Source organism: Collinsella sp. CLA-ER-H5, assembly GCF_040092375.1.
In the GTDB taxonomy this organism is placed as follows: Bacteria; Actinomycetota; Coriobacteriia; order Coriobacteriales; family Coriobacteriaceae; genus Collinsella.
Map to the genome: position 1 here is coordinate 1 of NZ_JBBNLR010000005.1, position 107,826 is coordinate 107,826.

The 107,826-nt window shown below is 61.7% G+C and carries 95 protein-coding genes and 8 tRNA genes; 82 read left to right on the plus strand and 21 right to left on the minus strand.

Features of this window, described 5'->3' with window-relative positions; translation table 11 throughout:
- The first annotated feature begins 63 nt into the window (after positions 1–63).
- The 14 genes from alaS (at position 64) to AAAX31_RS02935 (ending at position 13,267) form a co-directional block, all read left to right on the plus strand.
- Positions 64–2,721: an alanine--tRNA ligase gene (gene alaS / locus AAAX31_RS02870; protein WP_349076107.1), complete on the plus strand. Its 2,658-nt coding sequence runs from the start codon at positions 64–66 to the stop codon at positions 2,719–2,721.
- Positions 2,722–2,738: 17 nt separating this feature from the next.
- On the plus strand, positions 2,739–3,167 hold the full coding sequence (gene ruvX, locus AAAX31_RS02875) for a Holliday junction resolvase RuvX (protein WP_035138185.1): 429 nt from the start codon (positions 2,739–2,741) through the stop codon (positions 3,165–3,167).
- Positions 3,160–4,593 carry an endolytic transglycosylase MltG gene (gene mltG / locus AAAX31_RS02880; RefSeq protein ID WP_349076108.1) on the plus strand — a complete coding sequence of 478 codons (1,434 nt, stop codon included), beginning with the start codon at positions 3,160–3,162 and terminating at the stop codon, positions 4,591–4,593. The genes ruvX and mltG overlap by 8 nt, the downstream gene beginning before the upstream one ends.
- Before the next feature lies 1 nt (position 4,594).
- Entirely contained in the window at positions 4,595–5,092 is a 498-nt protein-coding gene (locus AAAX31_RS02885) for a YqeG family HAD IIIA-type phosphatase (RefSeq protein ID WP_117646451.1), read from the plus strand.
- Positions 5,093–5,100: 8 nt separating this feature from the next.
- Positions 5,101–5,634: a shikimate kinase gene (locus AAAX31_RS02890; protein ID WP_035138190.1), complete on the plus strand. Its 534-nt coding sequence runs from the start codon at positions 5,101–5,103 to the stop codon at positions 5,632–5,634.
- Positions 5,631–6,740, plus strand: a complete 1,110-nt coding sequence (locus tag AAAX31_RS02895) for a hypothetical protein (protein ID WP_349076109.1) — start codon at positions 5,631–5,633, stop codon at positions 6,738–6,740. The genes AAAX31_RS02890 and AAAX31_RS02895 overlap by 4 nt, the downstream gene beginning before the upstream one ends.
- Before the next feature lie 132 nt (positions 6,741–6,872).
- Positions 6,873–8,003, plus strand: coding sequence for a Xaa-Pro peptidase family protein (locus AAAX31_RS02900; RefSeq protein WP_055309495.1), 1,131 nt, complete (start codon positions 6,873–6,875; stop codon positions 8,001–8,003).
- A 160-nt stretch (positions 8,004–8,163) separates the two neighbouring features.
- A complete protein-coding gene (efp, locus tag AAAX31_RS02905; protein ID WP_006233983.1) occupies positions 8,164–8,727 on the plus strand; it encodes an elongation factor P in 564 nt (187 codons plus the stop codon).
- A 24-nt stretch (positions 8,728–8,751) separates the two neighbouring features.
- Entirely contained in the window at positions 8,752–9,114 is a 363-nt protein-coding gene (locus AAAX31_RS02910; protein ID WP_006233982.1) for an Asp23/Gls24 family envelope stress response protein, read from the plus strand.
- A 3-nt stretch (positions 9,115–9,117) separates the two neighbouring features.
- A complete protein-coding gene (nusB, locus tag AAAX31_RS02915; RefSeq protein WP_349076110.1) occupies positions 9,118–9,711 on the plus strand; it encodes a transcription antitermination factor NusB in 594 nt (197 codons plus the stop codon).
- Positions 9,712–9,713: 2 nt separating this feature from the next.
- Positions 9,714–9,953 (plus strand): exodeoxyribonuclease VII small subunit, encoded by a 240-nt coding sequence (locus AAAX31_RS02920; protein ID WP_006233978.1) that lies wholly within the window; start codon positions 9,714–9,716, stop codon positions 9,951–9,953.
- A 35-nt stretch (positions 9,954–9,988) separates the two neighbouring features.
- The gene (locus AAAX31_RS02925) at positions 9,989–10,792 is read left to right on the plus strand and encodes a TlyA family RNA methyltransferase (protein WP_229028394.1); all 804 of its coding nucleotides are present in this window, start codon (positions 9,989–9,991) and stop codon (positions 10,790–10,792) included.
- Complete coding sequence (locus AAAX31_RS02930; RefSeq protein WP_117746039.1) at positions 10,789–11,649, plus strand: NAD(+)/NADH kinase; 861 nt, start codon at positions 10,789–10,791, stop codon at positions 11,647–11,649. The genes AAAX31_RS02925 and AAAX31_RS02930 overlap by 4 nt, the downstream gene beginning before the upstream one ends.
- Positions 11,639–13,267, plus strand: coding sequence for a DNA repair protein RecN (locus AAAX31_RS02935; protein ID WP_118237430.1), 1,629 nt, complete (start codon positions 11,639–11,641; stop codon positions 13,265–13,267). Before AAAX31_RS02930 ends, AAAX31_RS02935 begins: the two co-directional genes overlap by 11 nt.
- Before the next feature lie 59 nt (positions 13,268–13,326).
- Here the strand turns inward: AAAX31_RS02935 and AAAX31_RS02940 are convergent, their stop codons facing one another.
- The gene (locus tag AAAX31_RS02940; protein WP_226790721.1) at positions 13,327–14,184 is read right to left on the minus strand and encodes a MurR/RpiR family transcriptional regulator; all 858 of its coding nucleotides are present in this window, start codon (positions 14,182–14,184) and stop codon (positions 13,327–13,329) included.
- Between the two features lie 272 nt (positions 14,185–14,456).
- Here AAAX31_RS02940 and AAAX31_RS02945 point away from each other — a divergent pair, with 272 nt between their 5' ends.
- The 10 genes from AAAX31_RS02945 to AAAX31_RS02990 all read left to right on the plus strand — a co-directional run bounded on the left by AAAX31_RS02945 (position 14,457) and on the right by AAAX31_RS02990 (position 25,287).
- Positions 14,457–16,460, plus strand: coding sequence for a fructose-specific PTS transporter subunit EIIC (locus AAAX31_RS02945; RefSeq protein WP_118237428.1), 2,004 nt, complete (start codon positions 14,457–14,459; stop codon positions 16,458–16,460).
- A gap of 524 nt (positions 16,461–16,984) precedes the next feature.
- Positions 16,985–17,248 carry an HPr family phosphocarrier protein gene (locus tag AAAX31_RS02950; RefSeq protein WP_022094575.1) on the plus strand — a complete coding sequence of 88 codons (264 nt, stop codon included), beginning with the start codon at positions 16,985–16,987 and terminating at the stop codon, positions 17,246–17,248.
- A gap of 133 nt (positions 17,249–17,381) precedes the next feature.
- On the plus strand, positions 17,382–19,085 hold the full coding sequence (gene ptsP / locus AAAX31_RS02955; RefSeq protein WP_349076112.1) for a phosphoenolpyruvate--protein phosphotransferase: 1,704 nt from the start codon (positions 17,382–17,384) through the stop codon (positions 19,083–19,085).
- Positions 19,086–19,159: 74 nt separating this feature from the next.
- Entirely contained in the window at positions 19,160–20,092 is a 933-nt protein-coding gene (locus AAAX31_RS02960) for a 1-phosphofructokinase family hexose kinase (protein WP_055250439.1), read from the plus strand.
- Positions 20,093–20,281: 189 nt separating this feature from the next.
- Positions 20,282–21,214: a 1-phosphofructokinase family hexose kinase gene (locus AAAX31_RS02965; protein ID WP_349076113.1), complete on the plus strand. Its 933-nt coding sequence runs from the start codon at positions 20,282–20,284 to the stop codon at positions 21,212–21,214.
- Positions 21,215–21,378: 164 nt separating this feature from the next.
- A complete protein-coding gene (locus tag AAAX31_RS02970) occupies positions 21,379–22,773 on the plus strand; it encodes an HD domain-containing protein (RefSeq protein ID WP_349076114.1) in 1,395 nt (464 codons plus the stop codon).
- Positions 22,774–22,925: 152 nt separating this feature from the next.
- Positions 22,926–23,002: transfer RNA gene (locus tag AAAX31_RS02975), tRNA-Glu, on the plus strand.
- A gap of 22 nt (positions 23,003–23,024) precedes the next feature.
- Positions 23,025–23,101: transfer RNA gene (locus AAAX31_RS02980), tRNA-Glu, on the plus strand.
- A 150-nt stretch (positions 23,102–23,251) separates the two neighbouring features.
- Positions 23,252–24,559 carry a lysylphosphatidylglycerol synthase transmembrane domain-containing protein gene (locus AAAX31_RS02985; protein WP_349076115.1) on the plus strand — a complete coding sequence of 436 codons (1,308 nt, stop codon included), beginning with the start codon at positions 23,252–23,254 and terminating at the stop codon, positions 24,557–24,559.
- Between the two features lie 116 nt (positions 24,560–24,675).
- The gene (locus AAAX31_RS02990; protein ID WP_157757975.1) at positions 24,676–25,287 is read left to right on the plus strand and encodes a TetR/AcrR family transcriptional regulator; all 612 of its coding nucleotides are present in this window, start codon (positions 24,676–24,678) and stop codon (positions 25,285–25,287) included.
- A gap of 112 nt (positions 25,288–25,399) precedes the next feature.
- On the opposite strand, the gene AAAX31_RS02995 is transcribed toward AAAX31_RS02990, so the two are convergent.
- The 5 genes from AAAX31_RS02995 to AAAX31_RS03015 all read right to left on the minus strand — a co-directional run bounded on the left by AAAX31_RS02995 (position 25,400) and on the right by AAAX31_RS03015 (position 30,933).
- Positions 25,400–26,716 (minus strand): ABC transporter ATP-binding protein, encoded by a 1,317-nt coding sequence (locus tag AAAX31_RS02995; RefSeq protein WP_349076117.1) that lies wholly within the window; start codon positions 26,714–26,716, stop codon positions 25,400–25,402.
- Positions 26,717–27,757, minus strand: a complete 1,041-nt coding sequence (locus AAAX31_RS03000; protein ID WP_349076119.1) for an iron ABC transporter permease — start codon at positions 27,755–27,757, stop codon at positions 26,717–26,719.
- Positions 27,758–27,761: 4 nt separating this feature from the next.
- Positions 27,762–29,333, minus strand: coding sequence for an ABC transporter substrate-binding protein (locus AAAX31_RS03005; protein WP_349076121.1), 1,572 nt, complete (start codon positions 29,331–29,333; stop codon positions 27,762–27,764).
- A gap of 4 nt (positions 29,334–29,337) precedes the next feature.
- Complete coding sequence (locus AAAX31_RS03010; RefSeq protein ID WP_349076122.1) at positions 29,338–29,862, minus strand: hypothetical protein; 525 nt, start codon at positions 29,860–29,862, stop codon at positions 29,338–29,340.
- 144 nt (positions 29,863–30,006) lie between these two features.
- The gene (locus AAAX31_RS03015) at positions 30,007–30,933 is read right to left on the minus strand and encodes a sirohydrochlorin cobaltochelatase (protein ID WP_177720835.1); all 927 of its coding nucleotides are present in this window, start codon (positions 30,931–30,933) and stop codon (positions 30,007–30,009) included.
- 458 nt (positions 30,934–31,391) lie between these two features.
- On the opposite strand from AAAX31_RS03015, the gene cobM reads away from it, so the two are divergent.
- Genes cobM through cobK form a run of 17 tightly spaced genes read left to right on the plus strand, consistent with a single transcriptional unit; the run spans position 31,392 to position 47,603 of the window.
- Positions 31,392–32,183, plus strand: coding sequence for a precorrin-4 C(11)-methyltransferase (gene cobM, locus AAAX31_RS03020; protein ID WP_349076124.1), 792 nt, complete (start codon positions 31,392–31,394; stop codon positions 32,181–32,183).
- A gap of 1 nt (position 32,184) precedes the next feature.
- A complete protein-coding gene (cbiD, locus tag AAAX31_RS03025; RefSeq protein ID WP_349076126.1) occupies positions 32,185–33,369 on the plus strand; it encodes a cobalt-precorrin-5B (C(1))-methyltransferase CbiD in 1,185 nt (394 codons plus the stop codon).
- Positions 33,362–34,051, plus strand: coding sequence for a precorrin-2 C(20)-methyltransferase (cobI, locus tag AAAX31_RS03030; protein ID WP_117583471.1), 690 nt, complete (start codon positions 33,362–33,364; stop codon positions 34,049–34,051). Before cbiD ends, cobI begins: the two co-directional genes overlap by 8 nt.
- 42 nt (positions 34,052–34,093) lie before the next feature.
- Complete coding sequence (locus AAAX31_RS03035; protein WP_349076127.1) at positions 34,094–35,185, plus strand: cobalamin biosynthesis protein; 1,092 nt, start codon at positions 34,094–34,096, stop codon at positions 35,183–35,185.
- Positions 35,185–35,928, plus strand: a complete 744-nt coding sequence (gene cobJ, locus AAAX31_RS03040) for a precorrin-3B C(17)-methyltransferase (RefSeq protein WP_349076129.1) — start codon at positions 35,185–35,187, stop codon at positions 35,926–35,928. The genes AAAX31_RS03035 and cobJ overlap by 1 nt, the downstream gene beginning before the upstream one ends.
- A complete protein-coding gene (cbiE, locus tag AAAX31_RS03045) occupies positions 35,916–37,172 on the plus strand; it encodes a precorrin-6y C5,15-methyltransferase (decarboxylating) subunit CbiE (protein WP_349076130.1) in 1,257 nt (418 codons plus the stop codon). Before cobJ ends, cbiE begins: the two co-directional genes overlap by 13 nt.
- Positions 37,169–38,551: a cobyrinate a,c-diamide synthase gene (locus AAAX31_RS03050; protein WP_349076131.1), complete on the plus strand. Its 1,383-nt coding sequence runs from the start codon at positions 37,169–37,171 to the stop codon at positions 38,549–38,551. Before cbiE ends, AAAX31_RS03050 begins: the two co-directional genes overlap by 4 nt.
- Positions 38,544–39,686, plus strand: coding sequence for a nicotinate-nucleotide--dimethylbenzimidazole phosphoribosyltransferase (locus AAAX31_RS03055; RefSeq protein ID WP_349076132.1), 1,143 nt, complete (start codon positions 38,544–38,546; stop codon positions 39,684–39,686). Before AAAX31_RS03050 ends, AAAX31_RS03055 begins: the two co-directional genes overlap by 8 nt.
- A complete protein-coding gene (locus AAAX31_RS03060) occupies positions 39,683–40,231 on the plus strand; it encodes a bifunctional adenosylcobinamide kinase/adenosylcobinamide-phosphate guanylyltransferase (RefSeq protein WP_035138231.1) in 549 nt (182 codons plus the stop codon). The genes AAAX31_RS03055 and AAAX31_RS03060 overlap by 4 nt, the downstream gene beginning before the upstream one ends.
- Positions 40,186–40,995 carry an adenosylcobinamide-GDP ribazoletransferase gene (locus tag AAAX31_RS03065; protein ID WP_233506151.1) on the plus strand — a complete coding sequence of 270 codons (810 nt, stop codon included), beginning with the start codon at positions 40,186–40,188 and terminating at the stop codon, positions 40,993–40,995. Before AAAX31_RS03060 ends, AAAX31_RS03065 begins: the two co-directional genes overlap by 46 nt.
- Positions 40,992–41,993, plus strand: coding sequence for a histidine phosphatase family protein (locus tag AAAX31_RS03070; protein ID WP_250787119.1), 1,002 nt, complete (start codon positions 40,992–40,994; stop codon positions 41,991–41,993). The genes AAAX31_RS03065 and AAAX31_RS03070 overlap by 4 nt, the downstream gene beginning before the upstream one ends.
- The gene (gene cbiB, locus AAAX31_RS03075; protein ID WP_349076178.1) at positions 41,993–42,967 is read left to right on the plus strand and encodes an adenosylcobinamide-phosphate synthase CbiB; all 975 of its coding nucleotides are present in this window, start codon (positions 41,993–41,995) and stop codon (positions 42,965–42,967) included. The genes AAAX31_RS03070 and cbiB overlap by 1 nt, the downstream gene beginning before the upstream one ends.
- Positions 42,964–44,187, plus strand: coding sequence for a threonine-phosphate decarboxylase (locus AAAX31_RS03080; RefSeq protein ID WP_271738072.1), 1,224 nt, complete (start codon positions 42,964–42,966; stop codon positions 44,185–44,187). Before cbiB ends, AAAX31_RS03080 begins: the two co-directional genes overlap by 4 nt.
- A complete protein-coding gene (locus AAAX31_RS03085) occupies positions 44,180–45,679 on the plus strand; it encodes a cobyric acid synthase (RefSeq protein ID WP_271738073.1) in 1,500 nt (499 codons plus the stop codon). Before AAAX31_RS03080 ends, AAAX31_RS03085 begins: the two co-directional genes overlap by 8 nt.
- On the plus strand, positions 45,676–46,191 hold the full coding sequence (locus AAAX31_RS03090; RefSeq protein ID WP_177720634.1) for a cob(I)yrinic acid a,c-diamide adenosyltransferase: 516 nt from the start codon (positions 45,676–45,678) through the stop codon (positions 46,189–46,191). The genes AAAX31_RS03085 and AAAX31_RS03090 overlap by 4 nt, the downstream gene beginning before the upstream one ends.
- Positions 46,192–46,833, plus strand: coding sequence for a precorrin-8X methylmutase (locus tag AAAX31_RS03095; protein ID WP_271738074.1), 642 nt, complete (start codon positions 46,192–46,194; stop codon positions 46,831–46,833).
- Entirely contained in the window at positions 46,830–47,603 is a 774-nt protein-coding gene (gene cobK / locus AAAX31_RS03100) for a precorrin-6A reductase (protein ID WP_271738075.1), read from the plus strand. Before AAAX31_RS03095 ends, cobK begins: the two co-directional genes overlap by 4 nt.
- A 211-nt stretch (positions 47,604–47,814) precedes the next feature.
- Here cobK and AAAX31_RS03105 read toward each other — a convergent pair whose 3' ends face one another.
- From AAAX31_RS03105 to metK, 6 genes are all read right to left on the minus strand, one after another.
- Positions 47,815–49,029, minus strand: coding sequence for an ABC transporter permease (locus AAAX31_RS03105; RefSeq protein ID WP_271738076.1), 1,215 nt, complete (start codon positions 49,027–49,029; stop codon positions 47,815–47,817).
- Complete coding sequence (locus tag AAAX31_RS03110; protein ID WP_148331374.1) at positions 49,026–49,799, minus strand: ABC transporter ATP-binding protein; 774 nt, start codon at positions 49,797–49,799, stop codon at positions 49,026–49,028. The genes AAAX31_RS03105 and AAAX31_RS03110 overlap by 4 nt, the downstream gene beginning before the upstream one ends.
- Entirely contained in the window at positions 49,799–51,235 is a 1,437-nt protein-coding gene (locus AAAX31_RS03115; protein WP_271738077.1) for an efflux RND transporter periplasmic adaptor subunit, read from the minus strand. The genes AAAX31_RS03110 and AAAX31_RS03115 overlap by 1 nt, the downstream gene beginning before the upstream one ends.
- A gap of 132 nt (positions 51,236–51,367) precedes the next feature.
- Positions 51,368–53,092: a L,D-transpeptidase gene (locus AAAX31_RS03120; RefSeq protein WP_349076134.1), complete on the minus strand. Its 1,725-nt coding sequence runs from the start codon at positions 53,090–53,092 to the stop codon at positions 51,368–51,370.
- Between the two features lie 149 nt (positions 53,093–53,241).
- Positions 53,242–54,849, minus strand: coding sequence for an L-serine ammonia-lyase, iron-sulfur-dependent, subunit alpha (gene sdaAA, locus AAAX31_RS03125; RefSeq protein WP_349076135.1), 1,608 nt, complete (start codon positions 54,847–54,849; stop codon positions 53,242–53,244).
- Positions 54,850–55,192: 343 nt separating this feature from the next.
- Positions 55,193–56,473, minus strand: a complete 1,281-nt coding sequence (gene metK, locus AAAX31_RS03130) for a methionine adenosyltransferase (RefSeq protein WP_118449357.1) — start codon at positions 56,471–56,473, stop codon at positions 55,193–55,195.
- A 312-nt stretch (positions 56,474–56,785) separates the two neighbouring features.
- On the opposite strand from metK, the gene gltX reads away from it, so the two are divergent.
- The 5 genes from gltX (at position 56,786) to AAAX31_RS03155 (ending at position 64,099) form a co-directional block, all read left to right on the plus strand.
- A complete protein-coding gene (gene gltX / locus AAAX31_RS03135; protein ID WP_118334373.1) occupies positions 56,786–58,261 on the plus strand; it encodes a glutamate--tRNA ligase in 1,476 nt (491 codons plus the stop codon).
- 211 nt (positions 58,262–58,472) lie between these two features.
- Positions 58,473–60,899, plus strand: a complete 2,427-nt coding sequence (gene priA / locus AAAX31_RS03140; protein WP_349076138.1) for a primosomal protein N' — start codon at positions 58,473–58,475, stop codon at positions 60,897–60,899.
- Positions 60,900–60,917: 18 nt separating this feature from the next.
- Positions 60,918–61,454: a peptide deformylase gene (def, locus tag AAAX31_RS03145; RefSeq protein ID WP_349076139.1), complete on the plus strand. Its 537-nt coding sequence runs from the start codon at positions 60,918–60,920 to the stop codon at positions 61,452–61,454.
- Between the two features lie 327 nt (positions 61,455–61,781).
- Entirely contained in the window at positions 61,782–62,702 is a 921-nt protein-coding gene (gene fmt / locus AAAX31_RS03150) for a methionyl-tRNA formyltransferase (protein WP_349076141.1), read from the plus strand.
- On the plus strand, positions 62,699–64,099 hold the full coding sequence (locus tag AAAX31_RS03155; RefSeq protein ID WP_349076142.1) for a transcription antitermination factor NusB: 1,401 nt from the start codon (positions 62,699–62,701) through the stop codon (positions 64,097–64,099). The genes fmt and AAAX31_RS03155 overlap by 4 nt, the downstream gene beginning before the upstream one ends.
- A gap of 272 nt (positions 64,100–64,371) precedes the next feature.
- Here AAAX31_RS03155 and AAAX31_RS03160 read toward each other — a convergent pair whose 3' ends face one another.
- From AAAX31_RS03160 to glgB, 7 genes are all read right to left on the minus strand, one after another.
- Entirely contained in the window at positions 64,372–64,608 is a 237-nt protein-coding gene (locus AAAX31_RS03160) for an FmdB family zinc ribbon protein (RefSeq protein WP_117583493.1), read from the minus strand.
- Positions 64,609–64,696: 88 nt separating this feature from the next.
- Entirely contained in the window at positions 64,697–67,993 is a 3,297-nt protein-coding gene (locus tag AAAX31_RS03165) for a 4-alpha-glucanotransferase (RefSeq protein ID WP_349076143.1), read from the minus strand.
- A gap of 216 nt (positions 67,994–68,209) precedes the next feature.
- Entirely contained in the window at positions 68,210–70,480 is a 2,271-nt protein-coding gene (gene glgA / locus AAAX31_RS03170; protein WP_349076144.1) for a glycogen synthase GlgA, read from the minus strand.
- Between the two features lie 90 nt (positions 70,481–70,570).
- Positions 70,571–71,698 carry a glucose-1-phosphate adenylyltransferase subunit GlgD gene (gene glgD / locus AAAX31_RS03175; protein WP_346981317.1) on the minus strand — a complete coding sequence of 376 codons (1,128 nt, stop codon included), beginning with the start codon at positions 71,696–71,698 and terminating at the stop codon, positions 70,571–70,573.
- A 4-nt stretch (positions 71,699–71,702) separates the two neighbouring features.
- Positions 71,703–72,851: a glucose-1-phosphate adenylyltransferase gene (locus tag AAAX31_RS03180; RefSeq protein ID WP_346981316.1), complete on the minus strand. Its 1,149-nt coding sequence runs from the start codon at positions 72,849–72,851 to the stop codon at positions 71,703–71,705.
- A 107-nt stretch (positions 72,852–72,958) separates the two neighbouring features.
- Positions 72,959–75,385 carry a glycogen/starch/alpha-glucan phosphorylase gene (locus tag AAAX31_RS03185; RefSeq protein ID WP_349076145.1) on the minus strand — a complete coding sequence of 809 codons (2,427 nt, stop codon included), beginning with the start codon at positions 75,383–75,385 and terminating at the stop codon, positions 72,959–72,961.
- Between the two features lie 93 nt (positions 75,386–75,478).
- Positions 75,479–77,725, minus strand: a complete 2,247-nt coding sequence (gene glgB / locus AAAX31_RS03190; protein WP_349076146.1) for a 1,4-alpha-glucan branching protein GlgB — start codon at positions 77,723–77,725, stop codon at positions 75,479–75,481.
- A 331-nt stretch (positions 77,726–78,056) separates the two neighbouring features.
- Here glgB and AAAX31_RS03195 point away from each other — a divergent pair, with 331 nt between their 5' ends.
- From AAAX31_RS03195 to AAAX31_RS03265, 15 genes are all read left to right on the plus strand, one after another.
- Positions 78,057–78,746, plus strand: a complete 690-nt coding sequence (locus tag AAAX31_RS03195) for an HAD family phosphatase (RefSeq protein ID WP_349076147.1) — start codon at positions 78,057–78,059, stop codon at positions 78,744–78,746.
- 9 nt (positions 78,747–78,755) lie between these two features.
- Positions 78,756–79,397, plus strand: coding sequence for a thiamine diphosphokinase (locus AAAX31_RS03200; RefSeq protein ID WP_349076148.1), 642 nt, complete (start codon positions 78,756–78,758; stop codon positions 79,395–79,397).
- Between the two features lie 70 nt (positions 79,398–79,467).
- A tRNA-Ala gene (locus AAAX31_RS03205) sits at positions 79,468–79,543 on the plus strand.
- A gap of 878 nt (positions 79,544–80,421) precedes the next feature.
- The gene (locus AAAX31_RS03210; protein ID WP_349076149.1) at positions 80,422–80,940 is read left to right on the plus strand and encodes a hypothetical protein; all 519 of its coding nucleotides are present in this window, start codon (positions 80,422–80,424) and stop codon (positions 80,938–80,940) included.
- A 479-nt stretch (positions 80,941–81,419) separates the two neighbouring features.
- The gene (locus AAAX31_RS03215) at positions 81,420–81,698 is read left to right on the plus strand and encodes a hypothetical protein (protein WP_349076150.1); all 279 of its coding nucleotides are present in this window, start codon (positions 81,420–81,422) and stop codon (positions 81,696–81,698) included.
- Positions 81,699–81,726: 28 nt separating this feature from the next.
- A complete protein-coding gene (locus AAAX31_RS03220) occupies positions 81,727–82,026 on the plus strand; it encodes a nucleotidyltransferase domain-containing protein (protein ID WP_349076151.1) in 300 nt (99 codons plus the stop codon).
- The gene (locus AAAX31_RS03225) at positions 82,013–82,201 is read left to right on the plus strand and encodes a hypothetical protein (protein WP_349076152.1); all 189 of its coding nucleotides are present in this window, start codon (positions 82,013–82,015) and stop codon (positions 82,199–82,201) included. The genes AAAX31_RS03220 and AAAX31_RS03225 overlap by 14 nt, the downstream gene beginning before the upstream one ends.
- A gap of 505 nt (positions 82,202–82,706) precedes the next feature.
- Positions 82,707–83,375 (plus strand): DUF3990 domain-containing protein, encoded by a 669-nt coding sequence (locus tag AAAX31_RS03230; protein ID WP_349076153.1) that lies wholly within the window; start codon positions 82,707–82,709, stop codon positions 83,373–83,375.
- Entirely contained in the window at positions 83,356–84,045 is a 690-nt protein-coding gene (locus AAAX31_RS03235) for a helix-turn-helix transcriptional regulator (RefSeq protein ID WP_349076154.1), read from the plus strand. Before AAAX31_RS03230 ends, AAAX31_RS03235 begins: the two co-directional genes overlap by 20 nt.
- Before the next feature lie 11 nt (positions 84,046–84,056).
- Positions 84,057–84,242: a hypothetical protein gene (locus AAAX31_RS03240; RefSeq protein WP_349076155.1), complete on the plus strand. Its 186-nt coding sequence runs from the start codon at positions 84,057–84,059 to the stop codon at positions 84,240–84,242.
- Positions 84,239–84,754 carry a Fic family protein gene (locus AAAX31_RS03245; protein WP_349076156.1) on the plus strand — a complete coding sequence of 172 codons (516 nt, stop codon included), beginning with the start codon at positions 84,239–84,241 and terminating at the stop codon, positions 84,752–84,754. The genes AAAX31_RS03240 and AAAX31_RS03245 overlap by 4 nt, the downstream gene beginning before the upstream one ends.
- A 45-nt stretch (positions 84,755–84,799) precedes the next feature.
- Positions 84,800–85,588, plus strand: a complete 789-nt coding sequence (locus tag AAAX31_RS03250; protein WP_349076157.1) for a DUF3825 domain-containing protein — start codon at positions 84,800–84,802, stop codon at positions 85,586–85,588.
- Between the two features lie 138 nt (positions 85,589–85,726).
- A tRNA-Val gene (locus tag AAAX31_RS03255) sits at positions 85,727–85,801 on the plus strand.
- Between the two features lie 447 nt (positions 85,802–86,248).
- The gene (locus AAAX31_RS03260) at positions 86,249–87,406 is read left to right on the plus strand and encodes a hypothetical protein (RefSeq protein WP_349076159.1); all 1,158 of its coding nucleotides are present in this window, start codon (positions 86,249–86,251) and stop codon (positions 87,404–87,406) included.
- Positions 87,407–87,888: 482 nt separating this feature from the next.
- Positions 87,889–87,961 (plus strand) — tRNA-Ala (locus AAAX31_RS03265).
- 210 nt (positions 87,962–88,171) lie between these two features.
- On the opposite strand, the gene AAAX31_RS03270 is transcribed toward AAAX31_RS03265, so the two are convergent.
- Positions 88,172–88,247 (minus strand) — tRNA-Ile (locus AAAX31_RS03270).
- Positions 88,248–88,911: 664 nt separating this feature from the next.
- Here AAAX31_RS03270 and AAAX31_RS03275 point away from each other — a divergent pair.
- From AAAX31_RS03275 to AAAX31_RS03370, 20 genes are all read left to right on the plus strand, one after another.
- A tRNA-Ala gene (locus tag AAAX31_RS03275) sits at positions 88,912–88,984 on the plus strand.
- A gap of 75 nt (positions 88,985–89,059) precedes the next feature.
- A complete protein-coding gene (locus tag AAAX31_RS03280) occupies positions 89,060–91,093 on the plus strand; it encodes an ABC-F family ATP-binding cassette domain-containing protein (protein WP_349076160.1) in 2,034 nt (677 codons plus the stop codon).
- Complete coding sequence (locus AAAX31_RS03285; protein WP_055250169.1) at positions 91,080–91,376, plus strand: hypothetical protein; 297 nt, start codon at positions 91,080–91,082, stop codon at positions 91,374–91,376. The genes AAAX31_RS03280 and AAAX31_RS03285 overlap by 14 nt, the downstream gene beginning before the upstream one ends.
- A gap of 9 nt (positions 91,377–91,385) precedes the next feature.
- Positions 91,386–92,069 carry a site-2 protease family protein gene (locus AAAX31_RS03290; protein WP_349076161.1) on the plus strand — a complete coding sequence of 228 codons (684 nt, stop codon included), beginning with the start codon at positions 91,386–91,388 and terminating at the stop codon, positions 92,067–92,069.
- Between the two features lie 84 nt (positions 92,070–92,153).
- A complete protein-coding gene (locus AAAX31_RS03295) occupies positions 92,154–92,963 on the plus strand; it encodes a segregation/condensation protein A (RefSeq protein WP_349076162.1) in 810 nt (269 codons plus the stop codon).
- 12 nt (positions 92,964–92,975) lie between these two features.
- Positions 92,976–93,695, plus strand: coding sequence for an SMC-Scp complex subunit ScpB (gene scpB / locus AAAX31_RS03300; RefSeq protein ID WP_196031255.1), 720 nt, complete (start codon positions 92,976–92,978; stop codon positions 93,693–93,695).
- A 43-nt stretch (positions 93,696–93,738) separates the two neighbouring features.
- Entirely contained in the window at positions 93,739–94,650 is a 912-nt protein-coding gene (locus AAAX31_RS03305; protein ID WP_349076179.1) for a pseudouridine synthase, read from the plus strand.
- Between the two features lie 66 nt (positions 94,651–94,716).
- On the plus strand, positions 94,717–95,403 hold the full coding sequence (gene cmk / locus AAAX31_RS03310) for a (d)CMP kinase (protein ID WP_349076163.1): 687 nt from the start codon (positions 94,717–94,719) through the stop codon (positions 95,401–95,403).
- Positions 95,404–95,406: 3 nt separating this feature from the next.
- Complete coding sequence (locus tag AAAX31_RS03315; protein WP_349076164.1) at positions 95,407–96,135, plus strand: lysophospholipid acyltransferase family protein; 729 nt, start codon at positions 95,407–95,409, stop codon at positions 96,133–96,135.
- A 2-nt stretch (positions 96,136–96,137) separates the two neighbouring features.
- Positions 96,138–97,037, plus strand: a complete 900-nt coding sequence (locus AAAX31_RS03320; protein ID WP_349076166.1) for a 4-hydroxy-3-methylbut-2-enyl diphosphate reductase — start codon at positions 96,138–96,140, stop codon at positions 97,035–97,037.
- A gap of 2 nt (positions 97,038–97,039) precedes the next feature.
- Positions 97,040–98,482 (plus strand): DUF512 domain-containing protein, encoded by a 1,443-nt coding sequence (locus AAAX31_RS03325; RefSeq protein WP_349076167.1) that lies wholly within the window; start codon positions 97,040–97,042, stop codon positions 98,480–98,482.
- Between the two features lie 10 nt (positions 98,483–98,492).
- Positions 98,493–99,827 (plus strand): ribosome biogenesis GTPase Der, encoded by a 1,335-nt coding sequence (gene der, locus AAAX31_RS03330; protein ID WP_349076168.1) that lies wholly within the window; start codon positions 98,493–98,495, stop codon positions 99,825–99,827.
- Positions 99,820–100,503, plus strand: coding sequence for a glycerol-3-phosphate 1-O-acyltransferase PlsY (gene plsY, locus AAAX31_RS03335; RefSeq protein WP_349076169.1), 684 nt, complete (start codon positions 99,820–99,822; stop codon positions 100,501–100,503). Before der ends, plsY begins: the two co-directional genes overlap by 8 nt.
- Before the next feature lie 9 nt (positions 100,504–100,512).
- Positions 100,513–101,520 carry an NAD(P)H-dependent glycerol-3-phosphate dehydrogenase gene (locus AAAX31_RS03340; protein ID WP_349076170.1) on the plus strand — a complete coding sequence of 336 codons (1,008 nt, stop codon included), beginning with the start codon at positions 100,513–100,515 and terminating at the stop codon, positions 101,518–101,520.
- A gap of 18 nt (positions 101,521–101,538) precedes the next feature.
- On the plus strand, positions 101,539–102,210 hold the full coding sequence (gene rpe, locus AAAX31_RS03345) for a ribulose-phosphate 3-epimerase (RefSeq protein ID WP_349076172.1): 672 nt from the start codon (positions 101,539–101,541) through the stop codon (positions 102,208–102,210).
- A 6-nt stretch (positions 102,211–102,216) separates the two neighbouring features.
- Positions 102,217–103,395 carry a cysteine desulfurase family protein gene (locus AAAX31_RS03350; protein ID WP_349076173.1) on the plus strand — a complete coding sequence of 393 codons (1,179 nt, stop codon included), beginning with the start codon at positions 102,217–102,219 and terminating at the stop codon, positions 103,393–103,395.
- The gene (locus tag AAAX31_RS03355; RefSeq protein WP_349076174.1) at positions 103,392–104,201 is read left to right on the plus strand and encodes a Nif3-like dinuclear metal center hexameric protein; all 810 of its coding nucleotides are present in this window, start codon (positions 103,392–103,394) and stop codon (positions 104,199–104,201) included. The genes AAAX31_RS03350 and AAAX31_RS03355 overlap by 4 nt, the downstream gene beginning before the upstream one ends.
- A complete protein-coding gene (locus tag AAAX31_RS03360; RefSeq protein ID WP_349076175.1) occupies positions 104,198–104,917 on the plus strand; it encodes a hypothetical protein in 720 nt (239 codons plus the stop codon). Before AAAX31_RS03355 ends, AAAX31_RS03360 begins: the two co-directional genes overlap by 4 nt.
- Positions 104,918–104,920: 3 nt before the next feature.
- The gene (gene coaBC / locus AAAX31_RS03365; RefSeq protein WP_349076180.1) at positions 104,921–106,135 is read left to right on the plus strand and encodes a bifunctional phosphopantothenoylcysteine decarboxylase/phosphopantothenate--cysteine ligase CoaBC; all 1,215 of its coding nucleotides are present in this window, start codon (positions 104,921–104,923) and stop codon (positions 106,133–106,135) included.
- An 80-nt stretch (positions 106,136–106,215) separates the two neighbouring features.
- Positions 106,216–106,292 (plus strand) — tRNA-Pro (locus tag AAAX31_RS03370).
- A gap of 514 nt (positions 106,293–106,806) precedes the next feature.
- Here the strand turns inward: AAAX31_RS03370 and AAAX31_RS03375 are convergent.
- Positions 106,807–107,346, minus strand: a complete 540-nt coding sequence (locus AAAX31_RS03375) for a DUF6273 domain-containing protein (protein WP_349076176.1) — start codon at positions 107,344–107,346, stop codon at positions 106,807–106,809.
- Between the two features lie 164 nt (positions 107,347–107,510).
- Here AAAX31_RS03375 and AAAX31_RS03380 point away from each other — a divergent pair.
- The coding region (locus tag AAAX31_RS03380; protein ID WP_349076177.1) for a hypothetical protein at positions 107,511–107,826 on the plus strand (316 nt) is incomplete at its 3' end.

Consider the following 107,826-nt stretch of genomic DNA (forward strand, 5'->3'; position numbering starts at 1 on the left):
CGGCGGGATGGTAATATCGTTACGTTTGAACTGTTTCGATGTGAAACCGAGGAGATTCCCTCTATGAGTGCTGACTACCCGTCAATGACTACGGCCGAGATTCGCTCCAAGTTCCTCAACTTCTTTGAGGAGCGCGGTCTTAAGCTCTATCCTTCTTCGTCCCTCGTCCCCGACGATCCTTCACTGCTGCTTGCCAACGCCGGCATGAACCAGTTTAAGGAGTACTACCAGGGCAAGAAGACCATGAAGGAGATTGGCGCGATCTCCTGCCAGAAGTGCGTCCGCACCAACGACATCGACTGCATCGGCGAGGACGGCCGTCACCTGTCGTTCTTCGAGATGCTCGGCGATTTCTCTTTTGGCGGCGTCTCCAAGGAGCAGGCTTGCGCCTGGGCCTTTGAGCTCATCACCAAGGAGTTCAAGCTGCCGCTCGACCGCCTGTACTTTACCGTCTTTACCGAGGACGATGAGACCCATGACGTGTGGCGCTCCCTGGGCGTTGCCGAGGACCACATCTCCCGCTTGGGCGAGGACGACAACTTCTGGGCCGCTGGCCCCACCGGCCCCTGCGGTCCGTGCTCCGAGATCTACTTTGACATGGGCGAGGAGGTCGGTTGCGGCAGCCCCGACTGCAAGCCCGGCTGCGACTGCGACCGCTTCCTTGAGTTCTGGAACCTCGTGTTTACCCAGTACGACCGCCAGGAGGACGGCTCCATGCCGGAGCTGCCACACCGTAACCTCGATACGGGCATGGGTTTGGAGCGCATGGCCGCCATCATGCAGCACAAGACCGCCAACTACGACGGCGATCTGATGCAGCACCTCATCAAGCTCGGTGAGGAGATCAGCGGCAAGACCTATGACGCCGACGATTACTCCGGCGCCAGCCGCTCCCTGCGCATCATCGCCGACCACTCCCGTGCCGTCGACTTTATGATCTCGGACGGCATCCTGCCCGGTAACGAGGGCCGCGAGTACGTCCTGCGCCGCCTGCTCCGCCGCGCCGTGTTCCACGGCCGCCTGCTGGGCATCGAGGGCGCCTTCCTGACCAAGTTCATCGACGAGGTTAACGCTCAGATGGGCGAGGCCTATCCCGAGCTGCTCAAGAACGTCGCGCTCGTTAAGGGTATTGTCGCCTCCGAGGAGGAGCGCTTCTCCACGACGCTCGACAACGGCCGTGTTTACCTGGACGAGGCCCTGGCCGCGCTCGCCGACGGCGCCGTCCTTCCGGGCGACGTTGCCTTTAAGCTGCACGACACCTTTGGTTTCCCCATTGACCTGACTGTCGAGATCGCCGGCGCTGCTGGCCACGACGTCGACATGGACGGCTTCACCGCCTGCATGGAGGACCAGAAGGCCCGCGCTCGTGCCAACGCCAAGGGCGATGCCTGGGGCAGCTTCAACGACGTGTGGGTCGAGCTTTCCGACAAGGTTGCCGCGACCGAGTTCGACGGCTATGACAACGACGTCATCGAGGGCGCCAAGGTTGTCGCCATCGTGCGCAACGGCGAGTCCGTCGAGTCCGCTGCCGCCGGCGAGGATGTCGAGGTCGTGCTCGACCGCACCCCGTTCTATGCCGAGATGGGTGGCCAGCAGGGCGATGCCGGCAAGCTTTCCGCCGAGGGCGTTGTTCTGACCGTTGCCGACACCAAGAACCACAACGGCCTGTATGCCCACGTCGCGCACGTTGCCGAGGGCACGCTGACTGTCGGTGCCGCTGTTACCGCCGCGCTCGACGCCGAGCGCCGTGGCTTCTTGCGCCGCAACCACACCGCCACGCACCTGCTCGACGCTGCCCTTAAGCAGGTCCTGGGCGAGCACGTCTCCCAGGCCGGTTCGCTGGTGACGCCCGAGCACCTGCGCTTTGACTTCACGCACTTCGAGGCCCTGTCCTCCGAGCAGCTCAAGGCTGTCGAGGACCTGGTCAACCAGCAGATCTTCGCTTCCAAGCCGGTTGTGACCCGTGTCATGGGCATCGACGAGGCTAAGGCTGCCGGCGCTGTCGCTCTGTTTGGAGAGAAGTACGGCGATGTTGTCCGCGTCGTCTCCGTGGGCGCCGAGGACCAGCCGTTCTCCCGCGAGCTCTGCGGTGGCACGCACGCTGCCAACACCGCCGAGATCGGCCTGTTCAAGATCATTTCCGAGTCCTCCACAGGCTCCAATGTCCGCCGTATCGAGGCCGTGACCTCTAAGGGTGCTCTCGACTATATGGCCGACCGCCTGGCACTCGTTGACGCCGCCGCCGCTGCGCTCAAGTGCCGCGTCGACGAGGTTCCCGCCCGTGTGGAGAACCTGCAGGCCGAACTGCGCGAGACGTCCAACAAGCTCAAAAAGGCTCTGACCGGTGGTTCCTCCGACGCCATTTCCAGCGCCATCGAGGGTGCTGTCGAGCTCGACGGCTATAAGCTCGTCGTTGCTGAGCTCCAGGGCCTTGAGGCTGCCGACCTGCGCAACGTATGGGATACCGTGCACCAGAAGGTGGCCGGCCCTGTCGCTTGTGTCATCGCCAGCGTGACTGAGAAGGGCACTCCGGCCCTGCTCGCTGCCGGCTCCGATGACGCCGTGAAGGCCGGGTTCCACGCCGGTAACGTGATCAAGCAGATCGCGGGTCTGGTCGACGGTCGCGGTGGCGGTCGTCCCAACATGGCCCAGGCCGGTGGCAAGAATGCTGCCGGCATCGCCGATGCCCTCGCGGCCGCTAAGACCGCGCTCGGCGCCTAAGAATCTAAGAAGTCGCTGTGGTTGCGCTCGCGCTGGACATAGGGGAGACCAGGATTGGCATCGCCGTCTCGAGCCGTGATGGCAAGATGGCGATGCCCGTCAAGGTGCTCCCGGCCGCCGAGGTCACCGGTATGGCCAAGACGTTCCGCTACCTGGTCGAGGACTATGAGCCCGACATCCTGGTAAGCGGACGTCCCTTGACCATGGCCGGTGAGCCCGGCCCCCAGGCCGAGCGCGTTGCCGCCGTGGCGCAAAAGATTGCCGACGAGCTCGATCTTCCGCTGGAGTTTGAGGACGAACGTCTGTCTTCGCAAGAGGCCAAGCGTATCCTGCGCGAGCAGGGCCTCAACGAAAAGCAGATGAGGGGCAAGATCGACATGATTGCCGCCAGCCTGTTTTTGCAGACGTGGCTCGATCGTAAAAACGAGGAGGTTTCGCATGCCTAGTGCTTCCGATCCGCGCCAGCCGAATCGTACACAGCAGCCGGCGTCGCGCCCTGCCCAGCCTGGCCAGCGTCCGGCACAGCCGACGCAGCGCTCAGCTCAGCCTGCCGCGCGCCCGGCGCAGTCCTTCTCTTGTTCGGCCCAACCTGTTCAACGGACGGGTCAGCAGCCTTCTGCTCGTTCGGTTCAGCATTCGGCTTCTCACGCGGTTCAGCAGCCCACTGCTCGTACGGCCCAGCCTGCAGGCGGCACCCGCTTTAAGCAGCAGGCACCTACCCAGCGAACGCAGGCCCCCCAATCGCATTCGCATCACGCTCGCGGTTCGCATGGCGTTGCTCCGGCGACCCGCTCGAGCTACAACACGCATGCTCGTCGCGGTGCTCAAAAGAAGAGTTCTCCGGTTCCCATGATCATCGGCGTTGTGGTGTCGGTGCTCGCGCTTGCTGCGATCGCTTTCTTTGTCGTGCCGGCCGTCAAGGGCTTCTTTGCCGGTGGGGATACCAAGGTCACGGCTGGTCAGCAGGTTACGGTGACCATTCCCGATGGTGCTTCGGGCGATACTATCGCCTCGATTCTCTCCGAGAACCATATCGTCGAAAATCCCAAGGATTATTATGCGGCGGTGAAAAAGCTCAACGCCGATATGTCGCTCAAGCCTGGTGATTATTCGTTCACCACACTCATGGATGCGACCAAGGTTGTTCAGCAGCTCATGGAAGGCCCCAACGCGGGCTCCAATGCGCTGACTATCCCTGAGGGCCTAACGGTCGATCAAGTCGCCGACCGTGTGGCCCAGGCATACGACAGCTTCTCTAAGGAAGACTTCCTCAACCAGGCCAAGGCCTCCAACTACGTTGACGACTATAGCTTCCTTAAGGGCGCCGCCAACGATTCGCTCGAGGGTTTCTTGTTCCCCAAGACCTATTCGCTGGGCGATTCGCCGACGGCCGATGACGTGATTCGCGCCATGCTCGATCAGTTTAAGGCCGAGTACAAGTCGCTTGACTTTGCGAGCTGCGAAGCCAAGATCAAGGAACGCTACGGCGTGGAGATGTCCGACTACGACATCGTCAACTTGGCCTCTATCGTTGAGCGCGAGGGCCTCAACGCCGATCAACGTGCGCACGTGGCCTCGGTCTTCTACAACCGCCTTGCCGGCAAGCTCGATGGTCTGCGTTACCTCAACAGCGATGCGACCATGATGTATGTCACCGGTGGCGAGGTTACCGCCGACGACCTGCAGAGCGATAGTCCCTATAACACCTACAAGCACGAGGGCCTTCCGCCCACGCCCATCTGCTCTCCGTCGCTCGAGGCACTTAAGGCCACGCTTGAGCCGACCGACTCCGATGACCTGTATTTCTACATTACGCAGGACGAGGAGTACTTCTCGCAAACCTACGAAGAGCATCAACAGTCTTGGAATTAGCATGAGGATTTTTAGCCCCAAACGATACGTTGCCTCGGTCGATCGCATCGACCTTGATACCCTGTGGGCCGACGGCAAACGCGCCATTCTGCTCGATCGCGATAACACCCTGGTGCCGCGCGACACCGAGCAGGTTCCTGCCGCGGTTTCCGCTTGGCTCGACGCCGCCCGCGCCAAAGGCTTTAAGCTGTGCATGGTGTCCAACAACTGGCATCGCGACCAGGTCATGAGCTCTGCACGCGAGCTGGGACTCGAGGCCATCAGCCACGCCATGAAGCCGGCGCCGTTTGCCCTCAAGGCGGGTCTTAAGCGCCTCGGCGCCACGGCCGACGAGGCGGTGCTGATCGGTGATCAGCTCTACACGGACGTGTGGAGTGGCAACTTCGCCGGCGTCGATACTATCCTGGTTAAGCCGCAGGCAACCCAGGATCTGTGGTACACGCAGATCTTCCGTATCTTTGAGCGCCGGGCCCTGCGCGACCTTCCCTGCGAGGAATAGGTTTCGCCATGTCTCAGCACATCAAACACGGCTGCGACCATATCTTCTTTATCGGCTTTTTGGGCGCGGGCAAATCGACGCTCGCGCGCAACGTCGGCACTATGTTCAAGCGGCGTTTTATCGATACCGACCGACTGGTCGTGCGCCGTTGCGGTAAGTCGGTAACCGAGATTTTTGAGACCGAGGGCGAGGATCGTTTTCGTGAGCTCGAGACCTCGGCGCTCCGTTCGCTCCAAAGTGAGCGCAGCCTGTTGGTTTCGTGCGGGGGCGGCATTGTCGAGACGCCGGTGAATATTGAGCTGATGCACGAAATGGGTACGTGCGTGTACCTCGAGGGCGACTTCGAGGATTCGATTCGCCAGATTCGTCGGTCCGACACGCGCCCCGATTTCCGCTCGCCTGAGCATGCCGCGCGCCTGTTTGAGCATCGCCGTCCGCTGTATCGCCAGGCCGCCGACCTTACCCTTGATATTCGCAACAAGTCCTTCGAGGACGTTTCCTACCTTTGTGCCGAGATGCTTTTGGAGCGTGGGCTGCTATGATTCGCCGTCAACTGATCAATTTCCAAAACCGCAGCGTCGATGTCCGTGTCGGATTGGGCGCGTTCGATGAGCTGTCGCGCATGTTTGCCTCGGCCGTTGGCAAGCCTAAGCGCGCGATGGTGGTTTGGAACGACGCCACATCCGAGCGTTTTGGTGAGGTTGTCGAGCATGCGCTGGTCGACGCCGGTTTTGCCGTGTCGCTGCTCGTCCTTGAGCTTTCGCCTGCTGGTGCCACGCTGGCCGATGCCGATGCGATCTTTGGCGCCCTGTCTGTCAACGGCATTACCTGCGACGATCTGGTTGTCGCCGTTGGCGATGCCGCAACCTGCTCGGTTGTTAGCTGGTGCGCAAACCAGTGGTGCGGCCGAACCGAGTGCGCGCTGTTGCCGACGACGTTCGACGCCATGCTCACGGTCGCGACGACCATGAAGCCGCTCGTCGCCTCGTCGGCCAATGCGCTTCCCGCTATCGCGTTCCGTCCCGAACCGGGTTTGGTCGTGTGTGACCTCGATCTTGTTCGCGAGGCGGACCCCGAGGACCTCAAGCTCGGCTATGCGGTACTTGTTGGCACCATGCTTTCGAGCAGCAAGTCCCGCTGGAATCAGTTTATTGAGACCGTCCCCGAGATTCTCGCGGGCGAGGAGGTCGCGCTCGTCAATGCCGTTCAATGGTCTCAGACTGCTCGCAAGGACGTACTGATGGCCACGAACCCGAGCGCCCGCCATGCGCTCGATTTTGGCAAGACGGGGGAGCGTACCTTGCGCGCTTGCTTGGGCGATGCCGCTTCGCAGGTCCCTGCCTACCAGCTGTTGTCCGAGGGCATGCGCTTTGAGGCGCGCCTAGCACATGATGCCTGCGATTTCGATATCGATTACGTCTTTGAGGTCGATGACTGCTTGGAGGACTTTGGTATCGAGGAACTTGCCTTCAATCTGGAGTCTGCCGCATATATCGAGGAGTTCCGCAAGCAGCAGTTTGCACGCTCGAACCGCAGCATGTTGCCGCTGCCCGCGGCACTCGGCGCCATTCGCCTAACGAACGTTGAGGACGAGGTTCTTGAGCGCCATGCTCACGCCTACCTGGCTTCTCGCAAAGAACTTCTCTAAGATTTATTGACTTCCATCGTCTTTCGTATCATGTTGAGGGGCGGGTTTCCAATCGGTTTCGGATCGCATGCGATTCCGTCGTTCGGTTGAGACCCGTCCCGTCTATATAGAGATAACAAGAAAGGAATCTGCATGTCTGAGTTTGCTGCCGGTCCTGCCGGTCGTATCGAGCGTGTCCGTGCCCTGATGGTCGAACGTGGCTACGACGCCATCGTGGTGCGCGACGAGGCCAACCTTCGTTGGCTTACGGGCGTGAAGGGCGTCTTCGACTACACCTTCGAGTTCCCGCACGCTGCGTTTATTACGGCCGACCAGTGCTTGTTTCACACCGACTCGCGCTACCTCAATAGCTTTGAGGAGAACACGCCCGCCGGCAGCCCTTGGGTCTACGACATGGATGAGGGCACCATCCCCGGTTGGGTTGCCGGCAAGATCGCGGCCAACAAATGCCGCGTCTGCGCTGTCGAGGACGATATGCAGATTAATTTCTACCAGGGTATTCAGCGCGGCCTGGAGGACCGCTCCGTCGCCTGTATGCTGCCGCTGATGCACGACGACATCCGCAAGATGCGCGCCATCAAGGACGCCGAGGAGATTGAACTCATGCGCCATGCGCAGTCGATCACCGATGCCGCCTTCCAGCACATGCTCGGCTTTATTAAGCCCGGTATGACCGAGAAACAGGTACGCAACGAGCTCGAGAACTTTATGTTCGCCAACGGTGCTGACAGCCTGGCCTTCGGTTCCATCGTCGCGAGCGGCCCCAACACCGCCAACCCGCATGCCGTCCCGAGCGACCGCGTGATCGAGAAGGGCGACTTTGTCCTGATGGACTACGGCGCGGGATACTGCGACTACCGCTCCGACATGACTCGTACCGTCGTGATGGGCGAGCCCACCCAGGAGCAGCTCGACCTGTACGCGCTCGTGCGCCGTACGCACGAGGAGTGCGTCGCCGCCATCCATCCGGGCGTTGAGGGCAACGACATTTTCAAGCTTTCCAAGAAGATCATCGGCGATGCCGGCTATGGCGATTACTACAACCATGGTCTGGGTCACGGCGTGGGCATCGACATCCATGAGCTGCCCAACTTCAACCGAAGCAAGAATATCATCGAGGTCGGCTCGGTTATCACCATGGAGCCCGGCGTGTACCTGCCCGGCGTGGGCGGCGTACGCCTTGAGGACTACGGCGTGGTCACTGAGAACGGCTACGAGCCCTTCACCAAGACCCCGCACGACCTGCACGTTATCGACTGCTAGTTTACTTCAGTAGATAGTTTGGGGCGGGGCGTCCGGATTGATTCGGACGCCCCGCGTTCTCTTTTTATGCGCTCGCCGCAGGCGCCGTCTGCAAGTGTATAATTTCTGTCGTATGTAATTTGGACGCTTGTGCGTTCTGCCCATAACAAGAAAGGTCGCTATGCCTACCATTTCCACCGCCGACTTCAAGAACGGCCTCGGTCTCCGCATCAAGGACAAGGTCTACACCATCGTCGAGTTCCAGCATGTCAAGCCGGGCAAGGGCGGCGCGTTTGTGCGCTACAAGACCCGCGACATCAAGAGCGGCCGCGTCGTCGAGAACACCTGCAACGCCGGCACCAAGTTCGAGAGCGTCATGCTCACCACCCGTGAGTTCCAGTACCTCTACAACGATGGCACCGACTACATCTTCATGGACAACGAGTCCTATGAGCAGGTTCCTGTTCCCGAGGACATGGTGGGCGAGAACTCCAAGTGGCTGCGCGAGAACGACATCTGCCAGCTGCTCTTCGCCGACGATGAGCTCATGGGCGTGACCCCGCCGATGTTCATCGAGACCACCATCGTCCAGACCGACCCGGGCTTTAAGGGCGACACCGTCCAGGGTTCCACCAAGCCGGCCACGATCGACACCGGCGCTGTCATCCAGGTCCCCATGTACCTCAACGAGGGCGAGGTCATCAAGGTTGACACCCGCGACGGCAAGTTCGTCTCCCGCGTCTAGCAACCAACTTTTCTAGGAGGACTCATGCCCCAGGAAATCAAGATTGACGGCATCGGCATTTCGCCCGATGTTCTGACCGCCATCGTCTCGCGCGCCGTGTCCGATGTCGAGGGCATCGCCTCCGTTGGCGTCAAGGACCTTGCCACCAACCTTGTCTCCATGATGCTCTCGTCCAAGGCCCCGGCTTCCGAGCCGGCGGTCGAGGCCGAGGTCGTCGGCGACAAGCTCGCACTCACCGTGCGTGTCGTGGTGTTCTTTGGCTATCCGTTCAAGAAACTCGCCGAGGCCGTTCGCGCTGCCGTGGTCGCCGCCATCGATGCCCAGGTTGGCGTTGAGGTTGAGCGTGTTGACGTTTGCATCGACGGCCTCGTTTTCCCCAAGGAGTAACCTTTGAGCCTTAAGGTTTATCGCGGGCGAACTCTTGCCCGCAGTCAGGCGCTTCAGCTTCTGTTCCAGGCCGAGGCCACGGACAGCCCGCTCGAGCGCGTCCTCGAGGGTGATTTCCTGATCTCGAAGGGTCCCCTCGATCCCTATGCGCTGGAGCTGTGCCGAGGTGCCTACGAGCATATCGACCGCATCGACTGTGCTCTGCGCTCCGTTGCCAAGAACTGGGATCTTATGCGCATGCCCGGCGCCGACCGTAATCTGCTGCGTATCGCCGTTTACGAGATGCGTTTCCTCACCGACGAGGAGGTCTCTGACGCCATCGTGATTAACGAGGCCGTCGAGCTTGCCAAGGCCTATGGCACCGACCAGTCCGCGTCGTTCGTCAACGGCGTGCTGGGTAAGATCGCTCGCAGCGAGGAGCTGCCGGGCGAGGACCTATACCAGGAGCTGCTGGCCGAAGATCGCGCTCGCGAGGAGGCACAGGCTGCCGAGGCTGCCGCAAAGGTTGCGGTTGCCCAGGCCGAGACTGGCGTGCTGTCCGAGGACGTGGACGCTGCTGAGGTCGCCGAGGCCGAGACCGGTACCGTCGAGGAGTAGCCATGCCAGAGGGTTCCGTCCGCAACTTCGACGAGATTTCGGACCGCTTGGACCAGATCATAGCTACCGTTCGCTCTAAGGATACGTCCTTGGAGCGTTCGCTCGATTTGTTTGACGAGGCGATTGAGCTGGGCTCCCGTGCGGTCGACATGGTCGACAAGTTTGAGCTGACGCCGCGTGAGGCCGACAAGCTCGAGCAGGAATACGATGAGGATGCGGCAAACGAATCCCAGGATAGCTAGGCCGCATCTCCGGATACGAATGGTTGATGGCATTCATGAAACGCGTGCGTCTTGATGACGAACTGATTTCACAGGGCATCTGCGCCGATCGCGCGGATGCCCTTCGCACTCTTATGGCTGGCTTGGTCTCGAGTGGCGGCGAGCGCTTGACTTCGCCGGGCCTTAAGGTGACCCCGGGCCTGCCGTTGCACGTGAAGGGGCGCATTCCCTATGTTGGCCGCGGCGGTCTTAAGCTCGAAGGCGCGCTTGATACGTTTGGTATCAATCCGACGGGCCTTGCCTGTCTGGATGTGGGCTGCTCTACCGGCGGCTTTACCGATTGCCTGCTCAAGCGCGGAGCTGCGACCGTTGTCTCGGTGGACGTTGGTCGCGCCCAGTTCGATTGGTCGTTACGTCAGGACGATCGCGTGACGCTGCATGAGCGCACAAACGTGACGCAGCTGCCTGAGCTTGGCTATGCCGGCGCCATCGACCTGGCTGTGTGTGATGTCTCGTTTACCAGCATCGCGAACATTATCGATGCGGTGCTGGCGTGCCTGGCGCCTACGGGTGCATTCTGCACGCTTGTAAAGCCGCAGTTTGAGGCTCCGGCGGCGCTGGTGGGTGAGGGCGGCATTGTGACCGATCCCGCCGTGCGCCGCGATACACTCGTTGCGGCAGTTGAACTCTTTGCTGCCAAGGGGCTGTTCCCGGTCGATGTGTGCGTGTCGCCCATTCATGGTGCCAAGGGAAACGTTGAGTTTTTCCTGTACGGCACGAGATTTGACCCCGGCGACCGCACGCAAGACGAGCTGCAATTCCAGGTATCGGTTTTGAGCGAGAAAGCTGCAACGCTATGAAGGTCTTTCTGGTTCCCAATTACTACAAGCAAGAGGCGGTTGAGAGCGGCCTGATGCTCGAGCTTTGGCTGACGCGCCAGGGCTATGAGGTCGCATGGGCTGCCGACCAGCGATCGAAGATTCAAAGCACGCCTGATATTGACGGCTCCGATCTGGTCATTACGCTCGGCGGCGACGGTACGTTGCTGCGCGCTGCCCGCATCCTCAACCATCGCGAGATTCCTATCCTCGGTCTTTCCTATGGTCACCTGGGCTTTTTAACTGCTGCGAGCCCCGAGGAGCGCGACATTCTGCAGGTCGTGAGCGACGCCCTTTCCGGCGAGCTGCACGTGAGCCGTCGCGCCACCATCGCCGCGGATATCGTGTCCGTGCGCGACGATGGCACGAAGGATGTCGTGCGCACGTTCGCCCTCAACGACATGGCGCTCACGCGCGGCCCCCTGTCCGATATGGTTGAGTTCGACATCACGGTGTCGGGCCACCATATCGATCGACTGCGTGGCGACGGCGTGGTCGTGTCCACGGCGACTGGTTCTACGGGGTACGCGCTCAGTGCCGGTGGCCCCATTGTGAGCCCCGACTATACGGGTATGGTCTGCGTACCCATTGCGCCGCACACCATTCAGGCCCGTGCCTTCTTGACTTCGCCGAGTGATGTCGTCGAAATCTTTATGTCCGATGATCGCCCGAGCGTTCCGGCGATCGCTATCGATGGACAGTTTATTACCTGCGACGGCACGGTCGAGAGCGTGGCCGTGCGCCGAGGCCCAGGCGATGTGCTGCTGCTCGACTACGGCCCCGAGAGTTTTTACAACTCGGTGAGCCGCGTATTCTACGGAGTCCGTCATGATCGATGAGCTGCAGGTTTCTAACATTGCACTCATTCGTGAGGCGACGCTGGTGCCGAGTGCCGGCCTGACTGTCCTGACAGGCGAGACCGGCGCCGGCAAGACCGCGCTGCTCTCGGCCCTTAAGCTTATTTTGGGCGAGCGTGCGGATTCGTCGACGGTGCGCGAGGGCGAGGCGCTGGCGAGCGTCGAGGCACGCCTGTTTGACGGCCCGCACGACACGGAGGGCTTCACGGTCCAGCGCAGCCTTTCTGCCGAGGGCCGCAGCCGCGTGAGGATTGACGGCCGCATCGCCAGCGTGCGCGAGCTTTCGGAGCGCGTCGGCGTGATGATGGATCTGTGCGGTCAGCACGAGCACCAGCGCCTCCTCGACCCGGCGCATCACGTTGCCATGGTCGATGCCTGGGCGGGGCGCTCTGCGCTCGAGGCACTCGAGCACTACCGTACTTGCTTTAAAGCCTCGCGCGCGGCTGCCAAGGAGGTCCGTCGCGTTGAGGAGGCCTCGCGTGCGCAGGGGAGTCGTGTCGAGGAGGCGCGCTTTGCCCTCGAGCGCATCGGCGAGGTCGACCCTAAGCCGGGCGAGTATGAGGAACTCGAGGAATTGCTGCCGCGCTCCGAACATGCCGAGGTACTGGTTGCCACAGCTAACGATGCCCATGCATCGCTTGCCGCCGAAGGGGGAGCGCTCGATGCCGTGAACAGCGCCGTGGCAGAGCTTTCCCGAATGGCTACCGTCGATCGCAAACTGGGCGACATTGCCGAGACGCTTTCGGATGCCTGCATCTCGCTTGAGGATTGTGCCAACGAGCTGCGCGCCTATCGCGATGGGGTCGCCTTCGACCCGCGCGAGCTCGCTCGCATGCGCGAGCGGTATTCCGACCTCAAGGGCCTGCTGCGTCAGTGGGGTCCGACCATGGACGATGTTTTTGCCATGCGTGATCGCTCGCAAGAGCTGCTTTCGCTGGTTGATAATGGCGATGAACAGATCAAAATGGCGCGTGAAGCGCTTGGCGCGGCGGAGCACGAACTGTTTGCTGCCGCCAAGGCGCTTAAGCGCGCTCGCAATACGGCGGCCCCGCGCTTCTGTCACGAGGTTGGCCGCCAGATGGCTCGCCTGGAGATGGGTAGTGCCGAGCTCGTCTGGGAGTCGCGCGATCTTCCCCGTGCTGAGTGGACGCCGGTTGGTCCTTCGAGTTACGAGCTGCTATACCGCAGCGGTGCCGGCTTGACGCCACGCCCCCTGCGCCGCATTGCGTCGGGCGGCGAGCTCAGCCGCGTCATGCTGGCAAGCAAGGTTGTCCTCGGTAACGCGGACGGTGTCGATACGCTGGTGTTTGACGAGGTCGATGCTGGTGTCGGTGGCTCCACGGCGCGTGCGCTCGCGGGCGTGCTGGCAGATCTCGCCGCTACGCATCAGGTGATTGTCGTAACCCACTTGGCGCAGGTCGCCGTCATGGCCGACAAGCATTATGTTGTCAGTAAGGAACCGGGCGATGTTCCCCAGACGCATTTGGACGAGGTAACCGGCGAAGCGCGTACCGCCGAGATCGCCCGCATGTTGAGCGGCGATCAGTCCGAGGCAAGCCTGGCGCACGCCAAACAGATGCTTGAAGAAGCTCGAGGCTAGATCGTATCAGCGGTGTTGGTGGGACAAAATAGACTGAAATTTTTGTCCCACTACGCGTTTTACTCAACGACCTTGTCCGGCTGGATGAGCTCCTCGTAGTAGCTGATATGCTCGCGGGCGTCTTCAATCTCGGGCAGCAGGAAGTTGTAGATGACTTCGATGATCATCGTAGCGCTGATCTTAGAGAACGCAAAGTCGCCTGTCGTCAGCAGCGCTTCGTGGTTGACGGTATTAAAAGTGTAGTCTGCCAGGCGCGCGAGTGGGGATTTGCTGTCACTGCTGATGACGACTACGGTTGCGCCGCAGTTGCGAGCCGCTTTTGCCATGCGATTCAATCGGCGCGATTTGCCGGAGTTTGAGATAAGCACGATGACGTCACCCGGGCGTAACGTGAGCGCAAAGCCGATTGATGTCTCGCTAATGGTGCTCGCCATGCAGCGCAGGCCCAGCTGCGAAAACTTAAACGTCGCATCGAGCGCGACCGCGTTCGTATTGCCCACAGCTGCAAACTCAATAACCCCTGCATGCTTAAGGGCATGCACAACAGCCGCCAGCGTATCGTGGTCGATCCCGTCGATGGTCGCATTAAGCTCGCTCACCTTGGCAGCCAGGATATTCTTGAGGCTCTGCTCCATATTGTCGAGCGAGACCTCGTCAGTCAGGCCCTCGTTACGCTGGCTTTCCAAATCCCTCGCCAACGAAAACTGAAAGCTGCGGAAGCTACCAAAGCCAAGCTTGCGGCAGAAGCGCGAAACGGTCGCCTCGGACGTGGCGGCGGCGCGCGAGAGCTGAGCGGCCGTGAGGCGTGGCGCCTCGGACTGGTGCTCCAATATATAGTCGACAATGCGCTGCTCGGACTCGCTGTATCCCTGATGGGTGCTAATGAGGGAAAGTGCGCTCTTGCTACTATCGGTCATGGATGGCTCCTGGTTGGCATGAAAATCTAGCTTGATTTGCAATGCCATAGTATACGGGCATTTTCAATTACAAGATACACCTTGCCGTTTCAAGTGTTGATGGTAAACTTTCACTTACCGTTTACGGTTATGAAAGAACCTTTCACCGGAGATTTGCACCTTAGCTCTTCTCACGCGGACGGTAGGTTGGTATCTTTCAGTTGTGGAAAAACGCGCATCGAAGCGCGTGTAGGGGAGCGCCCGCGGGCGCTGTACTCAAGAAGGAGGGACACATGGCTAAGTTTGACATCATCGCCGCGACCGGTTGCCCGACCGGCATTGCGCACACCTTCATGGCGAAGGAGGCGCTGGAGAAGGCAGCTGCCGAGCGCGGTCTGACCATTAAGGTCGAGACTCATGGCCAGGTCGGTGTCGAGAACGAGCTCACCAAGAGTGAGATCGCTGGTGCCAAGGCCGTCGTCGTCGCAGCCGACAAGGATGTCCAGGCTGAGCGTTTCGCCGGTAAGCCCATGGTTTCCGTTGGTGTTTCCAAGGCCCTGTCCGTTGAGGCCGCCGGTAAGCTGATTGACCGCGCGCTCGCCGCCAAGGGCGACAGCACGGTTGCAGCCGCTGCCGATGTCGAGGATGAGGTCGAGGAGAAGGAGTCCATCGGCCACGTCATCTACAAGCACCTCATGAACGGCGTCAGCCACATGCTGGTCTTCGTTGTTGCTGGTGGTGTTCTGACCGCTGTCTCGTTCCTGTGGGGCATTACGTCCTTCGATTCGACGGCGTCTGACTACAACAGCTTTGCTGCGATGCTCAAGATCATCGGCGGCATCGCCATGAACCTTATGGTTCCGGTGCTTTCCGCCTACATCGCCGAATCCATCGGCAAGCGCCCGGCGCTCGTCCCCGGCTTTGTTGCCGGTATGATCGCCATCCAGGGCCTGCCTGTTAACGCCGAGACCGGCATGATCGATGCCGGTGGCGCCGGCGTGGGCTTCGGCTTCCTGGGCGGCATCGTCGGCGGCTTCCTTGCCGGCTATGTCATCTTGCTGCTCGAGAAGGTCTTTGCCGGTCTGCCCAAGAATCTGGACGGCCTCAAGGCTATCTTCCTGTACCCGCTGTTCTCGACGGCTATCGTCGGCCTGGTCATGCTCGGCATTTCCGGCCCCATGGCTGCCATCAACACCGCCATGATGGACTTCCTCAAGGGCCTGTCCGCCTCTGGCGCCGTTGTCCTGGGTCTTGCCATTGGCTGCATGTGCGCCTTTGACATGGGCGGCCCGGTCAACAAGGCTGCTTACGTCACCGGTACCGCTATGCTCACCGAGGCTCTGGCCGCCGGTGTTGGCACCGATACCTATAACTTCGGCACCAACTTCATGGCTGCCGTCTCCGCCGCCTGCATCGTTCCGCCGCTGATCACCACCTTTGCCGTCGTTGTCGGCAAGAAGTACTTCAGCCAGGAGGATCACGACGCCGGTGTCGTCAACCTCATCCTTGGTTGCACCCACATCACCGAGGGCGCCATTCCGTTCATGACCAAGAACATCTGGCCCGTCATGCCCATCATGATGCTCGGTTCCTCTATCGCTTCGATCCTGACCATTATGTTCAACGTTCACGATCCGGCGCCTCACGGTGGCTTCCTGGTCCTGCCCGTTGTCGAGAACGGTCCGCTTTGGGTCCTCGCGATCCTCATCGGCGCTGTGGTCGGTGGCATCCTTTTCGTGGCCTTCAAGAAGTACGACTTTGAGAAGAACCAGAAGGCCACTCCTGCAGCCAAGCCGGTTGAGGCTCCCAAGGCCGCTGCCGTCGAGGCCCCCAAGGCCGAGGCTGCCGACTTCGTGAAGGTCGAGAATGTCTTTGTCGCCGAGGACTTCGCTTCTCGTGACGAGGCTCTGAGCTTCGTTTCCAACCAGGCCGTCAAGGCCGGTATCGCCAGCGACGCCGACGCCGTGATGAACGCCTTCCTGGCCCGCGAGTCCGAGGGCACCACGGGCATGATGGAGGGCTTCGCCATCCCGCATGCCAAGTCCGACGCCATTACCGAGGCTGCCGTCATCGTCGTCAAGGACGAGTCCGGCGTGACCGGTTGGGACACCATGGACGGCGCTCCCGTCAACGTGGCTATCGCCCTGCTCATCCCCGGTGCCCAGGCCGGCACTACGCACCTCAAGATCCTGTCCAAGGTCGCCGAGGCGCTCATGGACGAGGACTTCCGTGCCACCGTCAAGGGTTCCACCGACGCCGCCGAGATCGCCAAGACGATCAACGCCCGTCTGGTCTAATCCCGCAACACGCGAATACCATCGCCCCCTGTAACAAAGGCGAGGACTCCACTCGGAGCCCCCGCCTTTTTTCATTCCCTTCTGTAAGGTGCGGTGAAATAGGGATTGTTTAAACGTTTCAACCGCAAATCAGTCCCTATTTCACCGCAACTTCCAGAAGGGCATAGAGGGAACTGCCCATTGAGTCTTTGTCGCGAACAGATCCTCAGCCAGAATTCCGTTCACACGATATTGCTCTGAGCCGACCGAGTTTCCGCAGCTTGCCTGCCGGGCGGGGCGGTTAAGTTTGTCGCGAGTTCCGCACGCAAAGGAAAGCACTTAATGTGCTTTTCGTCTTGCGCAGGACTGTAGAGCAGCAAACTTAACCGCCCCGCCCGGCAGGCAAGCGTACAGGAACGACATCTGTCCAACAATTCGTGCGAAACATAATGAAAAACCGTTTGATGTGAGTTAATATAAACAACGTCGTGAATCTGACTCCTGCCACATGCATGACAGGGGTTAAACACAAAAAGGAGTCAACTATGGTTTCTGAGAAGGCTACCCTCGTTAATCCTCAGGGTCTGCACATGCGTCCGGCTGGTCTGTTCGCCTCCACCATGGGCAAGTACGCCTGTGACGTGACGGTCGTCACCCCCGAGAAGGAGGTCAACGGCAAGTCCCCGATGGCCCTCATGGCTGCTGGTATCCCCTGCGGTACTGAGGTCGAGGTCAAGTGCGACGGCGCCGACGAGGCCGAGGCTCTGGCTGCTGCCATCGAGCTCATCAAGAGCGGTCTTGGCGAGTAGAACTCAAACGGGTCGCATGTTGAACAACTAAGTTCATATTTGGGGGCGCAGTGACCTGTTGTAAGGTAGCTGCGCTCTTTTGTCATGGATATGGCAAAACGCTTTATCACATGACACGGAGAGAGGAATGGGAATGTATCAGGGAGTCAACGCTTCCGAGGGCATCGGTATCGGCACCGTCATGGTCGCCGTCGATCCCGACTTGACGTTTGAGCCGCACGAGGTTGCTGATTCGGCAGCAGAGAAGGAGCGCTATCAGTCCGCTCTTTCGGTCTTCTGCGAGAAGACCCAGGCTCAGGCCGACCATATGAAGGAGACGGTGGGCGAGGCCGAGGCCGAGATCATGAGCGGACACATTGTCCTGGCTCAGGACCCGGGCATGACTGACGCCATCAACGCCGCCATTGACGGCGGTACCTGCGCCGAGCAGGCGCTCATGGACACCTCGACCATGTTTGAGAACATGTTCCTGTCCATGGACGACGAGATGTTCCGTCTGCGCGCGGCCGACATCGCCGACATCCGCACCGGTATTCTGGCCGAGCTGCTGGGCAAGGAGGTCGTCGACCTCTCCGTCCTGCCCGAGAACACCGTCGTTGTCGTGCACGACCTTACGCCGTCCATGACCGCCACGATCGATAAGGCCCACGTTGCCGGTATCGTCACCGAGACCGGTGGCCGCACGTCGCACTCCGCGATCATCGCGCGCGCCCTCGAGATTCCGGCCGTACTTTCGGTTGCCAACAGCTGCACCGCACTGCGCAACGGCATGACCGTCGTCGTCGACGGTGGCAAGGGTGTTGTCGAGGCCGATCCCGACGAGGAGACGCTCGCTGCCTACACCGCCAAGGCCGAGGCCTTCGCTGCCGAGAAGGCAGCCCTCGAGGCCTTCCGCGGCAAGCCGTCCGTGACTGCCGACGGCATCAAGAAGATCATCGCTTGCAACATCGGTAACCCCGATGACGTGCCCAACGCGCTCGATCACGATGCCGAGGCCATTGGTCTGTTCCGCTCCGAGTTCCTGTTCATGGACTCCGCTGAGCTTCCTTCCGAGGAAGAGCAGTTCAACGCCTACCGCAAGGTCGCCAGCGCGCTCAAGGGCGCTCCGGTCATCATCCGTACGCTCGACGTGGGCGGCGACAAGGAGATCCCGTACCTGCACATGGTCAAGGAAGACAACCCCTTCATGGGCTTCCGCGCCGTGCGTTACTGCCTGGCCAACCCCGATCAGTACAAGGTCCAGCTCCGCGCCCTTCTGCGCGCCAGCGCCTTTGGTGACGTCAAGATCATGATCCCGCTCGTCACCTGCGTCGAGGAGGTCGTGGCCGTCAAGGAGCTCGTCGAGCAGTGCAAGGCCGAGCTGACCGAAGAGGGCCGCAAGTTCAACGAGAACATCGAGGTCGGCATCATGGTCGAGACGCCTGCCGCTTCGCTGCTTGCTGACCGCCTGGCCGAGGTGGCCGACTTCTTCTCCATCGGCACCAACGACCTGATCGGCTACACCATGTGCGCCGACCGTGGCAACGACACCATCTCCAACCTGTACCAGGTGTACTATCCCGCCGTGCTCCGCTCGCTCAAGAACATCATCGAGTGCGGCGTGAAGGCCGGCATCATGGTCGGTATGTGCGGCGAGGCCGCTGCCGATCCGCTGCTTGAGCCGCTGCTGATCAGCTGGGGCCTGGAGGAGTTCTCGATGAGCGCTCCGTCCATCCTGCGCGCCCGCAAGACCATCAGCCAGTGGACCAAGGCCGAATGCGACGAGCTCGCCGAGAAGGCGCTCGCCTGCAACACCGCCGCTGAGGTCAAGGCACTGCTCGAGTCCGCAGCTCGCTAATTTGGTATCAGAGGTAACCGCGTGGTTGGAATGGGCCGGCCACGCGGCCCTCACATATACAGGGGGTAATGTAAATGTTCTACACGCTAACCGCTAACCCGGCTGTCGACATGACGGTTTCGAGCTCTCCGCTCGAGCCCGACGAGAACGTCCGCACCGGCTCGGCCAGCTACACCGCCAACGGCAAGGGCCTCGACGTGTCCTTCGCCTTTAAGAAGATGGGCGTCGACACCGTCGCGCTCGGCTTCTTCGCCGGCTTCACGGGCAAGTTCATCGTCGAGGAAGTCATGAACCTGGGTTGCCTGTGCCGCCCGGTCTGGACCGACGGCATCACGCGTATCAACACCTACGTCAACGATGGCCAGCACGAGTACGGCATCCTCAACCCCGGTGCTCCTATTACGCCGCAGCACCAGGAGGAGCTCTACAACATCCTGGACACCGCGGGCGATCTTGAGTGCCTGATCGTCTCTGGCTCCGTGCCTCCCAAAGCTACGCCCGACTTCCTGGCTCAGGTCATGGAGCACGCTCAGGCCCGTGGCGCCGACGTCGTCCTGGACCTTTCTTCCGACAAGCTCAAGGAGCTCGCTCACAAGAAGCCGCTGCTCATCAAGCCGAACCATCATGAGATGAAGGCCATCTTCGGCGTGCCGGTCGACACCGACGACGAGGTCCGAGTTGCCATGAAGCTGGCTCACGAGGCCGGCGTCCAGAACGTTCTGCTCACCCGTGGTAGCCGTGGCGACGCTTACTTCTCCAACGGCGAGGACATCTGGTACGCCAAGCGTGAGTTCAACATCAAGCTGGTTTCTTCCGTCTGCGCCGGCGACTGCACCCTCGCTGCGTTCCTGCACAAGTGGTACAGGGATCGCGACAACGTCGAGGAGGCCATGAAGCTCGCTATGGCCACCGGCGCCAACGTTGCCGAGTCCGTCGGCATCGGCGACTTCGGTCACGTTGACGAGTACAGCAAGCGCGTTGCCGTCCGTAAGCTCGATCGCAAGTAAGCGAAACGCGACATATTCGTGCGCATGCGGCGTCCCGGTTTTGATCGGGGCGCCGTTTTTGTTCCGCCATGGTGGAGAGGTGTCCTGCCGTACTTCATCGCTTCCACACCGTTCACCGAGTTGTTGTAGCCTTTTACCGAAGCGTGGAATATACTTTCATTAACACGTTGCTTCGTGAAAGGAACATTCATGATTTACACGCTTACTGCAAATCCCGCCATTGACTACAACATCTCCTGCGACGGTCTTGCTGCCAACACCGTCACGCGTACCCGCAACGCCGTCTACACCCCCAACGGCAAGGGTCTCAACGTTTCGTTTACGCTCGACCGCTACGGCGTCGACACCACGATCCTGGGCTTCTTCGCCGGCTTCTCGGGCGAGTTCATCGTTAAGGGCGCCGAGGCCCTGGGCGTGCCCGTCAAGCCCGTGTGGACTGACGGCATCACGCGTGTCAACGTGTTCCTCAACGCCGGTCCCGACACCGAGTACAACATGGTCAATGCCGGTGCCGCCATCAACGAGGCCAACGAGCAGGAGATGTTTGAGCTTATCGATTCGCTCGATGACATGACCTGCCTGGTTATCAGCGGCTCGCTGCCCCCCAACACCTCCGAGGGCTTCCTGGCAGAGGTCCTGCGTCGCGTGAAGGCGAAGGGCGCCGAGTTCGTGCTCGATATCTCGAGCCATCAGCTGGCCGACCTCATTGCTATGGAGCCGCTCCTCATTAAGCCTAACGACGACGAGCTGCTCGACATCTTTGGCATTAAGGTGAGCGGTGGCGACGACGAGTCCGTCAAGGGCGCCATGGCCGAGCTGCACGCCAAGGGCGCTAAGAATGTACTGCTGACGCTCGGCGGCGACGGCGCGTACTTCTCCAACGGCGAGCACATCTGGTTTGCCAACCGCACCTTCGACGTCAAGCTGCTGTCGACCGTCTGCGCGGGCGACTCCTCGCTGGCCGCCTTCCTTTCCGTGTGGCACGACGCCCCCGAGCGCGTCGAGGATGCCCTGCGCCTCTCGATGGCCACCGGCGCCAACGTGGTCGAGTGCCCGGGTCTGGGCGATTTTGCCAAGGTCGATGAGTATCAGAAGGGTATTGCAATCCGTCAGGTTTGCTAGTTCCGGCACCTTGCCTGAATAGTTCAATTATTTCGCATCCGTCTTAGACCAGGACGGATGCGTTTTTGTTTATCGGACTTGCGTGTGCAGTGGAGGCTGTTTCTTGCTAGACTTCTTGCAGACGCAATCGATAGCCAATTTGATAGTCGCAGGAGGCCATAGGCATGTGCAATGTTTCGCTCAACGGTACGCAGCCGACCGATGCCTCTATCCGTGTCCTGCGTGCGCTTGAGGTAGCAGGTCTTGAGGCTTGGTACGTGGGCGGTTGGGTACGTGATGCCCTGATGGGACGCCCCAGCCACGATGTTGACATGTGCTGCAGCGGCCTGTGGCAGGAGTCCAAAGAGGCGCTCGAAGCGGCTGATATCGCCGTGGTTGAGTCGGGCATAAAATTTGGCGGCATCACGGCTATTTGCGATGATGAGCGCATTGAGGTCACCACCTACCGCCTAGACGGCTTTTACACCGACGGCCGCCATCCCCAGAGTGTGGAGCGTGCGGCGTCGCTTGAGGACGATCTGGCGCGTCGTGACTTTACCGTTAACGCTGTGGCCTGGCATCCCGAGCGTGGTCTTGTCGACCGCTACGATGGTCAGGGCGACCTAGACCGCAAGCTCATCCGCGCCGTTGGAGATCCCAAGCGTCGTTTTAACGAGGACGCGCTTCGCATGCTGCGCGCGGTGCGTTTTGCCTGCCGTCTGGATTTTATGATCGAGCCTAAGACTAAACAGGCGCTTGCCGAGTGCGCGCCGCTGCTCGATGCTGTGGCGCGCGAGCGCGTGGGCATTGAGCTCGAGGGTATCCTTTCGACCGGCCATGGGGGAGACGCGATGCTGCGCTACCCCGAGCTTGTTTGCGCCGCCGTGCCCGAGCTCGCGTCCGCTCGCGGGTTTGATCAACGCAGCGTCTATCATGCGTTTAACGTCTACGAGCATATCGCCCGCGTGCTGACGGTGGCAGGGGAACTGGCGCTGTGCGACGGCGTCGCGCCCTCGTCGAGCCTTATGTGGGCGGCGTTTTTGCACGACGTTTCCAAACCCGAGTGCTTTACGGTCGATCACGACGGCAGCGGCCACTTCTACGGTCATCCCGAGCTCGGCGCCAAGAAGGCGCGTGTCATCATGGATCGCCTGGCGCTCTCGCACGATTTGGTGCGCGATGTGTGCCTGCTGATCAAATACCATGACAAGCCGCTGCGCCCCGAGCGCTCCTGCCTGCTCAATATGATGCGCGCGCTTTCGGGCGAGGGTGTCGATACGCCGCGTCTGATGGACGAGCTCATGGACCTTAAGCGTGCCGACACGCTCGGCAAGGCGCCCTCGTGCTTCTATTACGTCGAGACGATCGAGGAGATGCGTACGCTCGCCCACGATCTGCTGCAGGCGGGGGAGCCCTATACACTCAAGATGCTTGCCATCAATGGTGGCGACTTGATCCGCGCCGGCGTCAAGCCGGGGCCGGAGCTGGGACAGCTTCTCAACGCCGCCCTCGACGCCGTGATCGAGGACAACATCCCCAACAACCGCGAAGCCCTCCTGACTCATCTCCACCTAGGGTAGCTAAAATAGCCCCGTCCCAAATTAGCTACCTTGTTGACCTGCGCGTTCCATAACCTCGCGACAAAATTTCGGCAATTTGGAATTTCTTCTTGCGCTTGCGTTTTTTGTCCCGTAATATATTTCCTCGCAGCACGGCAGTGCAGATGTCATGTGGCCCGTTCGTCTAGCGGTTTAGGACGCCGCCCTCTCAAGGCGGAGATCACCAGTTCGAATCTGGTACGGGCTACCACTTCTTTTCTGCTGAGGCTTATGGCCCGTTCGTCTAGCGGTTTAGGACGCCGCCCTCTCAAGGCGGAGATCACCAGTTCGAATCTGGTACGGGCTACCACGCATCTGATACCCGGTCTTTCAACGGAAGGCCGGGTTTTTTATTATCAAACAACTGTCTGTCATTCCCGTTTGAACAAGAGCTTTGCGTTCTGCTTATGGCCCTTACGGGTACAATAACCAAGATATTTTGACTGTAAGAAGGAGTCTCATGACGGAGTCCTCTCAGCATACGTCTAAGCCCCAGGTCGAGGTTGAGGCCTCGGGCGGAGATGACAATAAGAGCGCACGCCGCGGCGCCATCTTTATCGGCGTCGTGCTGGTGGGTTATATCGTCTATCTGGTGGTAACCGGGCAGATGGGGCAGTTCTGGGCCGCTATGTCGAGCGTGCAGGGGTCATGGCTCTTTGTCGCGTGTCTTTGCATGTTCATGTATCTGTTCTTTGGCATTGTGGCCTATGCGATCGCCGTATGGCTCGACCCCAATTCACCCGTCGGCATTCGCGACCTGATTTCGGTCGAGGCGAGTGGCATCTTCTTTGGAAACCTCACACCTATGATGATGGGCTCGACTCCCGCCCAGATCTACCGCCTGACCAAGGCGGGCCAAAATGTCGGCGAGGCCGGAGCCACGCAGTTCACGCGCTTTATCGTGTACCAGTTTGGCCTCGTTGCCTGGGGCGCTATCCTACTGCTTGCTCGCATGCCGTTTTTTGCCGAGCGCTATGGCGACATGACGCTGCTGTGCGTCTTTAGCTTTGGTGGGCACTGCTGCATCTTGCTGGGCATCTTCGCCGTCGCGCTCATGCCTAAGACCGTCACGCGCGTCGCCCACTGCATCATCAATTGGCTTGAGCGCATTGGTGTCTCGGCCACTAAGATCGAGGGATGGCGCACGTTTGTCGACGGCGAGATCTACTCCTTCTCCGAGAAGTTCAAGCTTTCAGCCGGACATTTTTCTTCCATGCTGCTCACCGTGTTTATCACCATGCTGCAGCTCGCGTTTTTCTATCTGGTGCCGTATTTCCTGATGCTTGCCTTTGGCCACCACGAGGTCGACTTTTTCTCGGTCATGGCCGCGAGCGCCTTTGTCCAGCTGCTGAGCTCTGCGGTTCCCTTGCCCGGTGGAACTGGTGGCGCTGAGGGCGGCTTTGCATTGTTCTTGGGTCATTTCTTTGGGTCGGCTTCGACCGCCGGCTATCTGCTGTGGCGCCTCATTACGTTTATTGCGCCGACCATTTTGGCTGCGCCCCTGCTGGGACTTAAGAGCGCCCACAACGAGAGCATCCATGCGCGCTGGGATCGCGTGATGCGCAAGCTCGGCCGCACGCCTCAGATGCCCTCTGTGGCCGCGAAGCCGCACCCCACGAATGCTGTTACCGTTGATCCCAAGAAGCACGCTCAGAAGGCTTCTGGGACCGCTAAGCCGGCTCATAAAGCCTATGTGCGCCAGACAGGCGATGGTATACGCGTATCTCCGTCGGCACTCAATAAGAAGAAGCGCCCTAAGTCGCAGTAGGACAGTCGTGCGTTCTTCATGATGCGGGGCATATTTGTGCTGTATGGGGGATAATCCTCTTACGTAGATTATCTCTCATCTGTTGATGAATGCTCGCATATCGAAGGGACACGCCCATGGCAACCAGCAAACCGCGTCTTGACCGCCGCATTGTTCGCAGCCGTAATGCCATCCTTTCCGCTTTCGAGCGCCTGCTCATGGAAAAGCCGCTGGCAGACATTACGGTGAGTGCCATCGCACGCGAGGCCAATGTCGACCGCAAAACCTTCTACGTGCACTTTGGCACGGTTGACGGCCTGCTCGATGCCATTGCCGTCGATGTTGTGGAGATGATTGTCGACTCGGTCGAGAAAACGCTTGCTTCTATGGACGGTGACACCAACGAGCGCGCTCTTGGCGCGGCGGCGACCTTCTTTAAAACCGTTAACGAGGCACTGTGCAACAACTTAGTGCTCAATCGTCAGCTGATCGAGAATATTCCGCTCGATGATTTCATGGCTCGTCTTCGTGCGCCGCTCGAACATGAGATTGCCGAGCGCGATCTGCTGCCCCAAGGTCTCAAGGACGAGATGTTCGACTATTATCTGGCGTTTTTGCTGTCGGGTATTATCGGTATCTATCGCACGTGGGCACTGTCTGACGGCTCGGTTCCTATCGAGCGTGTCTCTGAGGTCGCCAACGACCTAACTCTCAATGGTCTGTCGAGTCTGGAATCTCGCTTGGATTAGGCCTAGTTGGGCTCGTCGGCTTGGAAATACCTGTTCACGAGGTTCTCCGGCGCCTTGTAGACCTCGTCGGCGTAGGAACTTTAGCCTGAGGATACTTAAAAGAAAGTCCAGTTTATCCTTCCCACTCCAATTTGGAATCCTCCAATGCGCCTTCGCACGCTCGCATGACCTCGATACCATGCGAGCGTGCGAACTCGACGAGCTCTGTGTTGCGGGCGTTTATGGTGCCGAAGGCGGCGGGGCACACGATAAGGCGCGCGCAGTGGACGAGGAGCTCTTTGGCGCGGGCTATGGTTTTATCCCCGATCGGCTCGAAGGCGCGCTCGGCCACGCATTCCGCCGCCAGGTCGCGCGCGAGCTCGCAGTCGATGTCCCCTTCGTGCAGAACGCCCGCGTAGAACGCCTTGCCCTGCCGGATGAGCTGGCGAAACACAGCAGACCCCGTACCTGCGCCGGCGATGACGAACGTGTGTGCATCGCCGTGCGGGCGCCCAATTTCCACGCTGCCGAAGCGCTCGTTGAAGGTGCCATGCTGAAGGCCGTAGAGCTCGCCAATCGTCTCGCGCGTGAATATGTCCTCGGGTGCGCCGGCGCGGAAGACCCGGCCGTCCTTCACGCAAATCACCTTGTCGGCGCTTTTCTGCGCGAGCTCGAGTTCGTGGATGGACATGATGACAGCCACATTCCGCGATTTCGCAAGGTGGCGAAGTATTCGCAGCAGGTCGATCTGGTAGCGGATATCGAGATACGACGTGGGCTCGTCGAGCACGAGCACACGCGGATCCTGCGCGATGGCGCGTGCGAGCATGACACGCTGGCGTTGCCCGTCGCTTATCTGCATGAAGTCGCGCTCGGCGAGCTCTTCCACATGTGCGGTTTTCATGGCCTTGTCGACCCGATTATGGTCGTCGGGCGAGAGTGTGCCCATTCGCCCGGTGTAGGGATGCCTTCCCGCCTCTACGATATCGCGGCAGGTGAGGAGCTCGGTCCGGGGGCGATCTGTCAGCATAACGGCAAGGCTCCTTGCGAACTCCGCCGTCTTCCATCGGGAAATCTCCCGCCCGTCGAGCTCGACCTCGCCGGCAAGCGGTGCCAGATGGCGTGTGATGGTTTTCAAGATAGTCGACTTGCCCGAGCCGTTCGGCCCGATGAGCGCCACGACGTCGCCCGCGCGAACCTCCAGGTCGACGCCTTCGACTACGACCTTCTTGTCGTAGCCCGCCGACAGGTCGCTTATGCGGAAAAGCGGCGCTCCGTCAGCCTGCGTTTCGACCGGGGTTTCAAGGTTCGGCTCCGCTCGGAGGAGGCGTTCCGCGCGCAGTTCCGCACGAGCCGAAAGTGCCTTCTGGCGCTTTCGTGCGAGCTCAGGACTGTCTAAGCATGGAATGTCCCCTCCGAGCGTTTTGGGCCGCGGCACGAATTCCCCCATCTACCTCACCCGCTTCTTCAACATGAGCGCGATAACCACCGGCGCGCCGAAGATGGCGGTGACGGCGCTGATGGAAAGCTCGACGGGAGAGAACAGCGTGCGCGCGATCAAATCGCAGCCCGCGCAGAAGATGGCGCCTCCCATGAAGCACGCGGGAATCACGCGGATGGGCTTCGACGACTTCAGCGCCGACTTCACGAGATGTGGAACCGCGATGCCTACGAACGACACCGGACCAGCGAACGCGGTCACGCAGGCGGAGAGCATGCTCGCTAGAAGGACGAGCACCACACGGAAGCGTTCGACGTTCACGCCGACGCTTTTCGCGTAGGCTTCTCCCAGCTGGAAGGCGGAAAGGGGCTTCGATATCGCGAATACGCATGCGCTCACGGTGATCACCGCGACCGCGATGACCGCGACGTCGTCCCAGCTCGAACCCGAGAAGCTACCCAAAGACCAGTTGTGCAGGTTCACGATGGACTGGTCGTCGGCGAAGGCGATGAGGAAGTTCGTCGCCGCCGAGCAGATGTATCCCACCATGACGCCTGCCACGATGAGCATGGCCATTGAACTTATGCGCCGTGCGATGAGGAGCACGAAGCCGATGGTGATAAGCGAGCCCAGAAACGCTGCGGCCACCATGGCCGGCGAGGACATGGCCTGGTTCGCACCCAGAAGTACGATCATCGTAAGCGCGACGACGAACTTTGCGCCCGAGGAGACGCCCAAGATGAACGGGTCGGCGATGGGGTTGTTGAAAAACGTCTGCAGCAGGAACCCGGAGAGCGAAAGTGCCCCGCCGAGAAGCACGGCTGAAAGCACGCGCGGCAGGCGAATCTCCCAGATGACCTGGCTTTCCATGGAATTGGCCGCGCCGCCCGAAAGGATGCCGGGGATGTGGTCTGCGGGCACGAGCACGCTCCCGATGCACAGGTTGGCCCCGACGAGCACGATGAGGGAAACAGCGAGCAGCGCCGTCACGACGCGACACCGCGCGGCGCGCCCCGATTCGTTGTATGCCATGGAAAGTCGGCTTCTCATGGCACTAGCCGAGCTTCCTCAGATAATGGAAGTCGCTCGCGTCATCGCCGGTGAACGCCCCGTGCAGCTCGTCGATAATGTCGGCGGCAGAAGTCATCTGCTGGTACATGTCGGCGCTTGTGACCCAGACGTTGCCGTTCTTCACGGCTTTGAACTGCGACAATAGCGCGTTTTTGCCTACGAAGTCGTCCAAGGTGGCAACCGATTCGTCGATGGTGCCGTTGTAGACGATGATGTCGGCATCCTTCGCCGTCGCGTAGAAGCGCTCCATTTCGAGCGTTACCGACGAACCTGACGTCGACGCCGTCTGTGCGTCATCGAGCGCGTAGCTGCCGCCTGCAAGCTGGATCATCTGCGCCACGTAGTCGCCCGCCCGCCGCGTGACGGCGGCCCCGTTCGAGTTAATGTAGAAATACGCCACGGTTTTACCTGACGACGCGAGCCCCGACGTTTGCTCGACGCGGGCCTTCTGCTCGTTGAACAGGCGCGCGGCCTCGTCTTCCTTGTCGAACAGGACGCCGAAAAGCTTAATCCACTCGACGCGCCCGAGTGCTTCGGGCTCGCTCGACGACTGTTCGGTGAGCACGACGAGCCCGAGCTTCTGCAGTTTTTCCTTCACATCGGGCGTGTGGTTGATCATGGTGTTCTCGATGGCGAGCGTGCAGCCCGAGGCCGATATTCGCTCGTAGTCGGGCGCGCTGTACTTGCCGCCGTAGGCGATCGCCCCACTTTCGAGCGCGCTTTTGAAGCCCGCGACCGAGCAATCGTCGGCCTTCGTGCCCGACATGAGGATATTGTCGTTCGCGTCGAGCGCGTCGACCAGGCACATCGTCGCCGACGACACGAGGTACACCTTGTCGGCGGGGCGCCTTATGACCGCGATGTCGGAGCTCAACCCATCAGGCACCTTCGCATCTTGCGGCACCACGAGGAAGCGCTCCCCGTTCGAAACGCAGATTAGCCGCAGGCCGCCTTCGAACTCGTCGACAGTGAAGTGCTCGGCGTATTCAAGCTGAAGCGCCCCCGTCGGCTCCCAGCCGCAGCCCAAATCGGCGTTGTGGAAGTCGGCCGCGGCGCTTGAAGCCGTTCCCGCAGGGGAGCCGCCGCTTGCTTCGTCGCCCGATTTCTCCTTCATGGTGGATGAATCGAAGCGGAGCGTGTAGTCGATGGTGTGCGGCGTCGACATGGCGACGGTCTCGGCCGACACGGCAATGTCCTCGTCGAGCGTGACGGGTATCTCGAAGGTGGAGTTGCCGCCGTCGTTTACGGGCGCGTAGTCCACGCCGTTGACGGTCATTTTGTCGTAGTTCGAACTCGACCATGTGATGGTCGCGGTGTAGGTGTCGCCATCCTTCACAATTGTGGTGGGTGAGGCGATGCTTGCGCGCCCTGACCCGCCGGAGAGCGAGACGCTCACAGTGTATTCCTGAGAGCCTGCCGTGCCACCGGTCGCGTTCGGGCTCGCACTGCACCCCGCGAAGGGAAGCGCGAGCAGGGCGACGAGAACGCAGGCGATCGCGCGCACCGCGATGCTGCGACGCTTCCTGCTTTCCCCCTTGGGAAGAATCGACCGCATGGCGTTACTTCAGTGCGTCGGCGCGCAGATCGACGCCGGCGGATTCGAACACGAGCGTGCGGTCGTACCACTGCTCTTTTCTAATACTCCACGCGGCGCAGGCGGTGTCCTCGTCGAGCGCTTCAACGGGCACGTCGTAGGTGTACTTGCCTTCCGCGTTTTCCACATAGGGGATGAAGTCGGCCTCGCTCGTGGCGGCAGCCTCGTCGCCCGTGCCCATGAAGAGCTTGCCGTAGCCCGTGCCGGAAAGCGTCATCACGCAGTGCATGGAGCCGTTTTCCACGATGAGCTGGGCGTCCACAATCCTGAACATGTTCGAGCTGGAATCTACGGTGATCGGATAGGTGCCGTCGGCCACCTTGTCGGCGGTGATGGGGGCAGCGCTTGCGTCCTCGGCCGCCTGTTCGGTTTTTTCCTGGGAATCGGCATCGCTTGCCTTTGCGCTGTCGATTGAATTTCCGCCGCAGCCGGCGAGCGAGAACGCGAAAAGCGCCGCCGACAGGGCGAAGGCGAGGGTTTTCTTCAACATGAAGGGGTTCCTTTCAATCGCTTCGACCGCCCGCGCCGTGCGGTGGGCGGGCGGGATGCGAATGCAACGGGCATGCGCCGTCAGTCGGGGAAGGCGCATGCCCGTTGCACGGGGACGCGACCGGCGCCCCCGTGCGCGGCGAGTTTACAGCTTGGCGATGGCGTCGTCCACGTGCGAGACGTAGATGTCGTCGACCGCGACGTTCTGTCCCAGACCCTGGAGCAGGCACGTCACTTCGAAGCCGGCGGCCACGAACTTCGCAGCCCAGCTGTCGGGGTCGGTCTCGTCTGCCATGTCGTTGTTCGCGTGGTCGCCCGCGACCACCATGAACGGCGCGAGCACGGCCTTCTTGTAGCCTGCGGCGCTCGCGGCGGCGATAACATCCTCGCAGGTCGGTTCAGCCTCGACGGTGCCGACGAAGAACTGCGTCAAGCCCTCGTTCTTAAACACTTCCTGCATCTTGGCATAGTCGGCGTTGGAATCGGCTTCGGTGCCGTGGCCCATGAGGCACAGCGCCGTCTTGCCGTCGTCGAAGGACGCCATGTTCTCCTTAATGGCTGCGGCCACCTTCTTGTAGTCGTCGTCGGAGGTGAGCAGCGGGTCGCCGAGCGAGATTTTGTCGAACTTGTCGGCGTACTTGTCGAGCTCGTCTTTCACGTCGGTGTATTCCAGGCCACCCATGAGATGCGTCGGCTGCACGACGATTTCCTTCACGCCGTCTTCCACGCAGCGGTCGAGCGCCTCGGTCATGTTGTCGATCGTGATGCCGTCGCGCTTCTTCAGCTTGTCGATGATGATCTGCGCGGTGAAGGCGCGGCGGATGTCGTAGTCCTGCCAGTACTTCTCGCGGATAGCGTCTTCGATGGCGCCGATGGTGATGTGGCGCGAGTCGTTGTAGCTCGTGCCGAAGCTCGTGACGAGGATGACCGGCTTCACGGCCTTCTCCTTTTCACTCGATTTTTCGGAACTTGCGGAGGTGTTGGAGCAGCCCGCGAGCGCGACTCCGGCGAGCGCGACGGCTCCGGTTGCTGCGGCGCTCATGAAGCCGCGGCGTGACATCTGGTCGGACATGGTTTTTCCTTTCCTCGGTTTGCCGGTCCCCCGGCGACAGTTGCTTGTCGGCACAAGCGAAAGAAAAGCGCACCCCTCGGGGTTCACAAGGAGCTAACGCCACGGCGATGCCGTGAGGAAAAGGCGAAGCAGTCTGGCTTGGGGCGCGAGGCGGTTCGCCCGCGCGTCCTATACAGTAATGTCCCTTGCCCAGGATTCCCACCTGGTTCCCTCCGCAAGCCAGCGCGGGCTGTGCGGGCGCCGCGCCGGTCATTTCCTTTTATCCGATTGTCATATGCTCGTTGCCGAAACTTTTACTATGATAGTGGGCACTTGTGAACGTGTCAAAGCCCAGGGCGGGCGGCATTGCGCCTCCTGCCTGCGTATTTGCGCCCATTGCTGCCGCAGGCGCCGTGTTTTGCCCGCTGCGCGAATGGCGGCGTAAACGGTTGCGATGAGAAACGGGAAGGAAGGCTCGGATGATTCATATCGTTGGCGCAGGCTCGGGCGCCGCCGACCTTATCACGCTGCGCGGGGCGCGCCTTCTGCGCGCGGCCGACGTGGTCGTTTGGGCGGGAAGCCTTGTGAACCCCGAGCTGCTCGCTGAGTGCAAGGAATCCTGCATCGTCTACGACAGCGCGCACATGACCTTGGAGGAAGTGCTCGACGTGATGTGCGCGGCAGATGCGCGGGGCGAGGAAGTGGTGCGCCTGCACACGGGCGACCCGTGCCTGTACGGCGCCATCCAGGAGCAGATGGACGCACTCGACGCGCGCGGCGTGGACTACGAGGTGGTGCCCGGCGTGTCGAGCTTTTGCGGTGCCGCGGCGGCGCTTCGCCAGGAATACACGCTGCCGGGAATCAGCCAGTCGGTCGTGATCACGCGGCTTTCCGGACGCACCCCCATGCCCGCGGGCGAGGGCATGCGCACCATGGCGGAAAGCGGCTCGACTATGGTCATCTTCCTGAGCTTGGGCATGCTCGCCGAGCTTTCCGCCGAGCTTTTGGCCGCGGGCCGCAGCTCCGACGAGCCGGCGGCGCTCGTGTACAAGGCGACCTGGCCTGAGGAGCGCGTGGTGCGATGCACAGTGGGCACGCTCGCCGATGCGGGCGCGCGAGAGGGCATCGACCGCACGGCGCTCGTGGTGGTGGGCCGCGTTCTCGGAGCTCGCGGCGGGCTTGCGCACGACGGCGCGCAAGCGGAGTCCTACGAGCGCAGCAAGCTTTACGACCCTTCGTTTGCCACGGGGTATCGGAAGGCGAGAAGCTAGCGTGGCCTTCGAGCACTACATATATACCGGGACGGCCCGCCTGCGCTGCGGCTATACCACGGGGAGCTGCGCCGCGCTCGCGGCGAAGGCGGCCTGCGAGATGCTCTTGTCACGAAAGCCCGTCGGCTGCGTGTCGATCGTCACCCCCGGCGGGCTGCCTGTCGAGACGGACGTGGTTGACGCATGTATCGGCGAGGGGTGCGCCCAGTGCGCCGTGCGAAAGGACGCAGGCGACGATGCCGATGTGACCGACGGCGTGCTCGTGTACGCGCGCGTGGAACATGCGGGGTCGGGCACGGGCGCTGCGGGCAGCAAGGGCGTGCCCGCGCTCGAATCGGAAGTTTCCGTTGATGGCGGCGTGGGCGTGGGGCGCGTGACGTTGCCCGGGCTCGAGCAGCCGGTGGGGGCGGCCGCCATCAACGCGACGCCGCGCGCGATGATCACTTCGGCGGTGCGCGAGGTGTGCGCCGCGCACGGCTTTTCTGGAAATATTGCTGTGACGATTTCGGTACCCGAGGGTGTTGCCCTTGCCGAAAAGACCTTCAACCCGCACCTGGGGATAGAGGACGGCATCTCCATCCTGGGCACGACGGGCATCGTCGAGCCGCGCAGCCTCGCTGCCTTGCGCGACAGCATCGAGCTCGAGATCCGGCAGCATGCGGCTATGGGGCGGCGCGGAGTCGTGCTCACGCCTGGCAACTACGGCGCGCAGTTCATCTCGAGGCATTTCCACCTAAACGGTGCGCCGGTGGTCTTCATCTCCAACTTCGTGGGCGATGCGATTGATTGCTGCGTTCGCGAGGGATTTACCAATGTTCTTCTTGTGGGACACATCGGCAAGCTGGTGAAGGTCGCGGGCGGCATCATGGACACCCATTCGCGTACCGCCGACTGCCGCGCGGAGATTCTGGCCGCTCACGCGGCCTTGGCCGGCGCGGGCGCGAAGACCGTGCGCGAGATCATGTCGTCGGTCACGACCACGGCGGCGCTCGAGGTAATCGAGGCCGCCGGCGTGGGGGACGCTGCGCGCGCCTCGCTCGCTGCGGCAATCGAGGACAGGTTGCGCCGCCGCGCGGCGGGCGCATGCGACATCGCCGCGGTCGTGTTCGACGCCGAGCGCCGCGAGATTTTCCGCACGTCGGGCGCCGATGCAGTTATCGGGGAATTGGGGGCGACGTATGAGTAAAGGCGTGCTGTACGGGGTGGGCACGGGGCCTGGCGACCCCGAGCTGCTCACGATCAAGGCCGTCCGCACAATCGAATCATGTCCGGTCATCGCCGCACCGCAGACGGCGGACGGGGCCATGGTCGCGCTCGACATCGTGCGCGGCGCCGTCGACCTTACAAGCAAGACGGTGATCCCCGTGCGATTCTCGATGACGCGCGACGCCGAGCGCCGCACGGCCGAGCATGCCTCGCTTGTTCGCGAGCTTGTCGCGCACCTGGATGCGGTCCGCGACGTCGCGCTGCTGAACCTGGGGGACCCGAGCATCTACGCCACCTTCCAGCGCATAGCGCCCGACGTGCGCGCCTGCGGGTTCGAGGCGCGCGCCATTCCCGGCGTGCCGAGCTTCTGCGCGGTCGCCGCAGCGCTCGAGCGCGACCTCACGCCCGAGATGTCGTCGCCTCTGCACATCGTGCCCGGCGGCTACGACGACGTGCGCCGCGCAATCGGCTGGCCGGGGACGAAGGTGGTCATGAAGGCGCGCCGCTCGCTTGCGGACACGAAGCGCATCCTTCGCGAGGAGGGCGCCTTCGACGGTGCCGAGCTCGTAGAGGACTGTGGGCTTCCGGGCGAGCGCGTGTACCGCTCGCTCGACGATGTGCCCGATCGGGGCAGCTACTTCTCGACGATGGTGGTGCGCTAGATGAGGGTTTCCTGCATAGCGTTCACTGAGAGGGGGTATGCGTTGGCGGAGCGCACCGCACACGCGCTTTCCGATTGCGCGCAGACAGGTGAAGATGACCCTGGCTGGGACGTTTCCGTTTCGCGCGGGTTCGGCGAGGGGAAGGTCGACCTGCGCGCATGGACGGCGCTCGCGTGGGAAGCGTCGGACGCGCTTCTGTTCGTGGGCGCGGCGGGCATCGCCGTGCGGGCGATCGCGCCGCATGTCGCCTCGAAGGCAAGCGATTCCGCGGTTGTGGCGATCGACGAGGCGGGGCGCTTTGCCGTCCCGCTTTTGTCGGGGCATTTGGGCGGTGCGAACGAGCTTGCGCAAACTGTGGCACGCGCGGCAGGGGCCATCCCCGTCATCACCACGGCGACCGACGTCCGCGGCGTGTGGGCGGTGGATACGTGGGCGCGCTGTGCGGGGCTCGCCGTTTCGAATCCCGAGGCTATCAAGCGAGTGTCGGCGCGGCTGCTTTCGGGCGGGCGCGTGGCGCTCTATTCCGACATGCCGATTTCGGGACAACCGCCTGAGGGGGTTGACATTGCGTCCGACCGCGCTCGGGCCGATATCGTCGTGTCACCGTTCGCTGGCGCGAATGCAGGTACGTCCGTTCGCGCGGCGGAGACAACGGGCGAGGTCGTGCCCGCCGGTGAGACGGGGAAGCCGGCGGGTGTGCGGGCGCAGACGCCTGCACCCGAGCCGCTTCGCCTTGTCGTGCCCTGCATCGTTGCGGGCATAGGGTGTCGTCGCGGTGCGTGCTCCGAAGCGATCGGGGAGGCGTTTCTTCTCGCGTGCGGGCAGGCGGGTATCTCGCCTTCGGCCGTGCGCGAGGCGGCGACGATCGACGTGAAGGCGCACGAGGAGGGTCTGCTCGCCTTCGCCCGCGCGCGCAAGATTCCGCTTGCGACGTATTCCGCAGAGGAGTTGTCGCAGGTCGAAGGTAGCGTTTCGCCATCTGATTTCGTGCGCGCGACGGTGGGGGTCGATAATGTGTGCGAGCGCGCGGCGCTCGCGGGCGGGGGCAAACTTATCTTCCCGAAGCTCGCTCACGGCGGCGTGACCGTCGCGTTTTCCAAGGTAACTATCGAACTTTCGTTTAAGGAGCGGTGATGGGAAAGCTCTTCGTGGTGGGGATCGGCCCGGGCGGCCCCGACGGCATGACGATTGCGGCTCGGCGCGCGCTCGAGGCGGCCGACATCGTTGTGGGGTATACGAAATACGTGGAGCTCGCGCTCGCCGCCGTGCCCGACGCGGCGCATCTCGCGACGCCGATGATGCACGAGGTCGAACGGTGCCGCCTGGCGCTTTCGCGCGCGCAGTGCGGAGAAGCCGTGGCGCTTGTGTGCAGCGGTGACGCGGGCGTGTACGGCATGGCGAGCCCCGTGCTGGAGCTTGCTGAGAACTACCCCGATGTAGACGTGGAAGTTATCGCCGGGGCCACCGCGGCTCAGAGCGGGTCGGCGGTGCTCGGCGCCCCGCTTGCCCACGACTTCGCGGTCGTGTCGCTCTCCGACCTGCTCACGCCGTGGGAGGTCATCGAGCGCAGGCTCGCCGCCGTGGCGAGCGCCGACTTCTGCATCTGTTTGTACAACCCGCGCAGCAGAAAGCGCGCCGACAGGCTCTCGCGCGCGGCAAAGATTATGCTCGAATGGAAGGCCCCCGACACGCTCTGCGGCTGGGTACGCAACATCGGGCGCGAGGGGCAGCAGTCGGGCATGTGCAGGCTCTCCGAGCTGGGGGAGTTCGACGCCGACATGTTCACCACCGTGTTCGTCGGCAACGCGGACACGAAGCGCGTGGGCGGCCGTATGGTCACGCCGCGCGGGTATCGGGAGATTCCATGCGAAAGGTAACGATCATCGGGGCGGGCCCCGGAAACCCCGACTTGCTCTCGCGCGCGGCGCTCGACGCGATCGACATCGCCGACGTGGTCATCGGCGCTCATCGCGCGCTTGCCGGCATCGACGTGCCGCCCGACGTGGTGAGATGCGAGCTCGTGAAGACGGCGGACATCGTTGCCGAGCTCACCGATGCGGCGTCGTGGCAGCGCGCCGTGGTCGTGATGACGGGCGATGTGGGGCTGTTCAGCGGCGCACGCCGCCTGGTGGAGGCGCTCTCCGGCGACGCGCAGGTGGACGTGCGCGTCATTCCCGGCATAAGCTCAGCGTCGTATCTCGCCGCGCGCCTCGCGCGTCCATGGCAGGATTGGCGCTTCGCGAGCGCTCACGGCGTGGCGTGCGACATCGTGGCCGAGGCCGAGCGCGCAGGTGAGCTCTTCCTCGTCACGTCGGGCGGGGAAGACCCCTCGCGGCTTTCCGGCGAGCTTGTGCAGGCGGGCTTCGGGGACGCGCGCGTGACGGTGGCCGAGTGCCTGTCGTACCCCGACGAGCGCATCACCTGCGCGACCGCAAGTGAAATCGCAGGTCAGACGTTCGACGACTTGAACGTGATGCTTATCGAGTTCGCAGGCGGCGCCGGGTCGCCTGCGGGCTCCCGCTGGCCGTATGCTTCCTCGGGCATTCCCGACGAGCTCTTCATCCGCGGCGACGTTCCCATGACCAAGCAGGAGGTACGCGCCGTCGCGCTCGCGAAGCTGCGCCTTACCGCGACCGACACCGTGTGGGACGTCGGCGCTGGCACGGGGAGCGTGTCGATCGAGGCGGCGCTCGTCGCGCGAGCGGGCTCGGTATGGGCGGTCGAGCGCAACGCGGCCGGCGTGCGGCTCATCCGAGAGAACGCGGATGCATTCGGGTGCGGCAACGTGCATGCGGTCCCCGGTGTCGCCCCCGAAGCGCTCGCGAAACTGCCCGTCCCCGACGCCGTGTTCGTCGGCGGGAGCGCGGGCGAGCTTCCCTCCATCGTGGAGGCGGCGCTCGAGAAGAACTCGCAGGTTCGCCTGTGCGTGCCATGCGTCACCGTTGAGACGTTCACCGAGGCGTGCGCGCTCCTCTCGGGTTCGCGCTTTAAGGGGTTCGAGGCGTGCCAGGTGTCGGCCGCCCGTGCCGAGGCTGTAGGCTCGCACCATCTTATGAAGGCGCAAAACCCCGTGTTCCTCATCAGTGCGCGTGGTGCAGGTGGGGAAGGCGGCGCCCGGTGAGCACGACCATCCCGCGCTTCATGATCGCTGCGCCCTCGAGCGGGAGCGGCAAGACGGTCGTTACGTGCGCGCTCCTGCGCGCGCTCGCGCGCCGCGGCCTCGCATGCGCGGCCTTCAAATGCGGCCCCGACTACATCGACCCGCTCTTTCATCGCCGCGTCGTGGGTGCGCGCTCGGGCAACTTAGACGGCTTCTTCACCGACGCCCCGACGCTGCGCGCCCTGCTCGCACGCGGCGCCGCGGGCGCGGATGTCGCGGTACTCGAGGGGGTTATGGGCTTCTACGACGGCATGGCACCCGGCGTGGCCGACGCGAGTAGCTACCAGGTTGCGCGCGACACGGAAACGCCGGTCGTTTTAGTGGTGAACGGGCGCGGGGCGTCTTTATCGCTCGCCGCCGTAATCCACGGCATCGCCGAGTTCCTGCCTTGTGCGAACGTGCGCGGCGTCGTGCTGAACAAGACGAGCGCCGCTGCCTGCGCCTACGCGGCGCCTGCGATCGAGAAGCACACGGGCGTCGCGGTTTTGGGGAATATCCCCGCCGACGAGGCGTTCTCGCTCGAAAGCCGGCATCTGGGGCTTGTGACCGCCGACGAGGTCGAGCAGCTCTCCGCGCGCATCGACAAGATGGCCGAGCTGGTGGAAAAGAGCGTCGACGTCGACCGCTTGCTCGAAATAGCGGCGACGGCCCCCGATATCCGCGAGGAACCTTACCGGTTGGAGCCGATCGCGGGAGCGCGGCCCATCGTCGGCGTCGCGCGTGACGAGGCGTTCTCGTTCTACTACGAGGAGAACCTGCGCGCGCTCGAGGACCTTGGTTGCGAGCTGGCCTTTTTCAGCCCCCTGTGTGATAGCGAGTTGCCCCGGGGGACAAGCGCCCTCTATCTGGGGGGCGGCTACCCGGAGCTCCATGCGCGGCAGCTCTCCGAGAACGCGCCGATGCGCGAGGCGGTGCGGCGCGCGGTGGAATCCGGCATGCCGACGGTCGCCGAATGCGGTGGGTTTCTGTACCTGCAGCGCGAAATCGTCGATAGCGAGGGGCGGCGCTGGCCTGTTGCGGGCGCCCTTGAGGGCGCAAGCGAGAACGGGGGAAGGCTGTCCCATTTCGGGTACGTGGAGCTCACTTCCCAACGCGACGGGCTCTACGGGCCGTGCGGCACACGCATCCGCGCGCACGAGTTCCACTACTGGCAGTCCACCTGCCCGGGCGGCGACTTCTGGGCGCAGAAGCCCCGGCGCGACAAGGGCTGGCCGTGCATGACGACTATCCCGTCCCTGGTGGCGGGCTTCCCGCATGTGTACTATCCTGCTAACCCCGACGCTGCGCGCGCGTTCGCGTCTGCCGCAGCGTCGTTCGCAGAGAGGAGACGGCATGGCTGAGGCAACCGAAACCGCGCTTGCCTGCATCCGCGAGGAAGTCGGGCGCGCGTTCTCGTCGGCGCCGGGCGCCGTGCTCGAAGCCGCGCTCTCCCGGATCGCGCCCGCAGACGAGTGCGCCCGCGCCGCCGCGTACGCCGCGTGGGACTCCATCGCGCACCCCTTGGGGGGATTGGGCGACTTTGAAGACGCCGTCGCGTGTATCGCCGCAGCTCAGGGGAGCGCCGAGGTTGCCGAGTTTCCCCGTGCGCTCGCGGTATTCTTCTCCGACAACGGGGTCGTTGCCGAAGGCGTGTCGCAAAGCGGACAAGACGTGACGCGAGCCGTCGCGCGCAACATGTGCGAGGGGGCCACGAGTGCCTGCCGCATGGCGGCGTTCGCGGGTGCCGAGGTCGTGCCCGTCGACGTGGGTATGGCCCGGGGCATAGAAGACGCGCGCATGGTGCTCGCGAACGTGCGGCGGGGGAGCGGTAATATCGCGCACGGTTCCGCTATGTCTCGCGATGGGGCCGTGCGCGCGATCGAAGTCGGAATCGCCGTCGCGTGCGGGCTTGCCCGCGCCGGCGTGCGCCTTCTCGCCGCGGGCGAGATGGGCATCGGCAACACGACCACCTCGGCGGCGGTGGCCGCAGTGCTCCTCCGGGCGGACGCACGGAGCCTCGTCGGGCGCGGCGCGGGGCTCTCGGACGCCTCGTTCGCGCGCAAGCGCGACGTGGTCGAGCGCGCTATCGACGCGAACTCTCCCGATCCCGCCGACCCGATCGACGTGCTCTCGAAGGTGGGCGGCTTCGACATCGCGGCGATGTGCGGCTTCTACCTGGGGGCCGCGGCCTCGAAGGCGCCGGCGCTCCTCGACGGGGTCATATCCTGCACGGCGGCCCTGTGCGCGGCGCGCCTGTGCCCTAACGCCTTGGGCTACCTCGTGGGCACCCACGCATCAAGCGAACCCGCAAGCCAGGAGCTCCTTCGCGAGATCGGCATTAAGGCACCCCTCGACGCAGGCATGCACTTGGGCGAGGGCGCGGGCGCCATGGCGTATCTGCCCCTTCTGGATTCGGCGCTGCGCGTGTACCGGGATGGGAAGACGTTCACGGCGACTGGCATGGCTGCTTACGAGCATTTCGAGGCCGGGAAATGACGGTGACGCTCGTCATCGGCGCCGCCGCGAGCGGCAAGAGCGCCTACGCCGAGTCCCTGTGCCTCGGGCACGATGGCCCTCGCGTGTACCTGGCAACGATGGAGCCCTTCGGGGAAGAGGGCGCCCGCCGCATCGCGCGCCATCGGGCGCTGCGCGAGGGCAAGGGGTTTTCCACCCTCGAGCGCACGCGTGACGTGGGCGCCGCAGTGTCCGGGCTTCCGCGCGGCTGCACGCTTCTTTTGGAGGACGTGGGCAACCTGGTTGCAAACGAGCTTTTCGCGGAAGGCGGCTTGTCCCCACGTGACCCCGACGCTGCGGCGCGCGAGGTGCTCGGAGGCATCGAACGGCTCGCTCAGGCCGCTGCGTATACGGTGGTGGTCACCGTCGACGTGTTCGCCGATGGGATGCGCTACGATGAGGGGACCGAGGCATGGAGGCGCGCGCTCGCGCGCGTGAACGCGGGCGTGGCGGCGCTGGCCGACCGCGCAGTCGAAGTGGTATGCGGGATTCCCGTGTGGATGAAAGGCGAAGGACCTACAAGGTGAAGATAGCAGAGGCAATCGGCGCGGCGTTCGGAACGTTCTCGCGCATCCCCGTCCCGAAATCGGCCTGGACCGATTTCGGATCAACCCATGCGCTTGCCGCGTTTCCCCTGGTGGGCCTTGCGGAAGGCTTCCTCATGACGGCGTGGGGGCACGTGGCGAACCTGCTCGGCGTGCCCGCGACCATCGTCGCGGCTGTGCTCGTGGCGCTGCCTGTGGCGGTGACGGGAGGCATTCACCTAGACGGGCTCTGCGACACCTCCGATGCGCTTGCAAGTTGGACCCCGCGCGAGCGAAAGCTCGAGATCATGCACGACCCGCGGGCAGGCGCCTTCGGGGTCATCGGTGTTGTCATGTACCTTATTCTGCAGTTTTCCCTGTTCACCGCGCTGCCGCTTACGGCGGGGGCGTTCCTCGCGCTTCTGTGCTCGCTCGTGTTCTCCCGCGCGCTTTCGGGGCTCGCCGTAGAATGCTGGCCTGCCGCGCGGGCGGACGGCATGGCCGCGGGACTCTCGCCTGCTAAGAAGCGCGCGGCGATCGTCGTGCCGCTTTGCGCTTTCGCTGCGGCTTCGGCTGCAGGGATGGTCGCGTGCGCTCGGGCCGTCGGCGCCCTTATGGCGGTGGCGGGGCTTTTGGCGCTCGCGTGGTACCGTCATGTTGCCCTGTCCCGCTTCGGCGGGGTGACGGGGGATTTGGCCGGATGGTTTCTGCAATGGGCCGAGCTCGCGATGCTTGCCATGCTGGTGGCGGGGGGTATGCTCCTATGATTCTCGTGGTAGGCGGCGCGCATTCGGGGAAGAGGACCTTCGTGCGCGAAAAGCTCGGGTTCGCGGCGGACGATTTCGTCGACGCGGCGCAGCTTGCGGAGGGCGGCGTGCCCGCGGCTTTTGCCGGCCGCGTCGCGTACCATGCTGAGGAACTCGTACGCGCGCTCGACGCTGACCGGGCGCTCGAGCGGCTGATCGGCTTCGACGCAGTGATTCTGTCCTTGGTCGGCTCGGGGGTCGTCCCTATGCATGCGGAAGACGCCCAATGGCGCGAGCGCGCGGGGCGCCTGGGATGCGCGCTCGCTGCGCGCGCCGACGTCGTCGTGCGCATGACGTGCGGGATTCCCCAGGTCATCAAAGGAAACCTTGCCGATGCTCCTCGAGGGACGCAGGGCGCGGGCGCGCCTTTGGAGGTCGTCTTCGTGCGCCATGGTGCCACGGCGGGCACGGAAGACCATCGCTACAGCGGGGCGGGCACCGACGAGCCCCTGTCGAGCGCGGGCGAGCGCGCTTTGCGCGACCTCGCGTGCGATCGTGACGTGTTCCGTGTTATCACGAGCGGCATGGCCCGCACCGACCAGACGGCGCGCATCCTCTTCCCGAACGCGGAGCTTATGGCGTGCCCCGGTCTGCGCGAGATGGATTTCGGTGACTTCGAGGGGCGAAGCGCCGCCGAGCTTAAAGAGGATGTGCGCTACCGCGCCTGGGTAGACTCCTGGTGCGAGACGCGCTGCCCGCATGGCGAGGGCAAGAGCGATTTCACCCGCCGCGTCGTCGCGGCGTTTCGGGAGGCGTGCGAATCGGAGCGCGCCCAGGGGAGTGGGCGCGCCGTCTTCGTCGTTCACGCGGGTACCGTGAAAGCGCTGCTCTCCGAGCTAGCTGTCCCGAAAATGGGATATTTCGACGTGCATACCGAGCCGGGCGGCGCATGGGCCGCCACCTGGGATGGGCGCTGCCTTCGCGACGTTCGCCCCGCTTCGGGGGGCGATGCCCGGTGATGACGATTCTTGCCGCCGCCGCCGGGTTCGCAGCCGACCTTGCCTTCGGCGACCCGCGCTGGCTTCCCCATCCCGTTGTCGCCATGGGGCGCGCGATCACGTGGGCCGAAGGCCGCCTGCGGGGCTCATTCCCGCAAACGTCCGCGGGCACGCGCGCCGCAGGGCTTGTGCTTGCCGTGGCGCTTCCGCTTGCGTGTGGGCTTTTGACCTTGGGAATCCTGCATCTTTGCGGCATGGTTCACCCCGGCTTGCGCTTCGTGGCCGAGGCATGGGCGAGCTATCAGATTCTCGCGGCATGCGAGCTGCGCCGCCAGAGCCTGGCCGTGGCCCGCGCGTTCTCGAAGGGCGGCCTTGTCGCGGCGCGCGAAGCCGTCGGGCTCATCGTAGGACGCGACACGTCTGTTCTCGACGAGCAGGGCGTCGCGCGCGCCGCCGTGGAAACGGTGGCGGAGAACGCGAGCGACGGCGTCATCGCGCCGCTTTTCTACCTTATGATCGGGGGTGCGCCCTTGGGCATGGCGTACAAGGCGGTGAACACGCTCGACAGCATGGTGGGCTACAAAAACGAGCGCTACATCGACTTCGGCTGCGCCTCGGCGCACCTCGACGATGCGGTGAACTGGATTCCCTCGCGCTTATCGGCCCTGCTCATGATCGCCGTGTGCCCGATCGTTGGGCTTGACGCGCGCGGGGCGGCGCGCATCTGGCGCCGCGACAGGCGTCGCCATGCGAGCCCCAACTCGGCGCAGACCGAGTCAGCGTGCGCGGGCGCGCTCGGGCTGCGCCTGGCAGGACCCGCGGTGTATTTCGGCAAGCTCGTTGAGAAACCGACGATAGGCGACGCGTCCCGTGAAATCGAGTGGGGCGACATCGCCCGGGCGACAAGGCTCATGCTCGCCGCGTCCGTATGCGCGCTCGTCGTCTTCGGCGCCGCGCGCGCGGCGGTCGTGCTCGCCGTGGGGGCGATGGCATGAGGGAAGACCACGCCGCGTCCCGGGCTGCCGGGGGAATCCTGCGCGCCCGTGCGCATGGGGGCAGCTCGCAATCGCTCGGCATCGCTTGCGAAGGGGGCGCCTCCGACCTCATCGACTTCTCGGTGAACGTGAATCCGGCAGGCCCCTCGCCGCGCTCCGTCGCCGCAGCTTGCAAGGCGCTTTCTCGAATCGATGCCTACCCCGATAGGGAAAGCCGCGCCCTCGTTCGCGCCCTAGCGCGCGCCCAGGGCATTCCCGAAGATACTATCGTCTGCGGCGCGGGCGCGTCCGACATCATCTGGCGGCTCGCCGCGGCGGTGCGCCCGAAACGCATCGTCGTGTGCGCGCCGACGTTCTCTGAATATGCGGAGGCGGCATCGTACTACGGCGCATGCGTGCAGGAGTTCCCGCTCTCCGAAGCGGACGACTTCGACGTGCCCGCCTCCTTCGCCAGCGCGATCGAGGGGCCGGGAGACGTGGCGTACCTCTGCAATCCGAACAACCCGACGGGGCGCCTCGTCGACCCCCGCGTGATCGATGCCGCGGCTTGCCGCTGCGAGCAGGTGGGCGCGCTGCTCGTCGTGGACGAGTGCTTCCTCGGATTTGCGCCCGACGCCCGCGAAAGGAGCGTGGCCGCACGCGCCGCGTGTTCGCGCCATGTGGCCGTGCTCTCCGCGTTCACCAAGCTCTACGGAATGGCGGGGTTGCGGTTGGGATATCTGATTAGCGGAAACGCCCAACTCATCGAGGGGATTCGCCGGGCGGGGCAGGCGTGGCCCGTCTCCTCGGTCGCCGAGGCCGCGGGCATCGCCGCCCTGGAAGACGTCGAATACGTCTCGCGTACGCGCGATGTATTGGCGGGCGAGCGAGCGTGGCTTTCCCACGAGCTCTCCTCGCTCGGGCTTTCCGTCGTGCCGTCGGATGCGAACTTCCTTTTAGTCCGCACGCCGGCGAAAGACTTCCCCGAGCGGCTGTATAAACAGGGGGTTTTGGTCCGCACGTGCGACTCGTTTTCGGTACTGTCCCGTTTCTGGTGCCGCGTCGCGGTGCGCACGCGCAAGGAGAACGCCCGGCTTGCGATGGCGTTCAGCCGCGCGCTTCGGGCGGAAGGCGCATCGGGCGAAGGCGAACCCGACGAACGGGGCGGCGCTTCTTGCAGTGGCGCTATGGCGGGCGCGGATAGCCGAGGCTCGGCGAAGGAGGTCGATACCCGTGGGTAGGGCGAAGCCCATCATGATCCAGGGCACCATGTCGAACGCGGGGAAGAGCCTGCTTGCGGCGGGGCTGTGCCGTGTGCTTTCGCAGGACGGCCTGCGCGTGGCTCCCTTCAAGAGCCAGAACATGGCGCTCAACAGCGGTGTCACGTCCGACGGCCTCGAGATGGGGCGCGCCCAGATCATGCAGGCCGAGGCGTGCGGCATCGCGCCCGACGTGCGCATGAACCCCATCCTGCTCAAGCCCGAAAGCGACCACCGAAGCCAGCTTATCGTGGCCGGCAAGGCGCAGGGAGCCTTTGCTGCGAGGGACTACTTCGCGCGAAAGAAGGCGCTCATGCCGCAGATTTTGGAGACGTTCGATTCGCTCGCGGAGGAAAACGACGTCATCGTCATTGAGGGCGCCGGCAGCCCCGTCGAAATCAACCTTGCCGAAAACGACATCGTCAACATGGGGCTCGCGCGCGCCGTGTCCTCCCCCGTGCTGCTCGCGGGCGACATCGACCCAGGCGGGGTGTTTGCCCAGCTCTACGGCACGGTCGCGCTCCTTGCGCCCGAGGACCGCGCGCTTTTGCGGGGGCTTGTGGTGAACAAGTTCCGCGGCGATGTGGAAATCCTGCGCCCGGGTTTGGCTCCGCTCGAGAAGATGTGCGGGGTTCCCGTCGTGGGGGTCGTGCCGTATCTTACGCTCGACCTGGACGACGAGGACTCGCTCGCGCCGCGCCTATCTGCCCGCGAGACGCGCGGCGTCATCGACGTCGCCGTCGTGCGCCTTCCGCATCTGTCGAACTTCACCGACTTCGACCCGCTTTCGCGCGTGCCCGGCATGGGCGTGCGCTACGTTTCCTCGACGACCGATCTGGGCCGACCCGACCTGGTGGTGCTCCCTGGCTCGAAGACTACGCTCGACGACGCGCGCTGGCTTGCGGCTAGCGGTATCGGAGCCTGTGTACGCGCGCTTTCGGGCGCGGGCACGCCGGTGCTCGGCATATGCGGAGGCTACCAGCTTTTGGGAGACGAGCTTTCCGACCCGCACGGCAGGGAAGGCACTGGCACCGCGCGCGGGCTCGGGCTCATCCCTGCAAGTACGGTGTTCAAGGAGGAAAAGCGCCTCGCCCAGTCGGAGCTGCGCATCACGGGCGCCCAAGGCGCGTTCTCGGTGTGGAACGGCATGACGGCGCGCGGGTACGAGATTCACGACGGCGAAACGACCGTCTCCTGCGCCCCTGCGGGCACGATTGGCGGCAAACCAGAAGGCGCGGCCTGCGGAAACGTGTTCGGAACCTATCTCCACGGCCTGTTCGACGAACCGGGGGTGGCGCTCGCCCTCGCGCGCTCGCTCGCGCGCATGCGCGGCCTGCCCGAGAGCGTCGTGGGTGCTGCGGGCGCGGTGTCCGCGGCCGATCACCGTGCGCGCGAGTTCGACCGCTTGGCCGACGTCGTGCGCGGGGCGCTCGACATGGAGTATGTCTACCGCATTATCGAGGAGGGCGTATGATCCACGTGTATCATGGCGACGGCAAAGGCAAGACCACGGCGGCGATGGGCCTCGCCCTTCGCATGCTCGCCGCAGGCCGCCGCGTCGTCGTCGTGCAGTTCCTGAAAGACGGAGAAAGCGGGGAGGCGCGCCTGCTCGCCGAGCATTTCGGCGTGCCCGTGTTCGCGGGGAAGGTGTCGGACAAGTTTACCTGGTCAATGACGTCGGAAGAACTTGCCGCGACGTGCGAGCTGCATGATGGGAACCTCGCTTCCGCGCTCGCCGAGCTCGAGGGCGCGCAAGAGGGGCTGCTCGTGCTCGACGAGGCACTCGACGCGCTTTCGAAGGGGCTTGTCGACGAGGCGCTCGTGGACCGCGCGCTCGATATGTCCGCGCGCGGCGTCGAAGTAGCGCTCACCGGGCGCGCGCCTTCCCGCAAGATCGTGGAGAAGGCCGACTACATAACCGAGATGCGGTGCGAGAAACACCCCTACGAGCAGGGGATATGTGCAAGGGAAGGAGTGGAGTACTAGATGGATTCCAAGGAGATGGCGCCCGGCGACATCGAGCGGCGCAGCTTCGAGATCATCACCGAAGAGCTCGGCGGCCGCACGTTCCCGCCGCTCGAAGAGCCCGTCGTGAAGCGCGTCATCCACACCACTGCCGACTTCTCGTACGCCGATTCCCTCGTGTTCACCCATGACGCCGCGCACTGTGCGCTTGACGCACTGCGCGCAGAGGCCACGGTGCTCACCGACACGAACATGGCGCTCGCAGGCATAAGCAAGCCCGCGCTCGCGAAGCTCGGCTGCAAAGCCGTGTGCTACATGGCTGACCCTGATGTCGCCGCGGCTGCGCGCGCCGCGGGCACGACTCGCGCCGTTGCGAGCATGGACAAAGCTTGCGGCATCGAGGGTCCGCTCATCGTGGCCGTCGGTAACGCTCCCACAGCACTTCTGCGCCTCGCCGAGCTCATGGACGCGGGGAAAATCGCGCCCGCGCTCGTCATTGGGGTACCGGTCGGGTTTGTGAACGTGGTCGAGGCGAAAGAGGAGCTACTCGCGCGACGCGTGCCGGCCATCGTCGCGAGGGGTCGCAAGGGCGGCTCGACCGTGGCGGCCGCCATTATGAACGCGCTGCTCTACCAGATCACGCGCCCAGGCGGTCCGAAGTGACGGCGCCCGCATCCGTACCGGCGCTGCGCATCTTTGCCGGCACCACCGAGGGCCGCCTTCTGTGCGAATGGGCGAGCGGGGCGGGCATCCCCGCCCGTGCCTACGCGGCAACCGAGTACGGAGGCGAGCTTTTGGGCGAGCTTCCGGGCATCGAGGTACATGCGGGCAGGCTCGACGAGGCCGACATGGAGCGCGAGCTTTCCGGCGCGCGCATCGTCGTCGACGCCACGCACCCCTTCGCTACGCTCGCAAGCGGCAACATCCGGGCCGCTTCGCTCGCCGTGGGTGCACGATGCCTGCGCCTTGCGCGTCCGGTCGAGGCGCTGCCCAAAGGCGTCGTGTCGGTCGCGTCGATCGCCTGTGCGGCGCGCTTTCTCTCCGAGAACCCGGGTCGCGCGCTTCTCACGACGGGGAGCAAGGAGCTTGCTCCCTACACGCGCGTCGCCGATTTCGCGAAGCGCTTCTTCGTGCGTGTGCTCCCGCTGCCCGGTGCTATAACGAAGTGCATCGACGCGGGGTTTTCACCGTCGCACGTCATTGGCATGCAGGGGCCCTTTACCCGCGAGCTCAACGAGGCGATGCTTCGGCAGGTGGGCGCTCAGTGGCTTGTGACCAAGGACTCGGGAACCGTAGGCGGCACGGCCGAGAAGATCGCCTCCGCGCGCGGCGTGGGAGCGCGCTGTATCGTGGTCACCCGTCCCGCCGAGGGAAGCGGGGCCCTTTCGCTTCGGGAAGTGGAAGACGCGCTCTTACGGGAGTTCGCGCGCTAGGCGCTCGACGCGCCTGCGCGCACTCCCGCCCGCGAGGAGGAGCGCCTCGAGCAAGCTCGAACCGTACAAGACCGTCATCCGCCAAAAGCTCGAGGACGACGCCCGGAACTGGCGTAAGCAGCCCTTCAATAAGTTGCGGTGAAATAGTGTCTTTTTTTGCTGCTAGATAGCATATCCAGTCCCTAATTCACCGCAACTTTTTGGTGGTGGCTTACTGGTAGCGAAGGCACTCCACCGGGTCGAGCTTTGCCGCGCGGCGAGCGGGGTAGAAGCCAAAGATTACGCCGATGCCGACGGAGACGCCGAAGGCCAGCAGTACCGTGGCGATTGAAAAGCTCGGCGTGATTTGCCCGCTGGCACCGAGCTCGCTGAGAACCCCTGATCCTGCGGCAAACATCGCGAGGCCCCATGCCAGCAGATAGCCAATCAGGACACCCAACAGTCCGCCGGTGACGCACAGCGCCGAGGACTCGGCCAAAAACTGCGCGGTGATATCGCGACGACTTGCGCCCAGGGCACGGCGAATGCCGATCTCACGGATGCGCTCAGTCACGTTGGTGAGCATCATATTCATAATGCCGATACCGCCGACAAGCAGCGAGATGCTGGCGACAGCGCCCATGATGAGCGAGAACGCGCCCATAAAGGAGTTGAGTGCATCGATGGCGCTTTTCATGGAGGTCGCCGATACACTGTCGTACTCGTCCTCCTCCTCGATGCCCTTCATCGCGCGCACCTTGGACTCGATGGTTTTGCAGAGCTCATCCATGTCTGTGCCCTCGGCGGCAAGAGCCGTCACGCTGGGGAATGAAGGATTTTCGTCGCCAAACAGGCCTGAGATGGTTTCGCGCGGCATATACAGCGTGAGCGAGCCCATGGAGTCGTTGCCGCCATCAATCACACCTACAATCTGCACCTCGCCGTTGGACACCTTGATGGTTTTCCCCAGCGCATCCTGTTCGTTGCCGTAAAGCTGATCGGCGCCGCCGCGGCTGATGAGCGCCACGCGCGAGCCTGATTGGGACTCGGCCTGGGAATAGGTGCGCCCCGCAACGAGCTTGCTGGCCCCCACGGCGTCGAGCATGTCGCTATCGACACCCTGTGCCATGACGGTATAGCTTTTATCGCCGGTCTTGTACTCGGTATACGCGCTGTCGACAATGCCGATCTGCTCTATCTGCGGCGCCAGTTTTTGAAGCTTCTCGATGTCGGACTCGGTGAGTTCTTGCGACGAATAGATTTGCACCATGCGTGCCGCATTGAGGCCCAGACTGTTGACCAGGCTGTTTTGGATGCCGCCGATGAGCGAAGTCATGGCGATAACCGAGGCGATGCCGATGACAATGCCCAGGATGGTGAGCAGGCTGCGCCCCTTGTTGGCTTCGAGCGAGTGAAGGGCTTCCTGGATGAGATCGCGGGCGCTCATGCCATCTCTCCTTTCGGCGGGTTGGCGGAGGCGGAAATCCTGGGCAGGCTATCCACGGCGCTGCGCAGGGTCCGCGGTGCATGTGGAATATACGCGCCATCGTGAATGCGACCGTCGCGGATGGTCACGGCACGGTCGGCCTCGGCGGCGATGCCGGGGTCGTGTGTGATAAGCACGATGGTTTTGCCGCGCTTCTGGAGCTTATGGAAGGTTTCCATCACAAGCGCTCCGGTAGCGGAGTCCAGGTTTCCCGTCGGCTCGTCGGCCAGAATGATGGGCGGGTCATTGACGAGGGCGCGCGCGATTGCGACGCGCTGCATCTGGCCGCCCGAGAGCTCGGATATGCGGTGGTCCCAGTGGTCGACGGGCAGCGTGACAGCCTGCAGCGCGTGCACGGCGCGCATTTCGCGCTGGCTACGGGGCACATTGGTGTAGGCCAGCGGCAGCATCACATTTTCGATAACCGACAGGCGCGGCAGCAGGTTGAAGCTCTGAAAGACAAAGCCAATGCTCAGGGCGCGAACTTCGGTGAGCTCCTCATCATCGAGCTCGGCCACGTTGAGCCCTTGCAGGTAGTAGTCGCCCGCCGTCGGCTTATCCAGACAGCCTAGGATGTTCATGAGCGTCGACTTGCCCGAGCCCGAGGGGCCGGTGATAGCGACGAATTCGCCGGGATTTACCGCCAGGCTCACGTTGTGCAGGATGTGGGCGCACCCCGCCACGCTCTCAAAGATGCGGTGCACGTTGCGGATGTCGATAACGGGACGCATTACATGCCCTCGTCGGCAGACATACTGCCCGAATCCGCACCGTAGCCGCCGTCAGCCGTTGCGTCCGCTCCGGTGTCCATGACGAGGGTGTCGCCATCGCGCAGCTTGGTAACCGGAACGTTGGGGTTGATCTCGTTGCCCTGGTCGTCGCGCTTAACCTGTGTCTTGCCGACTACGGCTTCGTTGTCGTTTTGCGTCACGACGGTCACCTTCACGCGATGGGTTTGCTTGCCCTCGTCATCGGTTGCGACGTTGACGTAATAGTGTTCGCCGTCTTCGGTCATGAGCGCCATCGTCGGCACCATCACCACGTCGTCGAGCTGCTCGGTCACCACCGAGACCTCGGCCGTCATGCCCGGCTTCAGGCGCGCGTCGGGCGCCTCGATGAGAATGTCGACGTTAAAGGTCACGCTGCCGCCGCCACCGTTGGCGGCGTCGGAGTTTGCCACCGACGCGATAGCCGTGACGGTGCCCTGGCTCACGATATCGGGAAACGCGGGATACGTGACGTTGGCGCTCTGCCCAACGGCGATCTTGGCGATGTCCTTTTCGCCCACCTGCACGGTCACCTTCATCTTAGATAGGTCGGCGATCTGCATGCACTGCTTGCCGCCGCTCGTATCGCTTTCGCCCATGATCATGCCGCCTGTAACCGTGGCGCCCACTTTGGCATTGAGCTCCACGATGTTACCCGAGCTCGGGGCCGTGACCGTGCGACTGGAGGCCTTGGCGTTCGCCTGGTCGAGGTTTGCCTGGGCTGATGCGAGGCTGCGCTGCGCGGCCGATACGGCGTTCGTGTCCACTGATGCGGCGGAGACGCCAGCCGCTGCGGAAGCTCCCTCGACGTCCGTCGTTGGGGTGGCCTGCGCAGCAGCTGCGGCTTTCTGCGCGTTGGCGAGGTCTTCTTGAGCGGCAGCAACTGCACGCTGCGCCTCGGCAACGTTGCGATCGAGCTCGTCGTTTTTAATGGTCATAAGCACGTCGCCCTCGTTGACGGATTGGCCTGCCTGCACGTTGATAGAATCGACCGTGCCGTCGACAGAAGGGGAGACCACTGAGGACGAAATGGGTTTGAGCTGGCCTTTCGCCTCGACCGTTGTGGTAAACGTGCCCTCGGTCACCATGTCGGTCACAGGACCGCTAGCGCCCTGTGGCTGCACATTGATAACAAGGGTTGCAACAATGGCAATGAGCGCGACGGCACCCACGACGCCGGCGGCAATACCGCGACGAATCAGCTTTTTGCGTCGGCGTTCGGCACGCTTTGCCTTGAGCTTGGCATATGCCTCTTCATCGGAAATCTCGGCCGTATCGTTCGCGCGTCCGCTCTGCTTGTCGGCATGTACGTTTGTAATCAGAGGAAACGTTTCGGTGGCACCTTCGGGCGTGCGCTCGGTATCATCTGGGCCCGGGGTGATCGTGGGGACATTCGGCATAGCGTCTCCTTTATAGAAAGAATCTCGATAATTATATGCGCCCACCGGTTGGGGCGGGCGCATAGGACGGTTTCTTTCGGAACTGTTAGATTGGTCGCAGCGGTTCCACGTTGTAGGAATGCGCGCGTTGCACTACGAGTGGACAACCACGCACAGGCCGACTTTGATGCAATCGTGCAGTGCCTTGGCGTCGGCCAGGCGCAGGTTGATGCAACCGTGGCTGCCGCACCACTTGTACGACTCGGCGTTATCGAAGCTCTTGTCGTTTTGCCAGGTGGCGTCGTGGAAGCCGATCATGTTGCCCTCAAACGGCATCCAGTAGCTCACCGGGCTCTCATATTTGGGTTTACCGGTCTCGGGGTCCTTGGCTCCGATCAGGGTGCTGCCGCCGTCGTTGCTGTTGATTTGCCACACACCCTCGGGGGTGGCGTCTTCGCCCGGTTTGCCGGAAATAAAGTTGGCCTCCCACACGATATTGCCGCTCTCGTCATAGTAGCGCGCGTGCTGCTCGGACAGGTCGACGTCGATATACGCTTTCCAGTCGGGCTCTCCCTTTGCGGTAAAGGTATCGGCCTTCTGGGAGTACTTGATCTCGATCTCGCCGGTCTGCTTGTTGTTAATGGCGTCCTCGACCTGCTTGGCGAGCGAGCTGCTGTCGATGGACCAACCAAAGTCGCCGCCTTCGACGGCGCACTGCTTGCCATCGGCGCGCGTCCACCAACGAGTGGAGCCCACGGTATTAAAGCCGTTGGCGAGTTCGGCTGCCCAGCTGCTGATCTGCGACGTATCGAGCGTGGGGTTGGCCGGATCGGCAAAGCTGATCCACTGCAACACGGAGCTGCCATCAACCTTGCCGGCATCCTCGCCGTTGAGCTTGAGGGTCACGTTGACGCCCAGGAAGTTGTTGGCAGCATCGCATGCGGCCTGAATCTGATCATCGGTCAGCGTTCCATTAAGCGGCTCATAGGCATCGTTGCCGAGCTTGGAAAGATCTACGGTCTCGGTCAGCGAGGCAAGCTCGAGCTCGGCATACTTAATGACATGCTCGCGGTTGATTTTTTCGTTGGAGCGCGCCTTCTCGACGGTAAACTTGCCGGCCTGCTCGTCATAGGAGCTATTGGCCTCGAACGTGCCCGAACGGCCCTCGTTAAACTCGTCGATAGCGGCGCCCAGGTCCTCCTCAAACTTCTTTTGGTCAAAGGTATCGGAGAGCATGGACAGGTCGACGTCTTGATCAAGATCGACTTCGTTGGAGGTAGCAGTTGTTTTGGTCTTGCCGCTTAAGGATTCCACAAGGCGGACCGGCCAAATAAAGGCTTCGTTGTGGTTGATGATTTCTTTTGCAGCAGCTTCACCGTCGACGATGGGTTCATCGGACTCGGGCTGATAGGTCCAGCTAAAGTCATCTCCTGTCACGGTGAGTTTATAGTGCTTCCATGCCGAGTTGACCTTGGTGGCGGCAGACGACGCGTTGGAGAACGAGACGTCGACGCCGGCGACGGTGGTGTTGGGGTAGGCTACCTGCGAAAACGCTACGACGCCTACGATATAGACAATGACGATAAGACCCAGGACGACAAAGAGCGTCGTCTTTTTGCCCGACTTATTGTTCTCGGTGGGTTTGCGCGCGGGGCCGCGATCGCCTCGAGCGTGCGTGGGGGGCTGCTTGGGCGTATTGCCGTTTGCCTGGCGCTGCTGACGTTGCTGGCGCTGCTGGTTCGGGCGTTGCGAAGCGTTTGCCGCACCACGCTGCTGACCGCGGCTCGGCGCGATAGGACGCGGCGACTGAACGCCGCCGGTGTGCCTGCTCGGCTGCTGCGGATCGGGAATCAGTTGAGTTCGATCGTTTTGCGACATCGTATGCATATCCTTCGAATTTCGCCTTGCGGCTCATCGTGTTTTTACTGGGCTTGCATTATAGCGATTACCTAGTTGATTGTGGTACGGAAACGGTGGCATTCAAAAGAGGTGGGACATTTGTCCCACCTTCGAGTCGTTCTTTGTCGCTATCCGCACACACCGCATTTTGCACAGGCCGAAAGCGCGGCCGGAGCCTGCGCGATGCCGCCCTTGGCCGTCTCGCGCAGCGTGGCCGGCAACGCGTGGCCCACCGAGAGCATGACGTGTGCCATCTGGTCAAACGGCACCAGGCTCTTAATGCCGGCGAGGGCGAGTTGTGCGGAGCTAAAGGCGGCTGCCACGCCGATGGCGTTGCGGTTTTGGCAGGGCACCTCCACGAGGCCACCGACGGGGTCACAAACGAGGCCCAGCAGATTACTCAGCGCGATGGAACTGGCGTCGAGCGCCTGCTCGGGTGTGCCGCCGAGCATCTGCACTAGCGCGGCGGCGGCCATGGCGGCCGCACTTCCGACCTCGGCCTGACAGCCGCCCTCGGCGCCGGCAACGCAGGCGCTCGTGGTGAGGTTGAGGCCGATGGCGGCGGCGCAATAAAGGGCATCCATGACCTGCTCGTCGTCCAGCTGCAAATGGTCTGCGAGCGCCAGCACGCAGCCGGGCACAACACCCGCGGATCCTGCCGTCGGAGCTGCGACGATCACGCCCATGGTGGCGGAGCGCTCGAGCACGGCCATGGCGCGGGCCACGGCATCGGTCTGAACGGGGCCCATCAGGCTTGCACTCAAATCGTTGCGGCTGGTGGCATCGACCAGTTTGGCCTCGCCGCCGATAAGCCCACCGAGCGATCGCTGCGGGTTGGCGATGGGGGCCGTGGTCTCCTCGCGCATGACGTCGAGCACGCGGCGCATGGCGGCGACGGCGTGGGCCTCGCCGGTCAGACGCGCCTCGCGCACGGCCATAACGGCGCCGATATTCAGGCCGAGCTCGGCGCACGCATCGAGCAGCTGCTCGCCGTCGTCGAAGATCTCCTTTGCCGAGACACCGGGGGAGAGCGACGAGGCAGAACCGGGGAGCTCGATAAAGGTCGCGTAATCGACATTGTCGAGTTTGCGGAGCATGGGGACGACGGTGTCGTCGGGCGCGCCGTCGGTCTCGAAGACGGAGTAGGCCTGGCCGCCCACTTCGGTGCGGTAGGTGCGGCAGAAGGCGATGTTCACGTGTGCGTAGGCGAGCAGGTTCGTGAGCGCGGCGAGCACGCCGGGGACGTCGTAGTGCGCCACGAAGAGTGTGGAGTACATGCCCGAGATGTCGACGCCGACGCCGTTAATGCGGCTGATGCGCATCTTGCCGCCGCCCAGGCTCTCACCGCGGACCTGGGCCGTGGCGCCCGTGTCGTCGACCATGTCGATGTCGACGGTGTTGGGGTGGATGGAGGCGTCGTCGCCCTTGATGTCAAAGTGATATTCGAGGCCCTGCTCGTGCGCGAGGTCGAAGGCCTGCTTGATGTTCTCGTCATCGGTGTCGAGGCCCAGGATGCCCGCGACGAGCGCACGATCGGTGCCGTGGCCGCGGTAGGTGTGGGCAAAGGAGTTCCACAGGCCAAAGGTGACCTTAGTGATGCGGCCTTCCAGCAGGCTGGCGGCAACTTGGGCGCAGCGCAGGGCGCCGGCGGTGTGCGATGAGCTGGGGCCGACCATGACGGGCCCCAAGATCTCGAATGCCGAGGTCGTAGCTAGTGTTTGCGGCTTGCCTGCCATATGCGCTCCTGTTCTATCCCGTCGTTCCGAGGGACGGGGCATACTCTGTCCCGCCGTTCCGAGGGCTTTAGTATTTGGTCGCCTGCTCGGACAGTCCTGCTCGCACGGAGGCCACATTAAGTGGCCTCCGGCTCGTGCGGAACTCGCGACCGACCAAATACTAAAGCCCTCGGAACTTAGGATACATGGTTGGAGTCGCTCTGCTGCGAAATTTATAGGCCTATGACCTATTCCATGTCCCAGGTCGGCTCATCTTCACCACCTTTAAATAAAAAAGAAGTACCGGTTGGAGCCGGTACTTCTTTTGGTGCGTTGTTTCTTGGCTGTAGCTTTTGCCGTTAGCTTAAAGTCCGCAGGCTGCTTTGAGTTCTTCGACTCGGTCGGTATTCTCCCAGGTGAAGTCGGCGTCTTCGCGGCCGAAGTGACCGTAGGCTGCCGTCTTTTCGTAGATGGGGCGACGTAGGTCTAGGTCGCGGATGATTGCGCCCGGGCGCAGGTCGAAGGTCTTCTCTACGGCTTCAACGATCTTGTCCTCGGCAACATGCGCAGTACCGAAGGTGTCGACCATGATTGAGAGGGGCTTGGAAACGCCGATGGCGTAGGCCAGCTCGACTTCGCAGCGGTCGGCCAGACCGGCGGCGACCACGTTCTTGGCGACCCAGCGCGCGGCATACGCGGCGGAGCGGTCAACCTTGGTGCAGTCCTTGCCACTAAAGGCGCCGCCGCCGTGACGGCCGTAGCCGCCGTAGGTGTCGACGATGATCTTGCGGCCGGTGAGGCCCGTGTCGCCCATGGGGCCGCCCACGACAAAGCGACCGGTGGGGTTCACGTAGATGTCCGCGTTGTCCCACGGCATGTTCTCGGCGGCCATGACCGGGGTGATGACGTGTTCGATGAGGTCGGCCTTGATCTTGCCCATGTCCTCAATCTCGGCGGCGTGCTGCGTGGAGATGACGATGGTCGTGACCTCCACGGGCTTACCTTCCTCGTAGCGCACCGTGACCTGGGTCTTGCCGTCGGGGCGCAGGTAGGGCAGGGTTCCGTCATGGCGCACGGCAGCCAGGCGCTCGGCCAGGCGGCTTGCCAGGTAGTGCGGCATGGGCATGAGGGTCTTGGTCTCGTTGGAGGCATAACCGAACATCATGCCCTGGTCGCCGGCGCCGATCAGGTCGATCGGGTCGGTGGTAGCGCCGGTCTGGGTCTCGAAGGACTCGTCAACGCCCTGGGCGATATCGGGCGACTGCTCGTGGATGAGGCTCATAACGCCGCAGGTGTCGCAGTCAAAACCGAACTTGGCGCGGTTGTAGCCAATGCGGCGGATGACGCCGCGGGCGATTTCCTGTACGTCGACGTAGGCCTGGGTGCGAATCTCGCCGGCGACGATGACGGTGCCGGTGGTCACGAGGGTCTCGCAGGCGCAGCGGACGTTCTCCACGTTGGCAGGCACGCCGTTGGGGGCGATGTAGCCCTGCTCCTGGAGCTCTATTTCTTTGGCGAGGATTGCGTCGAGGACGGCGTCACTGATCTGGTCAGCGATCTTATCGGGATGACCTTCGGTCACCGACTCCGACGTAAAAACAAAGGACCCGTGTTGGGGTGGGATGGAACGAAGTTCTTCTGACATGATTGTCCTTTCAAAAACGTGTCCCGGCGACCGTTACCATTCCGCCGGGCTCTCTATGCAAGGGCACATCATAGCGCGTAAATCAAACATTCACACCCTTTCCGCACCCTTGCGGCACTTTACTCATTGGGGACAGACTTAAATGACCAGTCTTAAACCAAGAATGTCCCCAATGACTACAACGATTGGTCATTTAAGTCTGTCCCCAATGAGTAGTCCCCAATGAGTGGGTCGGTGCCCTTTGTGCGGAGGTTGCTTTGATGCTTTATACTGGTGCGGTTAGACATCCATCCTGCAACCGAGGAGATTTCCATGGCATCAGACGTTCGCGTCCGCTTTGCACCCTCACCGACGGGCAAGCTGCACATCGGCGGCGCCCGCACCGCTATCTATAACTGGGCTTTCGCCCGTGCTAACGGCGGCACGTTCATCCTGCGCATCGACGACACCGATCCCACCCGCTCCACCGACGAGAACACGCAGATCATCCTGCGTGCCATGCGTTGGCTGGGCCTGGACTGGGACGAGGGTCCCGAGGTAGGCGGCGACTTTGGCCCCTACGCCCAGACCGAGCGCCTGGACCTGTACAAGCAGGCCGCCCAGAAACTTTGGGACGAGGGCAAGGCCTATCCCTGCTTCTGCACCAAGGAGCAGCTCGACGCCGACCGCAAGGCCGCGCAGGAGCGCAAGGACCCCTTCCAGGGCTATCAGCGTCGTTGCCGCGATCTTGATCCCGAGGAGGCCCGCCGCCGCATCGAGGCCGGCGAGTCCTACGTCCTGCGCATCAAGGTGCCCGAGGACCGCGGCGACGTCGTCATCCACGACGCCGTTCACGGCGAGGTGACCTTCGACGCCAAGGAGCTCGACGACTTTGTCATCTTCCGCTCCGATGGCACGCCCACGTACAACTTCGCGACCGTCGTCGACGACGCCATGATGAAGATCACCCATGTCATCCGCGGCGACGACCACCTGTCCAACACCCCGCGCCAGGTCATGGTCTACGAGGCCCTCGGCGCGCCCGTGCCCACGTTCGCCCACATCTCCATGATCCTGGGCGCCGACGGTAAGAAGCTCTCCAAGCGCCACGGCGCAACTTCGGTGGAGGAGTACCGCGACGCCGGCTACCTTTCCGACGCCTTCGTCAACTACCTGGCGCTGCTCGGCTGGTCGCTCGACGGCGAGACCACGATCATCCCGCGCGATGTTCTTGCTAGCAAGTTCTCGCTCGACCGCATCTCCAAGAACCCGGCGACCTTCGACCCCAAGAAGCTCGACTGGGTCAATGCCGAGTACATCAACGGCATGTCCGATGCCCAGTTTGCCGACGAGATCATGGTCCCCGAGCTGCACGAGGCGGGTCTCATCGAGGGCAACGTCGAGTACGGCGAGGACTGGATCGACGCGCTTGCCGCCATCGTCAAGCCGCGCACCAAGATGCCGGCCGACGCCGTGACCGTCGCCGCTCCCATCTTCGCTACGGCCGAGACGCTCGAGTATGACGAGAAATCCGTCAACAAGGGCCTGGCCAAGGAAGGCATGGGCGCCATTCTGGATGCCGCCAAGGCCGCGCTCGAGGGCGTGGACAAGTGGACTGCCGAGGCCATCGACGCCGCGCTTGAGCCGCTGCCCGAGCAGATGGACCTTAAGAAGCGCGTGGTGTTCCAGGCCGTGCGCGTCGCCGTCTGCGGCAACATGGTGAGCCCTCCGCTGGGCGAGACCATGGCGCTCGTCGGCCGCGACGACTGCCTGGCGCGCATCGACCGCGCCCGCACGATGGCGCTGTAGTAGACGCGCAAATGTATGTATCCGAGCCCCGTTCACTCAGAGCGGGGCTCTTGTTTCTGTACCGATGAGTGGGTTGCTGGAACAAAATAATCAGTAGTGTTTGTCCCATGTTCGAGTGACGCAACAAGCTCGACACTCGTATCGGCCATGGGACAAACTCTACTGATTATTTTGTCCCACCCCTTTCAGGTCCGTTCGTTAGAGGTGGTGTATGGCTCAACAACTGTCGCTGTTTGGTTCGCCGGAACCGGAGGAGACTCCGGTGAAGCCCGAGCCTGCACCCGAACCCATCGCCGCCTACGCGAGCGTGGTCCTCGACATCCCCACCCGTGCGCTGTCGGAACCGTTTGCTTACGGCATCCCCGAGTCCCTTGCCAACGAGGTCCAGATCGGATCCACGGTCCTGGTCCACTTTGGTAACCGTGCCGCCGCGGGCTATATCGTTGATATTGCGCCTGAGCTGGGCGACCTGCAGGGTAACAACGCCCTCGACCCCGCGCGTATTAAAGCCGTCGAGGCTATCCTCAGCAAACCGCTCTTTACCGCCGAAGCCGCCCGTATCGCACGCTGGATGAGCCACGAGTACGTCGCAACTCTTTCCGAGTGCCTGCGCCTGTTTTTGCCCCCGGGCGGCAGTCCGCGTGTGGTCAAGGGTGACGACGGCGTGTGGACGGTTGAACGTCCAGCCGTCAAACCCATCCAAAATCGCTGGGTCATGCTCACGCCCGAAGGCTTCGACTATACGCCGCCCAAGACCGCAGTCCGCCAGCGCCAACTCATCGAGGCGCTCCAGTGCGGCCCGGTCACGACGCGCGACCTCAACCTTCTCTATAACAGCATGTCGGCGACCATCAAGGCGCTCGAAAAACGCGGCGTCGTGGTTGTGGAGGAGCGCCGCGCCTGGCGTGGCTGCAGCGAGCAGACCACGCTGTCCTCGGCGAGCGGCAAGGCCCCGATGGCACTCACCAACGGTCAGCGACAGGCCCTCGCGCAGATTGAGCGCGCACGCCTTGACGCTCACGGCGACGTGGTCCTAGTCGATGGCGTCACTGGATCCGGCAAAACCGAGGTCTACCTTTCCGCTATCGAGCGCGTGCTCGCGGCCGGCCGCTCAGCCTGCGTACTGGTGCCCGAGATATCGCTGACAGCCCAGACCGTCGGCCGCTTCCGCTCGCGCTTTGGCGAGACGGTCGCCGTGTTCCATTCGCGGCTTTCGGCCGGCGAGCGCCTGGACCAGTGGGATATGGTTGCCAGCGGTGCGGCCCGCGTGGTCGTCGGCGCTCGCTCGGCGCTCTTTTGCCCGCTCAGCGACTTGGGCCTCATCATCATCGACGAGGAGCACGAGACCAGTTACAAGCAGGGCTCCAGTCCGCGCTACCACGCGCGCGAGGTGGCGGCCGAGATGGCGCGGCGCTATCGCTGCCCGCTCGTGTTGGGCTCCGCCACGCCCTCGGCCGAGGCCCTCGACCGCTGCCGTCGTGGCACGTATAACGGTGCCACTTGGACGCGTGTCGAGATGCCCGAGCGCCCGGGACACGCCGTGCTTCCCATGGTCCGAATTGCCGACCTGCGCCGTGAGTTTTCTCACGGCAGCCGCTCCATGTTCTCAAAACCCTTGATGGAGGGCTTGGATCGCGTGGTCGAACGCCGTGAGAAGGCCGTGCTGCTGCATAACCGCCGCGGCTTTGCGCCGTTTTTGATGTGCCGCGAGTGCGGCTGCGTCCCCACCTGCAACCACTGCTCCACCGCGCTTACGTATCACGAGCGCACGCACACGCTGCAGTGCCACACTTGCGGTTCGTCTTGGCGCGTGCAGCCGTATCCCGCGCCCACGAGCCGTTGCCCCAAATGTGGCAGTCGCTACCTGGCAAAAATGGGGCTGGGCACGCAGCAGATCGAGGACGCACTGCACCAGATGCTGCCCGAGGACGTCGCCATCATCCGCATGGATGCCGATTCCACGCGCGGAAAGGATGCGCACAAAAAGCTGCTCGAGCAGTTCGATGCGGCCGATTGCGCCGTGTTGCTGGGCACCCAAATGATCGCCAAGGGTCTCGACTTTCCCGAGGTCACGCTCGTGGGCGTGGTCAATGCCGACTTCGCCCTCAAGCTGCCGGACTTCCGCGCAGGGGAGCGCGCCTACGATCTGCTGGAGCAGGTGGCGGGCCGCGCCGGCCGCGGCGATCGTCCTGGCGAGGTCATCATCCAGACCTATCTGCCCGAGGATCCGGTCATTCGCGCCGTCGCCGAGCACGACCGTTCTATCTTTACCGACTACGACCTTGACCAGCGGCGCGACGCGCTGTATCCGCCCTTTGTGCGCCTGGTCAACATTTTGGTGTGGTCGACGAACGCGGATGACGCGCAGGACTACATTGGGCGCATTGCAAAGCTTCTTAAGCGCCGCTGGCATGCCGCCGCGCCCGACTTTTTGAGGGCGGGGAGTGCCATGCCGCAGGTGCTGGGTCCGGCTTCGTGTGTAATCGAGAGAGCCAAGGACCGTTACCGCTTCCATCTGCTTGTGAAGTCGCCCGTGGGGTACCATGTCTCTGATGATATCGACGCCTGCCTCAAAGAGGTGGGCTCTGTGCGCGGCGTGAGCGTGAGCGTTGACGTCGACGCCTATGATTTGATGTAACAACCCGAAAGGATGGCCATGGAAGCCAACGGAATCGTACTGTCGCCCGACCCTCGTCTGCGCCAGGAGTGCGCCGTCATCGAGGAGATTACCCCGGCGATCGAGGCGCTTGCCGAGAAGATGAAGAAGATGATGTTCGAGAACGGCGGCTGCGGTCTGGCTGCCCCGCAGATCGGCGAACTCATTCAGCTCGTCACCATCGACTGCGACTACACCGACAAGAACGACTATGACCCGTACGTGCTCATCAACCCCGTGATCGTGGAGCAGAGCGACCATCTGGTGCCGTTTAGCGAGGGCTGCCTGTCCATCCCTGGCATTAGCTGCGAGATCGAGCGTCCCGACCATGTCGTCGTCGAGGCGTACGACTTGGACGCAAACCTGATTCGCTACGAGGCTACGGGCGACCTGTTCTGCGTGTGCCTGCAGCACGAGATCGATCACCTGCATGGCAACACTATGTTCGAGCGACTGAAGCCGATGCAGAGGATCAAGGCAGTCAAGGAGTACCAGGACGCCCTGGCCCGCGGCGCTCGACCGGGTGAGACGGAGTAGGTTTGTCCGTCCCCGGTGCTGAGCGCCCACATATCATCCCGTGCTCAAACATTCTCGCTTTGCTGCGAAACTGCGCGCGGGACGATATGTGGGCGCTCAGCACCGGGGACTGCGTTGTTCTGGCTCGGTTCGCCCGGGTGCCGTCGGGCCAGGGATGGGCGTCTTCGCTGATAGGTGCTTTGCTGAAAGAGCTGCTTTTATTGCGGCTCTTTCTTTGGTTTTGGGTATATTTGTTCTTGTTGAAATGTTATTGCGGATGGGCTGGTGACTTGGCTTTCCGCTGTTCTTTGTAGCCGTCTCGGCTTTGGTTGAGAGGAGACGATCTTTATGCGTATTGTGTTTATGGGTACGCCTGATTTTGCTGTGCCTTCTTTGACTTCGCTTGTTGAGGCTGGGAATGAGATTGCGCTTGTTGTTACTCGTCCTGATGCTGTTCGCGGGCGTGGTAAGAAGCTTGAGCCGTCTCCTGTTAAGGCTAAGGCGCTCGAGCTTGGTTTGCCTGTTGTTGAGGCTAATCGTATGACGCCTGAGGTTGTTGAGGTGCTCAAGGCTGCGCAGGCTGATATTTTCTGTGTGGCTGCTTATGGCTGTATTTTGCCTGATGAGGTGCTTCATATAGCGCCGCTTGGTATTGTGAATGTTCATGCGTCCTTGCTGCCTCGTTGGCGTGGGGCTGCTCCTATTCAGCGTGCGATTCTCGCTGGCGACGAGATTGCTGGCGTTTCTATCATGCGTATTGGGCATGGCGTGGATACCGGCGCTTATTGCGCCCAGGCCTCAACGTCAGTTGCCGGTAAGCATGCCGAGACGCTGACGATGGAGCTTGGTGAGCTTGGCGGTAAGCTGCTGGCCGATACGCTACCGTCGCTTGCCGATGGTACGGCGGTGTGGATCGAGCAGGATGAGTCGCTTGTCACCCATGCTGCGAAGATTTCCAAGCAGGAGATGCGTCTAGATCCGCACATGGCGGCGCTTGATTGCGTGCGTCATGTGCTTGCCTCGTCCGATACCGCGCCTGCTCGTTGTGTGATTGCCGGCAAGACCGTGCGTGTGCTCGATGCTGCGCTGGCCGATGTGTCGCTTGGTGAGGGACTCGTCGCCGTTCAGGCCAAGCATGTTTACCTGGGCCTTTTCGATGGCTCGGTCGAGTTGCTCGAGGTTAAGCCTGATGGCAAACGTGCTATGGCCGCTTCTGCTTGGGCTGCTGGCCTGCAGGGTGCCGATCTTTCGTGGGGTGTTTTGTCATGAGCAAGCTGTCTCCCGCGCGCAAGCTTGCGCTCGATGTGCTGATGGAGGCCGATCGCCGCGGCATGTATGCGCGCGACGTGCTGTCCTCTCGCGCATCGGCCAAGGCTATTGACCAGCGCGATTCCGCTTTTGCCGCCCGCTTGGCGCTGGGTGTAGCCGCCACGCAGGGTATTTTGGACGAGCTGCTCGATCAGTTTCTCGATAAGCCCAAAAAGGTTGCGCCGCGCGTTCGCATGGCGCTTCGTATTTCTGCCTTCGAGATGCTCTACCTGCATACGCCGGGCCGTGTTGCCGTAAGTCAGGGTGTTGAACTGGTTCGTTGCGGTGCTAAGTCCGCCGCCGGCTTGGCCAATGCTGTACTGCACAAGGTTGCGGACAACGTTGAGGACTTTGCCACGGCATCCGACGTGGATGAGTCCGAGCGACGCTTGGTTCGTCTGTCGCGCCTGATGGGTCTTCCGCGCTGGCTATGCGCTCGCATTATGGCATCGTTTGACACGCCAGAGGGTGCGCTTAACTTTGCCGGCAATCTGGCCCCCGCGCCGCTGGCCCTGCATGAGAACGCTTTTGCTTCCAAGCCCGATCCGTATATCTCGCAGCTCGTCGCACCTGTCTTCCCGGGCTGCCATGCCCCGGTTGATGCCCAGGTTACGGTTGCGTCGGGCGTATTTGAGCGTGCTGCTGCCGTGGCCTCGGACCTTAACGCCCAGCTTATCGCCACAGCTGCCACGCGCCCTGGTAGCTGCCTTGAGATTGGTGCCGGTCGTGGCACCAAGACCTATGTGATGATGTGCCAGGCCAAGCGTGCGGGCTATGAGCGTCAGCATACGGCGCTCGATCTTCATGATCGCAAGTGCGATCTAAATCTCGCTCGCCTGCATAAGGCCGGTATTCAGGGCGTTCGTACGGTTTCGGGTGATGCTTGCGAGCTTGATCAGGTGCTCACATCGTTTGATGCCATGCTTGGCGAGCCGGTTATGTTCGACACAGTCTTTATCGATGCGCCGTGCTCTGGCACTGGAACCATGCGCCGTCATCCCGAGATCCCGTGGCGCCTGACCGAAAAGGATGTGACGGTTGAGTTGCCCAAGCTGCAGGTGACGATGCTCAAGGAAGCCGCTGCGCGCGTGGCTGCCGGCGGCGAGCTTATCTATGCAACATGCTCGGTGTTTGATGAGGAGAACGCGCAGGTTGTGGATGCCTTCCTGGCTTCTTCCGAGGGCGCCGGCTTTAGCGTGGCGCCGCTTTCTGAGGCGCAGATTCTGCAACTGCCCGAGTTTGCCCAGGCCAAGAAGCTCGTCTGCGTACGCCAAAACGACCGAGGCCTCTTCCAAAGCGTGCCGGTAAACGCCGACTCCTACGATGGCCACTTCTGCGCCAGGCTGGTGCGCAACTAATACGGCACCCGAGGGTTGACCCGCTTGCCATGAAATGGGCCTATCTACTACATTAAACCCATTACCCCCAACCATGCCGAATTTAGCGAATTCAAAACCGCAGGTAGACGGCTCGTCGATTTTGTAAAAACGCAGGTGTGCTCGGACTATACGGGTCAAACGTAGTAGATAGGCCGTTTTCGTGGCGCAACCCCAGACCAGTCGCCGGGGCGTTGTTCATTCCTGAAAAAATTCAACCCCGCGATCGGGCTTGATCGCGGGGCCACTTGTCACTAGTGGCTATGCGGGCAGTTAGCGCAGCAGCCGCTGGTGGCGCTGGTGCTGGAGCCGCCGCTTCGCTGGTCGGTGTTGTAGAAGCCGCTGCCCTCAAACTTGATGCCGCTGGCCGAGAACGTCTTGGCGGCCGGAGCGCCGCAGTTGGGGCACACGACCTCGGGGGTCTCGGACATGGGATGCTCAACCTCAAACACGTTGCCGCAGCTCGAGCACTTGTAATCGTAGCGCGCCATAATACTTCCTTTTCAGCACAAAGCGGGCAGATTGCTCTGCCCGCAAAAATTCAAACGTCTGTAACTGTACCCTATATCGGGCGTTTTATCACGCTTCGCCCCAGAATCTATGCGTGTTGCGCAGGAGCTGTGCGGTTTTGCCCTCAGCGGCCGCAACGTCGGCCTCGTCAGCCTGCCAGGTCCAGTTGCCCGTGGCCACGCCCGGTACGTTCATGCGCGTGTCGTCGCCAAGCCCCAGCACGTCCTGCAGCGGCATCATCACCAGGGGAGCGTCGCTTGTCAGGGCGTTGCCCATGAGCTCGCTTGCCAATGCAATGCCGCTCGGTTCGTCGCCACCCGCAAAGGAGCGCGTGCACCAGCCGGCAAGCGTCGAGGTGTCGTGCGTCGAGGTGTACAGGATCTTGCCCGGTGTGGGATGAATTCCGCAGCGAACGTCGTAGTCGCTAAACTCCAGCACGTCCATGCCGGGGAAGCCGCAGGTCGAGGCCATCGCACGAACGCCAGGTGTCAGATAGCCCAGGTCCTCGGCGATAAAGTTGAGCGGACCTAGCTCGTCGTAGGCGGTCTGAAACAGGTCCTTGCCCGGGCCCGCCAGCCAGCGACCGTCGGCGCAAGCCTTGCCCGCGGGGATACTAAAGTAGCTATGGAAGCCCAGGAAGTGGTCCAGGCGCACACGGTCGTAGAGCGAGAACGCGCGACGCAGGCGGTCCATCCACCAGCGGTAGCCGTTCTGCTTCATGTGGCCCCAGCGGAACGTCGGGTTGCCCCACACCTGGCCCTCGGGCGCAAAGTTGTCGGGCGGCGCACCGGAAATCTCAATCGCTTTGCCGGTATCGGACAACCAGAAGTTCTCGGGCTCGCTCCATGCATCGGCCGAATCGTCCGAGACATACATCGGGATATCGCCGATGACCTCGATGCCCTTCTTGTGCGCGTAGTTCATGAGCTCGCACCAGGCTAGGTCAAAGCGGTACTGCATGTACGCCTGCAGCTCTGCCTCGTCGTGGAAACGCTTGTCGTCAATCAGGTGCTCGTTGTAGCGCGCGACATCCGTCGGCCAATCGTGGCGCGACTCGCCCTTAAAGTACTTCTTAACGGCCATGTAGACGCAGTATTTCTCGAGCCAATCGGCGTTGCGATGTTTAAACGCGGTGTAGAGCGGATCGGCATCTTCGCCGCCACGGGCCTTCCAAGTCTCAAAGTCGGCCGCCAGCTCCTCTTGGCTCTCGGGCAGCAGGTCAATATTGCCCGCAAAGGCCGAAGGCCCGGCGTAAGGGGAGCGGAAGAAGTCCGTTGGGTTGACAGGCAGGACCTGCCAGTAGCGCATGCCCATAGCGGACAGATGGTCGATAAAGCGACGCGTGGGTGCGCCGATCGTGCCGGGCTTGCCGTCATCGGTCGGTACCGAGGTGATATGGCACACAACGCCCGCGCCGTGATCGAGCGGCTCCTGCAAGCGCTGCTCGGCATGGTGATAGATGATCGACGAGCCCAGCGGATACAAATCGAGCGTGACCGTGCCGTTGTGGATCTCGCACTCGTGACCGCTGATCACGTCACTCGCGCATTCGTCGAGCGCCGGAATCGTCACGCGGTGCGAATTGCGCAGACTACGGTTGATGATAACCGTCGCGGACTCTCCATCCTTGCCCGTGCGGTTGTATGCCAGCACCTCGTCGTTGAGCGCGAAGGCCTTGATCTCGCCGTCGATCATAAACGGCAGTGCGCGGCGTACGGCGGAGGCGTTTTTGACAATAGCCAGCGTGTCGAAGTCGTGCAGTTGGTCCTTGGTCGGCAGGGTGCGGCGGTTGCCCGGATCGGTTAGACCCTCCAGGCCGTATTCGTCGCCATAGTAGATCGAAGGCACGCCGGGGAACGTCATCTGCATGAGCGTTGCAAGCCAAAAACGGCTCTTGGCCAGGCCCATCGAGTTCTCGTCCAGACGCCATTTGCTGCGCTCGCACTCGGGCAGCTGCGTCTCATCGGGGCCGCCGCCGAGCACCGAGATAATGCGCGGACGGTCGTGGCTTGAAAGCAGATTAAGTGCGCAGGACAGGGCCTCACGGGGATAGTTCTCGCGCAGGGTTTCGATATCCTCGGCTGCCTGGTAGGCGTTCTTGTAGCCCATCAAAAAGCCGATGACCATGTCGCGGAAGGGGTAATCCATAGCAGAGTCCAGCTCGGAGCCTTGCAGATAGCGGCGCAGATGGCCGTAGCTGATCTTGTTGGAGGCGTCTTCCCAGACTTCGCCGAGCAACAGTGCATCAGGCTTCTCGGCGAGCACGGCCTTTTTGATCTCGGCCAGGAAGTCATCGGAAAGCTCGTCGGCCACGTCGAGGCGCCAGCCATGAGCGCCGGCACGTAGCCATTTACGGATCACGCCGTCCTTGCCCAGGAGCCGCTCGCGTACCAGCTCAGAGCTCTCATTGATGGCGGGCATATTGCCCACGCCCCACCAGCAGTCGTATGAGCCGTCCTCGTGGAAATAAAACGCATCGCGCCATGGCGAATCCTCGCTCTGCCACGCGCCCACGCCGGGGTAGTTGCCGTAGCGGTTGAAATAGATCGAGTCGTCACCCGTATGGTTAAAGACGCCGTCCAGAATGATGGAGATGCCCAGCTTCTCGGCCGCCTGGCACAGCTCGGTAAAGTCCTGCTCGGTGCCCAGGATCGGGTCGATCTTGGTGTAGTCGGCCGTGTCGTAGCGGTGGTTGCTCGCGGCTTCAAAAATGGGGTTGAGGTAGATGGCTGTAAAGCCCAGCTCGGCGATGCGAGGCAGGTCTTCCTGGATGCCCTTGAGCGACCCGCCGTAGAAGTCCCAGGTTTTGATGGAGCCGTCTTCGGCGCGCTCGTACACGGGCGGCTCGTTCCAGTCCTCGACCATGCGGCGCTGGATTCCGTTGCGTGGTTTTTCGACCTCGGCCAGCGTGCGCTCGCGCCAGTTTTCATCTCGGGCGTAGCGATCGGGGAAGATCTGGTAGACCATGCCACGCTCGTACCACTCGGGACGCACTTCGCGGTGCTTATAGACGGTAATCTGGAAGGACGGCACCTCGGCGTAGTCGTAAGTTACGCCCTCGCCACCGGTGCGACCCTGCGGTGCGCCCAAGCGGACCTCGGGCTGGCCCTCAATATTGCAGATAAAGCTGTACCAGATAAGACAGGACTCGGTACACTCAAGCTCTACGGTATAAATGCCGTCGCCCTCGTGCGTCATGGGATACCGAGACTCACCGATCTCATCGACCCAGGTGCGCAGCGTAAGCGTTGCCTGGTTGGGGTCGGCATCCTCCAGAATCACGGAGAGCGAAAGGGTAGTTCCAGTGGTCACAGCGCCAAACGGAGTGCGAAACTGCGGAAGACGGCTGTTGTGTATCAATCTCATAATACGGTCCAGTTCAATAGAATCACGGCCTGCGGGCCATGGCTTTACGCACAAGTTGTAAGTATATCTGTTGTACACAGGCTGTATAAACAACATCCGTTTACCATCGGCGAGCGGTTGTCCTAGAAAATCGTTTTACCACTACCTACAGAGAAGGGGCACCCAGTTGGAGCGCCCCTTGCTTAGGGTTTGATGAGGTTTTGAATCGTCTGCGTACTAGCGGCGCTTGCGGGTGGCCGTTGCCTTGCGGACGGAGGTCTTCTTGGTCGGAGCCTTTTCCTCGGTCGCGGCGACGGGGGAGACCGGGGCCTTCTTGGCGGGCTCGGGCTTGGCCTTTACCTCGGCCTTGGGCTCCTCTTTAGCGGCAGCGGACTTGACCTCGGCTGCCTTCGGCTCAGGCTTGGCCTTTAGTGCGGTCTTGTCCTCGACCTTAGCCTCCGCTTTGGGAGCAGCAGCCTTGGTCGTAGACTTCTTGGCCGTCGTCGTTGCGCGCTTGCGCGTGGTGGTCTTGGCGGCCGGCTTGGCCTCGACGGTTACCTTGGCCTTGGATTCGGCGGGCGTCTCCTCGACTTTGGCGGCCGGCTTTGTGGCTACATTGGTTGTGGCGGCCTTCGTGGTCGTCGATTTCGTTGTTATGGTCTTCTTGGCAGCTGTTGCCTTCTTGGCGGTCGCGGTCGTCTTCTTGGTAGCGGCCTTGGCCGGTGCCTTTGCCGCAGCCTTAGCCTCGACGGCGTCGGCCTTTACCTCGGGAGCAGCCTCGGCTTCGGCGGCCTTCTTGGCAGCTGCGGTGGTGCGCTTGCGCGAGGTCGTTTTCTTGACAGCGGTGGTCTTGGTTGCCGTCGCCTTACGAGTCGTGGTCTTCTTGGCCGCAGGCTTCGCAGCGGGCTTCACCTCAGGCTCGGGCTCGGGAGTAGCCTCGACCTTCACCTCAGGATTGGCCTTAACGGGCTCAGCTTCAACCGGCTTCTCATCGGTCTTGGGCTCCTCAACAGCCGCCTCAACCACGGCCACTGGGCGCTCGATCTCCGGGTGCATAAAGAAGTACAGGTCCAGATACTTGTCGGCCGAGCGCGTCCAGCTAAAGTCCTGGCTCATGGCCTGCGTGACTAGCTGGTTCCATGCCTCACGGTTATCCCAGAACAGGCGTGCTGCGCGGAACACCGCGTCGCCCATCTCGTCGCCGTTAAAGTTGGTAAACGAGAAGCCCGTGCCCTCGCCGGTAAACTCGTTATACGGGATCACGGTGTCCTTCAGGCCACCGGTCTCGCGCACGATGGGCAGTGTGCCGTAGCGCATGGCGATGATCTGCGACAGGCCGCAGGGCTCAAACTTCGAAGGCATCAGGAACATATCGGCGGCAGCGTACATGCGCTGCGACAGCGCCGGATCGAACTCGATGCGCGCGGCCATGGTGCCGGGGTACTTGTCCTGGAAGTAGCGCAGACCGTCCTCGTAGTCGCGGTCGCCGGTGCCCAGCACGGCCACCTGAACGCCGCCGGACAGGATGCGGTCGAGCGCGTACATGACCAGGTCCATGCCCTTCTGGCGCGTCAGGCGCGTGACCATCACCATAAGCGGGCGGTCGTCGCGCACCTCGAGCCCCAGTTCCTCCTGCAGCTTGGCCTTGCACACGGCCTTGCCGGAACGGTCGTCAACCGTGTAGTTGGCGGCAATGCGCTTGTCGGTTGCCGGGTCAAAGGCCGCCACGTCAATGCCGTTGAGGATGCCCTGCAGCGCGTAGGAACGCTCGCGCAGTACGCCGTCCAGGCCCTCGCCAAACTCGGGCGTCTGGATCTCGCTCGCGTAGGTGGGGCTCACCGTGGTGATGGCGTCGGCATAGTGCAGCGCGCCCAGCATGTAGTTGATGCTGCAGGCGTCGCAGCGCAACTGCGTGGCGGCCGCCGGAATATGCGCCACACCCAGGATGTCCTCCATCACAGTGTCGCTAAACTGGCCTTGGAACGCCACATTGTGGATCGAGAACACGGTCTTGACGCGGTCATAGAGCGGCAGGCCCTGGTAGAACTCGCGCAAGAACACGGGTGCCAGTGCCGTTTGCCAGTCATTGCAGTGCAGGATGTCGCACTCAAAATCGGCCGGCAGGTGCTGCAGGCTCTCGGTGATGGCCTTGGAGAAGAACGCGAAGCGCTCGCCGTCGTCGAAGAAGCCGTACGGATAATCGCGCGCAAAGTAGCGCTCGTTGTCCACGAACATATAGGTGACGCCGTCGTGCTCGAGCTTCTCCAGCCCGCAGTACTCGTTGCGCCAGCCCAGGCTCACGTAAAAGTCGGAAAAGTGCTCCATCTGCGCCTTGTACTCATCCTTGATGGTGGCGTACTTGGGCACCATCACGATGACTTCGGCGCCGGCGCGCACGAGCGCCGCAGGCAGCGAGCCCGCCACGTCGCCCAGGCCACCGGTCTTAACAAACGGTGCGCACTCGGCCGAGGCAAACACGATCTGCATCTTTTTGCTGGAATCTGCCATATTGTCTCCCATGTTGCAATTCGAGAATAGCCGCCTGGCGCTAACCGGGCGGCTATTCTACATGTTACGAGCGATGTTGCGGTGCCAACGTTAACGTACGATGGTGGTGTCGGAAGTTAACGGAGCCTTGCCCAGCACCAGGATGTTCTCGGGCGTGCCGCGAAGCTCGGTGTTGGTGGGAACCACGTTGTTCTTGTCCAGAATGGCGTTCTCAACGCGTGCGCCGCTCTTGATGACACAGCTCTGGTTGATGATCGAGTTGGTTACCGAGGCGCCCTCCTCGACCACGACGCCGCGTGACAGGATCGAATTGCGCACGGTGCCCTTGATGATGCAACCGGCCGAGATGATCGAGTTGCACGCGTGGCTACCGGTCGCATAGCGCGAAGGCGGCACGTCGTGAGCCTTGGTCAGGATCGGGCGCTCGGGATCGAAGAGCTGGTCGGCCACGGTTTGGTCAAGCAGGTCCATGCTGCGGCGATACAGCGACTTCTCGCTAAACACGCCCACGACCTCGCCCTTGTACTCGTAGCTGCAAACGTCGATGTTGCCAAAGTCGCCCTGGAGTGCCTCGAGCAGGTCCAGATAGTCGGCGGCCTGGTAGTGGTCGATAATCTCGAGCAGCGTCTCGCGGTTGACGATGCAGCAGTCCATAGAGGCGTTGTCGCCGTACGCGACGCCAGCGCTCACGCCCGTCAGGCGACCGTTCTCGTTAATCTCGAGTTTGGTCTCGTCATCGACGTTGCGCGTGGCCTTGCAGTACACCACGGTCATCTGGGCACCGGAGTTCTCGTGCGCGTCGATGATGGTGTTGAGATCCATGTTAAAGATGATGTTGGTGCCCATCATCACAACATAGGGCTTGTCCGAGCGCTGGAACAGCGTCTTGTTGGAGATGATGTCGCGCAGCAGGAAGCGCATGCCGCCCTTGGTGGTGCCATACGCGTTGCCGGGCACCATGAACAGGCCGCCCTTCTTGCGGTCCAGGCCCCAGTCCTTGCCCGAGCCCACATGGTCGATCAGCGAGCGGTAGTTGCCCGGCATGACGACGCCGACGGTCTTAATGCCGGCATTCATCATGTTGGACAGCGGAAAGTCGATCAGGCGGTAGCGGCCCAAAAAGGGAACGGACGCGATGGGGCGGTCCTTGAGCAGGACGCTGCCGTAGCTCGAAGAGTAGTTAGCGGTGATATAACCGATGGCCTTGCGATTGATCATCGGATCATTCCCCCTTCCCGATAACGACGTCATTTCCAACGACGGCCGTATCCTTGGTGGTATCGACAGAGCCGAGCTTCACGCCCTCTTCGACCGTGGAGTTCTCGCCCAAAATAGCGCGGCAGATGTGCGCGCCGCTCTTAACGTGCGCACCCGGCAGCAGCACGGAGTCCTCGACCACGGCGCGCTCCTCGATGATGACATCGGTCGAAAGGATCGAGTGGCGAGCGGTGCCGTAGATCTTGCAGCCGTTGGAGACCAGGCAGTCGTCCAGGCGGCCGTCCGGGCCAATGTAGTGCGGCGGACGCGTGGTGATGTTGGACATGATGGGGAAGTGCTTGTCAAACAGATCGAACTCGGGGTTGTTGCCCAGCAGGTCCATCGAGGTCTCGTGGAAGCTGGCGATGGTGCCGACGTCCTTCCAAAAGCCGTGGAACTCGTAGCTGTACAGGCGCTTGCCCTCGCCGAGCAGCTTGGGGATGATGTCCTTGCCAAAGTCGTGGCTCGAGCGCTGGTCCAGAGCGTCCTCTTCGAGCGCCTCGATCAGCACGTCGGCCGAGAAGATGTAGATGCCCATGGACGCGAGATTCGAATCGGGCTTATCGGGCTTCTCGGTGAACTTGATGATGCGGCCGTCCTCGGGGTCGGTGGTCAGGATGCCAAAGCGGCTGGCCTCCTCCCAAGGCACGGGCATAACGCTCACCGTGAGGTCGGCGTTGTTCTCAATGTGCGTCTTGAGCATCTTGCGGTAGTCCATGCGATACAGGTGATCGCCCGAAAGAATCAGGACGTACTTGGGGTCGTTGGCCTTGATGTAGTCCAGGTTCTGCGTAATGGCGTCGGCCGTGCCCGCATACCATGCGCCGCCGGTCTGCGTCTCGTACGGCGGCAGGATCGAAACGCCGCCGTCGCGGCTGTCCAGATCCCAAGCCTCGCCGGAGCCCACGTAGGCATGCAGCAGGTAGGGGCGATACTGCGTCAGAACGCCCACCGTGTCGATGCCCGAGTTGGAGCAGTTGGAGAGCGAAAAGTCGATAATGCGGAACTTGCCACCAAAGCTAACCGCCGGCTTAGCGATCTTTTGGGTGAGTGCCCCCAATCGGCTGCCCTGTCCTCCTGCGAGGAGCATCGCGATGCATTCTTTCTTACTCATCGATTTCTCCTTCTGTCATCGATGTTCCTAAACCCATTAGCGACGGGCGCGGCGCAACGTCACGCCCGTCGAGTAATGCCGTGCTGGCATAGGGGAGCTCGCGGCCTTTACGCGTGCCAGATTTCGTCGCGGTACTCGCGAATGGTGCGGTCGCTCGAGAACCAGCCGCTCGAGGCGGTGTTGAGCAGCGCCTTGCGGTTCCAGGTCTCCTGGTCGCCGTAGCTGTACGTGAGCTTCTCCCAGGCGTCGACGTAGCTGCGGAAGTCGGCCATAACCAGGTCGGGGTCGTTGTTGTTCATGAGCTCGTTGTAGATGCTCTCGAAGTTGCCCGAAAGACCCGCGAAGGTGTCGTCCTTGAGCTCGTCCATCACGCGGCCCAGACGCTCGCGGTCGCCGTTGAGGGTATCCCACGCAAAGTAGCTGTTGGATGCCCAGAGCTGCTCGACCTCGGGGGCGGTCAGGCCAAAGATGGCCTCGTTCTCGCGACCGGCCAGGTCGGCGATCTCGATGTTGGCGCCGTCGAGGGTACCCAGCGTAATGGCGCCGTTCATCATGAGCTTCATGTTGGACGTGCCCGAGGCCTCCTTGCCAGCCGTGGAGATCTGCTCCGAGATCTCGGCGGCGGGGTAGATGAGCTGGGCGTTGCTCACACGGAAGTTGGGGATAAAGCAGACCTTCATGACCTCGTTGACGCGCGGGTCGTTGTTGATGACATCGGCCACGGAGTTAATGAGGCGGATGGTCTCCTTGGCAAAGGTGTAGCTCGAGGCAGCCTTGCCGCTAAAGATGAAGGTCGTCGGCGTCACGTGGAAGTTGGGATCGGCGATGCGACGGTTGTAGATGTCCATCACCTTCATGATGTTCATGAGCTGGCGCTTGTAGGCATGGAAGCGCTTCACCTGAACATCGAAGACGGTGTTGGGGTCAATGACCAGACCGGTCTCGGCCTTAACGTAGGCGGCCAGGCGCTCCTTGTTGGCGCGCTTGGAGGCACCCACGGCCTTCAGGAACTCGGTGTCGTTCTGGAACTCTTTGAGCTTCTCCAGTTCAAAGGCGTCCTTGAGCCAGCCGTCGCCAATGGCCTCGGTCACGAGCTTGGCGTAGGTGGGGTTGGCCTCGGCAAAGAAGCGACGGTGCGAGATGCCGTTGGTCTTGTTGTTGAACTTCTCGGGCGTCAGGGCATAGAAGTCCTTGAGCACGATGTTCTTGATGATGTCAGAGTGGATCTTGGCCACGCCGTTGACGCTGTGGCTGCAGATCACGGACAGGTTGGCCATGCGAATCTCGCCGTCCCACAGGATGGCGGTCTGGCGCAGACGCTCCTGCCAGCCCTCCTGCGTGGTGTCGAACGACTCGTGCCAACGACGGCTGATCTCGTCGATGATCTGGTACACGCGGGGGAGGAGCTTGGAGAACGTGCCGATGGGCCACTTCTCCAGGGCCTCGGGCAGGATCGTGTGGTTGGTGTAGCTCACAACCTGCGTCACGATGTTCCAAGCGTCATCCCACTCGAGCTTCTTCTCGTCGATGAGGATACGCATGAGCTCGGGGCCGCACATGGCGGGGTGGGTATCGTTGGTATGGATGACCACAAACTGCGGCAGCAGCTCCCAGTTCGCGCCGTGCTCCTTCTCAAAGGTGTCGAGCAGGCTGTAGATGCCGGCCGAGACAAACAGGTACTCCTGCTTCAGGCGCAGCAGACGGCCGTGCTCGCCGGCGTCGTTGGGGTAGAGGATGGCGCTGATGGCCTCGGCCTCGGCGCGCTCGGCGTCTGCCAGGGCGTAGTCGCCGCGGTTGAAAGCCTCCAGATCGAAGTGCTCCTCGACCGGCTCAGCGGCCCAGACGCGCAGCTTGTTGACGGTCTCGCCGGCATAGCCCACGACGGGGATATCATAAGGGACGGCCAGGATATCCTGCGTGTCCACCGTGCGGTAGAACGTGCGGCCGTTCTCCTCAAAGCCCTCGACGTGGCCACCAAACTTAATGGTCACGGCCTTATCCTGACGGCGGACCTCCCAGGGATAGCCGTGGGTGAGCCACTCGTCGGTAGCCTCGACCTGGCTGCCGTTAACGATCTCCTGCTTAAACAGGCCGTAGCGGTAGCGCATGCCGTTGCCGTAGCCGGCAATGCCCTCGGCTGCCATGGAATCCAGGAAGCATGCTGCAAGACGGCCCAGGCCACCGTTGCCCAGCGCCGGATCGGGCTCCTGGTTCTCGATGACGGACAGGTCGAAGCCCATGTCGCCGAGCGCCTCGGCGACCATGTCGCGCACGCCAAAGTTGAGCAGGTAGTTGTCGAGCAGGCGGCCGATCAAAAACTCGATCGAGAAGTAGTACACGCGCTTCTTGCCCTCGGCGGTGGCGCGGGCGTCGCTCTTGGTGGCAACGGTGCGTGCCTTCTCGGCCACGAGCTTGGCCAGGGCGTTAAAGCGGTCGAGGTCGCTGGCGGCCTCGACGCTCTTGCCGCTGATGCTCATGACGGCATCGCGATAGAGCTCGGTAAACTCCTGCTTGTTGTCGAAGATCTTATTCATACGTTCCTTCCCCCGGGGATGTTTCTCCCGGAACGGTTATGACTTGTATCCTACGCCCCGGCGGGGCGGGTAATTACAGTGGTAACACCTTTGTTACGCTTTCTTGGCAGGATCCTTAACGGCAGCTGCCTTGGCCTTGGAAGCAGCCTTCTTGGCCGTGGTGGACTTGGCCGAAGCCTTGGCGGCGGGCTTGGCAGCCTTCGCCTTAGCCGGAGCCTTCTTAGCAGCTGCGGCCTTGGGCTTCACCGAGGACATGCGCTTGCGCGTCGCCTTCTTGGGCTCCTCGACCACGGGCGGCTTATAGCTGCTGGGACCGCGGCGCTTAAGCACCACGCCTGCAAGGCCGGGCACCTTAATCTCGATGGAGTCCATCTGCCCGTTCCAGGGATAGGGCTCGCTCGAGCAGGTGTAGGGCTCCTCACCGGCGTATCCGCTGCCGCCAAACTCGGGACGGTCGGAATCGAAGATGACCTCCCAGTCACCCTCGCGCGGCACGCCCACGCGGAAGCTCTCGTAGCTCGCCGGGTCAAAGTTGATCAGAATCACCAGGTCGTTATCGACGTCCTCGCCCTGGCGCACAAAGCTCACGATGGACTGCTTGGAGTTGTCCGCGTCGATCCAGGTAAAGCCGTCGTCGGTGTAGCCGCGCTCGTATAGGGCGGGCTCGGCGGTGTACAGATGGTTGAGCGCCTTGATAAACGCCTGATGATGACGGTGAGTCTCGTACTCCTCGGTCAGGAACCACTGGATGGACTCGTAGTAGCGCCACTCGATAAACTGGCCGATCTCGTTGCCCATAAAGTTGAGCTTTGCACCGGGGTGCGTCATCTGGTAGAAGGCCAGCGTGCGCAGGCCGGCAAACTGGCGCCACCAGTCGCCCGGCATGCGGCCGATCAGCGAGCACTTGCCGTGCACGACCTCGTCGTGGCTGAGCGGGCAAATGAAGTTCTCGGTAAAGGCGTACATGATGGAGAACGTGAGCAGGCCGTGGTTGCCGGGACGCCACGGAAAATCGGTCTGCATGTAGTGCAGGGTGTCGTTCATCCAGCCCATGTCCCACTTGTAGTGGAAGCCTAGGCCGCCGTCCTGCGGCGGATAGGTCACGAGCGGCCACGCGGTGGACTCCTCGGCCATCATCATCACGTCGGGGTAGTGCGCCTCCACGGCGCAGTTGACCTGGCGAATGAACGCGCTGGCGTCCAGGTCCTCCTCGGTACCGTACTTGTTGAACTTCTTTTGGCCGGGATCATCGATGCCAAAGTTGAGGTACAGCATGCTGGACACGCCGTCCATGCGAATGCCATCCACGTGGAAGTTCTCGAGCCAATACAGTACGTTGGAGACCAGGAAGGAGCGGACCTCGCCGCGGGCGAAGTCAAACTTGTGCGTGCCCCAGTTGGGGTGAATCTCGTGCTCAAACAGCATGTGACCGTTAAAGGTGGCAAGGCCGTGGGAGTCGGCGCAAAAACCGCCGGGCACCCAGTCCATAATCACGCCGATACCCGCCTCGTGGCACGCATCGATAAAGTGCATGAGCTGCTGCGGGTTGCCGTAGCGCGATGTGGCGGCATAGTAGCCGGTCGTCTGGTAGCCCCAGGAGCCGTCGAAGGGATGCTCCATGAGCGGCATGACCTCGATATGCGTATAGCCCATGTCGCGCACGTAGTCTACGAGCTCAACCGACAGGTCGTCGTAGGTGTAGAACTCGCCGCGCTGCGCGGGGAAGGGATCCATGGGACCGGGGTAGTTGCCGTACTCGTCTGGCTCGCCCTGTGGCGCGTCGCCGTGGCGCTTCCACGAGCCAATATGCACCTCGTAGATGTTGAGCGGCTGCGACATGTGGTTGTGGGCGGCGCGGCGCTTGAGCCACGTGGCGTCGTTCCACTGGTAGCCATCAAGGGTCCACAGCACGCTCGCCGTTCCCGGAGGGCACTCGGCCTTAAAGGCGTACGGATCGGCCTTGTAGAGCTTTTCGCCCTCGTTGGTCTCGATGAGGTATTTATAGAGCTGGCCCTGCTCGGCGCCAGGAATAAAACCTTCCCAAATAGCGCTCGTATGCATGGGCACCAGCGGGTTGGCTTCCTCGTCCCAGTCGTTAAATTCGCCAATGACATGGACGCTCTTTACGTCGGGCGCCCAAACGCAAAAGCGCCAGCCACGCGTACGGTTCTGCGTGTCGGGGTGAGCGCCCATCTTTTCCCAGCTGCGCTCCCACGTACCGATGCCAAACAGGTAGACATCGTCCTTGGTGAGCTCCGGTGCATGCGGGGCGGCTTTGCGGGTAGCAGGCTTTTTGGTTGCTGGCTTTAGCTTTGTATCGCTCACGTTTGATCCCATCATGACGCGGCAGCGTGTTGCCTTGGTGACTAGATGCGAAAGGTCCAAGGCTGCACGAATCGAAGGGACGGCGATAGTTCTATGATTCGTTCCACCTCGCGTGCTCGGTGGAACTTTCGGCAGAAACTACGATAACACCTGTACGTTAGTTTTATGGACGAAAGTGGATTTGCGGGGGCGTTTAATCGGTAAGCGCCATGTTTATACCACTGGCAGAATTGCCGTGGTAAAACTCTTGACAGTTTTACCAATTAGGATTTCAAAACTGTTAGGCTGACGTTTGGTAAAACGTTTTTAGCAGGTTGTTTACCATTTGACATCGAAAGGCTCGTTTATGAACCACATCGCTGCTCCAAGTGTTGCTTTTATTTTCGATTGCGACGGAACACTGGTTAATAGCTCCCCCGTCTGGGGCCATGCGCAGACCGAGTTGTTGCACCGTCACGGCATTGATGTAACGGTCGACGATTTTGCCCAATTTGAACATCTTTCGCTGGAGGACGAGTGCCAGGCCTACCACGACGCGTGGGGCATTGGCGCGAATGGCGAGGAGCTGTATCGCGAGCTGGGTGAGATTTTGATTGATGGGTACTCCAAGGTACCGCCGCGCGAGGGACTCCTGGCGTTTCTGGAGCAGGCGAAGGCGGCGGGCATTGCCATGTGCGTGGCCACGTCCACGCCGGCCGAACTGGTGCAGTCCGCCATTGCGGCTGCTGGCCTTGATCGCTATATGGAGTTTATTACCACGACGGGCGAGGCGGGGCGCTCCAAGCGGTTCCCCGATGTGTACGAACTGGCGCTGCGTCGCCTGGAAGAGCGCGACGGGCATAAGTTCGAGCGCGCTTGGGTATTTGAGGACGCCGTCTTTGGACTTAAGAGTTCTGGTACTGCAGGCTTTAAGCGCGTGGGCATCTATGATCCGCACGGCCGTATGGAGCGCGATGAGGTGCGTGCCAATTGCGACATCTTTATCGACAGCTATGAGGACCTGGACCTGGCCCGCGTGCTTTCGTTTGAGGGTTAGGCGAGAGCCGTGGCTTGCAAAGTATTAGTGGTTTGCGGCTCGCCTGTGGTGTTGAGCCCCGAGTTGCTGTGCCACCTGGCAGGGGAGTGCGACCACGTTGTCGCCGTGGACCGCGGACTCGATGCGTTGCTGGGCGCCGGCCTGAGCTGCGACGTATATGTGGGGGATGCCGACACGGTGAGCGATGCAGGTCGCGCGCTGGTCGATGCCGCCACCGATTTTGAAGTTGAGCGCCACGATCCGTACAAGGACTATACCGATCTGGCGCTGGCGCTCGATTCCGTCCGCCGTCGCTGGCTGGGTGCCGAAGTGGTTGCGACCTGCGCCACCGGCGGCCGTCCTGATATGGCGCTTTCCGTACTGGGCCTGCTCGCAGGCTACGATGACGGCCCAGTTTGGATTGCCGAGGACAAGGTGGTCGCTCGCTTCCTTCACGCAGGCGAATCCTGGATCATCGAAGGTGCCGAGGGCCAGACGTTCTCCATAATCGCTATAGCCCCTGGGACGGTTGTAAGCGAGCACGGCCTAGAATGGGAACTAGATCACAGCCCTCTGGGCCTGTTGACCGACACGGGCATCAGCAACGTTGTTAGGTCAACAGCCACGATCCAAGTCCACGCCGGCACCGCCATCGCTTACCTATATCAATAGGCATTTAGAATCTGACCCAAAAAAGTCCTTGCACGCCGTGCCAACTTCTCCTATAGTATCTCCTCGTCACGGGGGCGTAGCTCAGCTGGGAGAGCGCTTGACTGGCAGTCAAGAGGTCAGGGGTTCGATCCCCCTCGTCTCCACCATCGTGAATGCAAAGGTCTTCGGTATTTCGAAGGCCTTTTTTCATATGAAACACCACACGCCACAAACCCCACCTACGCCATCAAAAGTTGCACAATTTATTTCCCATGTCTGTACATAGTTTGTTATCCAAACGCTATTACCAATGCAGCTCGCTGCTCCAGTTGGGCTTCAGGAACGCTCCCAATAATTGCCAGCACCCCAATAACCTGCGCCAACGTGAACAATATCCTAAAACAACCCCTTTAAGCACGCCAAATGAACGATATGTTGTCAAACGCAGCCCAAATCAGTTTCGCTATCAGCTTGTGTTAGGATGTCTAACGTTACATGAGTTCAACTGTGCTCGCGGCTCCAGCAAGTTGCAAAGCGCAGGGTCGATCAGCATCCGGCCGAAACGGCGGTGCCAGAAACACCATGAGCTCCAATAAAGATGTCATGCGACGTTATTTGCATTGAGTTAATTCTAAGATGCATTTAATAGCTTGCGTGTCAATGCGTAGCGGTCCTACAGCTGTTTGCGTGCGGTCCAGTTTTACCACGGCCACCAAGACCTCTAAGCCCAAGGCCGCCACCGCGACGGCCGCCTCGCTCCCCAAAGCCGGTGATAGCTGCTGGATCGCCGTATCCCTAACGCTTTTCTTGCTCGGCATAGTGCTCCTATGCGCCGCGATTCGCTGCTAAAACGCTCGATTTCCGAAAGCGAAGAGAAAATCGAACCGTCAAGCCTAAACCGATCTCTGGCAACAAATCATCAGCTAGATATAGTCCAGGCCGATATCCCGTATCCAACTAAGCTCCTTCCCCTATGTCCCCTTTGGGGGCAGTCACTGTTGCTATGCCTTGGTGCTATACTCGGATGCCTAAGGAAGTGGTTCGTATGTACTTGAGCGATACTAAGATTCAGGAGCTAATCGACAGCAAGGTGCTTCTCAATGCCGATGCTTCGAACATCGGACAGGTTACGTATGACTTGCGCACCGAGGGATTCTACATCAACGAAAGCAAGCAATCCGAGGTAGAGCTTGGCCCCGGAGATTCGACATTCGTCTCTTGCGTTGAATGTGTTGCATTGCCAAACGATTTGACCGCGAGCGTGCTTCTGCGCAATTCGCGCATTCGCCAGGGGCTTTCATTGGATGCGCCGCTATATTTCCCCGGGCATGGAACACGGCTGTTCTATCGTGTTACAAACGTAAGCGGTAGCACTATTACGCTCGATAAGTCTAAGGGCATCGCCCAGGTTGCCTTTCAGCACGTTGACGGCATGGTGGCCCATCCTTACCACGGCGCTTTCTCTGATGAGCTCAACTTTAACGGACTTGCAGATTATTCCGACGTCTATGCCGGAGAACTCAAAAAGGTCGAGGATAAAAAGGAAGAAATCGCGAATATCTAGTCCCGTATTTATGGCAATGTCCTGGCCCTCTTCGCCATTTTTGCCGCGATCTTTACGCTCGTAAATGTCAACGCCGGAGGTCTTTCTTCCGATATTACAACCGTCAACTTTGTTGCACTCGACCTGCTGATTATTGGCGGTTTTCTGATTCTTGCATCCGCAATCGAGACCTTCCTTGTTAAAGACAGGGAAAAGAAGGTATGGCTGCCTCTCGTATTGGGCATTGCCTGCATTGTCGTGGCAGTGGTTCTTGCATTTCAGTAAGTAGGGTGGCTCATGTCGTGGGAGACTTGACCTAAGGTACGATCAATTGCTCCTGAGTGAGGGTATTGGTTTACGCCAATACCCTCACTTTCTTTGAATAGGGCAGCAGACAGGGCCAGCTGTCAGAGTTCGTGTCTTATGGGAGCAATTCAATTCACGCCGCGTTACATCTAGTCTGCTCTTTATTCTCGGATATAAACACTAAGGAGGCAGTCATGTTTTGGAGCTACGTTCAGCTTGATGATGGCACCCAGTTTGCCTACTCAGAGACAAGAGAAGACGGAACCGTTCGCGTAGCCGTCGAGCGCCCGGTTGACTTTGGCTTTGACCATGCGGAATGCTTCTTGCCTTCGGTCAAATGGTTCGACGTCGAAGGCTTTTCTGCTGATGACCTCAATTTCTTGTCAGAATTTGTTAGATCAAACGCCCCACTTATCTTCGAACTCGCCGAACGCCAGAAAGCCGGATCGGCGGTTTCGGAGCTGGCCCGCTGAAGTTCTGCTGTTGAACGGCAAATGGCCCATGATTTCGCCTTCTGACATATCCATCGCGGCCTCCCGCGTGCTGGCTCAATACGACGTCAGCGAAGCATATTTATTTGGCTCGTTCGCCCGAGGCGAACAAACGCCCGATAGCGATATTGACTTGCGCCTAGTCTGCGGCAACACCATGACGTTCGGCACGCTTTACGAACGCTCTCATGAACTCGAGAAGGAACTTGGGCGAAAGGTCGATATAGTCACTAACCCACCAGAGCACATGCGCCCGGCTTTTCGCAAAAGCATCGAGCAGGAAGAGGTGCTTGTTTATGAAGCGCTGTAAACAGGACGAGGAGCTTGCGAATGCCAGCCCCCAACTTTTTCCTTCCAAAGAACCCAACCCGGAGACACTCGAGGCCATCTGCGAAGGTGACGCATTCTTTGCGGCAAGGGGGTCCGGTCGCTTCGACAACGGCGCTGATCTTATCAAAGCAGCTCTAAAAGCTCCTGAAGTGTGAGAGAATTCAACCACCGAAGAGGCAATTGTCTCGGAAGTGTCAGACTGGCGAGGTTCGTACCTCGCCATTTTTGTACGTCTGCGGACATCGGAACTATCCCGCTAGCTACATGCCTTGCTTTTACTTGCTGCATTTGGGTTAGATAAAACGCCTCGCCACCTTGGGTTAACGAGCGCGATTGCGGGGCTTCTTGACTCGTCTTGCATCGTTTTCCGTTTATTTATATGCTTGTCCCAGAATTTGGTCGTAAGGCGCGACCAACGGAATCAAAAGAAAGCCTACCGAGAAGATCTTGGTCGCAGAGCACGACCAACGCAATCAAAACAATGCTCGCGGAGAAGGCGCCTTCAATCGCATTGATTGGAGGCGCCTCTAATACCAAGCGATATCTATTCTGCCTGAGAGCCTGGAGCAAGGGCGGCAGTCGAATGCGCCTGATAACAGGTATCGCTCTAGCGATGGTGTACTAAACTATCGTTAGAGCGATACCTGTTAGGAGACTCGCGTGGAACTGTGGCATGGTTCTCAGAAAATCATTGAGACTCCCCAGCTTGGCCTGGGGAAAGTCCATAATGACTATGGACAGGGATTCTATTGCACAGAGAGCCTCGACCTTGCAAGGGAATGGGCGTGCTCTAGGGACGCAGACGGCTTTGCAAATCGATATGAACTCGACATGGCCGATCTCAAGGTACTCGACCTGCTATCGCCGCAATATTCAGTTCTGCATTGGATAGCGTTGCTTGTAGAGCATCGTTCATTCCGAAAGGACACCGCCGTCGCTGTGGTGGCGTGCGAATACCTTCGCGATCATTTTTTGCCTGATGCTAACGCTTACGATGTGATTAGAGGGTGGCGTGCGGATGACTCGTACTTCAGCTATGCCAGGGCGTTTGTAAACAATACGATCACCGTTGACCAGCTCGGTCGAGCGATGAGGCTCGGCAACCTTGGAGAACAGATTGTGCTCAAAAGCGAGCGCGCGTTTAAGAGCATTCGTTTTGCTGGATTTGAACGTGCGCCACAAGCTCAATATGGCCCATTGGCCAAGGACCGAGATGAGTTGGCAAGGGCGCAGTATCGGGAATTGCTTACCGAAAACCCGTTTGAGGGAATTCGTATCGTCGATATCGTTCGAGAGGGGATGACAGAAAATGACCCACGCCTACAGTGAGATGTATCTCGAGGATGCCATGAGAACGCTGGGCGAGGCAGTCGATTTCGCCCTCTGCGACCAAGGACTGACTCCAGCCGAGTTGACGACGATCCTGTCGAACGCTTTTGAGATGAAACAGTTTGAGCGCGGTATACCTCGCGTCGTCTGCGGCATGGCGGGCGACGAGCTCGCGCGCGATATTATCGCACATGCGGGACTGACCCCCGTCGAATGCAGGGAGACCTATCCGTTCGACCGTTCGCCCCAGTATTGGGCGGGCTGGGTTTTGGCCTATGCGCAATGGATGTGCAGCCTTGGCTTTAATGAGCTACTCGAAGTCGCTCCGCTTGATTGGATTATCGGCTCGTACCATCCTCTCCACGAGGCCCCCGAAGACAAATTCGTCCAGATTGTCATTGATAAATGGAACAACGTCCAGGCAGACAAAAAGGGCCTCAAAGCGGCACGAAAGGCGGCCGGCCTAACGCAAAAACAGCTGGCTGCCCAATCGGGGGTTAAACTTCGCGCCATACAGCTCTACGAGCAGAACCAGCTCGACCTACGCCGCGCCTCGGTCTCTTCGGCATTGGCGCTCGCAAGCACCCTAAGCTGCGCCATCGAAGACCTCGTCTGGCAGCCGGTTGCCCTGGAGTACGACTCGCGGGCTATTCCATCCGTAAAGCTATAGAGGAGGCAGTCATGCCTTGGAACTACGTTCAACTAGATGACGACGCCAATCGCGTTGCTAAAGAAGGTCATCCAACTGCACACGAGGCAAATTCATCATCACCGATTTTGCTCGACGGCGTCACGTCGATCGATGAAGCTATTCGACTGACCATTGCGGGCATGCCCAACGCGCTCAGGCTCTTGGAGGACTCATGATGGCGGCTACGCAGCGGGGCGCTCATCCGTTCGCGCCACTCGTGCTTGATGATGCCGGTTCGCTCGAAGCTGTTGCCGCGGCTGTGATGCGCCTACACAGCACGCTGATGACGGTCGGGCGCTGCTATACAACCGACGCCGCAGGCGGCCGGGCCGCGCTTGAGCTTGGACGCGTCGAGTCCGTGCTTGCGGGTGCATTCTGTACGATATTCGGCCAATCGCCGGCCGACCGCTTCGCTGACATCTTTGACCAGGTCACCTACGTGGCCGAGCACATGGTCAAGGACCACATCTTTGAGGACGGTAACAAACGCACCAGCCTTGTCTTTGCGTTGTCCGTTCTAAGGTTCGCCGGCACTCCGGTCGTGCTGTCCGACAGTCCCGAGCCCAAAGACAACCAGTACTACGCCTGGATCCAAGACCTCGTATCTGGAAACCGTACGACCAGCGGGCTCGCCGAGGAGCTGCGCCGCGGTTGCATTGCGGGCACGGACGACCCGCCGCGCGTATAGAATCTAAGCATCCGCACGCCAGCTATGAAATGGATTGGACACCATATGGAGATCCCCAGCACCCTGTGCAGCAATGTGTACGACTTCGCGTTTTGCCCCGAGCCCTGCTACGACCGCTTGGCCGACCTTGCCGACCCCGAGGACTGGGGTCCCGGCAACCGCATCCTCAAAAACTACCTGTCGTTTTCGTTTAGCCGCGCGGTGTTTTTGACCGAGCGCGACGTGGACCAGACCGCGCCGTCCAACCTGCCGCTGGTGTTCGACGACGACCGCTGCCTGTTCAACACCGGCCTGTACACGCGCCGTTACGAGACCATCTACGGCCTGTTTGAGCCCAACACCAAGCCCGACGCGCGCCAGCGCTGGTTTTTAAAGGGTTTCTTTAAGGAAAGCGACCCCATGTTGGTCTCGTTTGAGTACCTGCCGTGTCGCGTGCGCTTTGCCGAGGACCCCTCCGAGCTGGTCTTTGACTACCGCCTGCCCATCTGCTCCAACATCGACCACATTCTGGGCGACGAGGAGAACCTGACGCGCATTCCCGCCAGCCTGATGGGGGAGGGCAACTCGCTGCTGCTGCGCCGCGCCTTTGAGGGCGCCGTCGTCGAGGCCGCCCGCCGCGCCGCAGCCAACTACACGCTCGCGGTGCCGCAGTTCTACGGCGGCCGAATCCAGCTGCTCCTGCCGCTGTGCCTGACCGGCGACAAGCCCGAGCTGGCGCTGACCATCCAGCGCGAGGACGGCTTTTACGCCGCGCGCACCTGCCTCACACTCGATATGGCCTACAACAACGCGCGGCTCATTTGCCGCCCCGAGACTTCGTGGATTAAGCGATAAATGGCTGTTTAGCTGCGGGTTTGTCGTGTGCCCTGATTGCGGTGGCGCGCTATACGCCCACGAATTTAAAATCGGGGGCAAAAAGTTCTTGGTAAACCACGCGCGGCTATGATAGTATCTCTTTTGCCGAAAGGCGACGGGCGATTGGCTCAGGGGTAGAGCATATCCTTCACACGGATGGGGTCACAAGTTCGAATCTTGTATCGCCCACCATCAAAAGCACAAGCCAGAGGTGTTGAGCCTCTGGCCTTTTTCTTTTTGACACAAAGGGTGACACCAAAACTGACACCAAATTTTTGATTTTTATTAAAATGGGGTCCCGTTTTTTATTGATCATGTCCCCTTCACGAATCCTACATATTGAATATAATTTCCGTTCGTTGACTAACTTTAAGTGACGTCATTGACCATTTCGAAGAAAGATCACGCGCTCTTTCAATGAATTCTTTGCATGAGTCATACGCAATTGTGGAGACAGAGACCACTGGCACACAGTTCGTATCAGCACATTCACGCCTCGTGACAACCTTTCAACACATCCCATCCATTTTTTGGTCAGTGTTTGGTCAGCTTCCGGTACTTACCCGCATGATGCCCCGGTAGATAATCGGTGATGTCCGCAATCCGCGCGGCCTATGGCCGATACCAGGGGAGGCGCAAATGGACGAAATCGTCTGCGCAAACACCGCATTCCGCTACTGGCGCTGCCCGCCGCAGGTGCGCGATCTCTACCCGCGCCTGCCCAACTCCGAAGACGGCTGGCGAGCCCTATCCCAAGCCCCTTTCGTAAACGACGTCCTCAAAACCCCGATTATTTCTGTTGCTCCACCAGGCTGTTGTAACCACCATTCGGGTTTGCGCTCCACTATTCGCTGGGAAGGGGTATCGGATGCCGGCGCAACAATCGACACTCATTTAGGCTTTAGTGTCACCAATCCGCTTAACACGTTATTTACTATGACACGCTTTGTGTCCCAAATAGATCTCGTACTGGCCATGTACGAACTTTGCGGCTGGTTTTCTGTTTTCGAGCCGATCCCCGCTGTCGAAATGCAGTTAAAAATTGCGGAAGAGGAGAATCGCAATTCCAGCACGCAGGATCTGTTCGAACTTGGAGAGGGCGAAAACGAGGTCCCTTGGAAACGAGTTTATGCCCGCGCAACCGTAAAGGCCCCAGATAATGAAGGCCAATCGAATAAGCGTGAGAACGGAAGAGAGATTACAAAACTCAAAGGTACTTCTCTTTGGATGAGAAAGCCGCTCATCGAACTGAGCGACCTGCATCGATTCGCCGATAAGGTCAAAAGTCAAATGTGGGGAAAGCAGTTTTATGTTGCCGCTCAGCAGGTTATCGGCATCGCTGCATCTCCACTCGAGGTCGCGGGGGTCCTGCTTCTAAGTCGTTCTCGACGTCTAGGTGGTTCAGGATTCAAATACGTGTATCTCAACGATTTAACCCCTCTATCCGAGGCGGCCCAAAGCATCGCAGGTCAAAAGGTTTGCTACGGCGACATTGTGATTGTAAACCCAATCCTAATGAAGGCAGTAATTATCGAGATCCAAGGTGAAGTCATCCATGGATCAGGCGCGGTACTTGACCACGATGCAGAGCGCATGACTGCGCTCCAGAGTATGGGTTTCGACGTGTTTCTGGTAACCCACGATATGCTTAACGACAAAAAGCAGCTAGACACCATAGTCAAAAGCATCTGCAGTCGTTTGGGGATTCGATATCAAGCCAAATCCGAGGCAATGAAGCGCGTCGAGACGCGACTGCGAGCAAATGTTTTGTGCAACTGGTTGGAAATCGGGAATTAGCCGGCAACGAGATACTAGAACAACCTTGTTTGCCTGCCAGTGAATTAGTGTCATTTCAAAACTATGTCGGATTACGGGGCTGGACCCGGACAGGCCGTCCATACCCTTCATTTCACGGAATTCGCAAGTCGTCTACCTGCGGTTTTGATTTTACCGATTGCGGCATGCTCGGGGGTTCCCGGCCCAGCCCCGTAAACCGGCATGGTTTTGAGATCGCCGGGTCGGCGGGGGCGCGATTGGCCCCGATAATGGGCCCGGCGCCGGCAGGATGGCCGTTGGGCGGATGACGGCCCGCGCCGCGGAAGCGAAAAACGGCGGTCCGCGGGACTCGAGATGTCCCAAGAGCGCCGGAGAGGAGGGCGGCGGCGTTGCCGCCGCCCGCGTCCGCGGCCTGGCTGCGCCCCCTCGCCGCCGCCCGCAAAATATTTTCTAAAATTGTCCTTGCATCGGCGAGGGAGTTCCCGTATAGTACTTCTTCGCACGGGGGCGTAGCTCAGCTGGGAGAGCGCTTGACTGGCAGTCAAGAGGTCAGGGGTTCGATCCCCCTCGTCTCCACCCGAGCATTGAATGAGGCTCCAACGCAAGTTGGGGCCTTTTTTCATATCAATCGATTTACGCCATGTGTTGGCTGGGTAGCCTCTTGTCGACATATCCGTTGTTAATTACGAATATGAATGTTAATAACTTTACGTCTCTGGATGGCAAAGCTATTCCGCAGCGCCAATAACAAAGAGGCCGGGCGCAATGCCCGGCCTCGAAATACTCTGGTGGGCCCTCCGGGATTCGAACCCAGAACCCAGGGATTATGAGTCCCCTGCGCTAACCGTTGCGCCAAGAGCCCTTATGTACTGTGATTATAGTTTCAACAATGGAAATTCATTTCCCATCGGGTTAAATCACGATTTGAAATACTACCATGCACAAGCATGTCGCACAACGCACGATCAAGCGATGTTTTTAACACCCGCTATTCCCTGATAATCAAGATGCATCACAATAAATATCACTGGATGAGAATGGTTCAAGCCATTATCCAAAGGCTGCAAATAGAGTTAGCCATCGGCGAACTGGTGCCATTTCAAAACCATGCCGGATTACGGGGCTGGATCCAGACCGGCCGCCCATACCCGACATTTCACGGAATTCACAAGCCGTCTACCTGCGGTTTTGATTTTACCGATTGCGGCATGCTCGGGGGTTCCCGGCCTGGCCCCGTAAACCGGCATGGTTTTGAAATCGTCGGGTGTGCGGGGGGGGCGGTTGGCCCCGATAATGGGCCCGGCGCCGGCGGGACAGCCGTTGGGCGGATGGCGGACCGCGCCGCGGATGCGAGAAACGGCGGTCCGCGGGATTCGGGATGTCCCAAGGGCGCCGGAGAGGAGGGCGGCGGCAACGCCGCCGCCCGCGTCCGCGGCCCGTCCCGCATCCTCGCCCCCGCCGCAGAAAGTTTTTCCGAAATTGTCCTTGCATCGCCGCCCGAGTTCCCGTATAGTACCTCTTCGCACGGGGGCGTAGCTCAGCTGGGAGAGCGCTTGACTGGCAGTCAAGAGGTCAGGGGTTCGATCCCCCTCGTCTCCACCCGAGCATTGAATAAGGCTCCAACGCAAGTTGGGGCCTTTTTTCATATAGGCACACAAGGTCAAAGGCGGCACCATGATCCTCCTGGTCGACAAGATCGAAAAAAGCTTCGGCGCGCGCGTCCTCTTTAGCGGCGCGTCCTTCCAGATCAACCCCGGCGAGCGCTTCGCGCTCGTGGGACCCAACGGCGCCGGCAAAACCACCATGCTCAAGATCATCATGGGCATCGACAGCCCCGACTCCGGCCAGGTCCAGTACGCCAAGGACTGCCAGGTGGGTTACCTAGAGCAGGAAACCAACCTGGAACACAAGGACACCACCATCCTTGCCGAGGTCATGGCCGCCGCCAAGGAAATCCGCCGCATGGGCGAGCGCGCCAACGAGCTGCAGGCCCAGATTACCGAGCTCTCCGAGCAAGGCAAGGACGTCGACGCACTCCTCAACGAGTACGGCCAGGTCCAGGATCGCTTTGAGCACCTGGGCGGCTACGAGCTCGAGAGCAACGCCCGCAAAATCCTGTCCGGCCTGGGCTTTAAGGTCACCGACTTTGAGCGCCCGTGCTCCGAGTTCTCGGGCGGCTGGCAGATGCGCATCGCGCTCGCCAAGCTCTTCCTGCGCCATCCTGACTTGCTGCTTCTGGACGAGCCTACCAACCACCTGGATCTCGAAAGCGTCCAGTGGCTTCGCGGCTTTATCGCGAACTACGACGGCGCCGTCCTTATCGTCAGCCACGACCGCGCCTTCATGGACGCCTGCGTCGACCACGTCGCCGCGCTTGAGAACCGCCGCGTGACCACCTACACCGGCAACTACAGCAGCTACCTTAAGCAGCGCGAGGACAACCTGGAGCAGATGCGCACCAAGCGTGCTGCCCAGGAGCGCGATATCGCTCACATGCAGGTCTTCGTCGACAAGTTCCGCTACAAGCCCACCAAGGCAGCCCAGGCCCAGGAGCGCATCCGCAAGATCGAGCAGATCAAAAAGGAGCTCGTCATCCTGCCCGAGGGCCACAAGCACATCGACTTTAAGTTCCCCGATCCGCCGCGCTCCGGCGACATGGTTGTGGGCCTGGAGGGCGTGTCTAAGTCCTACGGCAACAAGCACATCTACAGTGATATTGACCTCAAACTCTACCGCGGCGAGCATGTGGCGCTCGTCGGCCCTAACGGCGCTGGCAAGTCCACCCTCATGAAAATCATCGCCGGCTTGGAGCCGCCCACTACAGGCACCCGTGACCTGGGCACCAACGTGGGTGTGGCCTACTATGCCCAGCACGCGCTCGAAGGCATGACCGAGTCCAACACCGTCCTGCAAGAAATCGACACCGTCACGCCCAAGTGGACCGTTCCGCAGCAGCGCAGCCTGCTGGGCGCCTTCCTGTTTAGCGATAACGACGCAATCGAAAAGCAGGTCCGCGTCCTCTCCGGCGGCGAAAAAGCGCGTCTGGCCCTGGCCAAGATGCTCGTGGCGCCCGAGGCGCTCCTGTGCCTGGACGAGCCCACCAACCACCTGGACATCGACTCGGTGGATATGCTCGAGAACGCCCTGCAAAACTTCCCCGGCACCATCGTGCTTATCAGCCACGACGAGCACCTAGTGCGCGCCGTTGCCAACCGCGTCATCGACATCCGCGACGGCAAGGTCACGGTCTACGACGGCGACTACGACTACTACCTCTACAAGCGCGAGGACCTCGCAGCCCGCGCCGCCGCCGAGGCGGCAGGGGAGAGCGCGCCTGTCGCGGCCAAGTCCACTAAAGCCAGCGCCGCCCAGGCCGACACCCCCGCCGCGGCGCCTAAGCCTGCCGAGGGCAAAAAGACCAAGGAGCAAAAGCGCGCCGAGGCCCAGGCCCGCGCCGCGCTCAACAAAAAGCTCAAGGGCGTGCGCAACCAGCTCAAGAAAATCGAGACAGAGCTGGACAAAAAGCGTGCCCGCTATGACGAGCTTATGGAATTGATGGCAAGCGAAGAGCTTTATGCCGATCAGGACAAGTTCAACGCCGCGCTGGGGGAATATAACGGCCTTAAGCAAGAGCTGCCCAAGCTCGAGGACGAATGGCTGGAGCTTTCCACCCAGATCGAAGAGGAGACCGCGCGTGAACTCTCGTAAAGCCACCGCCGTGGCGATGAGCATCATAGCCATCGCTTGTCGCATCTGCGGCATCTTTATGAGCGCGATGACCGTGCTGCTGTGCTTCAGCGGCCTCACCGCCAAGCTGCAGATCGTGGGCTTTGTCGTTGAGCTTTCGCGCGCCCTGCCGAGCGCCATCGCCGGCTACGGCGTTATCACCTCGCCCTTTGGCGGTGTCTTCCGCTTGGATTACGCCATCGTCGCCGTCATCCTGTTTGTGGCCGACTACCTGCTCACGCGCGCCTCGCGTCGCGTCCGCTAGGGGAGCGCCATGTCCAGCAGCTACCTCATGAACCTGCTCGCCAGCGCTGTCGCCGTCATCGTGGGCATCGTCATCCACGAGAGTGCACACGCCGCCGCGGCCTGGGCGCTCGGCGACAAGACGGCGCGTTCACGCGGCCGCGTTTCGCTCAACCCGCTCAACCATATCGACCCGTTTGGCACCGTCCTCCTGCCGCTGCTGATGCTCGCGGCCGGCGGCCCGGTGTTCGCCTTTGCCAAACCCGTGCCCGTCTACCTCAACAACCTCAAGCAACCCAAGCGGGACGAAGTCCTGGTGAGCGCAGCCGGCCCCGCATCGAACATCGCACTGGCATGCCTCGCCGCAGCCCTCATGCACGCAGCGTACGGCAATCTCTACGCCAGCATGTCCTTTGCCGTGGCGTCGCAGATCATGAACTTCGGCGCCACCTTTATCGTGGTCAACCTGTCGCTCGCGTTCTTTAACCTCATCCCGATCCCGCCGCTCGACGGCTCGTCAATCATCGTGCCCTTCCTCAAAGGCAAAGCCCTCGCCAACTACTACCGTCTGCAGCAATACGCTATGCCGATCCTTATCATCGTGCTGTATCTGCTGCCCATGTGGACCGGCATCGACGTGATCGGCCGCTATTTCGACGTTACCGTGTATCCGCTGGCTGAGCGGCTGCTCGACTTCGCAATCGCCGGCATCTAGGGTAAACTTACAGGTCGACCGCGCATAACGGTCGCAACATGCACCCAAACCGCGCCGCGAAGGCGCCGTCAAAGGAGGTCGAAGATGTCGTATCGTGTGTCGACGCAGGTCTACAGCGGACCGTTCGACCTGCTGCTGCAGCTGGTAACCCGCCAAAAAGTTGATATCTGCGCCATCTCGATCAGCGAGGTGGCCGAGCAGTACCTTGCCGAGGTCGAGCGCATCGAGGCGCTGGACCTGGACGTGGCGAGCGACTTTTTGCTGGTCGCGGCAACCCTTCTGGACATCAAGGCCGCCTCGCTGGTGCCCCAGGAAGCCCCGCGCAAGACAGACGACGATGACGAGGATGACGATGACCTCGAGGAGCTCAGCGCACTCGACGGCGACGCCCTGCGCGAGGTCCTGATTCAGCGCCTGATCGCCTATAAGCAGTTTAAGGGCGCGGCGGCAGCCCTTGGCGCGCGCATGCAGGCCGAGAGCCGCATGCATCCGCGCGTGGCCGGCCCCGACCCCGAGTTCCTAGGCCTTATGCCCGACTACCTGGCCGGCATCACCCTGCGCGGCTTGGCCGTCATCTGCGCCGACCTGGACGGCAAGCGCCAGACCTTCCTACTGGAGGCCGAGCACGTGGCACCGCATCGTGTGCCGCTCGACCTGACAGTGGCCTCGGTCGATCGCTTTACTATGGCGCACCAAACCTGCACCTTCCGAGAACTGTTGGACGGCGACGCCACCACCGAGCAGCTCGTTGTCACCTTCCTGGCCATGCTGGAGCTCGCCAAGCGCGGATCGCTTACGCTAAGCCAGGACGAGATCTTTGGAACCATTCAAATCAACCGCGTCGAGGGCGCCGAGGCATACGTGCCCGGCGAGGGCCCCGAGCTCACCGAATAGGAGCGACCAACCATGTCAACCCTTTCCACGCTAGAGGCAAACAGCCTCAAAGGCGCCCTCGAGGCGCTGCTGCTGGTGTCGAGCGACCCCGTGAGCGCACCCGCGCTGGCAGGTGCGCTGGATATCGCCCCGGGCGAGTGCGCGTCGCTTTTGGCCGAGCTCAAGGTTGAGTACGAGGAGGCCAACCGCGGCTTTCAGCTGCGCGAGGTCGCTGGTGGCTGGCGCCTGTTTACACACCCCGCCTACCACGACGTGGTCGAGGCCTACGTGCTGAGCTGGGACACGCAAAAACTGTCGCAGGCAGCGCTCGAGACTCTGGCCGTCATCGCCTACCACCAGCCCGTCACGCGCGAGGTAGTCAAGGGCATCCGCGGCGTCAACTCCGACGGCGTCATTGCGTCGCTCGTGGACAAGGGCCTGGTGCGCGAGCTCGGCCGCGACCCCGAGCGCGGTCAGGCCATCATCTACGGCACGACCAACGCCTTCTTGGAAAAGTTCGGCCTGCGCTCCACTCGCGACCTGCCCGATCTAGAGCAGTTTGCCCCTGACGAACAATCGCGCCAGTTTATCCGCGAGCGCCTGAGCGGCCGCAGCATTCAGTCCACGCTCGAGGAGCAGGCCGAGGACCTGGACGAAGAGCGCGAACTGATCGATACCGATGTTGAGGACACCGATGGCGAGGAGCTGCTGGCCGCCGGTGACACCTCGGAGGACATGCATGACGAGGACTAACGAAGCAGAGGAGACGCGCATCGCAAGCGCCACGGGCGCCACAATGCCCGCGGGCGACGCCCAGCCCGTCTACCCGCACACCATGCGTTTGCAGCGCTTTTTGGCGCGCGCGGGTGTGGCGAGCCGCCGCGGCTCGGAGGACCTGATGACTGCCGGACGCGTGACCGTCAACGGCCAGGTCGCGACCGAGCTGGGCACCAAGGTCGATGTCGACCGCGACCATATCGAGGTCGATGGCATGCCCGTCAAGCTCAACCAGGGCGCCGTGTACCTGATGCTCTATAAGCCGTCCGGCTACCTCACCACCATGAGCGATCCGCAGGAGCGCCCCTGCGTGGCCGACCTGGTCCCGCGCGACCGCTTTCCGGGGCTCTTCCCGGTGGGTCGCCTGGACCGCGACACCACGGGCCTCTTGCTCTTTACCACCGACGGCGACCTTTCGCAGGATCTGCTGCACCCCAGCAAGCATGTCTACAAGACCTATCAGGCACTGGTAGACGGCCCCCTGACCGATCGCGATTTGGAACCGCTGCGTCGCGGCATCGAGCTCGACGACGGCCTGTGCCAGCCGGCGATCTGCCGCGTCATCAGCGCGCGCGAGGCCGAGGCCGTGGCTCCGCAAGGCGTAAAGCCCGGCACCACTGCCGTGGAGGTCATCATCCGCGAGGGGCGCAAGAACCAGGTCAAGCGCATGCTGAGCAAGATCCACCATCCGGTGATCCGCCTGCATCGCTGTAACTTTGCCGGCCTGGAGCTCAAGGACGTGGCCAAGGGCTCGTGGCGCGAGCTCACCGACCGGGAGGTGCAAATCCTCAAGGCCGGCGGCATCCCGCCCAAACAGGCCGCCTCCAAGCGCGCCGCGCCGGCGACCAACACCGCGAGCCACGCACGTCACCACGGCAGCCATGGCTCCGCGCCCAAGCGCAACACCTACCGCGAGCGCTACACGGGCTAGCTAGCCCGCCAGCGAGCAGCGCCCGCGTCCCATACCAGAACGTCAACCACCGAAAGGAAGCATTGCATGATCGTCGCCATCGACGGCCCCGCCGGTTCCGGCAAGTCCACCATCGCCAAGGAGATTGCCCGCCAGCTGGGCTTTAACAAGCTCGACACGGGCGCCATGTATCGCGCCGTCACCTTCGCCGCACTCGACCGCGGCATCGACCTGGACGACGAGGCTGCCATCGACGCCCTCGCCGAGCAGATCGATATCCGCTTTACCAACGGCACCGGCGAGGACACGCGCCTGACCATCGACGGCCAGGACGCATCGGCTGCCATCCGCACCCCGCAGGTGGACGCCAACGTCTCCAAGGTCTCGGCCTACCCGGGCGTACGCGCCGCCATGCTCATCCATCAGCGCCGCGCAGCCGAAGACCGCGATATCGTGGCCGAAGGTCGCGATATCGGCACCGTCGTGTTCCCCAACGCGCAGGTCAAGGTGTTCCTGACCGCCGACCCGCGCGAGCGCGCCCGTCGCCGCGTGCTGCAGCGCCACCAAAACGACGCCCAGCCGCTCAGCGAAGAGCAGCTCGAAGCCGAGGTCGACGAAACCCTCGATGCCCTCAAGCAGCGCGACAAGCTCGACAGCAGCCGCGAGGTCGCGCCGCTCGTGCCCGCCGAGGACGCCGTGCACGTCGACTCCACCGCCCACACCATCGATGAGGTCGTCTCGATAATCGAGGACCTCATCAACCAAAGGAGGTAGCCCATGCGCCTGTTTAAGCAGACGCCCGAGGATTACTACAACGCCCCGTACGCCGAGTTCCCGGCGCTCATACGCGGCACTGTTGCCGTGGTCATGGGCATCCTGTGGGTCTTCTCCAAGCTCATGTGGCGCTGGAAGGTCGAGGACAGCGACCTGCTGTTTGAGCGGCAGGAAGGCCGCGGCAGCGTGGTCATCTGCAACCACACCTCAATGGCCGAGCTGCTGGCCGTTGAGACGGCGTTGTTCTTCGGCGGCCGCCGTGTGCGCCCTATCTTTAAATCTGAGTTCGCCAAGAGCAAGATCGTGCGCTGGGCCTTTAGCCGCGTGGGCGGTATTCCCGTCGAGCGCGGCACGGCCGACATGAAGTGTCTGCGTGCCGCCCAGCATGCGCTGCAGCGCGGCGAGGACGTCTTGATCTTCCCCGAGGGCACTCGCATCCGCTCGCGCGAGATCAAGCCCGAGGTCCACGGCGGTTTTGCGCTTATCGCCCAAATGGGCAAGGCGCCCGTCAACCCGCTCGCCATCTGCGGCTGGTCCGATATCACGCCTGCGGGCAAAAAGATCATGCGTCCCAAAAAGTGCTGGATCCGTGCCGGAAAGGCCATCTCGCTATCCGATGCACCGGCCGAGCTCACGCGCAAGGAGCGTCTGGCATGGTTTGAGTCCGAGGCCATGAGTCGTGTCTACGCCATGCGCGACGACCTGTGCGCCGAGCACCCGGGTAGGTTCTAGCCATGGGCGAGGAAGTCATGAACACCGCCGAGGCCGTGCCCGGCAAGGCAGACGCCCCCACCATCGAAATCGCCGCCCACGCCGGCACCTGCTACGGCGTGCAGCGTGCGCTCGATATGGCATTGGCGGCCGCCCCGCAGGCGGAAGAGAGCACTCAGGTCCACACGCTGGGTCCGCTCATCCATAACCCCATCGTGGTCCGCGAGCTCGCCGAGGCGGGCGTCGGTCTGGCCGACACCTTGGACGATGCCGTATCTGGCACCGTGATCATCCGCGCCCACGGTGTGGTGCCGCAGGTCATTGACGCCGCTCGCGAGCGCGGCCTTACCGTGGTCGACGCCACCTGCCCCTACGTTAAGAAGGTCCATGTAGCCGCCGAGCGCCTGGTGCGCGAGGGCTACCGTGTGATCGTCGTGGGCGAGCCGGGCCATCCCGAGGTCGAGGGCATTCTGGGCCACGCCGGCGATGACGCTCAAGTCGTGAGCTGTGCCGCCGACGCCGACGAGCTGTCGCTCAAGGGCAAGGTTGGCCTGGTAGTGCAGACCACCCAAACCGCGCAGAACCTGGCCGAGGTTGTCGCCTCCATCACCCCGCGCGTGCAGGAATTGCGTGTAATCAATACGATCTGCGCCGCCACGAGTGAGCGACAGCAGGCAGCAGCCGCACTTGCCAACCGCTGCGACTGTATGGTCGTGGTTGGCGGCAAGAACTCGGGCAACACTCGCCGCTTGGCGCAGATTTGCACAAACGCCTGCGAGCGTACGTATCACATCGAGGAAGCTTCCGAGCTTCAGGCCGCGTGGTTTACCGACGCACGCCACATCGGCATCACCGCCGGAGCCTCTACCCCACAAGAACACATCGAGCGCGCCGTCGAGCGCATCAAGGAGCTTTGCCGCTAATCATGGACCAGACCGTACCCGCATACGCCGCCGAGGTGGCCGATTACGGGCGCAGCCGCGACCCCGAGCCGGGTGAGGGCGCGCTCGTTAAAAACGTGCGCCCCGAATCGCCCGCATGGGATGTGGGTATCGAGCCGGGCATGCGCGTGCTCACGGTCAACGGCGAGCAACTGACCGATATGATCGTGTGGCTCTGGGAGGCAGATGACGACACCGTCGAGCTGGAGGTTTTCGATCCGCGCGACGGCACCGTCACCCCCGTCGAGCTCGATCGCTTTCCCGGCGAGGACTGGGGCCTTGAGTTCGATGGCCCCATCTTCGACGGCATGCGTACCTGCGTAAACGCCTGTGTGTTCTGCTTTATGACGATGCTGCCCAAGGGCGGGCGCTCCACGCTCTACATCCGCGACGACGACTATCGCCTGAGCTTTTTGCAGGGCAACTTCGTCACGCTGACCAACCTCACCGACGAGGACGTGCAAAACGTCATCGACCGTAACATGAGCCCCATGAACGTGTCGGTCCACGCCGTGAGCCCCGATGTCCGCCGCCGGATGATGGGCCGCAACGCCCAGCGCGGCATGGATGTGCTCGAGGCAATCATGGCCGCCGGTATCGAAATCCATGCGCAGATCGTTTTGTGCCCCGGCATGAACGACGGCGAGGAACTGCTGAAGACTCTGCGCTTTTGCGAGGAGCACGAACAGATCACGAGCCTGGGCATTGTGCCACTGGGCTTTACCAAGCATCAGAACCGCTTTACGTGGTCCTACAGCGACAAGCCCGAGCTGGCGCGCGAGACCATCGCCATGATCCGGCCCTTCCAGGACCGTGCCTTCGAGCGATTTGGCCGCCATACCTTCCAGATGAGCGACGAGTTCTATCTGGACGCCGGCATCGAGCCGCCCGAGGCAGACTTTTACGACGGCTACCCGCAGTACTACGACGGCATCGGCATGATCCGCTCCTATCTGGACGAGACCGACGATGTCCTTGCCGCCGACGCCGAGCGTCTGGCACGCGTTCGCAAGGCTATGACCGCCCGCGACCAGCGCCTGGTATGTCTTTCGGGCGTCAGCGCACGCGATACCGTGGCCCGCTTCGTGGAGTCTCCACAGGGCCTTTCCGGCACCGTCACGGCCATCAAAAACCGCTACTTTGGCGGTAACGTGGACGTGACCGGCCTCATCGTCGCCAGCGATATCCTTGAGCAGCTGCCGAAAGACCTGTCGGGGGTTATGCTCTTTGTGCCTAAGCTCATGTTCAACGCTGACGGCATGACGCTTGACGAGTATCATCGTGACGATTTACTCGCAAGCCTTACCAGTCGCGGCGCCGAGGTTCATGTGGTGTCGACCATGCCGCATGAGCTGCTCGATACCCTGGAGCACATCCTTGGCATAACGCCCGCCAATTCAACTATTCCCGCTGACCCTATCCATTAAAGGAGAGCAGATGAAACCTATCGTCGCCGTCGTCGGACGCCCCAACGTGGGCAAGTCCACGCTCGTTAACCGCCTGGCCCAGACCTCGGACGCCATCGTCCACGAGTCTCGCGGCGTCACGCGCGACCGCTCGTATCACACGGCCGATTGGAACGGCCGCGAGTTCACCATCGTCGACACGGGCGGCATTGAGCCGCTTAAGAGCGACGACGTCTTTGCCACGTCCATCCGCGACCAGGCCCTTGCCGCCGCCGAGGAAGCCGCCGTCATCCTGTTTGTGGTCGACGGTCGCACCGGCGTCACCGAGGAGGACGAGTCGGTCGCCCGCATGCTCAAGCGCTGCGGCAAGCCGGTCTTTCTGCTGGTGAACAAGCTCGACAACCCCGATCGCGAGAATGACAACATCTGGGAGTTCTATTCGCTCGGCATCGGCGAGCCCACGCCGCTCTCGGCCCTGCATGGCCACGGCACGGGCGACCTGCTCGACGACATCGTGGCCCTGTTGCCCAAAGAGGAGGACGAGATCGCCGACGAGTTCCCTGATGCGCTGAACGTGGCCATCATCGGCCGCCCCAACGCCGGTAAGTCCTCGCTGTTCAACCGCATCCTGGGCGCCGACCGTTCCATCGTGTCCAACATCGCCGGCACCACGCGCGATGCCATCGACACCGTCGTCGAGCGCGACGGCAAGCACTACCGAATGGTCGACACAGCGGGCATTCGCAAGAAGAGCACCGTGTACGAGAACATCGAGTACTACTCCATGGTCCGCGGCCTGCGCGCCATCGACCGCGCCGACGTGGCGCTGCTCGTCGTCGACGCCTCCGTGGGCGTCACCGAGCAGGATCAGAAGGTCATGGGCTTGGCCATCGAGCGCGGCTGCGCCATCGTGGTGCTGCTCAACAAGTGGGACCTGCTCGACGACGACCGCAAGCGTGAGGCCTGCATGGAGACCGTCGACCGCCGTCTGGGTGTTATGGCTCCCTGGGCTCAGTACCTGCGCATCTCGGCCCTGACCGGTCGCAGCGTCGAGAAGATCTGGGCGATGGTCGACGCAGCCGAGAAGACGCGCTCGCAAAAGATCAGCACCTCGCGCCTCAACACGTTCCTCACCGACCTGCGCGAGTTCGGTCATACCGTGGTGGACGGCAAGCGCCGCCTGCGCATGCACTACGTGACCCAGACGGGCGTCAACCCGCCGACGTTCACGTTCTTCGTCAACCACAGCGACCTGGTCAACGACACCTACCAGCGCTACGTGGAGAACCGTATGCGCTCGACCTTCGATTTTTCCGGCACGCCCATTCGACTCTTCTTTAGGAAGAAGGAGCAAAAGGATGCATAATCCGATTCTGCTGACCGCCATCTGCGCCGTGGTCTCGTTCTTTATCGGAGCGATTCCGTTTGGCCTGATCCTGGGCCGCGTGTTTAACCACACCGACATTCGCAAGGCGGGTTCCGGCAATATCGGCACCACCAACGCCTTGCGCGTAGCCGGCCCCAAGGTGGCCGCGCTCACGCTGCTGCTCGACTGCCTTAAGGGCGCCATCTGCGTTATCATCGCCCGTCCGCTTATCGCGGGCGTGGGCTATGGCTTTCCGCCGAGCATTATGGCTCCCGGTGCTGCCGGCGATTGGATGCTCGGCGTCATCTGCCTGGCGGCCGTATGGGGCCATATCTTCTCGCCCTACCTCAACTTCCACGGCGGCAAGGGTATCGCCGTGGGCTTGGGCGTCATCCTCGCCTGGTACTGGCCCATTGGGCTTTCGCTGCTGGGCATGTTTATCGTGGCCGTCGCCATCACCAAGTTTGTATCGGTGGGCTCGCTTGCCGCGGCCATCGGCCTTCCCATCGCCGCCTGCGCGGTCTTTCCGTACAGCAGCCTGGGACTTAAGTTTTGCATGGCGCTGATCGGCATTACCGTGGTGTGGGCCCATCGTGCGAACATCAAAAAGCTCATGACGGGCAAGGAGTCCAAGCTCTCGTTTACCAAGCGCGTCACCGAGCCCGACGATAAGTAGGAGAGAGTCATGAATGTTGCGCTGATTGGCTCCGGCTCCTGGGGAACCGCCGTCGCCGGCCTTGCCGCCGCTCGAGCCGAGCGCGTGACCATGTGGGCCCATAGCGAGCAGACGGCCGCCGGCATCAATGGCGAGCACCGTAACCCCCGGTATCTGGTGGGATATGAGCTGCCCGGCAACGTCGTCGCCACGACGGACCTGGCGCAGGCGCTCAACGGCGCCGACGTCATTATCTTTGCCGTGCCCTCCACGCACCTACGCAGCGTATGCCATCAGGCGGCACCCTGTATCGCCGCCGACACCCCGGTGCTCTGCCTCACCAAGGGTATTGAGCCCGAGTCCGGCCTGCTCATGAGCGAGGTCATTGCCAGCGAGATCGGCAACGATGCGCGCGTGGCGGCACTCTCGGGCCCCAACCATGCCGAGGAGATCTGCCGCGGCGGACTTTCTGCCGCCGTCATCGCCAGCAAAGATCCGCAGGTAGGGGAGACCTTTAAGGACCTGCTCCTATCCACGGCCTTCCGCATCTACCTGTCGCAGGACATGACCGGCGTCGAGGTTTGCGGCGCCATGAAGAATGTCATCGCCATCGTGTGCGGCATTTCCGCCGGCTCCGGCGCGGGCGATAACACGCTCGCCCTCATCATGACGCGCGGTCTGGCCGAGATCAGCCGCTTGGTGCACGCCCGTGGTGGCCAGGCCATGACCTGCATGGGTCTTGCCGGCATGGGCGACCTCATTGCCACCTGCACCTCGGAGCATTCGCGCAACCGAACCTTTGGCTACGAGTTTGCCCACGGAGTGTCGCTCGACGAATACCAGACGCGCACGCACATGGTGGTCGAGGGCGCCGTTGCGGCCCGCAGTGTCAGCGAGCTCGCCCGTTCACTGGGTGTAGACATTCCGCTCACCTTTGCCGTGGAGCAAACGCTCTACAACGGTGTTACTTTGGATAGGGCGCTCGAGATCCTTACCGACCGCGTCCCCTCCCAAGAGTTCTACGGACTCACCGACTAGCGCAGAAAGGCTACTACCATGGGTTCCATCAAAATCGCTCCGTCCGTCCTCTCGGCCGATATGGCCAACCTCAAGGGCGAGCTCGACAAGATCGCCGGTGCCGACTACGTGCACTTCGACGTCATGGACGGTCACTTTACCGGCAACCTCACCTTTGGCGTTGACATCCTCAAGGCCGTCAAGCGCTCCACCGATGTACCGGTCGACGCGCACCTGATGGTGTCGAACCCCGACGAGACGGTCGATTGGTACGCCGACGCCGGTGCCGACATGATCACCGTGCACTACGAAGCCTCCACGCACCTGCATCGCACGCTCACGCATCTGCAGCAGCGCGGCATCAAGGCCGGCGTGGTGCTCAACCCCGCCACACCCGTCTGCGTGCTCGAGAGCATCATAGACGTTGTCGACATGGTGCTGCTGATGAGCGTGAACCCCGGCTTTGGCGGCCAGAGCTTTATCCCGGGCACTCTGCCTAAGCTGCACGAGCTCAAGGCCATGTGTGAGCGCCACGGCGTGTCGCCCATGATCGAGGTCGACGGCGGCATTTCTTCTAAGAACATCGCCGAGGTCGTCAAGGCCGGCGCCAACGTGCTCGTAGCCGGCTCCGCCGTATTTAAGTCCGAAGATCCCGCCGCCGAGGTTGCGCTGCTGCAGAAGCTGGGCAACGAGGCCGCACAGGAGGCATAAATCCTTATGACCGCAGGTCAAAACCGCATACCCGTGAATCTTGACTATGCCGCCTCGACGCCCATGCGCGCCGAGGCGCTCCTTGCGCAGCGAGAGTACGACGACAGCGAGCTTGCGGGCGTCAACCCCAACTCACTGCACTCGCTTGGCCGCAAGGCCGCCGCACGCCTGGAAGTTGCCCGTCGCGAGATCGCCCGCAGCTTTGGCGCTCGCGTCCGCCCGTCCGAGATCGTCCTGACCAACGGCGGCACCGAGGCCAACCAGCTGGCGCTCCTCGGCCTTGCCGAGGGCGCCCGTCAGCACGACCGCAAGCGCAACCGCGTGATCGTATCTGCCATCGAGCACGATTCGATTCTGGACAACCTGCCGCTGCTGCGCGCCGCCGGCTTTACCGTCGATCTGGTGCAGCCCTGCCGTGCGGGCTACATCGAGCCCGCCGCGCTGAGCGACTTGCTCGGCGACGACGTCGCGCTCGTGAGCATCATGGCCGCCAACAACGAGACCGGCGTGGTGCAGCCCATCCGCGAGCTTGCCGCGGCTGCGCACACCGCAGGCGCCCTGTTCCACACCGATGCCATCCAGGGCTATCTGCATATTCCGCTCGATGTCACCGAGCTGGGCGTCGACGCTATGTCCGTTGCCGCACACAAGATTGGCGGTCCTGTGGCATCCGGCGCGCTCTACCTTAAGAACCGCACGCCGCTGCGCCCCCGCATCTTTGGCGGTGGACAGGAAGCCGGACGTCGCGCCGGTACTCAGGACCTGCGCACGCAGCTCGCCTTTGCCGCTGCCGCCTGCACGCTGACGCCCCATGTGGCCGAGGAGCGCGAGAAGCTACAAGCCCTTTCCGACAAGCTCTACGCCACGCTTACGGCCCATCCGCGCATTCACGCCACCATGGGTGACTACACGCAGGCCGACCGTTTGCCCGGCATGGTATCGATCTACATTGACGGCATGGACTCCGAGGAGCTCATCATCAAGCTCGACGCCGCCGGCTTTGAGGTGTCGGCAGGCTCGGCATGCTCGAGCGGCAGCATGGACCCCAGCCACGTTTTGAGCGCGATGGGCATCGGTCGCGAGCAGGCGCTGGGCGCACTGCGCATCTCCTTCGATGACCGCGTGAATCCGGGCGATCTGGACGATTTTGCCCAGACGCTCCTCTCGATCGTAGGCGCCGCATGATCGTCGCCGAACTCGAGCGCGCCCTGCTTGCACGCTATCCCAAGGCGGACGCCGAACCCTGGGACCACGTAGGCTTATCCGTTGGCGACCCCGATGACGAGATCCGCGGCGTTGCCTGCGCGCTTGACGCTACCAGGGACAACGTGCACCGCGCCTTGGCAGCCGGAGCCAACGTGTTGCTCACGCATCATCCCGTCTACATCAAGGCACCCGAGGCATTTTGCCCGCCCAGCGCGACACGTCCCCAGTGCAGTGCGGCGCTCTACGAGGCGGCCCGCTGCGGGGTGAGCATCATCTCGCTCCACACCAACCTGGACCGTTCGCACGAGGCGCGCGTTCGTCTGAGTGAGTTGCTGGGCGCTGAGCCCATGAGCTCACTGGAGCATGTGGCCGAGCCCGAGGCCTGCGGCCTGGGAGCCCTTACGACACTCGACGAGCCCTGCAGCCTGCGCGACCTTGCCACTCGCGCCGCCACGGCCTTCGGCAGCGACCCACGCGTTTGGGGCGAGGCCGATCACCCGTGCCGCACCGTCGCCATTTTGGGCGGCTCCTTGGGCGACTTTGGAGAGCTCGCCATCGCCTCAGGCGCAGATGTCATCGTGACAGGCGAGGCGGGCTACCATGTGGCGCAAGACCTTGCCTTGCGCGGGCTACCGGTGATCTTGCTCGGCCACGACCGCTCCGAGGAGCCGTTCGTTGATATATTGATGAACTCTGCAGTTGACGCCGGGGTCGACCCCCGTCATGCGATTAAAATACTGAACCCTTGCCAATGGTGGACTGTGACAAAAGGAGAGAACTTATGAGCGCCGGCGCTACGCTACTCAAGCTGCAACAGATCGATTTGGAGCTCGCCCGCAACAAGAGCGAACTTGCCAATATGCCGGAGCTCAAGGAGCTCGCTTCCAAGCGCAAGACCTACGTTAAGCTCAAGTCCGAGATGACCAAGCTCTACGCCCAGCGCAAGGATCTGGACATTGAGCTCGACGACCTCAACACTACCGAGATCCAGACCAATAACGCCATCGAGGCCGCCAAGAAGCGCCACGTTGACGGATCTGACTACCGCGAGGTTCAGGACCTGGAGAACGAGCTCGCCACCCTGGCCAAGCGTCTGGACAAGATCGAGCATACCCGCAAGGACGTTGTCATCGCCCATAAGGAGGCGCTCGACCGCGAGGCTCGCGCGCAGGCCATCATCGCCAAGTTCGAGGAAGGCGTGAAGGCCGACACCAAGGCCGCCCGCGCCAAGGCCGCCGACCTCCAGGCACAGATTGACGCCGCCACCAAGGAGCGCACTGCGCTGGCTGCCACGCTGCCGACCGAAGTGCTCACCGACTACGAGCGCCTGCTCAAGCAGTTCCGCGGCCTGGCCGTCGAGACCATCAAGGGCAACATTCCCACCATCTGCCACACCGCACTGCAGGCATCGTCCATGAGCGACCTCAACCACGACGGTAGCGAGATCGCGCACTGCCCGTATTGCCACCGTCTGCTGGTGCTTCCCAGCAAGGAAGCCTAAATGATGACGGCGGCATCCAACAATTCAATGCAACTTGAGGGAAAAACGATCCTGCTGGGCATTACCGGCGGGATCGCCGCCTATAAGTCGTGCAATATCGTGCGCCTGCTGCAAAAGCGCGGCGCGCGCGTCAAGGTCGTTATGAGCGAGCATGCCACCGAGTTTGTGGGACCACTTACCTTCCGTGCGCTCACCAACGAGCCCGTTGCCGTGGGCCTATTCGACGATCCCTCAGACCCCATCCACCACATTTCGCTAGCGCAGGAGCCCGATCTTGTGATCGTGGCGCCCGCGACGGCAAATATCATCGCCAAGATGGCCAACGGAATCGCCGATGACCTCATCTCCACCACGCTGCTTGCCACGCCGCGACCCATCGTGATCGCACCCGCTATGAACAACGGCATGTGGAAGGCGCCGGCGACGCAGGCCAATATGGCCACATTGCGCGACCGTGGCGTCCATGTGGTGGGACCAGGCAGCGGCTACCTTGCCTGCGGCGACGTTGACACGGGGCGCATGAGCGAGCCCGAGGACATCGTCGAGGCCGTCTGCGAGGTGCTGAACCCCGTCCCGCAAGACCTGGCAGGCAAGCGCATTGTGATAACCGCCGGCCCCACGCACGAGCCGATCGACCCCGTGCGCTTTATCGGCAACCGATCGTCGGGCAAGATGGGCATCGCCCTGGCGGGGGAGGCCGCTCGCCGCGGTGCTGCGGTTACGCTTGTGCTGGGGCCGACATCGCTCGATGTTCCCCGCGGCGTGGAGTGCGTGCGCGTGCAGACCGCCGCAGAGATGCTGCAGGCGGCGCTGGGCGCCTTCCAGACGGCCGATGCGGCCATTTGCGCGGCTGCCGTCGCCGACTACACCCCCGCAGCCCCTGCCGACCATAAACTCAAAAAGGCCAACGAACGATTGGACCACATCGAACTGGTCGAGACGGTCGATATCCTGGCCGAACTTTCGCGCCAAAAGGGAGAGCGATGCGTGATCGGCTTTGCGGCAGAGACTGATAACGTCGTGGAGTACGCGCAGCGAAAGCTCATCCGCAAGGGTTGCGATGCCATTATCGCCAACGATGTCTCGCGTGCCGATTCGGGTTTTGGAACCGATACCAACAAGGCCTGGATCGTGAGCACAGCGGGTACGCAAGAACTTCCCGTACTAACAAAACCCCAGCTCGCAGATACAATTTTGGACTTGCTTCAAAATTTGTAAAAAAGTTCTTGCACAAGTCTAAAGTTTCGGGTTAATATACTCCCTGTTGCGAGCGAGAGCAGAGCAACAAATAAAAGCTTCGGGACGTGGCGCAGCTTGGTAGCGCACTTGACTGGGGGTCAAGGGGTCGCTGGTTCGAATCCAGTCGTCCCGACCAGAAGTTTGCAGGTCAGGCACCTAGTGCCTGACCTTTTTTGTTTTAAGCAATTGCTTAATTTTGATTAAGCAACAGGGTGCCAAAAATCTACCTGCGCGATAATCGCTTTGTGCGGTTACTTGCGTGTTTTGCACGCGCTTGAGCCGATTTATTAGCGCGATATGATTCTACATACGCGCAGCAGGTACACGCCGAGAATTGGCGGCATTTATCGCGGCGATTTACGCCAATATAGCGACTGTAACGTACAAGCGTGTCACTGTATTTATTCCAGTAGTTCACTTAATCGGTGGACAAGTGGGCTGTTGCAACGAAACGCCAAGCGGGACGGGCTCTATACGAGGACGCCGCAGGGGTAATGGCAGGGGAGTGCGGCAGGCGCTCTGAGAGCCGCTGTATGACCCCATTTCTCCTCAAACCGATAACTATGCCTCAAGACGAGAATCGTTCGTTTGGTTGCCAAATGAAAAGCCCGCGCAGAATCGCACGGGCTTTTCATTGGTTGCAGATGAGGCTAAAAGCAGAAGGCGGAGAACACGCAGTAGATGTTCGTCGCGCTGTAGTAGTCATAGCTGCCGTTGCTGTGGACACAGCGGAAGGAAGCGGAGTTGCTCGGATGCGCGGAGCGAGTCCAGTGATAGCTGCTCGACGAAGCACTGGAATAGTTCGACGTTGTCACGCCCTTGGATTTGTAGTACTCGTACTGGGCGCCGTCAGACTGGAGGTCACCGTAGACTTCAGTCATCGAGAGCAGGAAGACCTTGTCAGTCGTGGCCGAGGGGGTGCCTGCCTTGCCGCCGCCCAGGTTGTCGGTCATCTTCGTGACGGACTTCACCTTGGACTGGAGTTCGCAAGGCAAAAGCGACCAGAGGTCGCCGGTATTGAGGCGGCCGCGGAGTTCGGACTTCTCCCAGCCGCCGGCGTGCGTGTTCGTGGCGTTTATTCTCTGTAGGGCCAGGGCATTGTTGGTCGCCTCGAACGTAAGCCCCGCCTTGCCTGAGCCATCAGCAAAAATTAAGATAAGACCGTGTATGACCAATATGAACTTGAGCATATTCCGTCCATATTCATACTGGATGATCAAGGAAACATCATCGGCTTATCCGAAGGAGAGGAAGAACCTCTTGCCTTATTAAAGAAATACGCCAAATACAACGGATATAAAGCGGAAGAAGGCGACATCAAGTAACTATCAAAGGCCAGATTAAGGAGCCAGCCATGAAGAAATGCCTGCCCTCCATCGTCTCAGCAGCTCTTTGCCTCTCCCTTGTCATGACACCATTTGTGCCCGTTGCGGCAGCCTATGCCGACGAGGGGTCTCCCGCCGAGAGCAGCGAGATCTACGTCGGAGGCAACTACGACGAAAATTACGATATATCCCTTTTTGAGCGCGGACGCTGCACGGATTCATATTCCAAGGCGTGGTGCGATTCTCACGGATTTGCAAATAACCGCACCGTCCCTCACAAGGTCAAGCTGAACGCGAAGGAGGAGGCTTGCCTGCGCGATCCCTACCTTGCTGGCACCGCTGAAG

Excerpts from the sequence above, each read along its gene's own strand:
- glgD (WP_346981317.1), bottom strand. The coding sequence starts at position 71,698 with ATGATCAATCGCAAGGCCATCGGTTATATCACCGCTAACTACTCTTCG.
- AAAX31_RS03110 (WP_148331374.1), bottom strand. The coding sequence starts at position 49,799 with ATGCGTCCCGTTATCGACATCCGCAACGTGCACCGCATCTTTGAGAGC.
- AAAX31_RS02995 (WP_349076117.1), bottom strand. The coding sequence starts at position 26,716 with ATGGGGGAATTCGTGCCGCGGCCCAAAACGCTCGGAGGGGACATTCCA.
- AAAX31_RS03080 (WP_271738072.1), top strand. The coding sequence starts at position 42,964 with ATGAGGGAAGACCACGCCGCGTCCCGGGCTGCCGGGGGAATCCTGCGC.
- AAAX31_RS02900 (WP_055309495.1), top strand. The coding sequence starts at position 6,873 with ATGTCTGAGTTTGCTGCCGGTCCTGCCGGTCGTATCGAGCGTGTCCGT.
- cmk (WP_349076163.1), top strand. The coding sequence starts at position 94,717 with ATGATCGTCGCCATCGACGGCCCCGCCGGTTCCGGCAAGTCCACCATC.
- AAAX31_RS03260 (WP_349076159.1), top strand. The coding sequence starts at position 86,249 with ATGGACGAAATCGTCTGCGCAAACACCGCATTCCGCTACTGGCGCTGC.
- AAAX31_RS03350 (WP_349076173.1), top strand. The coding sequence starts at position 102,217 with ATGACCGCAGGTCAAAACCGCATACCCGTGAATCTTGACTATGCCGCC.
- AAAX31_RS03185 (WP_349076145.1), bottom strand. The coding sequence starts at position 75,385 with ATGAATAAGATCTTCGACAACAAGCAGGAGTTTACCGAGCTCTATCGC.
- cobI (WP_117583471.1), top strand. The coding sequence starts at position 33,362 with ATGAGTAAAGGCGTGCTGTACGGGGTGGGCACGGGGCCTGGCGACCCC.
- sdaAA (WP_349076135.1), bottom strand. The coding sequence starts at position 54,849 with ATGGCAGGCAAGCCGCAAACACTAGCTACGACCTCGGCATTCGAGATC.
- AAAX31_RS03250 (WP_349076157.1), top strand. The coding sequence starts at position 84,800 with ATGGAGATCCCCAGCACCCTGTGCAGCAATGTGTACGACTTCGCGTTT.
- AAAX31_RS03355 (WP_349076174.1), top strand. The coding sequence starts at position 103,392 with ATGATCGTCGCCGAACTCGAGCGCGCCCTGCTTGCACGCTATCCCAAG.
- AAAX31_RS03005 (WP_349076121.1), bottom strand. The coding sequence starts at position 29,333 with ATGCGGTCGATTCTTCCCAAGGGGGAAAGCAGGAAGCGTCGCAGCATC.
- glgA (WP_349076144.1), bottom strand. The coding sequence starts at position 70,480 with ATGGCAGATTCCAGCAAAAAGATGCAGATCGTGTTTGCCTCGGCCGAG.
- cbiB (WP_349076178.1), top strand. The coding sequence starts at position 41,993 with ATGACGATTCTTGCCGCCGCCGCCGGGTTCGCAGCCGACCTTGCCTTC.
- cbiE (WP_349076130.1), top strand. The coding sequence starts at position 35,916 with ATGCGAAAGGTAACGATCATCGGGGCGGGCCCCGGAAACCCCGACTTG.
- AAAX31_RS03315 (WP_349076164.1), top strand. The coding sequence starts at position 95,407 with ATGCGCCTGTTTAAGCAGACGCCCGAGGATTACTACAACGCCCCGTAC.
- ptsP (WP_349076112.1), top strand. The coding sequence starts at position 17,382 with ATGTATCAGGGAGTCAACGCTTCCGAGGGCATCGGTATCGGCACCGTC.
- def (WP_349076139.1), top strand. The coding sequence starts at position 60,918 with ATGGAAGCCAACGGAATCGTACTGTCGCCCGACCCTCGTCTGCGCCAG.
- AAAX31_RS02935 (WP_118237430.1), top strand. The coding sequence starts at position 11,639 with ATGATCGATGAGCTGCAGGTTTCTAACATTGCACTCATTCGTGAGGCG.
- AAAX31_RS02930 (WP_117746039.1), top strand. The coding sequence starts at position 10,789 with ATGAAGGTCTTTCTGGTTCCCAATTACTACAAGCAAGAGGCGGTTGAG.
- AAAX31_RS03015 (WP_177720835.1), bottom strand. The coding sequence starts at position 30,933 with ATGTCCGACCAGATGTCACGCCGCGGCTTCATGAGCGCCGCAGCAACC.
- AAAX31_RS03340 (WP_349076170.1), top strand. The coding sequence starts at position 100,513 with ATGAATGTTGCGCTGATTGGCTCCGGCTCCTGGGGAACCGCCGTCGCC.
- AAAX31_RS03115 (WP_271738077.1), bottom strand. The coding sequence starts at position 51,235 with ATGCCGAATGTCCCCACGATCACCCCGGGCCCAGATGATACCGAGCGC.
- alaS (WP_349076107.1), top strand. The coding sequence starts at position 64 with ATGAGTGCTGACTACCCGTCAATGACTACGGCCGAGATTCGCTCCAAG.
- AAAX31_RS03210 (WP_349076149.1), top strand. The coding sequence starts at position 80,422 with ATGTACTTGAGCGATACTAAGATTCAGGAGCTAATCGACAGCAAGGTG.
- AAAX31_RS03065 (WP_233506151.1), top strand. The coding sequence starts at position 40,186 with ATGCGGGATTCCCGTGTGGATGAAAGGCGAAGGACCTACAAGGTGAAG.
- AAAX31_RS03010 (WP_349076122.1), bottom strand. The coding sequence starts at position 29,862 with ATGTTGAAGAAAACCCTCGCCTTCGCCCTGTCGGCGGCGCTTTTCGCG.
- AAAX31_RS02965 (WP_349076113.1), top strand. The coding sequence starts at position 20,282 with ATGATTTACACGCTTACTGCAAATCCCGCCATTGACTACAACATCTCC.
- coaBC (WP_349076180.1), top strand. The coding sequence starts at position 104,921 with ATGACGGCGGCATCCAACAATTCAATGCAACTTGAGGGAAAAACGATC.
- AAAX31_RS03280 (WP_349076160.1), top strand. The coding sequence starts at position 89,060 with ATGATCCTCCTGGTCGACAAGATCGAAAAAAGCTTCGGCGCGCGCGTC.
- AAAX31_RS03060 (WP_035138231.1), top strand. The coding sequence starts at position 39,683 with ATGACGGTGACGCTCGTCATCGGCGCCGCCGCGAGCGGCAAGAGCGCC.
- AAAX31_RS03305 (WP_349076179.1), top strand. The coding sequence starts at position 93,739 with ATGCCCGCGGGCGACGCCCAGCCCGTCTACCCGCACACCATGCGTTTG.
- efp (WP_006233983.1), top strand. The coding sequence starts at position 8,164 with ATGCCTACCATTTCCACCGCCGACTTCAAGAACGGCCTCGGTCTCCGC.
- AAAX31_RS03120 (WP_349076134.1), bottom strand. The coding sequence starts at position 53,092 with ATGTCGCAAAACGATCGAACTCAACTGATTCCCGATCCGCAGCAGCCG.
- AAAX31_RS02985 (WP_349076115.1), top strand. The coding sequence starts at position 23,252 with ATGACGGAGTCCTCTCAGCATACGTCTAAGCCCCAGGTCGAGGTTGAG.
- AAAX31_RS03055 (WP_349076132.1), top strand. The coding sequence starts at position 38,544 with ATGGCTGAGGCAACCGAAACCGCGCTTGCCTGCATCCGCGAGGAAGTC.
- AAAX31_RS03160 (WP_117583493.1), bottom strand. The coding sequence starts at position 64,608 with ATGGCGCGCTACGATTACAAGTGCTCGAGCTGCGGCAACGTGTTTGAG.
- mltG (WP_349076108.1), top strand. The coding sequence starts at position 3,160 with ATGCCTAGTGCTTCCGATCCGCGCCAGCCGAATCGTACACAGCAGCCG.
- AAAX31_RS03000 (WP_349076119.1), bottom strand. The coding sequence starts at position 27,757 with ATGAGAAGCCGACTTTCCATGGCATACAACGAATCGGGGCGCGCCGCG.
- AAAX31_RS02950 (WP_022094575.1), top strand. The coding sequence starts at position 16,985 with ATGGTTTCTGAGAAGGCTACCCTCGTTAATCCTCAGGGTCTGCACATG.
- metK (WP_118449357.1), bottom strand. The coding sequence starts at position 56,473 with ATGTCAGAAGAACTTCGTTCCATCCCACCCCAACACGGGTCCTTTGTT.
- AAAX31_RS03090 (WP_177720634.1), top strand. The coding sequence starts at position 45,676 with ATGATCCACGTGTATCATGGCGACGGCAAAGGCAAGACCACGGCGGCG.
- plsY (WP_349076169.1), top strand. The coding sequence starts at position 99,820 with ATGCATAATCCGATTCTGCTGACCGCCATCTGCGCCGTGGTCTCGTTC.
- AAAX31_RS02990 (WP_157757975.1), top strand. The coding sequence starts at position 24,676 with ATGGCAACCAGCAAACCGCGTCTTGACCGCCGCATTGTTCGCAGCCGT.
- fmt (WP_349076141.1), top strand. The coding sequence starts at position 61,782 with ATGCGTATTGTGTTTATGGGTACGCCTGATTTTGCTGTGCCTTCTTTG.
- AAAX31_RS03325 (WP_349076167.1), top strand. The coding sequence starts at position 97,040 with ATGGACCAGACCGTACCCGCATACGCCGCCGAGGTGGCCGATTACGGG.
- AAAX31_RS03295 (WP_349076162.1), top strand. The coding sequence starts at position 92,154 with ATGTCGTATCGTGTGTCGACGCAGGTCTACAGCGGACCGTTCGACCTG.
- AAAX31_RS03215 (WP_349076150.1), top strand. The coding sequence starts at position 81,420 with ATGTTTTGGAGCTACGTTCAGCTTGATGATGGCACCCAGTTTGCCTAC.
- priA (WP_349076138.1), top strand. The coding sequence starts at position 58,473 with ATGGCTCAACAACTGTCGCTGTTTGGTTCGCCGGAACCGGAGGAGACT.
- AAAX31_RS02925 (WP_229028394.1), top strand. The coding sequence starts at position 9,989 with ATGAAACGCGTGCGTCTTGATGACGAACTGATTTCACAGGGCATCTGC.
- AAAX31_RS03235 (WP_349076154.1), top strand. The coding sequence starts at position 83,356 with ATGACCCACGCCTACAGTGAGATGTATCTCGAGGATGCCATGAGAACG.
- AAAX31_RS03220 (WP_349076151.1), top strand. The coding sequence starts at position 81,727 with ATGATTTCGCCTTCTGACATATCCATCGCGGCCTCCCGCGTGCTGGCT.
- AAAX31_RS02945 (WP_118237428.1), top strand. The coding sequence starts at position 14,457 with ATGGCTAAGTTTGACATCATCGCCGCGACCGGTTGCCCGACCGGCATT.
- AAAX31_RS03290 (WP_349076161.1), top strand. The coding sequence starts at position 91,386 with ATGTCCAGCAGCTACCTCATGAACCTGCTCGCCAGCGCTGTCGCCGTC.
- cobJ (WP_349076129.1), top strand. The coding sequence starts at position 35,185 with ATGGGAAAGCTCTTCGTGGTGGGGATCGGCCCGGGCGGCCCCGACGGC.
- AAAX31_RS03320 (WP_349076166.1), top strand. The coding sequence starts at position 96,138 with ATGGGCGAGGAAGTCATGAACACCGCCGAGGCCGTGCCCGGCAAGGCA.
- AAAX31_RS03070 (WP_250787119.1), top strand. The coding sequence starts at position 40,992 with ATGATTCTCGTGGTAGGCGGCGCGCATTCGGGGAAGAGGACCTTCGTG.
- AAAX31_RS03240 (WP_349076155.1), top strand. The coding sequence starts at position 84,057 with ATGCCTTGGAACTACGTTCAACTAGATGACGACGCCAATCGCGTTGCT.
- AAAX31_RS03165 (WP_349076143.1), bottom strand. The coding sequence starts at position 67,993 with ATGAGATTGATACACAACAGCCGTCTTCCGCAGTTTCGCACTCCGTTT.
- AAAX31_RS03225 (WP_349076152.1), top strand. The coding sequence starts at position 82,013 with ATGAAGCGCTGTAAACAGGACGAGGAGCTTGCGAATGCCAGCCCCCAA.
- AAAX31_RS02910 (WP_006233982.1), top strand. The coding sequence starts at position 8,752 with ATGCCCCAGGAAATCAAGATTGACGGCATCGGCATTTCGCCCGATGTT.
- AAAX31_RS03105 (WP_271738076.1), bottom strand. The coding sequence starts at position 49,029 with ATGAGCGCCCGCGATCTCATCCAGGAAGCCCTTCACTCGCTCGAAGCC.
- AAAX31_RS02890 (WP_035138190.1), top strand. The coding sequence starts at position 5,101 with ATGTCTCAGCACATCAAACACGGCTGCGACCATATCTTCTTTATCGGC.
- AAAX31_RS03155 (WP_349076142.1), top strand. The coding sequence starts at position 62,699 with ATGAGCAAGCTGTCTCCCGCGCGCAAGCTTGCGCTCGATGTGCTGATG.
- glgB (WP_349076146.1), bottom strand. The coding sequence starts at position 77,725 with ATGATGGGATCAAACGTGAGCGATACAAAGCTAAAGCCAGCAACCAAA.
- AAAX31_RS02940 (WP_226790721.1), bottom strand. The coding sequence starts at position 14,184 with ATGACCGATAGTAGCAAGAGCGCACTTTCCCTCATTAGCACCCATCAG.
- AAAX31_RS03245 (WP_349076156.1), top strand. The coding sequence starts at position 84,239 with ATGATGGCGGCTACGCAGCGGGGCGCTCATCCGTTCGCGCCACTCGTG.
- AAAX31_RS02895 (WP_349076109.1), top strand. The coding sequence starts at position 5,631 with ATGATTCGCCGTCAACTGATCAATTTCCAAAACCGCAGCGTCGATGTC.
- AAAX31_RS03195 (WP_349076147.1), top strand. The coding sequence starts at position 78,057 with ATGAACCACATCGCTGCTCCAAGTGTTGCTTTTATTTTCGATTGCGAC.
- gltX (WP_118334373.1), top strand. The coding sequence starts at position 56,786 with ATGGCATCAGACGTTCGCGTCCGCTTTGCACCCTCACCGACGGGCAAG.
- rpe (WP_349076172.1), top strand. The coding sequence starts at position 101,539 with ATGGGTTCCATCAAAATCGCTCCGTCCGTCCTCTCGGCCGATATGGCC.
- AAAX31_RS03360 (WP_349076175.1), top strand. The coding sequence starts at position 104,198 with ATGAGCGCCGGCGCTACGCTACTCAAGCTGCAACAGATCGATTTGGAG.
- AAAX31_RS02960 (WP_055250439.1), top strand. The coding sequence starts at position 19,160 with ATGTTCTACACGCTAACCGCTAACCCGGCTGTCGACATGACGGTTTCG.
- AAAX31_RS02920 (WP_006233978.1), top strand. The coding sequence starts at position 9,714 with ATGCCAGAGGGTTCCGTCCGCAACTTCGACGAGATTTCGGACCGCTTG.
- AAAX31_RS03375 (WP_349076176.1), bottom strand. The coding sequence starts at position 107,346 with ATGCTCAAGTTCATATTGGTCATACACGGTCTTATCTTAATTTTTGCT.
- der (WP_349076168.1), top strand. The coding sequence starts at position 98,493 with ATGAAACCTATCGTCGCCGTCGTCGGACGCCCCAACGTGGGCAAGTCC.
- AAAX31_RS02885 (WP_117646451.1), top strand. The coding sequence starts at position 4,595 with ATGAGGATTTTTAGCCCCAAACGATACGTTGCCTCGGTCGATCGCATC.
- scpB (WP_196031255.1), top strand. The coding sequence starts at position 92,976 with ATGTCAACCCTTTCCACGCTAGAGGCAAACAGCCTCAAAGGCGCCCTC.
- AAAX31_RS03180 (WP_346981316.1), bottom strand. The coding sequence starts at position 72,851 with ATGAGTAAGAAAGAATGCATCGCGATGCTCCTCGCAGGAGGACAGGGC.
- AAAX31_RS03095 (WP_271738074.1), top strand. The coding sequence starts at position 46,192 with ATGGATTCCAAGGAGATGGCGCCCGGCGACATCGAGCGGCGCAGCTTC.
- cobM (WP_349076124.1), top strand. The coding sequence starts at position 31,392 with ATGATTCATATCGTTGGCGCAGGCTCGGGCGCCGCCGACCTTATCACG.
- AAAX31_RS02970 (WP_349076114.1), top strand. The coding sequence starts at position 21,379 with ATGTGCAATGTTTCGCTCAACGGTACGCAGCCGACCGATGCCTCTATC.